The sequence below is a fragment of the Streptomyces sp. CNH287 genome, assembly GCF_000424825.1.
The window spans coordinates 57,444-165,665 of record NZ_KE384252.1 but is presented as its reverse complement, the minus strand read 5'-3'; the positions used below and the strand labels follow the sequence as shown (position 1 = coordinate 165,665).

101 protein-coding genes, 4 tRNA genes, 1 pseudogene and 1 riboswitch (1 of these 107 cut by a window edge) are annotated in these 108,222 nt (G+C 73.4%); of the genes and pseudogenes, 82 read left to right on the top strand and 24 right to left on the bottom strand.

Going from position 1 to position 108,222, the window contains the following annotated elements; genetic code table 11:
* Window positions 1–69: 69 nt before the first annotated feature.
* Both H299_RS0128205 and H299_RS0128200 read right to left on the bottom strand, forming a co-directional pair.
* A tRNA-Cys gene (locus H299_RS0128205) sits at window positions 70–140 on the bottom strand.
* Window positions 141–168: 28 nt separating this feature from the next.
* Window positions 169–241: transfer RNA gene (locus H299_RS0128200), tRNA-Gly, on the bottom strand.
* A 121-nt stretch (window positions 242–362) separates the two neighbouring features.
* Here H299_RS0128200 and H299_RS36730 point away from each other — a divergent pair.
* From H299_RS36730 to H299_RS0128185, 3 genes are read left to right on the top strand one after another with little or no spacing between them, the layout of a single operon-like run.
* Complete coding sequence (locus H299_RS36730) at window positions 363–1,562, top strand: chorismate-binding protein (RefSeq protein WP_078513111.1); 1,200 nt, start codon at window positions 363–365, stop codon at window positions 1,560–1,562.
* Window positions 1,559–2,380 carry an aminodeoxychorismate lyase gene (locus tag H299_RS0128190; RefSeq protein ID WP_027751152.1) on the top strand — a complete coding sequence of 274 codons (822 nt, stop codon included), beginning with the start codon at window positions 1,559–1,561 and terminating at the stop codon, window positions 2,378–2,380. Before H299_RS36730 ends, H299_RS0128190 begins: the two co-directional genes overlap by 4 nt.
* Before the next feature lie 4 nt (window positions 2,381–2,384).
* Entirely contained in the window at window positions 2,385–3,218 is an 834-nt protein-coding gene (locus tag H299_RS0128185) for a GNAT family N-acetyltransferase (protein ID WP_027751151.1), read from the top strand.
* A gap of 54 nt (window positions 3,219–3,272) precedes the next feature.
* On the opposite strand, the gene H299_RS0128180 is transcribed toward H299_RS0128185, so the two are convergent.
* On the bottom strand, window positions 3,273–3,779 hold the full coding sequence (locus H299_RS0128180) for a DsbA family protein (protein WP_027751150.1): 507 nt from the start codon (window positions 3,777–3,779) through the stop codon (window positions 3,273–3,275).
* Window positions 3,780–3,879: 100 nt separating this feature from the next.
* On the opposite strand from H299_RS0128180, the gene H299_RS0128175 reads away from it, so the two are divergent.
* The gene (locus H299_RS0128175; RefSeq protein ID WP_027751149.1) at window positions 3,880–4,395 is read left to right on the top strand and encodes a hypothetical protein; all 516 of its coding nucleotides are present in this window, start codon (window positions 3,880–3,882) and stop codon (window positions 4,393–4,395) included.
* 68 nt (window positions 4,396–4,463) lie between these two features.
* On the top strand, window positions 4,464–4,643 hold the full coding sequence (locus H299_RS36725; RefSeq protein ID WP_037761107.1) for a hypothetical protein: 180 nt from the start codon (window positions 4,464–4,466) through the stop codon (window positions 4,641–4,643).
* A 36-nt stretch (window positions 4,644–4,679) separates the two neighbouring features.
* On the opposite strand, the gene H299_RS0128165 is transcribed toward H299_RS36725, so the two are convergent.
* On the bottom strand, window positions 4,680–5,246 hold the full coding sequence (locus H299_RS0128165) for a CGNR zinc finger domain-containing protein (RefSeq protein WP_027751148.1): 567 nt from the start codon (window positions 5,244–5,246) through the stop codon (window positions 4,680–4,682).
* 186 nt (window positions 5,247–5,432) lie between these two features.
* Complete coding sequence (locus H299_RS0128160; protein WP_003959770.1) at window positions 5,433–5,846, bottom strand: SsgA family sporulation/cell division regulator; 414 nt, start codon at window positions 5,844–5,846, stop codon at window positions 5,433–5,435.
* Between the two features lie 190 nt (window positions 5,847–6,036).
* On the opposite strand from H299_RS0128160, the pseudogene H299_RS36720 reads away from it, so the two are divergent.
* The 4 genes and pseudogenes from H299_RS36720 to H299_RS0128140 form a co-directional block, all read left to right on the top strand.
* Window positions 6,037–6,432 (top strand): annotated as a pseudogene (locus tag H299_RS36720) (TIGR02611 family protein); the annotation flags it as partial.
* Window positions 6,433–6,489: 57 nt separating this feature from the next.
* Window positions 6,490–6,564, top strand: a tRNA-Val gene (locus H299_RS0128150).
* 89 nt (window positions 6,565–6,653) lie between these two features.
* Window positions 6,654–7,130, top strand: coding sequence for an SRPBCC family protein (locus H299_RS0128145; protein ID WP_027751147.1), 477 nt, complete (start codon window positions 6,654–6,656; stop codon window positions 7,128–7,130).
* Window positions 7,131–7,186: 56 nt separating this feature from the next.
* Window positions 7,187–7,258 (top strand) — tRNA-Val (locus tag H299_RS0128140).
* Window positions 7,259–7,279: 21 nt separating this feature from the next.
* Here H299_RS0128140 and H299_RS0128135 read toward each other — a convergent pair.
* Together H299_RS0128135 and H299_RS0128130 are read right to left on the bottom strand one after the other, a co-directional pair.
* Window positions 7,280–7,942 carry a response regulator transcription factor gene (locus H299_RS0128135; protein WP_027751146.1) on the bottom strand — a complete coding sequence of 221 codons (663 nt, stop codon included), beginning with the start codon at window positions 7,940–7,942 and terminating at the stop codon, window positions 7,280–7,282.
* Window positions 7,930–9,087 (bottom strand): histidine kinase, encoded by a 1,158-nt coding sequence (locus tag H299_RS0128130; protein WP_027751145.1) that lies wholly within the window; start codon window positions 9,085–9,087, stop codon window positions 7,930–7,932. Before H299_RS0128130 ends, H299_RS0128135 begins: the two co-directional genes overlap by 13 nt.
* Before the next feature lie 171 nt (window positions 9,088–9,258).
* Between H299_RS0128130 and H299_RS40035 the strand changes: the two genes are divergently transcribed.
* Window positions 9,259–9,435, top strand: a complete 177-nt coding sequence (locus H299_RS40035; protein WP_199782516.1) for a hypothetical protein — start codon at window positions 9,259–9,261, stop codon at window positions 9,433–9,435.
* Window positions 9,436–9,453: 18 nt separating this feature from the next.
* Here H299_RS40035 and H299_RS0128120 read toward each other — a convergent pair whose 3' ends face one another.
* Entirely contained in the window at window positions 9,454–10,173 is a 720-nt protein-coding gene (locus H299_RS0128120) for a hypothetical protein (RefSeq protein WP_027751144.1), read from the bottom strand.
* 166 nt (window positions 10,174–10,339) lie between these two features.
* Here H299_RS0128120 and thrS point away from each other — a divergent pair, with 166 nt between their 5' ends.
* Both thrS and H299_RS0128110 read left to right on the top strand, forming a co-directional pair.
* Entirely contained in the window at window positions 10,340–12,319 is a 1,980-nt protein-coding gene (gene thrS, locus H299_RS0128115) for a threonine--tRNA ligase (protein WP_027751143.1), read from the top strand.
* Window positions 12,320–12,444: 125 nt separating this feature from the next.
* Window positions 12,445–12,993 carry an HIT family protein gene (locus tag H299_RS0128110; protein WP_027751142.1) on the top strand — a complete coding sequence of 183 codons (549 nt, stop codon included), beginning with the start codon at window positions 12,445–12,447 and terminating at the stop codon, window positions 12,991–12,993.
* A 21-nt stretch (window positions 12,994–13,014) separates the two neighbouring features.
* Here H299_RS0128110 and H299_RS0128105 read toward each other — a convergent pair whose 3' ends face one another.
* Both H299_RS0128105 and H299_RS0128100 read right to left on the bottom strand, forming a co-directional pair.
* Window positions 13,015–14,685, bottom strand: a complete 1,671-nt coding sequence (locus tag H299_RS0128105; protein WP_027751141.1) for a hypothetical protein — start codon at window positions 14,683–14,685, stop codon at window positions 13,015–13,017.
* 158 nt (window positions 14,686–14,843) lie between these two features.
* Window positions 14,844–17,039, bottom strand: coding sequence for an elongation factor G-like protein EF-G2 (locus H299_RS0128100; protein WP_027751140.1), 2,196 nt, complete (start codon window positions 17,037–17,039; stop codon window positions 14,844–14,846).
* A gap of 220 nt (window positions 17,040–17,259) precedes the next feature.
* Here H299_RS0128100 and pgsA point away from each other — a divergent pair, with 220 nt between their 5' ends.
* The 15 genes from pgsA (at window position 17,260) to H299_RS0128025 (ending at window position 32,761) form a co-directional block, all read left to right on the top strand.
* On the top strand, window positions 17,260–17,994 hold the full coding sequence (gene pgsA / locus H299_RS0128095) for a phosphatidylinositol phosphate synthase (protein ID WP_027751139.1): 735 nt from the start codon (window positions 17,260–17,262) through the stop codon (window positions 17,992–17,994).
* Complete coding sequence (locus H299_RS0128090; protein WP_027751138.1) at window positions 17,991–18,902, top strand: phosphatidylinositol mannoside acyltransferase; 912 nt, start codon at window positions 17,991–17,993, stop codon at window positions 18,900–18,902. Before pgsA ends, H299_RS0128090 begins: the two co-directional genes overlap by 4 nt.
* Window positions 18,899–20,062: a glycosyltransferase family 4 protein gene (locus H299_RS0128085; RefSeq protein WP_027751137.1), complete on the top strand. Its 1,164-nt coding sequence runs from the start codon at window positions 18,899–18,901 to the stop codon at window positions 20,060–20,062. Before H299_RS0128090 ends, H299_RS0128085 begins: the two co-directional genes overlap by 4 nt.
* A gap of 16 nt (window positions 20,063–20,078) precedes the next feature.
* On the top strand, window positions 20,079–20,636 hold the full coding sequence (locus H299_RS0128080; protein ID WP_027751136.1) for a membrane protein: 558 nt from the start codon (window positions 20,079–20,081) through the stop codon (window positions 20,634–20,636).
* A 166-nt stretch (window positions 20,637–20,802) separates the two neighbouring features.
* The gene (gene pdxS, locus H299_RS0128075) at window positions 20,803–21,732 is read left to right on the top strand and encodes a pyridoxal 5'-phosphate synthase lyase subunit PdxS (protein ID WP_027751135.1); all 930 of its coding nucleotides are present in this window, start codon (window positions 20,803–20,805) and stop codon (window positions 21,730–21,732) included.
* An 82-nt stretch (window positions 21,733–21,814) separates the two neighbouring features.
* The gene (gene pdxT / locus H299_RS0128070) at window positions 21,815–22,471 is read left to right on the top strand and encodes a pyridoxal 5'-phosphate synthase glutaminase subunit PdxT (protein WP_027751134.1); all 657 of its coding nucleotides are present in this window, start codon (window positions 21,815–21,817) and stop codon (window positions 22,469–22,471) included.
* 58 nt (window positions 22,472–22,529) lie between these two features.
* Window positions 22,530–23,282: a YebC/PmpR family DNA-binding transcriptional regulator gene (locus tag H299_RS0128065; RefSeq protein ID WP_027751133.1), complete on the top strand. Its 753-nt coding sequence runs from the start codon at window positions 22,530–22,532 to the stop codon at window positions 23,280–23,282.
* A 119-nt stretch (window positions 23,283–23,401) separates the two neighbouring features.
* Entirely contained in the window at window positions 23,402–23,971 is a 570-nt protein-coding gene (gene ruvC, locus H299_RS0128060) for a crossover junction endodeoxyribonuclease RuvC (protein ID WP_027751132.1), read from the top strand.
* Window positions 23,968–24,600: a Holliday junction branch migration protein RuvA gene (gene ruvA, locus H299_RS0128055; protein WP_027751131.1), complete on the top strand. Its 633-nt coding sequence runs from the start codon at window positions 23,968–23,970 to the stop codon at window positions 24,598–24,600. Before ruvC ends, ruvA begins: the two co-directional genes overlap by 4 nt.
* Before the next feature lie 49 nt (window positions 24,601–24,649).
* Window positions 24,650–25,717 (top strand): Holliday junction branch migration DNA helicase RuvB, encoded by a 1,068-nt coding sequence (gene ruvB / locus H299_RS0128050; protein WP_027751130.1) that lies wholly within the window; start codon window positions 24,650–24,652, stop codon window positions 25,715–25,717.
* A 165-nt stretch (window positions 25,718–25,882) separates the two neighbouring features.
* Window positions 25,883–26,425 (top strand): preprotein translocase subunit YajC, encoded by a 543-nt coding sequence (yajC, locus tag H299_RS0128045; protein WP_027751129.1) that lies wholly within the window; start codon window positions 25,883–25,885, stop codon window positions 26,423–26,425.
* Between the two features lie 124 nt (window positions 26,426–26,549).
* On the top strand, window positions 26,550–28,328 hold the full coding sequence (secD, locus tag H299_RS0128040; protein WP_027751128.1) for a protein translocase subunit SecD: 1,779 nt from the start codon (window positions 26,550–26,552) through the stop codon (window positions 28,326–28,328).
* A 3-nt stretch (window positions 28,329–28,331) separates the two neighbouring features.
* On the top strand, window positions 28,332–29,504 hold the full coding sequence (gene secF / locus H299_RS0128035; RefSeq protein ID WP_027751127.1) for a protein translocase subunit SecF: 1,173 nt from the start codon (window positions 28,332–28,334) through the stop codon (window positions 29,502–29,504).
* On the top strand, window positions 29,501–30,082 hold the full coding sequence (locus tag H299_RS0128030; RefSeq protein ID WP_486587463.1) for an adenine phosphoribosyltransferase: 582 nt from the start codon (window positions 29,501–29,503) through the stop codon (window positions 30,080–30,082). Before secF ends, H299_RS0128030 begins: the two co-directional genes overlap by 4 nt.
* Window positions 30,083–30,214: 132 nt before the next feature.
* Window positions 30,215–32,761 carry a RelA/SpoT family protein gene (locus H299_RS0128025; RefSeq protein ID WP_027751125.1) on the top strand — a complete coding sequence of 849 codons (2,547 nt, stop codon included), beginning with the start codon at window positions 30,215–30,217 and terminating at the stop codon, window positions 32,759–32,761.
* Between the two features lie 117 nt (window positions 32,762–32,878).
* Here the strand turns inward: H299_RS0128025 and H299_RS0128020 are convergent, their stop codons facing one another.
* Both H299_RS0128020 and H299_RS0128015 read right to left on the bottom strand, forming a co-directional pair.
* The gene (locus H299_RS0128020; RefSeq protein WP_027751124.1) at window positions 32,879–34,108 is read right to left on the bottom strand and encodes a DUF349 domain-containing protein; all 1,230 of its coding nucleotides are present in this window, start codon (window positions 34,106–34,108) and stop codon (window positions 32,879–32,881) included.
* A gap of 184 nt (window positions 34,109–34,292) precedes the next feature.
* The gene (locus tag H299_RS0128015) at window positions 34,293–35,126 is read right to left on the bottom strand and encodes a peptidylprolyl isomerase (protein ID WP_027751123.1); all 834 of its coding nucleotides are present in this window, start codon (window positions 35,124–35,126) and stop codon (window positions 34,293–34,295) included.
* Between the two features lie 157 nt (window positions 35,127–35,283).
* Here H299_RS0128015 and H299_RS0128010 point away from each other — a divergent pair, with 157 nt between their 5' ends.
* The 4 genes from H299_RS0128010 (at window position 35,284) to H299_RS36715 (ending at window position 39,463) form a co-directional block, all read left to right on the top strand.
* The gene (locus H299_RS0128010; protein ID WP_027751122.1) at window positions 35,284–36,000 is read left to right on the top strand and encodes an MBL fold metallo-hydrolase; all 717 of its coding nucleotides are present in this window, start codon (window positions 35,284–35,286) and stop codon (window positions 35,998–36,000) included.
* A gap of 10 nt (window positions 36,001–36,010) precedes the next feature.
* Entirely contained in the window at window positions 36,011–37,270 is a 1,260-nt protein-coding gene (gene hisS / locus H299_RS0128005) for a histidine--tRNA ligase (protein ID WP_027751121.1), read from the top strand.
* 67 nt (window positions 37,271–37,337) lie between these two features.
* The gene (locus H299_RS0128000; RefSeq protein WP_027751120.1) at window positions 37,338–37,985 is read left to right on the top strand and encodes a vitamin K epoxide reductase family protein; all 648 of its coding nucleotides are present in this window, start codon (window positions 37,338–37,340) and stop codon (window positions 37,983–37,985) included.
* Window positions 37,986–38,065: 80 nt separating this feature from the next.
* On the top strand, window positions 38,066–39,463 hold the full coding sequence (locus H299_RS36715; RefSeq protein WP_051262931.1) for a replication-associated recombination protein A: 1,398 nt from the start codon (window positions 38,066–38,068) through the stop codon (window positions 39,461–39,463).
* Between the two features lie 75 nt (window positions 39,464–39,538).
* Here the strand turns inward: H299_RS36715 and H299_RS0127990 are convergent, their stop codons facing one another.
* The gene (locus H299_RS0127990) at window positions 39,539–40,186 is read right to left on the bottom strand and encodes a DUF2470 domain-containing protein (RefSeq protein WP_486587462.1); all 648 of its coding nucleotides are present in this window, start codon (window positions 40,184–40,186) and stop codon (window positions 39,539–39,541) included.
* 263 nt (window positions 40,187–40,449) lie between these two features.
* On the opposite strand from H299_RS0127990, the gene rpsD reads away from it, so the two are divergent.
* Window positions 40,450–41,061: a 30S ribosomal protein S4 gene (rpsD, locus tag H299_RS0127985; protein ID WP_027751118.1), complete on the top strand. Its 612-nt coding sequence runs from the start codon at window positions 40,450–40,452 to the stop codon at window positions 41,059–41,061.
* Window positions 41,062–41,077: 16 nt separating this feature from the next.
* Here the strand turns inward: rpsD and H299_RS0127980 are convergent, their stop codons facing one another.
* Entirely contained in the window at window positions 41,078–43,366 is a 2,289-nt protein-coding gene (locus tag H299_RS0127980) for a winged helix-turn-helix domain-containing protein (protein WP_027751117.1), read from the bottom strand.
* Between the two features lie 199 nt (window positions 43,367–43,565).
* Between H299_RS0127980 and H299_RS0127975 the strand changes: the two genes are divergently transcribed.
* From H299_RS0127975 to nusB, 14 genes are all read left to right on the top strand, one after another.
* On the top strand, window positions 43,566–44,003 hold the full coding sequence (locus H299_RS0127975) for a DUF948 domain-containing protein (protein ID WP_078513108.1): 438 nt from the start codon (window positions 43,566–43,568) through the stop codon (window positions 44,001–44,003).
* 8 nt (window positions 44,004–44,011) lie between these two features.
* On the top strand, window positions 44,012–44,368 hold the full coding sequence (locus H299_RS0127970; protein WP_027751115.1) for a DUF6167 family protein: 357 nt from the start codon (window positions 44,012–44,014) through the stop codon (window positions 44,366–44,368).
* Entirely contained in the window at window positions 44,368–47,031 is a 2,664-nt protein-coding gene (alaS, locus tag H299_RS0127965) for an alanine--tRNA ligase (RefSeq protein WP_027751114.1), read from the top strand. The genes H299_RS0127970 and alaS overlap by 1 nt, the downstream gene beginning before the upstream one ends.
* Window positions 47,031–47,495, top strand: a complete 465-nt coding sequence (ruvX, locus tag H299_RS0127960) for a Holliday junction resolvase RuvX (protein WP_027751113.1) — start codon at window positions 47,031–47,033, stop codon at window positions 47,493–47,495. The genes alaS and ruvX overlap by 1 nt, the downstream gene beginning before the upstream one ends.
* A gap of 123 nt (window positions 47,496–47,618) precedes the next feature.
* Window positions 47,619–49,433 carry an endolytic transglycosylase MltG gene (mltG, locus tag H299_RS0127955; protein ID WP_027751112.1) on the top strand — a complete coding sequence of 605 codons (1,815 nt, stop codon included), beginning with the start codon at window positions 47,619–47,621 and terminating at the stop codon, window positions 49,431–49,433.
* Window positions 49,433–50,272: a shikimate dehydrogenase gene (locus H299_RS0127950; RefSeq protein ID WP_027751111.1), complete on the top strand. Its 840-nt coding sequence runs from the start codon at window positions 49,433–49,435 to the stop codon at window positions 50,270–50,272. Before mltG ends, H299_RS0127950 begins: the two co-directional genes overlap by 1 nt.
* A 132-nt stretch (window positions 50,273–50,404) precedes the next feature.
* Window positions 50,405–51,589 (top strand): chorismate synthase, encoded by a 1,185-nt coding sequence (aroC, locus tag H299_RS0127945; RefSeq protein WP_027751110.1) that lies wholly within the window; start codon window positions 50,405–50,407, stop codon window positions 51,587–51,589.
* Window positions 51,586–52,101: a shikimate kinase gene (locus H299_RS0127940; RefSeq protein ID WP_027751109.1), complete on the top strand. Its 516-nt coding sequence runs from the start codon at window positions 51,586–51,588 to the stop codon at window positions 52,099–52,101. The genes aroC and H299_RS0127940 overlap by 4 nt, the downstream gene beginning before the upstream one ends.
* The gene (gene aroB / locus H299_RS0127935) at window positions 52,098–53,201 is read left to right on the top strand and encodes a 3-dehydroquinate synthase (RefSeq protein ID WP_027751108.1); all 1,104 of its coding nucleotides are present in this window, start codon (window positions 52,098–52,100) and stop codon (window positions 53,199–53,201) included. Before H299_RS0127940 ends, aroB begins: the two co-directional genes overlap by 4 nt.
* On the top strand, window positions 53,198–53,641 hold the full coding sequence (gene aroQ, locus H299_RS0127930) for a type II 3-dehydroquinate dehydratase (RefSeq protein WP_027751107.1): 444 nt from the start codon (window positions 53,198–53,200) through the stop codon (window positions 53,639–53,641). The genes aroB and aroQ overlap by 4 nt, the downstream gene beginning before the upstream one ends.
* A 193-nt stretch (window positions 53,642–53,834) precedes the next feature.
* Entirely contained in the window at window positions 53,835–54,710 is an 876-nt protein-coding gene (locus tag H299_RS0127925; RefSeq protein ID WP_027751106.1) for an AAA family ATPase, read from the top strand.
* A 118-nt stretch (window positions 54,711–54,828) separates the two neighbouring features.
* A complete protein-coding gene (locus tag H299_RS0127920; protein ID WP_027751105.1) occupies window positions 54,829–55,929 on the top strand; it encodes an aminopeptidase P family protein in 1,101 nt (366 codons plus the stop codon).
* A gap of 55 nt (window positions 55,930–55,984) precedes the next feature.
* Complete coding sequence (gene efp, locus H299_RS0127915) at window positions 55,985–56,551, top strand: elongation factor P (RefSeq protein WP_027751104.1); 567 nt, start codon at window positions 55,985–55,987, stop codon at window positions 56,549–56,551.
* Between the two features lie 2 nt (window positions 56,552–56,553).
* Window positions 56,554–56,979, top strand: coding sequence for a transcription antitermination factor NusB (gene nusB / locus H299_RS0127910; RefSeq protein ID WP_027751103.1), 426 nt, complete (start codon window positions 56,554–56,556; stop codon window positions 56,977–56,979).
* A gap of 90 nt (window positions 56,980–57,069) precedes the next feature.
* On the opposite strand, the gene bldD is transcribed toward nusB, so the two are convergent.
* Entirely contained in the window at window positions 57,070–57,570 is a 501-nt protein-coding gene (gene bldD, locus H299_RS0127905) for a transcriptional regulator BldD (RefSeq protein WP_027751102.1), read from the bottom strand.
* Between the two features lie 206 nt (window positions 57,571–57,776).
* On the opposite strand from bldD, the gene pyrR reads away from it, so the two are divergent.
* From pyrR to metK, 13 genes are all read left to right on the top strand, one after another.
* Complete coding sequence (pyrR, locus tag H299_RS0127900; RefSeq protein ID WP_027751101.1) at window positions 57,777–58,385, top strand: bifunctional pyr operon transcriptional regulator/uracil phosphoribosyltransferase PyrR; 609 nt, start codon at window positions 57,777–57,779, stop codon at window positions 58,383–58,385.
* Between the two features lie 171 nt (window positions 58,386–58,556).
* Window positions 58,557–59,597 (top strand): aspartate carbamoyltransferase catalytic subunit, encoded by a 1,041-nt coding sequence (locus tag H299_RS0127895; protein ID WP_027751100.1) that lies wholly within the window; start codon window positions 58,557–58,559, stop codon window positions 59,595–59,597.
* Window positions 59,594–60,880: a dihydroorotase gene (locus H299_RS0127890; protein ID WP_027751099.1), complete on the top strand. Its 1,287-nt coding sequence runs from the start codon at window positions 59,594–59,596 to the stop codon at window positions 60,878–60,880. Before H299_RS0127895 ends, H299_RS0127890 begins: the two co-directional genes overlap by 4 nt.
* The gene (locus H299_RS0127885; RefSeq protein ID WP_037761095.1) at window positions 60,877–61,509 is read left to right on the top strand and encodes a PH-like domain-containing protein; all 633 of its coding nucleotides are present in this window, start codon (window positions 60,877–60,879) and stop codon (window positions 61,507–61,509) included. Before H299_RS0127890 ends, H299_RS0127885 begins: the two co-directional genes overlap by 4 nt.
* A complete protein-coding gene (gene carA / locus H299_RS0127880; RefSeq protein ID WP_027751097.1) occupies window positions 61,506–62,696 on the top strand; it encodes a glutamine-hydrolyzing carbamoyl-phosphate synthase small subunit in 1,191 nt (396 codons plus the stop codon). The genes H299_RS0127885 and carA overlap by 4 nt, the downstream gene beginning before the upstream one ends.
* Complete coding sequence (gene carB, locus H299_RS0127875; RefSeq protein ID WP_027751096.1) at window positions 62,689–66,009, top strand: carbamoyl-phosphate synthase large subunit; 3,321 nt, start codon at window positions 62,689–62,691, stop codon at window positions 66,007–66,009. Before carA ends, carB begins: the two co-directional genes overlap by 8 nt.
* Window positions 66,010–66,023: 14 nt before the next feature.
* A complete protein-coding gene (locus tag H299_RS36710) occupies window positions 66,024–67,187 on the top strand; it encodes a quinone-dependent dihydroorotate dehydrogenase (RefSeq protein ID WP_051262930.1) in 1,164 nt (387 codons plus the stop codon).
* Window positions 67,184–68,056 carry an orotidine-5'-phosphate decarboxylase gene (gene pyrF / locus H299_RS0127865; RefSeq protein ID WP_027751095.1) on the top strand — a complete coding sequence of 291 codons (873 nt, stop codon included), beginning with the start codon at window positions 67,184–67,186 and terminating at the stop codon, window positions 68,054–68,056. Before H299_RS36710 ends, pyrF begins: the two co-directional genes overlap by 4 nt.
* 225 nt (window positions 68,057–68,281) lie before the next feature.
* Window positions 68,282–68,605 carry an integration host factor gene (locus tag H299_RS0127860; protein WP_027751094.1) on the top strand — a complete coding sequence of 108 codons (324 nt, stop codon included), beginning with the start codon at window positions 68,282–68,284 and terminating at the stop codon, window positions 68,603–68,605.
* Between the two features lie 38 nt (window positions 68,606–68,643).
* Complete coding sequence (gene gmk, locus H299_RS0127855) at window positions 68,644–69,258, top strand: guanylate kinase (protein ID WP_078513107.1); 615 nt, start codon at window positions 68,644–68,646, stop codon at window positions 69,256–69,258.
* A gap of 90 nt (window positions 69,259–69,348) precedes the next feature.
* Window positions 69,349–69,621, top strand: coding sequence for a DNA-directed RNA polymerase subunit omega (gene rpoZ / locus H299_RS0127850; protein WP_027751092.1), 273 nt, complete (start codon window positions 69,349–69,351; stop codon window positions 69,619–69,621).
* 150 nt (window positions 69,622–69,771) lie between these two features.
* On the top strand, window positions 69,772–71,016 hold the full coding sequence (gene coaBC / locus H299_RS36705; RefSeq protein ID WP_037761091.1) for a bifunctional phosphopantothenoylcysteine decarboxylase/phosphopantothenate--cysteine ligase CoaBC: 1,245 nt from the start codon (window positions 69,772–69,774) through the stop codon (window positions 71,014–71,016).
* A gap of 247 nt (window positions 71,017–71,263) precedes the next feature.
* The gene (metK, locus tag H299_RS0127840; protein ID WP_027751091.1) at window positions 71,264–72,487 is read left to right on the top strand and encodes a methionine adenosyltransferase; all 1,224 of its coding nucleotides are present in this window, start codon (window positions 71,264–71,266) and stop codon (window positions 72,485–72,487) included.
* 84 nt (window positions 72,488–72,571) lie between these two features.
* Here metK and H299_RS0127835 read toward each other — a convergent pair whose 3' ends face one another.
* The 4 genes from H299_RS0127835 to H299_RS0127820 form a co-directional block, all read right to left on the bottom strand.
* The gene (locus H299_RS0127835; protein ID WP_027751090.1) at window positions 72,572–72,964 is read right to left on the bottom strand and encodes a hypothetical protein; all 393 of its coding nucleotides are present in this window, start codon (window positions 72,962–72,964) and stop codon (window positions 72,572–72,574) included.
* Between the two features lie 18 nt (window positions 72,965–72,982).
* On the bottom strand, window positions 72,983–73,525 hold the full coding sequence (locus H299_RS0127830; protein ID WP_027751089.1) for a dihydrofolate reductase family protein: 543 nt from the start codon (window positions 73,523–73,525) through the stop codon (window positions 72,983–72,985).
* Between the two features lie 91 nt (window positions 73,526–73,616).
* Entirely contained in the window at window positions 73,617–74,621 is a 1,005-nt protein-coding gene (locus H299_RS0127825; RefSeq protein WP_027751088.1) for a MerR family transcriptional regulator, read from the bottom strand.
* Complete coding sequence (locus H299_RS0127820) at window positions 74,615–75,295, bottom strand: HEAT repeat domain-containing protein (protein ID WP_027751087.1); 681 nt, start codon at window positions 75,293–75,295, stop codon at window positions 74,615–74,617. Before H299_RS0127820 ends, H299_RS0127825 begins: the two co-directional genes overlap by 7 nt.
* Window positions 75,296–75,471: 176 nt before the next feature.
* Between H299_RS0127820 and H299_RS0127815 the strand changes: the two genes are divergently transcribed.
* The gene (locus H299_RS0127815; protein ID WP_027751086.1) at window positions 75,472–77,616 is read left to right on the top strand and encodes a primosomal protein N'; all 2,145 of its coding nucleotides are present in this window, start codon (window positions 75,472–75,474) and stop codon (window positions 77,614–77,616) included.
* Between the two features lie 15 nt (window positions 77,617–77,631).
* On the opposite strand, the gene leuE is transcribed toward H299_RS0127815, so the two are convergent.
* Window positions 77,632–78,315, bottom strand: a complete 684-nt coding sequence (gene leuE, locus H299_RS0127810) for a leucine efflux protein LeuE (RefSeq protein WP_027751085.1) — start codon at window positions 78,313–78,315, stop codon at window positions 77,632–77,634.
* A 142-nt stretch (window positions 78,316–78,457) separates the two neighbouring features.
* Window positions 78,458–79,042, bottom strand: coding sequence for a hypothetical protein (locus H299_RS0127805; RefSeq protein WP_027751084.1), 585 nt, complete (start codon window positions 79,040–79,042; stop codon window positions 78,458–78,460).
* A gap of 274 nt (window positions 79,043–79,316) precedes the next feature.
* On the opposite strand from H299_RS0127805, the gene fmt reads away from it, so the two are divergent.
* The 6 genes from fmt (at window position 79,317) to H299_RS0127775 (ending at window position 85,559) form a co-directional block, all read left to right on the top strand.
* On the top strand, window positions 79,317–80,246 hold the full coding sequence (gene fmt, locus H299_RS0127800; protein ID WP_027751083.1) for a methionyl-tRNA formyltransferase: 930 nt from the start codon (window positions 79,317–79,319) through the stop codon (window positions 80,244–80,246).
* A 146-nt stretch (window positions 80,247–80,392) separates the two neighbouring features.
* Window positions 80,393–81,802: a transcription antitermination factor NusB gene (locus H299_RS0127795; protein WP_027751082.1), complete on the top strand. Its 1,410-nt coding sequence runs from the start codon at window positions 80,393–80,395 to the stop codon at window positions 81,800–81,802.
* Between the two features lie 99 nt (window positions 81,803–81,901).
* Window positions 81,902–82,576, top strand: coding sequence for a ribulose-phosphate 3-epimerase (rpe, locus tag H299_RS0127790; protein WP_027751081.1), 675 nt, complete (start codon window positions 81,902–81,904; stop codon window positions 82,574–82,576).
* A gap of 201 nt (window positions 82,577–82,777) precedes the next feature.
* Window positions 82,778–83,776, top strand: a complete 999-nt coding sequence (locus H299_RS0127785; RefSeq protein WP_027751080.1) for a sugar-binding domain-containing protein — start codon at window positions 82,778–82,780, stop codon at window positions 83,774–83,776.
* Window positions 83,777–83,841: 65 nt separating this feature from the next.
* Window positions 83,842–84,324 carry a cation:proton antiporter regulatory subunit gene (locus H299_RS0127780; protein WP_027751079.1) on the top strand — a complete coding sequence of 161 codons (483 nt, stop codon included), beginning with the start codon at window positions 83,842–83,844 and terminating at the stop codon, window positions 84,322–84,324.
* 20 nt (window positions 84,325–84,344) lie between these two features.
* On the top strand, window positions 84,345–85,559 hold the full coding sequence (locus H299_RS0127775; RefSeq protein ID WP_037761234.1) for a cation:proton antiporter: 1,215 nt from the start codon (window positions 84,345–84,347) through the stop codon (window positions 85,557–85,559).
* Between the two features lie 105 nt (window positions 85,560–85,664).
* Here H299_RS0127775 and H299_RS0127770 read toward each other — a convergent pair whose 3' ends face one another.
* On the bottom strand, window positions 85,665–86,708 hold the full coding sequence (locus tag H299_RS0127770) for a saccharopine dehydrogenase NADP-binding domain-containing protein (RefSeq protein ID WP_027751077.1): 1,044 nt from the start codon (window positions 86,706–86,708) through the stop codon (window positions 85,665–85,667).
* Between the two features lie 126 nt (window positions 86,709–86,834).
* Between H299_RS0127770 and H299_RS0127765 the strand changes: the two genes are divergently transcribed.
* Window positions 86,835–87,794 carry a helix-turn-helix domain-containing protein gene (locus H299_RS0127765; protein WP_027751076.1) on the top strand — a complete coding sequence of 320 codons (960 nt, stop codon included), beginning with the start codon at window positions 86,835–86,837 and terminating at the stop codon, window positions 87,792–87,794.
* Here the strand turns inward: H299_RS0127765 and H299_RS36700 are convergent.
* Entirely contained in the window at window positions 87,791–91,222 is a 3,432-nt protein-coding gene (locus H299_RS36700) for a BTAD domain-containing putative transcriptional regulator (RefSeq protein ID WP_078513105.1), read from the bottom strand. The genes H299_RS0127765 and H299_RS36700 overlap by 4 nt on opposite strands.
* A 150-nt stretch (window positions 91,223–91,372) precedes the next feature.
* Here H299_RS36700 and H299_RS36695 point away from each other — a divergent pair, with 150 nt between their 5' ends.
* The 6 genes from H299_RS36695 to H299_RS0127730 all read left to right on the top strand — a co-directional run bounded on the left by H299_RS36695 (window position 91,373) and on the right by H299_RS0127730 (window position 99,626).
* Complete coding sequence (locus H299_RS36695) at window positions 91,373–93,046, top strand: MFS transporter (protein WP_078513104.1); 1,674 nt, start codon at window positions 91,373–91,375, stop codon at window positions 93,044–93,046.
* Window positions 93,047–94,035: 989 nt separating this feature from the next.
* Window positions 94,036–95,472: a GuaB1 family IMP dehydrogenase-related protein gene (locus H299_RS0127750; protein ID WP_027751075.1), complete on the top strand. Its 1,437-nt coding sequence runs from the start codon at window positions 94,036–94,038 to the stop codon at window positions 95,470–95,472.
* A gap of 65 nt (window positions 95,473–95,537) precedes the next feature.
* A complete protein-coding gene (locus H299_RS0127745) occupies window positions 95,538–96,233 on the top strand; it encodes a class I SAM-dependent methyltransferase (protein ID WP_486587461.1) in 696 nt (231 codons plus the stop codon).
* A 170-nt stretch (window positions 96,234–96,403) separates the two neighbouring features.
* Window positions 96,404–96,862 (top strand): Lrp/AsnC family transcriptional regulator, encoded by a 459-nt coding sequence (locus H299_RS0127740; RefSeq protein WP_027751073.1) that lies wholly within the window; start codon window positions 96,404–96,406, stop codon window positions 96,860–96,862.
* A 203-nt stretch (window positions 96,863–97,065) separates the two neighbouring features.
* Window positions 97,066–97,902 (top strand): carbon-nitrogen hydrolase family protein, encoded by an 837-nt coding sequence (locus H299_RS36690; RefSeq protein ID WP_051262929.1) that lies wholly within the window; start codon window positions 97,066–97,068, stop codon window positions 97,900–97,902.
* Window positions 97,899–99,626, top strand: coding sequence for an FAD-dependent oxidoreductase (locus tag H299_RS0127730; RefSeq protein ID WP_027751072.1), 1,728 nt, complete (start codon window positions 97,899–97,901; stop codon window positions 99,624–99,626). The genes H299_RS36690 and H299_RS0127730 overlap by 4 nt, the downstream gene beginning before the upstream one ends.
* Before the next feature lie 17 nt (window positions 99,627–99,643).
* On the opposite strand, the gene H299_RS36685 is transcribed toward H299_RS0127730, so the two are convergent.
* Window positions 99,644–100,927: an MFS transporter gene (locus tag H299_RS36685; RefSeq protein ID WP_078513103.1), complete on the bottom strand. Its 1,284-nt coding sequence runs from the start codon at window positions 100,925–100,927 to the stop codon at window positions 99,644–99,646.
* A gap of 159 nt (window positions 100,928–101,086) precedes the next feature.
* Window positions 101,087–101,217: riboswitch (FMN riboswitch) on the top strand.
* A gap of 129 nt (window positions 101,218–101,346) precedes the next feature.
* On the opposite strand from H299_RS36685, the gene ribD reads away from it, so the two are divergent.
* From ribD to H299_RS0127680, 9 genes are all read left to right on the top strand, one after another.
* On the top strand, window positions 101,347–102,570 hold the full coding sequence (gene ribD / locus H299_RS36680; RefSeq protein WP_051262928.1) for a bifunctional diaminohydroxyphosphoribosylaminopyrimidine deaminase/5-amino-6-(5-phosphoribosylamino)uracil reductase RibD: 1,224 nt from the start codon (window positions 101,347–101,349) through the stop codon (window positions 102,568–102,570).
* Entirely contained in the window at window positions 102,570–103,214 is a 645-nt protein-coding gene (locus tag H299_RS36675; RefSeq protein WP_051262927.1) for a riboflavin synthase, read from the top strand. Before ribD ends, H299_RS36675 begins: the two co-directional genes overlap by 1 nt.
* Complete coding sequence (locus H299_RS0127710; RefSeq protein ID WP_027751071.1) at window positions 103,214–103,873, top strand: nicotinamide mononucleotide transporter family protein; 660 nt, start codon at window positions 103,214–103,216, stop codon at window positions 103,871–103,873. Before H299_RS36675 ends, H299_RS0127710 begins: the two co-directional genes overlap by 1 nt.
* Entirely contained in the window at window positions 103,870–105,177 is a 1,308-nt protein-coding gene (locus H299_RS0127705) for a bifunctional 3,4-dihydroxy-2-butanone-4-phosphate synthase/GTP cyclohydrolase II (RefSeq protein ID WP_027751070.1), read from the top strand. The genes H299_RS0127710 and H299_RS0127705 overlap by 4 nt, the downstream gene beginning before the upstream one ends.
* A 133-nt stretch (window positions 105,178–105,310) precedes the next feature.
* The gene (gene ribH / locus H299_RS0127700; RefSeq protein WP_027751069.1) at window positions 105,311–105,796 is read left to right on the top strand and encodes a 6,7-dimethyl-8-ribityllumazine synthase; all 486 of its coding nucleotides are present in this window, start codon (window positions 105,311–105,313) and stop codon (window positions 105,794–105,796) included.
* A gap of 77 nt (window positions 105,797–105,873) precedes the next feature.
* Window positions 105,874–106,146 (top strand): phosphoribosyl-ATP diphosphatase, encoded by a 273-nt coding sequence (locus H299_RS0127695; RefSeq protein ID WP_027751068.1) that lies wholly within the window; start codon window positions 105,874–105,876, stop codon window positions 106,144–106,146.
* Between the two features lie 75 nt (window positions 106,147–106,221).
* Window positions 106,222–107,079, top strand: a complete 858-nt coding sequence (gene hisG, locus H299_RS0127690) for an ATP phosphoribosyltransferase (protein WP_027751067.1) — start codon at window positions 106,222–106,224, stop codon at window positions 107,077–107,079.
* A complete protein-coding gene (locus tag H299_RS0127685; RefSeq protein WP_027751066.1) occupies window positions 107,067–107,516 on the top strand; it encodes a PH domain-containing protein in 450 nt (149 codons plus the stop codon). The genes hisG and H299_RS0127685 overlap by 13 nt, the downstream gene beginning before the upstream one ends.
* Before the next feature lie 250 nt (window positions 107,517–107,766).
* Window positions 107,767–108,222 carry the 5' portion of a hemolysin family protein gene (locus tag H299_RS0127680; RefSeq protein ID WP_027751065.1) on the top strand. It continues 873 nt past the right edge of the window, so 456 of the gene's 1,329 nt are visible here — the first part of the coding sequence; the start codon lies at window positions 107,767–107,769; its stop codon lies beyond the right edge, outside the window.

Genomic DNA, 108,222 nt, shown 5'->3' with positions numbered 1-108,222 from the left:
CGATACTGGGATTGAACCAGTGACCTCTTCCGTGTCAGGGAAGCGCTCTCCCGCTGAGCTAATCGTCCGAGGTGGAGACGGGATTTGAACCCGTGTAGACGGCTTTGCAGGCCGTTGCCTCGCCTCTCGGCCACTCCACCATGGCAGGGGCCACAGTACCCCTATCCGAGCGGACGACGAGATTCGAACTCGCGACCCTCACCTTGGCAAGGTGATGCTCTACCAACTGAGCCACGTCCGCAGGTGCCGTGCTCCGGGGCGTGAACACCCCGGCGACGTGTTGAACTTTAGCGGATTACGGAGCCAGCTCAAATTCCGTTTCCCCAGCGTGGCCCCGTGGCGGCGCCTCCTACACTTCCCGTGTGCGCCCTCCACCCCCGCTCGCCCGCTTCGCCGGCCTCGTCGCAGGCGATCTCCGCGATGTCACCAGCGACCCGGCGGCACTGGACTCCTCGGGCTGGTGGGCGGTCGTCGCCGACTTCGAGGGCGGCCTGACCTGCGCGCGTTTCGGCGACGTACGGCGCGTCCCCCAGGCGCGTACGGGCCGCACGCGCCACGCGGTGCCCATGCCCGCCGCGGCCGAGCGCTGGCGGGGGCCCGCGCCCGCCGACTGGAGCAGCTCCCTGGACCGCGCCGGCTACCTGGCCGGGGTGCGCCGCATCCGCCGGCACATAGCCGAGGGCGAGGTGTACCAGGCGAACCTGTGCCGCGTGCTGACCGCGCCGCTGCCCGTGCCCGGTGACCCCGCCGCCTGCGACATCGACGGCCTGGGCGCCCTGCTGGCGCGCGGCAACCCCGCCCCGTACGGCGGCGTCGTGCGGCTGCCCGCGTACGGCGTCGAGGTCGCCACGGCCTCGCCCGAGCTGTATCTGCGCCGCGACGGCTCACAGGTCAGCTCCGGCCCGATCAAGGGCACCGGCCGCACCGCCGCCGATCTGCGGCCCAAGGACCATGCCGAGAACGTGATGATCGTCGACCTGGTCCGCAACGACCTGGGCCGCGTCTGCGTGCCCGGATCGGTCACCGTCCCGTCGCTGTGCGCCGTCGAGGAGCATCCGGGCCTGGTCCATCTCGTGTCCACGGTGCGCGGCGAGCTGGCCGAGGAGCACTGCGGCACCGCCTGGGCGCGGCTGCTGTCCGCCTCCTTCCCGCCCGGCTCGGTCACCGGTGCGCCCAAATCCCGCGCGCTGCGCGTCATCTCCGCGCTGGAGACGGCGCCGCGCGGCCCGTACTGCGGCGGCGTCGGCTGGGTCGACGCCGACCGGGGCACCGGTGAACTGGCCGTCGGCATCCGTACGTTCTGGATCGACCGCACGCTGCCCGGCGGTCCCGCGCTGCGGTTCGGCACCGGCGCCGGGATCACCTGGGGCTCCGATCCGGAGGGTGAGTGGCGCGAGACCGAGCTGAAGGCGGCGCGGCTGCTCGCGGTAGCGTCGGGTGCGTACCCGGCCGCCGGGCACCGGACGGACCCCCGGGCTGCCGGTGGCCCCGGGCACGCGTACGGGCATCGGCGCTTTCCCGGGCACCAGCGGGACGAGAAGGACGAGAGGACGACGACGTGAGGATCTGGCTCGACGGCTCACTGCGCGACCCGGGCGACGCACGGGTCTCCGTGCTCGACCACGGAATGACTGCCGGAGACGGGGTCTTCGAGACGGTCAAGGCCACCGACGGCACCCCCTTCGCGCTCACCCGCCACCTGGCCCGGCTGGCCCGCTCGGCGCACGGCCTGGGCCTGCCGGAACCCGACCTGGACGAGGTACGCCGGGCGTGCGCCGAGGTGCTGGCGGCGAACCCGATGCCGCTGGGGCGGCTGCGGATCACCTACACCGGCGGCGTAGGCCCGCTCGGCTCCGACCGGGGCGAGGCCGGACCCACCCTGGTGGTCGCCCTCGGCGAGGCGCCCCGACGGCCCGACGCCACCGCCGTGGCCACGGTCGACTGGACCCGCAACGAGCGCGGCGCGCTGGCCGGCCTCAAGACGACCTCCTACGCGGAGAACGTCGTCGCGCTGGCCTACGCCCGCCGGCACGGCGCGAGCGAGGCACTGTTCGGCAACACCGCGGGCCGGCTGTGCGAGGGCACCGGCTCCAACGTCTTCGTCGTCCTCGACGGCACCCTGCACACCCCGCCGGTCACCTCCGGCTGCCTGCCCGGCATCACCCGCGCCCTGGTGGCGGAGTGGTCCGGTGCCCAGGAGACCGACCTGCCGCTGGACGTGCTGGAGCGCGCGGACGAGATCTTCCTGACTTCCTCGCTGCGGGACATCCAGGCCGTCCGGCGGGTGGACGGCCGCGAGCTGGCCGGTGCCCCCGGTCCGGTCACCGCCAAGGCGATGCGGGTCTTCGCCGAGCGGGCCGCCGCCCAGCCGGACGCGTGAGCCGGTGACCACCACGCTGCGCCCGGCCGGGCCCGAGGAGCGGACACCGGCGGGCGGGCGCTCGCGCCCGTACGAGATCTGTGTGAACGCGCGCGCCGTCGGCACGGTCCTGCTGCGCACGGGCGAGGGGCGGAAGTCCCGCACCGGCCGGATCGAGCGGCTGGCCGTCGACCCGGCGGAGCGGCGCCGGGGCCGCGCCACCGTCGCGCTGCTGGCGGCCGAGGAGGCGCTGCGGGCGTGGGACTGCGTACGGGTGGACGGTGAGGTTCCGGCCGGGGCGGCGGGCGCGCTGGACCTGGCGCTGGCGCTCGGTTACCGCGAGCACGGCCGCGCCATGACCAAGGAGCTCTCGCACACCCCCGACCTGCCGCCCGGCAGCGCCGCCCGTTTGATGGACGGCGCGGACTACGCGGCATGGCGCGCCCGTGACGTGGCGCAGCAGTTGGAGATCCACAAGGCCCTGGGGGTTCCTCCGGACGAGGCGCGGGAGCTGGCGGACGAGGCCCACCAGCGTTTGCTGCCCGACGGCCCCGGCACTGTCGGCGTGGTCATGCGGGTGCTGACGCACCAGGGCACGGACGTGGGCACCGTCTGGGTCAGGGTGGACGGGGCGCCACGGCCCGGGGTGGCGGGATGGGTCTACACCGTCGAGGTCTACGAGCCGCTCCGCGGACGAGGGCACGGACGCGCTCTGATGCTGCTCGCCGAGCGGGAGGCCCGTGCGGCGGGGGTAGGTCTGCTCGGGCTCAACGTCGACCCCGGCAACGCCCCGGCGCGGCATCTGTACGAGTCGCTGGGCTACCGGCCGTTGGCGCACTCGCTCGCCAAGGCGCTGTAGCCGCCCGCCCGCCCGGCGGCGGTGCCGGGCAGGGTGGTCGGGTCCGCGGCGCCGTCACCGGCCGAGCAGTTTGTCCGCGATCTCCTCGATCCGCTCGCGCAGCCCCTCCTGGCTCTTGCCGCCGTCCAGCCGCTCGCCGCCGATCACGTACGTGGGCGTACCGGTCACCCCGATCGCCTTGGCCTCGGCCTGGTCGGCGTCCACGATCAGCAGGTGCCGCCCGTCGATCAGCGCCGACTCGACCTCCCCGGCGTCCAGCCCCAGCTCGGTGGCCACCTCGCCGAGCACGGCCTCGCCGCGCGCGGCCAGCTCGGCGGTGCGCGCCAGCAGGGCCTCGGTGTACTCCTGCCCCTTCCCCTGTGCGTACGCCTCCTCGGCCGCCTGCGCCGCCGCGTAGGCGTACCGGTGGCGCTCCAGGGGGAAGTGCCGCCAGCGGATCTCCAGCGCGTCCGCGTACCGGGTGCGCAGCGCGCGCAGATCGCCCTGCGCCTGATGGCAGTCGGGGCACTGGAGATCGCACCAGAGGTCGAGTACGGGGCGGGAGGCGGGGGAGTCGTTCATGTGCCACAGTCTCCCACCCAGGGAGGAGAACCCCCCAGATCCCCCTGAAAATCCGACTGGGCCTGCCCCATAACGCCCAGAAACAGTGCACGATGGAGACATGCTCACCACGACCGTCTGCACCGCGCTCTCGGCGGCCGGGCTGGCCATCGCCTTCCTGACGGCCTACCGCCGCCGCTTCGTCGCCGCCACCCGCATCGCCGCTTTCGCGCTGCTGCCCGTGGGGCTGGCCATGGCCGGGCTGGTGAAGCTCGGCGGCAAGGTGGGCAAGGCGGTCGGCGACTGGGGCACCGACCTGGTGCTCAAGCCCAGCGTCTGGTCGGGCTTCGCCGTACTGGCCGTCGCCGTGGTGCTCTACGTGATCGCGCGGGTCGCTGCCGGGCGCGGCGCGGGCGAGGGTGCCGACACCCGCTCGCGCAAGGAGCGCCGCTCGGCCGCCCGGGCCGAGCGTGAGCAGGCCGCGGCCGGTGGGGCCCCCTCGCTGGGAGCCGGCCCCTCCGCGGGGCAGCCGCAGCGGGGTGCGAAGCCGGCGGCGAAGCCCAAGTCCAAGGGCGCGACGGGCGGCGGAGAGGACTTCTCGGACATCGAGGCGATTCTCAAGAAGCACGGAATCTGACGAACTCCTCGGCCGGGCTGGCGTGTTGAGCCTGGTCCAGGCCATGAGTGCGCCATCATCGCGGCGAGATGACGCACACCCAGCACACCCCCCTGCCCGGGGCCGACGAACCCGCGCCCGAGGCGCCCGCACCTACGGAGAACCGAGGGTGCCTGTTCGCTCTTTCGCAGCCACCGCTGATGCTCTTCCTGGCGGTCGTCGGCGTCCTGCTGGCGATCACCGGGGCCTACGATCTCCTCCTGCTGTGAGCCGGGCCGGCCGGCTGCCCAAGGCGCGTGCGCCGGTCAGCGGGGGCTGGGTGCGGACTCGCGCCGCCGCGCCCGGTAGGCCGCGACGTGCAGGCGGTTTCCGCAGGTCCGGCTGTCGCAGTAGCGGCGCGAGCGGTTCCGGGAGAGGTCGATGAAGGCGCGCGGGCACTCCGGCGCCTCGCAGCGGCGCAGCCGGTCCCGCTCACCGGAGACGATGACGAAGGCGAGCGCCATCCCGCCGTCGGCCGCGATGTGGTGGGCCAGTGAGGCGCCGGGTGCGAAGTAGTGGACGTGCCAGTCGTACCCGTCGTGGTCGGTGAGCTGTGGTGTCGTACCCGCCTCGGCGACCAGCCCGTTGATCAGCCGCACCGCCGTGCGCGCGTCGTCCGCCGCGAAGACGCGGGCGAAGCGCTCGCGCACGGAGCGGACGGCGGCCAGGTCGCTCTCGGTCAGCTCGCCGACGTCGCTCACGTCGTTGCGCTCGGCGTAGGCGCGGAGGTCGGCGACGGTGACCAGGCCGTCGGGTGCGTCGCCTTCGGGCGCGGTGTTCAGCAGATCGACGACGTCGTCGAGTGCGCACTGCGTGTCGTGGTTGATCTGCACAGTCGCTCCTGACCGTAACGGACCGGGTGCGATGCAGCCTAGCCGCTCGGGCGCACGGTGACGCCGCCACCGCGACAGTCGCGTGATGGCGGCGTCACCGTGCGCCGTGTACGGCCGCCGGCCCCCACGAGGGAGTGGTTCCCAGCCGTCGCCCCGAGTCGGACGGCTGTGGCGGGCCGGCGGGTCTCAGCTCTCCGCGAGGATGTGCGAGAGCTCCGTGTCCAGGTCGAAGTGGCGATGCTCGGTGCCGGGCGGCACCGCGGCGTCGGTGCGTTTGAGGAACGACTCGAGGGCCCTGGCGGGGGCCTCGAGCAGGGCTTCGCCCTCGGGGGAGCTGAGGGCGATGCAGACGACTCCCTGACCGTGGCTGCGGGAGGGCCAGACCCGGACGTCACCGGTGCCGGTGGGCCGGTGGAGGCCCTCGGCCAGGAGATCGCGGGCGAATACCCACTCGACGGTCTCCTCGGCGCCGGTGTGGAAGGTGGCGTGCACGGCGTAGGGATCGGCCGTGTCATACCGCAGGCCCGCGGGTACAGGCAGTGATGACTCGCTCGAAACAACGAGGCGCAGGTGCAGCTCGCAGCTGACCGTGGTGTTCATAAGCGCCAGGGCCTTTCGCTCAGTGTGCGCTCGGGGATTCGCACGTCGGCGAAATCGACATGCCACCTACCGGGCGGTTGTAAACCCCTCTGACCGTTTTGTGAGGCTTCGGGTCCTTCGAGTGGCCTAAGCGGCGATTCCGTCGTACGACCACGTGGGTGAGGAGAAACGGTCCGGTAAGTTTGCCGACATGGACGTGCAGGGTGACGCGACGCAGGGTGGGGAGCGGGCCGAGAAGGCCGGCGGGGCGGCGGACGGGCCGACGGCCGGGTCGGGGGTGGCGGCCGAAGCCGGGGTCAAGGCCGGGGTGAAGGCGGAGAGGCCGCTGGGTTCACGCGCGCCGCACTTCATCCGCGCGCGCCGCCCGCTGCACATGAGCTGGCAGGTGGGCGTCTTCCTGGTCGGGCTCGTGATCGTGGTGACCGGGGTGATCCTGCTGCCGCTGCCCGGTCCGGGCTGGCTGATCATCTTCGGCGGCATGGCGGTGTGGGCGACGGAGTTCGTCTGGGCCCAGCTCGTCATGCGCTGGACCCGGCGCAAGCTCGCCGACGGCACCGACTACCTCAAGCGCCGCAAGGCCCGGCGGGCCGCGCGCAAACGGTCTTGAGCACCCGCTGACATGCGGTAATGTGGTGGCCGCAGCGGGCGATTAGCTCAGTGGAAGAGCGCTTCGTTCACACCGAAGAGGTCACTGGTTCGAACCCAGTATCGCCCACCACCCGTAGACTGGCTCCGATGATCCCGGAAGCCTGCCGCATCTCCCCCGGCCCGCTCGGGCCCAGTCCCCTCCTGCCCGGCTGAGGCGCGATGGCGGACCGGTGGAACCAGTACCGCTTCCGCAGTGTCTGGCCGCTGCCCGCACCCCCGCGCGCCGTCTTCCGCGTGCTGGAGCGTGCTGAGGAGTACACCTCGTGGTGGCGCCAGGTGCGCGAGGTGCGTCCACGGGACGAGGACTCCGGCACCGCGCGTTTCCGCTCCTTCCTGCCGTACGACCTCGAGGTCACCGTCCGTGCGCTCCGGCGCGACCCGGTGGCCGGGGTGCTGGAGGTCGAGCTGAGCGGGGATCTGGCCGGACGCGCCCGCTGGACGCTGCTGCCCGACGGGGCCGCCCGCACCCGCGCCGTCTACGACCAGCGGGTGGAGGTGTGCAAGCCGCTGATGCGCGCGCTCGCTCTGCCCGGCCGTCCGCTGTTCCTGGCCAACCACGCGCTGATGATGCGCGGGGGCCGTCGCGGGCTGAGCAGGCTGCTGGCCGAGGAGGGAAGGGGTTTGGATGAAGGGTGAGCGGCACGGTATGGTTCTCTCCGTGTCCAGGACCGTACGGTCCGCGGGCGCCAAGGGGGCGATTAGCTCAGTGGAAGAGCGCTTCGTTCACACCGAAGAGGTCACTGGTTCGAACCCAGTATCGCCCACCTCCAGCAGAGGCCGGTCCGTCAACTGACGGGTCGGCCTCCGGCGTTGAGGTAGGCGAGCACGGCCAGCACGCGCCGGTGGCCGCTGTCGCTCGGCGGCAGGCCCAGCTTCACGAAGACGTTCCCGATGTGCTTGCTGACCGCCCGCTCGGATACCGACAGGCGGCTCGCGATCTCGGTGTTGCCGTGCCCCTGCGCCATGAGCTGGAGCACCTCCCGCTCGCGCGGGGTCAGCGACTCCAGTGAATCCTCCCGGCCGCGGCGGGACATCAGCTCGGTGACCACCTCCGGGTCCAGCGCGGTGCCGCCCGCGGCGACCCGCTCCAGCGCCTCCAGGAACTCCTCCACCCGCCCCACCCGGTCCTTGAGCAGGTAGCCCAGCCCGCGCGCCCCGCCGGCCAGCAGCTCGGCCGCGTACGCCTCCTCGACGTACTGCGACAGCACCAGCACCGGAAGGTCCGGCATCTCCCGGCGGGCGGCGAGCGCCGCGCGCAGGCCCTCGTCCCGGAACCCCGGCGGCAGCCTTACGTCCAGCACCGCCGCGTCCGGGCGCCCGCTGAGCAGGGCGGGCAGCACCTCGGGGCCGGTGGCGGCCACCCCGGCCACCTCGTGGCCCGCCGAGGTCAGCAGGAGCACCAGCCCCTCCCGCAACAGCACGTTGTCCTCCGCGATCACCACACGCACGGCAGCTCCACCTCGACGACGGTCGGTCCTCCGACAGGACTGTCCAAGGCTACGGTCCCGTCCAGCGCGGCGACCCGGCGGCGGATGCCCAGCAGGCCGCTGCCGCGCTCCTCACGCGCACCGCCGCAGCCGTCGTCCTCCGCGCGTATGCGCAGCACGGTGGGGCGGGTACGGTCCAGCGTCACCGTGACCGCGGTGCCGGAGCTGTGCTTCGCGGCGTTCGTCAGCGCCTCGGCGACCACGAAGTACGCCGCCGCCTCCACCGCCGCCGCGGCGCGCGGCGCCTTCTCCACCCCCGGCGCGCACACCGTCACCCGCAGCGGGTGCGCGGCGGCCAGCGCCCGTACCGCGCCGGTCAGGCCGCGGTCGGTCAGGACCGGGGGATGGATGCCGCGCACCACCTGGCGCAGCTCCGCCAGCGCCTCCTCGGCCTGCTGCTGTGCGTCGTCCAGCAGCCGCCGGCCCGCCTCCGGGTCGGTGCCGTACGCGCGCCGGGCCAGCCCGATGCGCATGCTCAGGGCCACCAGCCGGGCCTGCGCGCCGTCGTGCAGATCGCGTTCGATGCGGCGCAGTTCGGCGCCGTGGGCGGCCACCGCGCCGGCCCGGGTCACCGACAGCTCCTGGACCCGCTCGGCCAGCTGAGCGCTGGGGGAGGGGCGCAGCAGCACCGCGGTCCAGCGGGAGTCCAGGTCCGCCAGCGCGTCGAACACCGGCAGCAGCACCGGCCGCCGGCGCAGCAGCCCGCACCACACCCCGTCCACCAGCAGCGCCAGCGGCCACAGGGGCAGCGAGACGTACAGCAGCAGGGGACCGATGAGCACCTGGGTGACCAGCCAGCGCGCGTCCCGCCAGGTGCCCGGATCGCAACTGGCCGTGCGTACCCGCTCGGTGAGCGGGCCGCCCATGGGCAGGTAGTGCTCCGGCACCCGCACGCCCAGCCGCCTGCCCGCGCGCGAGCGCGCGAAACGGGCCAGGCGGCGCAGCGCGAGCACCGCCTCGGGCCAGGTGGCCGCACCGATCAGTGCCGCCGCCATGACCGCGCACAGGACGAACAGCGGGATGGCCACGTAGCAGACCAGGGACAGCGCGAAGCCGACGAGCAGATGGCAGAACGCCCGCCACGCCGCGTGCAGGGCCGCTTTCATGTGCCTCACCGTATGCGAGGGTGTGGGGCCAGGAGGTGACCCCACCACCCGGGACCACGGTACAGCGCGCTCCACCATGCTCCGGGTGCGTGCTCCCTCGCCCCGGGCGGGCCGCGTCCGTAGCGTGGCCGGTGCCATGGACCACTACGGAAACCCCGGGAGGGACCCTCGATGACCGCTGCGCTCAAGGCGTCGCTGTGGACTGTGCTCCTGATCTTCCTCGGCGTCAACGTGGTCCTGAGCCTGCTCATGGACGACGGCGCGCTCCAACTGGCGCTGAGCGTGCTGTCCGGCCTGTGCACGCTCGGCGCCATCGTCGGGCTGGTGGTGCTGCGCCGCACCCGCTGAGCCGGGGGCGAGCGCGCCTCAGCGGTGCCGGGCGCCGCGCAGGGGCCAGGCCGGGTGGACCGGTGGCGCCGCGGCCGCCGGTGCGCACCACGAGACCAGCCCCCGCGCCCGCGCCGCGTACCAGACGGCCTGGAGCGCGTGCAGTTCGGCGGGGGAGAGCCGGGACAGCCGGGGGGCGAACCGGTGGCCCAGGGCGCGTACGAGCAGCAGTGCGGCGGTGGCCGCCCAGACGGCGTCCGCGTCCGTGCTCCCGCCCGCGCCGCCGTCCGGCGACGGCAGTGGAGACGCCAGCGGCGACGGGAGTGGTGACGGCTCCGGGGCGGCCGGTGCGCCGTAGTGCGCGCACAGTGCCCCGAGCGTCCGGTGCCCCGGCCGCTCGGGGTCGAACCGCCGGTCCAGGACGAGCGGATCGAGCACGCACAGCGAGTGGCGCCCCAGGCAGGCCGCCAGCGTCAGCTCGCGGTGCCGTATCAGCTCGCGGTCCAGCAGGGTCAGCGCGAACGGCGCGTTCAGCACCACCAGCGGCATGCCCGCCGCCGACCGCGCCGCCAGCGCGCGCGCCATCTCCTCCACGCCGGTGCCCGGCCGCGGGCCGGGGTGCCAGTGGTGCGCCGCCGGCTCGGCGCCCGGGGCGGACTGGCACACCAGCGAGGCGGACACGAGGCGGTCACGCTCGGCGTCCAGGCCCGTCGCGGAGGCGGCGAACGCCGCGAGCGGCCCCTCGTACCAGAACGTCATGCCCCACCCCCGGGTATCCGCGCCGTGGCCACGGGCTGGTGATACCGCACCCGGGCCCCGGCCAACCCTGTCGCACCGTTTCGCGGAGGGGCCCCGGCGCTCGGTACGATTCCTGACGCGCCCGGCGCTCGCCGGCGCGGCCCAGTCAGCATGTCAGGAGAGACCGGTGGCGGACGTCCGTGTGATCATCCAACGCGATTCCGAGCGGGAAGAACGCGTGGTGACCACGGGCACCACGGCCGCCGCGCTCTTCGAGGGCGACCGCTCCGTGGTCGCCGCCCGCGTCGGCGGCGAGCTGCGGGACCTCACCTGCGAACTCGCCGACGGCGACGAGGTCGAGCCGGTCGGCCTCACTAGCCAGGACGGCCTGGACATCCTGCGGCACTCCACCGCGCACGTGATGGCCCAGGCCGTGCAGGAACTCTTCCCCGCGGCCAAGCTCGGCATCGGCCCGCCCATCAGGGACGGCTTCTACTACGACTTCGACGTCGAGGAGCCCTTCACCCCCGAGGACCTCAAGCGCGTCGAGAAGAAGATGCAGGAGATCCAGAAGCGCGGGCAGCGCTTCGCCCGCCGGGTCACCACCGACGAGGACGCCCGCCAGGAGCTGGCCGGAGAGCCGTACAAGCTGGAGCTGATCGGCCTCAAGGGCGCCGCCGCCGAGGCGGCCGAGGGCGCCTCCGCGGAGGTCGGCGCGGGCGAGCTGACCATCTACGACAACCTCGACGCCCGCACGGGCGAGCTGTGCTGGAAGGACCTGTGCCGGGGCCCGCACCTGCCCACCACCCGGCACATCCCCGCGTTCAAGCTGATGCGCAGCGCCGCCGCCTACTGGCGCGGCAGCGAGAAGAACAAGCAGCTCCAGCGGATCTACGGCACGGCCTGGCCGACCAAGGACGAACTCAAGGCGCACCTGGAGTTCCTGGCCGAGGCCGCCAAGCGCGACCACCGCAAGCTCGGCTCCGAGCTGGACCTCTTCTCCATCCCCGAGGAGCTGGGCTCCGGGCTGGCCGTCTTCCACCCCCGCGGCGGCGTCGTGCGCCGGGTCATGGAGGACTACTCGCGCAAGCGGCACGAAGCGGCCGACTACGAGTTCGTCAACACCCCGCACATCACCAAGGCCAAGCTGTTCGAGACCTCCGGGCATCTGCCGCACTACGCCGAGTCGATGTTCCCGCCCATGGAGTTCGAGGGGCAGGACTACTACCTCAAGGCCATGAACTGCCCGATGCACAACCTGATCTTCCGGGCGCGGGGCCGGTCCTACCGCGAACTGCCGCTGCGGCTGTTCGAGTTCGGGACGGTCTACCGGTACGAGAAGTCCGGCGTGGTGCACGGCATGACCCGCGCCCGCGGCTTCACCCAGGACGACTCGCACATCTACTGCACCAAGGAGCAGATGCCTGGCGAGCTGGACGGGCTGCTGACCTTCGTGCTGGACCTGCTGCGCGACTACGGGCTCAGCGACTTCTATCTGGAGCTGTCCACCCGGGGCGACTCCGAGAAGTTCCTCGGCGAACCCGAGGAGTGGGCGGAGGCCACCGAGACGCTGCGCGAGGCCGCCGGCAAGCAGGGGCTGGAACTGGTGATGGACCCGGGCGGCGCCGCGTACTACGGGCCCAAGATCTCCGTCCAGGCCAAGGACGCCATCGGCCGCACCTGGCAGATGTCGACCATTCAGGTCGACTTCCAGCAGCCGAAGCGCTTCGCGCTGGAGTACACCGCGGACGACGGTTCGCGGCAGCAGCCGGTGATGATCCACCGGGCTCTGTTCGGCTCCATCGAGCGGTTCTTCGCGGTGCTGCTGGAGCACTACGCGGGTGCTTTCCCGGCCTGGCTGGCCCCCGTCCAGGCCGTCGGCATCCCCATCGGAGACGCGCACGTGCCCTACCTGCGGGAGTTCGCCGCCGAGGCGAAGGGGCGCGGCCTGCGGGTGGAGGTGGACGCCTCCTCCGACCGGATGCAGAAGAAGATCCGGAACGCGCAGAAGCAGAAGGTGCCCTTCATGGTCATCGCCGGTGACGAGGACCTGGCCGCCGGCGCCGTCTCCTTCCGCTACCGCGACGGCTCGCAGAAGAACGGCATCCCCCGCGAGGAGGCCCTCGCCGAGATCGCGGACGCGGTCGAGCGGCGCGTCCAGGTCTGACCCCCGGGCCCCGGCGGCCCCGCGCCCGACCCCCGCACCCGCGCTGTCCCACGGGTGCGGGTGCGGGGCCGCGGCGGCGCGCCCCTCGCTGCGGCGGCCCCGTGCGGGCCACTTATGCTGGCCGCATGACCAGCGAGCCGGAGCAGCAGATCGGGGTGGGGGTGCCGGACGCCTTCCAGCGTCTGTGGACACCGCACCGGATGGCGTACATCCAGGGGGAGAACAAGCCCAGCGGGCCGGGCTCGGCCGACGGCTGTCCGTTCTGCACCATCCCGGCCAAGAGCGACGAGGACGGACTCGTCCTCGCCCGCGGCGCGCACGTCTATGCGGTGCTCAACCTCTACCCGTACAACGGCGGGCACCTGATGACCGTGCCGTTCCGCCATGTCGCCGACTACTCGGACCTGACGTCCGAGGAGACCGCCGAGCTGGCGGAGTTCACCAAGCGCGCCATGACGGCGCTGCGCACCGCCTCCGGCGCGCACGGGTTCAACATCGGCATGAACCAGGGCTCAGCCGCGGGCGCGGGCATCGCCGCACACCTGCACCAGCACGTGGTGCCCCGATGGGGCGGCGACACGAACTTCATGCCGGTCATCGGCCACACGAAGATCCTGCCGCAGCTCCTGGCCGACACCCGCGCGATGCTCGCGGACGCCTGGCCCGCCGCCTGAGAGCGGCGGCGGGGTCGCCGCTCAGGCGTCGTACGCGTCCGCCTTGCCCGGCACCGCGGCCTGCACCGCGCCGCTGAGGGCCTGCGAGCGGGAGCCGAAGTCCGCCGTCTGGCAGCCGTTCTCCTCCAGCACGCGGATGGCCGCCGCGTGCACCACCCGCAGCACCGGGGTCGCCGCGCGCAGCGCGTCGTCCGCCATGAAGCGGTGCCGCCACGGCTTGTCCGCCCAGGCGTGCCGCAGCCCGAACGGCTCGGGCAGCGACAGCTTGCCGCCGAGGAAGTCGAGCACCGGCGGGAACCAGGTGAACGGCGCGCGCGCGGCGAGCCGGACGACCTCCTTCGCCTCCACCAGCGGCAGCGTCACCGTCTTGGTCTCCCAGAAGCGGACGCTCTTGGAGACCTCCTTGGTCTTCGGGCTCGGCTTGGAGGTGAAGAGCGGGTGCACCGGCCCCAGCGCGTGCCCGGTGACCTCGACGCGCAGGGTGTGGTGCAGCACCGTGACCGTGATCAGCAGAGTGATCACCAACTGGCCGTCCCAGAGCACGAACTGCACGCCCAGGTAGTGCCGGTTGCCGCTGCCGAACTGCTGCTCGTTGCAGATCCGCTGGACCTCGAAGTCGCGTATCCGGAAGCCCTCGACCTCCTGGCCCTCCGGCCGGCTGACGTCCTTGGCGCCCTCGCCGATGGGGGAGACGATCCAGTGCTGTATGCCCGGGGTCGGGAAGCCGCCGGTGTGCAGCGGGCCGCGCTCCAGCATGCCGAGCTGGTCGTGGATGGCGCGCACGACATCCCAGCTGCGGAAGGGGTTGATCTCGACGTCCGGGTCCACCGGGCGCAGCTCCTCGGCCAGCTGCCAGCTGCCCCACCGGGTGCCCATGCCCAGTATCCCCTTGGGCCCCGCGTAGTAGACGAGGTTGCTGGCCTGCTCGGCGCCGACCTTGGCCAGGCTGAGCCGGATGCGCTCGGCCCCCGCGTCGTTGGGGTTCTGCGGGACGGCCTCCGGGATCTTCGCGCCGATCCCGCCGCCGGAGAGCAGCGCGGACCAGCGTGCCCGCAGGTCCTTCGCGTACCGCTCGCAGATCCGCTTCGCCCACAGCCAGCCGACCAGCGGCGCCAGCACCATGGCCCGGACGTAGAGCGCCCAGAAGCCCTGCAGCGGCAGCCGGATGAGGACGACCGCGACGAGTATCCCCAGCGCGACCAGCGCCGCCATGCCGAACGCGCCCACCCGCTTGTTCTGCGAGCCCGCGATGGAGCGGCGCAGCTGGAAGACGATGAGCCACAGGAGCACCCCGGGCAGGAAGAGCAGCCCGAAGATCACCATGACCACCGTCAGCCGCGAGTCACGCTCCTTGCGGATGCGGTTGGCGGCCAGGCAGTGCTCCACGACCGCCCGCGGCTCCGTACCGAAGGACTGGATCAGCGGTTTGCGGGCGCCGCCGAGCATCCTGGTCTGCACGCCGCGCGAGAACGCCTCGCCCAGGTTCGGCTCGAAGAGGGAGAGCTTGGGAGGCTTCTGCGAGGCCTCCTCGTTGGCCTTGATGAGGGCCTCGACGGGTCCGTCGCGGTAGGCGGCGGAGGCGAGGGCGTGCGTCGCGGCCGTCTGGCCCCCCGCTCCGGAGAGCGGGATCTCCGCGCCGGGGCTGAAGTCGTACCCCGTCGTCTCGCTGCCGCGGTCGTCGAACCCCGCCACTGTGCCCCCACCCTGCTTCCGGAAAGCCATCACCGACCTTCGGGTTTTTCCCAAGAGCCGCCGACGGCACACCTGTTGTGCGCAGCTGCCAGACTAGCGCCGCCTCAGGCGGGGTTCACCCCGTTCGCGGCGACCGGCCCGGCCCGCCCCAAGTGCCCTCAGCCGCCGCCGTGCTCGCCCCGCATCCTGGCGGCCAGCTGCTCGGGCATCGGCTCGTGGCGTACGTACGTACGGGAGAAGCGGCCCGTGCCGTGCGAGAGCGAGCGCAGGTCCACCGCGTACCGGCCGATCTCCGCCTCCGGCACCTCCGCCCGCACCAGCGTGCCGCCCTCCGCGGCCTGCTCGGTGCCCACGACCCGGCCGCGGCGGCCGGACAGATCGCTCATCACCTGGCCCACGTAGCGCTCGGAGACCCGCACCACCACCTCCGCCACCGGCTCCAGCAGATGGATGCGGGCCCCCTCCGCGCAGTCCCGCAGGGCGAGCGCGCCCGCCGTCTGGAACGCGGCGTCGGAGGAGTCCACCGAGTGCGCCTTGCCGTCCAGCAGGGTGATCCGCACGTCCTCCAGCGGATACCCGGCGGCGATGCCGCGGGCCGCCTGGGCGCGTACCCCCTTCTCGACGGACGGGACGAACTGGCGCGGCACCGCGCCGCCCACCACCTTGTCGACGAACTCGATGCCCGCGCCGTTGGGCAGCGGGTCCACGGTGATCTCGCAGATCGCGAACTGCCCGTGCCCGCCGGACTGCTTGACGTGCCGCCCGCGCCCCGACGCCCGCTCCGCGAACGTCTCGCGCAGCGCGACCCGGTGCGTGACCGTGTCCACCCGCACGCCGTAGCGCAGCCGCAGCCGCTCCAGGGCGACGTCCCGGTGCGCCTCGCCCAGGCACCACAGCACCACCTGGCCGGTCTCCTGGCTCTGCTCCAGCCGCATGGTCGGGTCCTCCGCCACCAGCCGGGCCAGCCCCTGCGAGAGCTTGTCCTCGTCCGCCTTGCTGTGCGCCTCGATGGCGACCGGCAGCAGCGGGTCGGGCATCACCCACGGCTCCATCAGGAGCGGGTCGCCCCTGGCCGAGAGGGTGTCCCCGGTCTCGGCGCGGGTCAGCTTCGCGACGCAGGCGAGGTCGCCCGCGACGGCGCGGGCCAGCCCGTGCTGCTGCTTGCCGAAGGGCGCGGACAGGGCGCCCACGCGCTCGTCCACGTCGTGGTCCTCGTGCCCGCGGTCCGTCAGCCCGTGCCCGGAGACGTGCACCGTCTCGTCGGGGCGCAGCGTGCCGGAGAAGATCCGCACCAGCGAGAGCCGCCCCACGTAGGGATCGGAGGAGGTCTTCACCACCTCCGCCGCCAGCGGCCCGGCCGGATCGCAGGTCAGCGGCGGGCGCGGCGAGCCGTCCGGGGCCGTGACGGCCGGGATGCCGCGCTCCTGCGGGCCGGGGAAGCCGCCGGTGATCAGCTCCAGGATCTCCACGGTGCCCAGGCCGTGCCGCGCCCCGCCGACCGCGGGCGCCGCCGCCAGCACAGGATGGAAGACGCCCCGGGCGACGGCCTTCTCCAGGTCCGCGACCAGCGTCTGGGTGTCGCACTGCCCGCCGCCGACGTACCGCTCCATCAGGGACTCGTCCTCGCTCTCGGCGATGATCCCCTCGATCAGGCGGTCGCGCGCCGCCGCGAGCGCGGGCAGCTCAGCCGCGCCCGGGTCCCGCTCGGTGCGCTCACCGGTGGCGTAGTCGAAGACACGCTGCGACAGCAGCCCGGTCAGCCCCGTCACCGGCGCGTGGCCGTCCGCGCCCGGCGGACCGTACAGCGGCAGGTACAGCGGGAGCACGGCGTCCGGGTCCGCGCCGCCGAACTCCTCCTGGCACCGGGCGGTCATCTCGGCGAAGTCCGCCCGCGCGGCCTCCAGATGGGTGACCACCAGCGCGCGCGGCATCCCCACGGCCGCGCACTCCTGCCAGACCGCACGCGTCGCGCCGTCCACCCCGTCCGCCGCCGAGACGACGAAGAGGGCCGCGTCCGCCGCGCGCAGACCGGCCCTCAGCTCCCCGACGAAGTCGGCGTACCCCGGTGTGTCCAGGAGGTTGATCTTGACGCCGCCCCATTCCACCGGCACCAGGGACAGCTGCACCGAGCGTTGCTGCCGGTGCTCGATCTCGTCGTAGTCGGAGAGGCAGCCGCCGTCCTCCACCCGGCCCGCCCGGCTGACCGCGCCCGACGCCAGGGCCAGGGCTTCGACCAGGGTGGTCTTTCCCGCGCCGCTGTGGCCGACCAGCACCACGTTGCGGAGCGCGGCGGGGCGGTCGGCCGCCCGTACCCTGCCGGCGGCTCCGGGGTGTGCGTTCGCCTTGTCGCTCATCGTTACCTCCCGGACGGGGACCCTCGGCGTCCGGGCCGCACGTCCGGCCGCCCGGCGAAGCCTCGCCCCTCGAGCTTTCCACCGGTGCCCGCGCGCGTCCATACGTCGCGCAGCGGGCCGGGCGGGCCGTGCCGCGCGCCGCCCCCGCGCGCCTGACTACGATGGGGCACCCCGGTGGCCCGTCCGGCCGCCCGGTTCGTATCGACCCTTCGGGAAGGCCATGCTGAACAAGTACGCGCGTGCTTTCTTCACGCGTGTTCTCACGCCGTTCGCCACCTTGCTGCTGCGCCTCGGCGTGAGCCCGGACGCGGTCACGCTCGTCGGCACCGGCGGAGTGATGGCGGGAGCGCTGGCCTTCTATCCCAGGGGCGAGTTCTTCTGGGGCACGGTGGTCATCACCCTCTTCGTCTTCTCCGACCTCGTCGACGGCAACATGGCCCGGCAGCTGGGCCGTTCCAGCCGCTGGGGCGCCTTTCTCGACTCCACCCTGGACCGGGTCGCGGACGCGGCGATCTTCGCCGGGCTGGCCCTGTGGTACGCGGGCGGCGGTGACGACCTCACGCTCTGCGCGGTGACCCTCTTCTGCCTGGCCAGCGGGCAGGTGGTGTCGTACACCAAGGCGCGGGGCGAGAGCATCGGGCTGCCGGTGGCGGTCAACGGGCTGGTCGAGCGGGCCGAGCGGCTCGTCGTCTCGCTGGTGGCGGCCGGGTTCGCCGGACTGGAGACCTTCGGCGTGCCGTACATCGAGTGGCTGCTGCCGATCGCGCTGTGGGCCGTCGCCGCGGGTTCGCTGGTGACCCTGGTGCAGCGCGTGGTCACGGTGCGCCGCGAGGCCGCCGAGGCGGACGCCGAGCCCCAGGCCGCCGGCTCGGCCTCCGCCTCGGCCGGGGGGCGGAGCGACTCCTCCTCCGCGTCCCCGGGCACGGGTGCCGGCACCGGCGGCGAGCAGGGATGAGCGCCGCCCGCGACCGGTTGACGGGCTCGCTGTACGGCCTCGGCTGGGCGGGGGTGAAGCGGCTGCCCGAGCCGGTCGCCACCGCACTGGGCCGCCGGGTCGCCGACAGCACCTGGAAGCGGCGCGGCACCGGCGTACGGCAGCTGGAGCGGAACCTGGCCCGGGTCGTCCCGGACGCCTCCCCGGAGCAGCTGGCGCAGCTGGGCCGGGCGGGCATGCGTTCGTACCTGCGCTACTGGATGGAGTCCTTCCGGCTGCCCGCCTGGAGCCGGGAGCGGATCGGCGGCGCCGTGCACATCCACGACGTCGAGCGGCTCACCGAGGGCATCGCCTCCCCGCGCGGGGTGATCCTGGCCCTGCCGCACCTGGCCAACTGGGATCTGGCCGGGGTCTGGCTGACCACGCACCTGGGGGCGCGCTTCACCACCGTCGCGGAGCGGCTGCGCCCCGAGTCGCTCTACGACCGCTTCGTCGCCTACCGGGAGGGCCTGGGCATGGAGGTGCTGCCGCACGAGGGCGGCGCCGCATTCGGCACCCTGGCCCGCCGGCTGCGGGCGGGCGGCCTGGTCTGCCTGGTCGCCGACCGCGACCTGTCCGCGTCCGGCGTCGAGGTGAAGTTCTTCGGCGCCCCCGCCCGGATGCCCGCCGGTCCCGCGATGCTGGCCCAGCAGACCGGGGCGCTGCTGATGCCGGTGACGCTCTGGTACGACGGCACCCCGGTGATGAAGGGGCGGGTCCATCCGCCGGTCGAGGTGCCCGCGGGGGGCGGTCGGCGGGAGCGGGCGCAGGCCATGACACAGTCGACGGCGGACGTCTTCGCCGACGGGATCGCCCGGCACCCCGAGGACTGGCACATGCTGCAACGGCTCTGGCTCGAGGACCTCGGTCCAGGTGGGGAGAGAGCGTGAGGATCGGGATCGTCTGCCCGTATTCCTGGGACGTCCCCGGCGGCGTCCAGTTCCACATCCGGGACCTGGCCGAGCACCTGATCGGGCTGGGCCACCAGGTCTCCGTACTCGCCCCCTCCGACGACGAGACCCCGCTGCCGCCGTACGCGGTCTCGGCGGGCCGCGCCGTTCCCGTGCCCTACAACGGATCGGTCGCGCGGCTGAACTTCGGCTTCCTCTCGGCGGCCCGGGTACGCCGCTGGGTGCACGAGGGCGAGTTCGACGTCCTGCACATCCACGAGCCCGCCACCCCCTCGCTCGCCCTGCTGGCCTGCTGGGCCGCCCAGGGCCCCATCGTGGCCACCTTCCACACCTCCAACCCCCGCTCCCGGGCGATGATCGCCGCGTACCCGATCCTCCAGCCCGCGCTGGAGAAGATCAGCGCCCGGATCGCCGTCAGCGAGTACGCGCGCCGCACGCTCGTCGAGCACCTGGGCGGCGACGCGGTGGTCATCCCCAACGGGGTGGACGTCCACTTCTTCGCGGACGCCGCCCCCAGGCCCGAGTGGCAGGGCGGCACCCTGGGCTTCATCGGGCGCATCGACGAGCCGCGCAAGGGGCTCCCGGTACTGATGAAGGCCCTGCCGCGGATCGTGGCGGCCGTGCCCGGCACCCGGCTGCTGGTCGCGGGACGGGGTGATGAGGCGGAGGCGGTCGCCGGGCTGCCCGAGGCGGTGCGCGACCGCGTCGAGTTCCTCGGCATGGTCAGCGACGAGGACAAGGCGCGGCTGCTGCGCAGCGTGGACCTCTACGTCGCGCCCAACACCGGCGGCGAGTCGTTCGGCATCATCCTGGTGGAGGCGATGTCCTCCGGCGCCGCCGTGCTGGCCAGCGACCTCGACGCGTTCGCCCAGGTGCTGGACGGCGGCGAGGCGGGCCAGCTGTACGCCAACGAGGACCCCGACGCCCTCGCGGAGGCCGCGGTCGGCCTGCTGCGCGACCAGGAGCGGCTGGCCGCGCTCCGCGCCAGGGGGAGCAGCCACGTGCGCCGCTTCGACTGGTCGACCGTCGGAGCGGACATCCTGGCCGTCTACGAGACCGTGACCGCCGGGGCGCTCTCCGTGGCGCCCGACGAGCGAGCCGGGCTGCGCGCCCGGTTCGGGCTGGCCGCGCGGGACTGAGGGGACTGAGGCGCTGGTGCCCACCGTGACGACCTACATCGGGATCGCCGCCATCCTGCTGCTGATCACCGTCTACCTGAGCTGGACGGCCGGCCGCCTGGACCGGCTGCACGCGCGGATCGACGCGGCCCGTGCCGCCCTCGACGCCCAGCTGCTGCGCCGCGCCTCCGTCGCCCAGGAGCTGGCCACCTCCGGCATCCTGGACCCGGCCGCCTCGATGCTGCTCTACCAGGCCGCGCACGCCGCCCGGCAGGCCGAGGAGGAGCAGCGCGAGGTCGCCGAGAGCGAGCTGAGCCAGGCGCTGCGCGCGGTCTTCGCGGAGAAGGGGCAGATCGAGGCCGTACGGGCGGCGGCCGGGGGCACCGAGTCGGCCGCCGAACTGGGGGCCGCGGTGCGGCGTGTGCCGATGGCGCGGCGCTTCCACAACGACTCGGTGCGCGCGGCGCGGGCGCTGCGCCGGCATCGTACGGTGCGCTGGTTCCGGCTGGCGGGGCACGCGGTCTTCCCGCTGGCCTTCGAGATGGACGACGAGCCGCCCGGCCTGCTGGCCGACCGGGGCGGCGGGGCGGTCTGAGAGGCCGTCGCGCCGGCCGCTGCGGGGGGCGTTGCGGGGGGCGTGGCGCGCGGGCAGGCCACCGTGGCCGATTGGCCCTTTCGCCGCCTGCCCGGATCAGGGAGCGTAAGGGCTCGGGCCTACCATGGTCCTGTCAGCCTCTTTACCGTCGAGTGAGGTCAAATCCGTGTCCAGCACATCCCCCGCCCCGTCCGGGGCGGCTTCCGGCAGCACCCCCGAGACCGGCACGGCGCGCGTGAAGCGCGGCATGGCCGAGCAGCTCAAGGGCGGCGTGATCATGGACGTCGTCACCCCGGAGCAGGCGAAGATCGCCGAGGACGCCGGTGCCGTCGCGGTGATGGCGCTGGAGCGGGTCCCGGCCGACATCCGCAAGGACGGCGGCGTCGCGCGCATGTCCGACCCGGACATGATCGACGGCATCATCGGCGCCGTCTCGATCCCGGTCATGGCCAAGTCCCGGATCGGCCACTTCGTGGAGGCCCAGCTGCTCCAGGCGCTCGGCGTCGACTACATCGACGAGTCCGAGGTCCTCACCCCGGCCGACGAGGTCAACCACAGCGACAAGTGGTCCTTCACCACCCCCTTCGTCTGCGGTGCCACCAACCTGGGCGAGGCGCTGCGCCGGATCTCCGAGGGCGCGGCCATGATCCGCTCCAAGGGTGAGGCCGGCACGGGGAACGTCGTCGAGGCCGTCCGCCACATGCGTCAGATCAAGGCCGAGATCGGCCGGCTGAAGGCCCTGGACCACCACGAGATCTACGCCGCCGCCAAGGAGCTGCGCGCCCCCTACGAACTGGTGCGCGAGGTCGCCGACCTGGGCAAGCTGCCCGTCGTGCTGTTCTCCGCGGGCGGCGTCGCCACCCCGGCCGACGCGGCGCTGATGTGCCAGCTCGGCGCGGAGGGCGTCTTCGTGGGCTCCGGCATCTTCAAGTCGGGCGACCCGGCCAAGCGGGCCGCCGCCATCGTCAAAGCCACCACCTTCCACGACGACCCCAAGGTCGTCGCGGACGTCTCGCGCGGCCTCGGCGAGGCCATGGTGGGCATCAACTGCGACACTCTGCCCGAGTCGGAGCGGTACGCCTCGCGCGGCTGGTGAACGCCGCCTCTGCCGAACAGCGCCTCACGGGCGGCCCCGCGCGGGGCCGCCCGCGGTGCGCGAGGGAAGGGAAGCCCCACTCGTGAGCAGCATCCTCGTCGGCGTCCTCGCACTCCAGGGCGATGTCCGTGAGCATCTGGCCGCGCTGTCCGCGGCGGGCGCGGACACCATCACGGTGCGCCGGCCCACCGAGCTGGTCGAGGTCGACGCCCTGGTCATACCAGGCGGCGAGTCGACCACCATGGCCAAGTTGGCGACGGCCTTCGCTCTGCTGGAGCCGCTGCGCGCCCGCGTGCGCGACGGCCTGCCCGTGTACGGCTCGTGCGCGGGCATGATCATGCTGGCGGACAAGATCCTCGCTGCCTCCGTCCCGCCCGCCGGCGAGGCCGGGTGCTCCGGCCAGCCGACGGTCGGCGGCATCGACATGATCGTCCGCCGGAACGCCTTCGGGCGGCAGAACGAGTCCTTCGAGGCGGCCGTGGAGATGTCCGGGGTGCCGGGCGGCCCGGTGGAGGGCGTCTTCATCCGCGCCCCGTGGGTGGAGTCGACCGGCGCCCAGGTGGAGATCCTGGCCCGGCACGACGGACACCCGGTGGCCGTACGCCAGGGCGCCCTGCTGGCGACCGCCTTCCATCCGGAGCTGACCGGGGACCACCGCGTGCACGCGGCCTTCGTGGAGATGGCGCGCGCCCACCGGGCCGCCCGGAGCCCGCTCGCCCCCGCCGCGGCGGGGAACTGATCGGCGAGCGGTAGGATCTGCGCGTTGGTCCTGTTGGTGACATCGAAGGAGCGAGGCTGTGTCCGGCCACTCTAAGTGGGCAACCACCAAGCACAAGAAGGCCGTGATCGATGCCAGGCGCGGCAAGCTCTTCGCGAAGCTGATCAAGAACATCGAGGTCGCGGCCCGCACGGGCGGCGCCGACCCCGAGGGCAACCCGACGCTCTACGACGCCATCCAGAAGGCGAAGAAGAGCTCGGTCCCCAACAAGAACATCGACAGCGCGGTCAAGCGCGGCGCCGGACTCGAGGCCGGCGGCGCCGACTACGAGACCATCATGTACGAGGGCTACGGCCCCAACGGCGTCGCGGTCCTCATCGAGTGCCTCACCGACAACCGCAACCGTGCCGCCTCCGACGTACGCGTGGCCATGACCCGCAACGGCGGCTCCATGGCCGACCCCGGCTCGGTGTCCTACCTGTTCAACCGCAAGGGCGTCGTCATCGTCCCCAAGAGCGGGCTGACGGAGGACGACGTGCTGGGGGCCGTACTGGAGGCGGGGGCCGAGGAAGTCAACGACCTGGGCGAGAACTTCGAGGTCATCAGCGAGGCGACGGACCTGGTCGCGGTGCGCACGGCGCTCGTCGAGGCAGGCGTCGACTACGAGTCGGCGGACAACAACTTCCTGCCCAGCGTGCAGATCGAGCTGGACGAGGAGGGCGCGCGCAAGATCTTCAAGCTGATCGACGCGCTCGAGGACAGCGACGACGTGCAGAACGTCTTCGCCAACTTCGACGTCTCCGACGACGTCCTCGCGCAGGTCGACGCCTGACGCGCCGCCGCCCGGCACCGCCGCCGTCCGCCGCGCGGCCCGGCGGCGTTGTCAGTCCTGGCCGATAGCCTGCGGGTGACGGCGAAGGGCCGGGGCGAGCCGACGAGGGGAGAGGCGCGGTGCGTGTGCTGGGGGTGGACCCGGGGCTGACCCGCTGCGGCGTCGGCGTCGTCGAGGGCAGCGCCGGGCGTCCGCTCGCGATGACGGCGGTCGGCGTGGTGCGCACGCCGGCCGACACGCCGGTCGCCGAGCGGCTCGTCCTGATCGAGCGCGGCATCGAGGGCTGGCTGGACGACCACCGGCCCGAAGTCGTCGCGGTGGAGCGGGTGTTCAGCCAGCACAACGTGAGCACGGTGATGGGCACCGCCCAGGCCAGCGCCGTCGCCATGCTGTGCGCCGCGCGCCGCGGCCTCCCGGTCGCCCTGCACACCCCCAGCGAGGTCAAGGCTGCGGTGACCGGCACCGGCAGGGCGGACAAGACCCAGGTCGGCGCCATGGTCACCCGCCTGCTGCGGCTGGCCGAGCCGCCCCGCCCGGCGGACGCGGCGGACGCGCTGGCGCTGGCCATCTGCCACATCTGGCGCGCCCCCGCCCTTCTCCGCCTCCAGCAGGCGCACGAGAGGCAGGCCGCCCGGACGCCGCCGCCCGCCCGCACCGCCCGCCGCTCCCCGAAAGGCCGCCCCGCATGATCGCCTTCGTCTCCGGCCCGGTCGCCGCCCTCGCCCCGGACAGCGCCGTCGTGGAGGTCGGCGGTGTGGGCATGTCGCTCCAGTGCACCCCCGACACGCTCTCCACCCTCCGCGTGGGCCAGCACGCCCGGCTCGCCACCTCGCTGGTCGTCCGGGAGGACTCCCTCACCCTCTACGGCTTCGCGGACGACGACGAGCGGCAGACCTTCGAGCTGCTCCAGACGGCCAGCGGCGTCGGCCCCCGGCTCGCCCAGGCCATGCTCGCGGTGCACAGCCCCGACGCGCTGCGCCTCGCCGTCTCGACGGGCGACGAGAAGTCGCTGACCGCCGTGCCCGGCATCGGCAAGAAGGGCGCGCAGAAGCTGCTGCTCGAGCTGAAGGACCGGCTCGGCCAGCCGCTGGGCACCGGAGCCCGGGCGGGTGCCCGGCGCGCGGCGGCCCCCGGCCCCGCCCCCTGGCACGAGCAGCTGCACTCCGCCCTGCTCGGGCTGGGTTACGCGCAGCGGGAGGCGGAGGAGGCGGTGGCCGCGGTCACCCCGCAGGCCGAGGCCGCCGAAGCCGCGGGCACCGCCGCGCCGGTCTCCGAGCTGCTGCGCGCCGCACTGCGCACGCTGAACCGGGCGCGCTGACCCGCCCGGCGGGCGGCCCGCCCCACCACCACGACCCGAGGCTGACCTGATGAACTGGGACGAGAACACCACGGCGGCACCCGCCGACGGCGAGGACCGCCTGGTCGGTGCCGCGGCCGACGGCGAGGACCAGGCGGTCGAGGCCGCGCTGCGCCCCAAGGACCTTGGCGAGTTCATCGGCCAGGCCAAGGTGCGCGAGCAGCTGGACCTGGTCCTGCGCGCCGCCCGCGCCCGCGGTTCGGCCGCCGACCACGTGCTCCTCTCCGGCGCGCCCGGACTGGGCAAGACCACGCTCTCCATGATCATCGCGGCTGAGATGGAGGCGCCGATCCGGATCACCTCCGGTCCCGCCATCCAGCACGCGGGAGACCTGGCCGCGATCCTCTCGTCGCTCCAGGAGGGTGAGGTCCTCTTCCTGGACGAGATCCATCGCATGTCCCGGCCCGCCGAGGAGATGCTCTACATGGCGATGGAGGACTACCGCGTCGACGTCATCGTCGGCAAGGGCCCCGGCGCCACCGCCATCCCCCTCGAACTGCCCGCCTTCACCCTGGTCGGCGCCACCACCCGGGCCGGGCTGCTGCCGCCGCCGCTGCGCGACCGCTTCGGCTTCACCGCGCACATGGAGTTCTACGAGCCGGCCGAGCTGGAAGCGGTCATCCACCGCTCGGCCCGCCTGCTGGACGTCTCCACGGACGCGGAGGGAGCCGCCGAGATCGCCGGCCGCTCCCGCGGCACCCCCCGGATCGCCAACCGCCTGCTGCGCCGCGTGCGGGACTACGCCCAGGTCAAGGCGGACGGCGCGATCACCCGGGAGATCGCCGCCAGCGCCCTCGCCGTCTACGAGGTGGACGAGCGCGGTCTCGACCGCCTGGACCGCGGCGTCCTGCACGCGCTGCTGAAGCTCTTCGGCGGCGGCCCGGTGGGCCTTTCCACGCTGGCCGTGGCGGTGGGGGAGGAGCGGGAGACGGTGGAGGAGGTCGCGGAGCCCTTCCTGGTACGGGAGGGGCTGCTCGCGCGTACCCCGCGCGGCCGCGTCGCCACCCCCGCCGCCTGGGCGCACCTGGGTCTCGTCCCGCCCGGCGGCACCGCGCAGGGGCCGTTGTTCGGAGCGTGAGCGTGCCGCGACTCGCTTGGGCAGGAACCCAAGTGCCATGCTTGACGTTGTTCCATCGGCGACAGCTCGCTTAGACTCCGCCGACGCCATCCGCCCCGGACGGCATCCCCGCCCCCGAATACCAGGCCGCTGAGACGCGGTCGTGCGAAGGAAATTGCTTCCGCCGTGAATATCGTGACTCTCCTCCCGTTCGTCGTCCTCATCGGGGCCATGTTCCTGATGACCCGGTCGGCCAAGAAGAAGCAGCAGAAGGCCGCACAGATGCGTGACCAGATGCAGCCCGGCACCGGCATCAGGACGATTGGGGGCATGTACGCCCTGGTCAAGGAGGTCCGCGAGGACGCGGTCCTGCTCGAGGTCGCCCCCGGCCTGCACGCGCTCTACGCCAAGAACGCGATCGGCGCCGTCCTCGAGGAAGAAGAGTTCGAGCGCATCGTGAACGGCGAGCCGGTCGACCTGAAGATCGACGACGCCCCGGTCGTCCCGGACGACGCCTCCGCCCTGACCGAAGCCGGAGACGCGGACCGGGAGGGGAAGATCGACCTCGGCAAGTCCGGCACCGAAGGTGACGGCGACCGCGCCGCCGAGGGCTCCGCCGATGACGCGGACAAGGCGGCCGAGCCGGACGACGACGCGAAGCACGAGGCCGAGGCCGCGGCCGACGCTCCCGAGGACGCCAAGCGCAAGGGCGACAGCGGCTCCAAGTAGCGCCGGCGCTGTCGGGGTGGACTCGGCCCCGACGGCCAGGCACCCGAACACCACTTCGTGTGCCGCGCGGCGGTGACCCGGTACGGCGGGCCGGCGCGGGCGGCTGGACAGGAGATACGAGAAGGTGGCAGCACCGAAGAAGGGCCGCAGGTCCACGGGTGCCCAGGGGAATCCGGGGCGTGCCCTCCTGCTGATTCTGCTGGCCATGGTGGCGCTGACCGGGGGGATGTTCCTCTCCGGTCATACGACACCCCGCCTGGGCATCGACCTCGCGGGCGGTACGAGCATCACGCTCGAGGCCAAGAGCCAGCCGGGCCAGAAGGACGCGATCAACTCGACCAACATGAACACCGCCGTCGGCATCATCGAGCGGCGTGTGAACGGTCTGGGTGTCCAGGAGGCCGAGGTCCAGACCCAGGGCGACAACCACATCATCGTCAACATCCCCAAGGGGTCGAACGAGAAGCAGGCCCGGGAGCAGGTCGGCACCACGGCCAAGCTGAACTTCCGTCCCGTGCTGACCTACGCCGACGCCGCCCCGCCCAAGCCGGAGCCGAGCCCGTCCGCCTCCGGCGGCACGGAGAAGCCCAAGGGCGAGAAGCCGAAGGACGAGGAGCCCAAGGGCGAAGGCCGCGACGAGAAGGCCGACCCCTCGCCCAGCGCCACCACCCAGGGCCGTGCCGTCACCGAGGGCCTGGCGGACGAGGAGTCCCCGAAGCCCTCCGGCTCGCCCGCTCCGTCGGAGGTGCCCGCACCTGACCCGAACGCCCCCGCGCCCGACGCCGGCATCCCGGCGGCCGTGCAGAAGGCGTTCGCCGCGGCGGACTGCTCCACCAAGGAGTCCCGCTCCAAGGTCGGCCGCGCGGCGGCGGAGGGCAAGGGCGACGAGCCCGTCGTCGCCTGCGACTCCGAGCAGCCGCTCAAGTACGTGCTCGGCCCCGTCGCCGTGCAGGGCAAGAACGTCTCGGATGCCAAGGCCGCCCTCGACCAGCAGCGCGGTGGTGGCTGGCTGGTCCAGATGTCGTTCGACGACAAGGGCAGCAAGGCGTTCGGCGACGTCACCGGTGAGCTGTCCCAGAAGCAGCAGCCGCAGAACCAGTTCGCGATCGTGCTGGACGGCGAGGTCGTCTCCGCCCCCAGCGTCAGCGAGCGCCTCGTCGGCGACGCCGAGATCTCCGGGAACTTCAACCAGCAGTCCGCCGAGGACCTGGCCAACATCCTGTCCTACGGTGCCCTGCCGCTCTCCTTCGAGGAATCGGACGTCACCACGGTGACCGCCGCCCTCGGCGGCGACCAGCTCCAGGCCGGCCTCCTGGCCGGGGCCATCGGCCTCCTGGTGGTGATCATCTACCTGATCGCCTACTACCGCGGCCTGTCGCTGATCGCGATCGTCAGCCTGATCTTCTCCGCGATCCTGACCTACACGATCATGTCGCTGCTGGGTCCGACCATCGGCTTCGCGCTCAACCTCCCGGCCGTCTGCGGCGCCATCGTCGCCATCGGCATCACCGCGGACTCCTTCATCGTCTACTTCGAACGCATCCGGGACGAGATCCGGGAGGGCCGTACGCTGCGGCCCGCGGTGGAGCGCGGCTGGCCGCGCGCCCGGCGCACGATCCTGGTCTCCGACTTCGTCTCCTTCCTGGCCGCCGCGGTCCTCTTCATCGTCAGCGTCGGCAAGGTCAAGGGCTTCGCGTTCACCCTCGGGCTGACCACCTTGCTGGACGTCGTGGTGGTGTTCCTGTTCACCAAGCCACTGATGACGATCCTGGCGCGCAAGAAGTTCTTCGCCAGCGGACATCCCTGGTCCGGGCTCGATCCGAAACGGCTCGGTGCCAAACCGCCGCTGCGTCGCAGCCGGCGCCCCTCCACCGCCAGCTCCGACCACCCGAAGGAGGCGTGAGAGATGTCGCGACTCGGCAACCTCGGCGCCCGGCTCTACCGCGGTGAGGTCGGTTACGACTTCGTCGGCAAGCGGATGCTCTGGTACGGCGTCTCCATCCTGATCACCATCACCGCGATCGTCGGCCTCGGTGTGCGCGGCCTGAACATGGGCATCGAGTTCGAGGGCGGCGCGGTCTTCACCACGCCCAAGACCACGGCCTCGGTCGACCACACCAAGGAGACGGCGGAGAAGCTCTCCGGCCACGGCGCCATCGTCCAGCAGCTGGGCGACGGCGGGATGCGCATCCAGATCTCCCAGGTCGACACGGAGAAGTCCACCAAGGTCAAGGAGGCCCTGGCGGAGGAGCTGAACGTCAAGAGCGGCGACATCAACGCGCAGCTGGTCGGCCCCAGCTGGGGCAAGGAGATCGCGAACAAGGCCTGGACGGGCCTGGCGATCTTCATGGTCCTGGTGGTGATCTATCTGGCCATCGCCTTCGAGTGGAGAATGGCCGCGGCCGCGCTGGTCGCCCTGATCCACGACCTGACGATCACCGTCGGCGTGTACTGCCTGGTCGGCTTCGAGGTCACACCGGGCACGGTGATCGGTCTGCTGACCATTCTCGGATATTCGCTCTACGACACCGTCGTCGTCTTCGACGGCCTCAAGGAAGCCAGCCGGGGCGTCACCAAGCAGACCAGATTCACTTACAGCGAGATGGCCAACCGCAGTCTCAACGGCACGCTGGTGCGCTCCATCAACACCACCGTGGTGGCCCTGCTGCCCGTCGCCGGGCTGCTCTTCATCGGCGGCGGCATGCTGGGCGGCGGCATGCTCAACGACATCGCGCTGTCGCTGTTCGTCGGCCTCGCGGCCGGTGCGTACTCCTCGATCTTCATCGCCACCCCGCTGGTCGCCGACTTCAAGGAGCGGGAGCCGCAGATGAAGGCGCTGGCCAAGCGGGTGCACGCGAAGCGGCTCAAGGCCGAGGAGCACGAGCCGGACCCGAGGGAGAAGACCTCTCAGGCCGGTACGGCCGAGCCGGAGCCGGACGACGCGCGGGACGCCGCCGAGGGCGACGAGCCCGAGGACGCGGCTCCGGCCACCGCGGGAGTCGGCGGTCAGCGCGTCCGTCGCCAGCAGTCCCCCTCCCGGGGCAGGGGCCGCGGCCGTCCGTCGGGGAAGCGGCGGTGAGCCCGGTGGTGCCGGAGCCCGTGCTGCCCGAAGCGGTCTCCGGCGAGGTGCGCGAGCTGCTGCTCAGCCGCATCCGCGACGTCGCCGACTACCCCAGGCCTGGTGTGATGTTCAAGGACATCACACCGCTGCTGGCCGACCCCGAGGCGTTCTCCGCGCTGACCGGGGTGCTGGCGGGGCTGTGCCGCAAGCACGGCGCCACCAAGGTCGTCGGTCTGGAGGCGCGCGGCTTCATCCTCGCGGCTCCGGCCGCGGTGCAGGCGGGCGTCGGCTTCGTCCCCGTGCGCAAGGCGGGCAAGCTCCCCGGCGCGACCCTGGGCCAGGCGTACGACCTGGAGTACGGCAGCGCCGAGATCGAGCTGCACGCGGAGGACCTGGCGGCGAGCGACCGCGTGCTGATCATCGACGACGTGCTCGCCACCGGCGGCACGGCCGAGGCCTCCCTCCAGCTGGTCCGCCGCGCCGGTGCGCACGTCGCCGGTCTGGCCGTACTGCTGGAGCTGGGCTTCCTCGGCGGCCGTGCGCGGCTGGAGCCCGCCCTGCGGGACGCGCCGCTGGAGGCCCTGGTCACGGTCTGAGCCCGGCGGAGCCGGGGCCGCTTCGGCCCCCTCCGCGCGGTACGGGGACCGCCCGCGCAGGCTGCGGGCGGTCCCCGTACCGTCAGGGTCGTTACCATGGCAGTCCGAATGGGCGTCCAACGAGGAGTGCACTTGCCAGACGAGGCCCAGCCGCTCACCGCCGCGCAGCGCCGGGACGCCGAGTCCGGCGGCGCTGCCCCCTCCAGGGCGCCCGCCAAGGGGGGCGGCGCACGGAAGGGCGGCGGCGCCCGCAAGCCCGGAGCGTCCGGCCCCGGCGAGGGTACGGGCGCCGGCGGCGAGGCGGCCGGGGGCCGCGCCGGGCAGGCCCCGAAGGACGACGCCCCCGCACGGCCGGTCTCGGGCGTCTCGGGCCGCTCCGGTTCCTCCAACCGGGTCCGGGCCCGGCTGGCCCGGCTCGGCGTCCAGCGCTCCAGTCCGTTCAACCCGGTGCTGGAACCGCTGCTGCGGATAGTGCGCAGCAACGACCCGAAGATCGAGTCGTCCACGCTCCGGCAGGTCGAGCGCGCCTACCAGGTCGCCGAGCGCTGGCACCGGGGCCAGAAGCGCAAGAGCGGCGATCCGTACATCACCCACCCCCTCGCGGTCACCACCATCCTCGCCGAGCTGGGCATGGACCCGGCCACCTTGATGGCGGGCCTGCTGCACGACACCGTGGAGGACACGGAGTACGGCCTGGACACCCTGCGCCGGGACTTCGGCGACGCGGTGGCCCTCCTGGTGGACGGCGTGACCAAGCTCGACAAGGTCAAGTTCGGTGAGGCCGCGCAGGCGGAGACCGTGCGCAAGATGGTCGTCGCGATGGCCAAGGACCCGCGGGTGCTGGTCATCAAGCTCGCCGACCGGCTGCACAACATGCGCACGATGCGCTACCTCAAGCGGGAGAAGCAGGAGCAGAAGGCCCGCGAGACGCTGGAGATCTACGCCCCGCTGGCGCACCGGCTCGGCATGAACACCATCAAGTGGGAGTTGGAGGACCTCGCCTTCGCGATCCTCTACCCCAAGATGTACGACGAGATCGTGCGGCTGGTCGCGGAGCGTGCGCCCAAGCGCGACGAATACCTGGCGATCGTCACCGACGAAGTCCAGGCGGACCTGCGCGGCGCCCGCATCAAGGCCACCGTCACCGGGCGGCCCAAGCACTACTACAGCGTCTACCAGAAGATGATCGTGCGGGGCCGCGACTTCGCCGAGATCTACGACCTGGTCGGCATCCGCGTCCTCGTCGACACCGTCCGTGACTGCTACGCGGCGCTGGGCACCGTCCACGCCCGCTGGAACCCGGTGCCAGGGCGGTTCAAGGACTACATCGCGATGCCCAAGTTCAACATGTACCAGTCGCTGCACACCACGGTCATCGGGCCGAACGGCAAGCCCGTAGAGCTGCAGATCCGCACCTTCGACATGCACCGCCGCGCCGAGTACGGCATCGCCGCGCACTGGAAGTACAAGCAGGAGGCGGTCGCCGGGGCCTCCAAGGTGCGCACCGACGTGCCCCGGCGTACGGGCAAGGGCGCCGACCAGGACGCGGTCAACGACATGGCCTGGCTGCGCCAGCTGCTGGACTGGCAGAAGGAGACCGAGGACCCGGGCGAGTTCCTGGAGTCGCTCCGCTTCGACCTCTCCCGCAACGAGGTCTTCGTCTTCACCCCCAAGGGCGACGTGATCGCGCTGCCCGCCGGGGCGACGCCGGTCGACTTCGCCTACGCGGTGCACACCGAGGTGGGCCACCGCACCATAGGAGCCCGCGTCAACGGCCGACTGGTGCCGCTCGAGTCGACCCTCGACAACGGCGACCTGGTCGAGGTCTTCACCTCCAAGGCGTCCGGCGCCGGGCCCTCGCGGGACTGGCTGGGCTTCGTGAAGTCGCCCCGTGCCCGCAACAAGATCCGCGCCTGGTTCACCCGCGAGCGCCGGGACGAGGCGATCGAGCAAGGCAAGGACGCCATCGCCCGCGCCATGCGCAAGCAGAACCTGCCCATCCAGCGCATCCTGACCGGCGACTCGCTGGTCACCCTCGCGCACGAGATGCGCTACCCCGACATCTCCGCCCTCTACGCCGCGATCGGCGAGGGCCACGTCACCGCGCAGAACGTCGTGCAGAAGCTGGTCCACGCCCTGGGCGGCGAGGACGAGGCGAACGAGGACATCGCGGAGACCACGCCGCCGATGAGCAAGCGCGGAAAGCGGCGCTCCAGCGCCGACCCGGGCGTGGTCGTCAAGGGCGTCGACGACGTCTGGGTCAAGCTGGCCCGCTGCTGCACGCCCGTGCCGGGCGACCCGATCATCGGCTTCGTCACGCGCGGCAGCGGCGTCTCGGTGCACCGCGCGGACTGCCTCAACGTCGACTCGCTCTCCCGCGAGCCCGAGCGCATCCTCGAGGTCGAATGGGCACCCACCCAGTCCTCGGTGTTCCTGGTCGCCATCCAGGTCGAGGCGCTGGACCGCTCCCGGCTGCTCTCGGACGTCACCCGCGTGCTGTCCGACCAGCACGTCAACATCCTGTCCGCGGCCGTGCAGACCTCCCGCGACCGGGTCGCCACCTCCCGCTTCACCTTCGAGATGGGCGACCCCAAGCACCTGGGGCACGTACTCAAAGCGGTGCGGGGCGTGGAGGGCGTCTACGACGTGTACCGGGTGACCTCGGCGCGCAGGCCGTAGCCGCGGCCCGCGTACGGCCGGTGGCGCGTACGGCTGGCGCGGCGTGCGGCCGAGACGGCAGAACAGCAGGGCCCGGCGGCCGTACGCCCCGCCGGGCCCTCCGTCAGCTCTCCGGCGTCAGCCGCCGAACTCCTCCAGGCCCTTGAGCGCCTGGTCCAGCAGCGCCTGCCGGCCCGCCAGCTCCTGCTCCAGCTTGTCCGCCTTGGCGGTGTTCCCCGCCGCCCGCGCCTTCGCGGCCTGGTCGCGCAGCTTGTCGACCGCGTCCTGGAGCTGGCCCGTCAGACCCGCCGCGCGCGCCCGCGCCTCCGGGTTGCTGCGCCGCCACTCGGCCTCCTCGGACTCCTGGATCGCCCGCTCCACCGCGTGCACGCGGCCCTCGATCCGGGCCCTGGCGTCGCGCGGCACATGGCCGACGGCGTCCCAGCGCTCGTTGATCGCGCGGAACGCGGCCCGCGCGGCCTTCAGATCGGTGACCGGCAGCAGCTTCTCCGCCTCGGCGGCCAGCTCCTCCTTGCGCGTGAGGTTCTCCCGCTGCTCGATGTCGCGCTCCGAGAACGCCTCGCCGCGCGCCTGGAAGAAGACGTCCTGAGCGCCGCGGAAGCGGCTCCACAGGTCCTCCTCGTGCTCACGCTGGGCACGCCCGGCGGCCTTCCAGTCCTGCATCAGGTCGCGGTACCTGGCGGCCGTCGGCCCCCAGTCGCGGGAGCCGGAGAGCGCCTGTGCCTCGGCGACCAGCTTCTCCTTGCGCTGCCGCGCCTCCTCGCGCTGGGCGTCGAGCTGGGCGAAGTGCGCCTTGCGCCGCTTGGAGAACGCCGAGCGCGCGTGCGAGAAACGGTGCCACAGCTCGTCGTCGGCCTTGCGGTCCAGCCGGGGCAGGCCCTTCCAGATGTCCACCAGCGCACGCAGCCGCTCACCGGCCGCCCGCCACTGCTCGCTCTCTGCCAGCTGCTCGGCCTCGGCGACCAGGTCCTCCTTGGCCTGCCGGGCCTGCTCGGACTGCTTCGCCTTGTGCGCCTTGCGCTCCTCGCGGCGCTCCTCGATGCTCCGGGCGAGAGCGTCCAGCCGCACCCGCAGTGCCTCCAGGTCGCCCACCGCGTGGTGTGCGTCCACCTGCTCGCGCAGGTGCCCGATGGCGGTGCCGGCGTCCTTCGCCGAGAGGTCGGTGGTCTTCACCCTGCGCTCGAGGAGCGTGATCTCGACGACCAAGCCGTCGTACTTGCGCTCGAAGTAGGCGAGGGCCTCCTCGGGAGATCCCGCCTGCCACGATCCGACGACCTTCTCGCCGTCCGCCGTACGTACGTACACGGTCCCCGCGTCATCGACGCGGCCCCACGGGTCGCTGCTCACAGCGCCTCCTCCACATGATGTCCGGGGCGGAGCTGCGGCCCCCCTGGCATCGTCCACAGTTTTCGTCAAGCCCAAGATAGGCGAACGGCGACCGCGCTGTCCGCATCCAGCGCGGTGGAACTTCCACGGTTCGTCCTGTTCCGGCCCGGTCGGACGGCAGGGCCGAAGCCCGGCGGCGACCGGGTCAGCTCTTCTTGACGGCCGCCTTGTCGATCACCACGGTCGCGTTGGGCGGGCCGTCGCCGGCGCCGGTGCTCTCACCCGCGTCCGCGATCTTCTTCAGCACCTTCATACCGCCGTCGGAGATGGTGCCGAAGGGCGTGTAGGACGGCGGCAGCGGGCTGTCCTTGTGAACGAGGAAGAACTGGCTCCCGCCGCTGTCCTTCTGGCCGGTGTTGGCCATCGCGACCGTCCCCGCGGGGTAGGTCTGGCCCTTGAGCCGCGGGTCCTTGAGGTTCTCGTCCGGGATGGTGTAGCCCGGGCCGCCGGTGCCCTTGCCCGTCGGGTCGCCGCACTGGAGCACGCCGAGGTTGCCCGTGGTCAGACGGTGGCACGCGGTGTGGTCGAAGAAGCCCTCGCCGGCCAGGAACGCGAAGGAGTTCACGGTGTGCGGAGCCTTCGCGGCGTCCAGCTCGATGGGGATGTCGCCGCAGGTGGTGGAGAGCGTCATCTCGTAGGCGGCCGACTTGTCGACCGTCAGCTTCGGCTCCTTCTTCCACTGCTCGCCGCTCGGCTTGCCCGGGGCGGGCTTGCCGCACGGGTCCGGCGCCTTGCTGGTGGGCGGGGGCGACGGCTGGCTGTCCGCCTTGTCCGCGGCCTTGTCCGCGGCCTTGTCCTCGTCACCGCCCAGCCCGCCGGAGGCGGCGTAGGCCGCGCCCGCGGCCAGGACCAGCACCAGGCCGGCCGCGATCAGCGCACCGCGGATGCGCGACTTGCGCTGGGACTGGGCTCTGCGCTCCTGCTGACGCAGGAACTTCTCGCGGGCGAGCTGCTTGCGCCGCTGCTCACTGCTGACCACGGGTCGTCTCCTTCGGCACGTGTGTACGGATGGCGGTACGGCTGTGCGTACGGCTGGGAATCTGGCCCGTACCGTATACGGGTTCGCCGCGCCCGTACCGCCGCCGGTACGCTCTTCATCAGCCATTGCCCACCCGCCGGACGACTGAAGGACGATCGTGCTCGTTGCCGGGTTCCCTGCCGGGGCCTGGGGGACCAATTGTTATCTGGTCGCCCCCGCCGCCGGTGAGGAGTGCGTGATCATCGACCCCGGCCACCAGGCCGCCGAAGGCGTCGCGGAAGCCGTCGCCAAGCACCGGCTCAAGCCGGTCGCGGTGATCCTGACCCACGGGCACATCGACCACGTCGCCTCCGTGGTGCCCGTCTGCGGGGCGCACGGCGTCCCGGCCTGGGTCCACCCGCGCGACCGCTACATGCTGAGCGACCCGGAGAAGGCGCTGGGCCGCTCGATCGGTCAGCCCCTGATGGGCGAGCTGACCGTGGGGGAGCCGGACGACCTGCGCGAGCTGACCGACGGCGCCTCGCTGGAGCTGGCCGGACTGGAGCTGACCGTGGCGCACGCGCCTGGCCATACCAAGGGGTCGGTGACCTTCGGGATGCCCCAGCGGGCGGACGTACCGCCCGTCCTCTTCTCGGGCGACCTGCTGTTCGCCGGCTCCATCGGACGCACCGACCTGCCCGGCGGCGACCACGCCGAGATCCTCGACTCGCTGGCACGCGTGTGCCTGCCGCTGGAGGACTCGACCGTGGTGCTGTCCGGCCACGGCCCCCAGACCACCATCGGCCGCGAACGCGCCACCAACCCGTACCTGCGGGAAGTGGCTGCGGGCGGCCCGGGAGACGGCGCGAGCGCCGCTCCGCGACGAGGAATGTGACGACCACTTCGTGAGCACCTTCTCCGCCCCCAAGGGCACCTATGACCTGCTGCCGCCCGATTCCGCGCGGTTCCTGGCGGTTCGCGAGGCACTGGCCGCGCCGCTGCGGCGCGCGGGCTACGGCTACGTCGAGACCCCCGGCTTCGAGCACACCGGGCTCTTCTCCCGCGGCGTCGGCGAGTCCACCGACATCGTGACCAAGGAGATGTACACCCTGACCACCAAGGGCGGCACCGACCTGGCGCTCCGCCCCGAGGGCACCGCGTCCGTGCTCCGCGCGGCCCTGGAAGCGGGGCTGCACCGCGGCGGGCTACCGGTGAAGCTGTGGTATTCGGGCTCCTACTACCGCTACGAGCGCCCGCAGGCCGGCCGCTACCGGCAGTTCTCCCAGGTCGGCGCCGAGGCGCTGGGCGCACAGGACCCGGCGCTGGACGCCGAGCTGATCATCCTCGCCCACGACGCGTACCGCTCGCTGGGCCTGCGGGACTTCCGCATCCTGCTCAACTCGCTGGGCGACCGCGAGTGCCGCCCCGTCTACCGGGCGGCGCTCCAGGACTACCTGCGGCGCCTCGACCTCGACGAGGAGACCCGCGCGCGGATCGAGATCAACCCGCTGCGGGTGCTGGACGACAAGCGCGAGGGCGTGCAGCGGCAGCTGGCCGACGCCCCGATGATGCGCGACCACCTGTGCGAGGGCTGCCGGACGTACCACGAGCAGGTGCGAGAACTGCTCGTCGGCGCCGGGGTGGCCTTCGAGGACGACCCGCGGCTGGTGCGCGGGCTGGACTACTACACCCGCACCACCTTCGAGTTCGTGCACGACGGGCTGGGCTCCCAGTCGGCGGTCGGCGGCGGCGGACGGTACGACGGCCTCTCCGAGATGCTGGGCGGGCCCGAGCTGCCCTCGGTGGGCTGGGCCCTGGGCGTGGACCGCACGGTGCTGGCGCTGCGCGCCGAGGGTGTGGAGCTGGAACTGCCCCGGTCCACCGAGGTGTTCGCGGTGCCGCTGGGCGACCAGGCGCGGCAGGTGCTCTTCGCCGCTGTCACCGCGCTGCGCCGCGAAGGGGTCGCGGCGGACTTCGCGTACGGGGGCAAGGGGCTGAAGAACGCCATGAAGTCGGCCAACCGCTCCGGTGCCAGGCTGGCGCTGGTGCTGGGCGAGCGTGACCTGGCCGAAGGCGTCGTCCAGGTCAAGGACATGGAGAGCGGCGAACAGCGCCCCGTGCCACTCGATCGAGTGGTCAGCGAGGTTCGGGCGAAGGTCGGCTGAGGGTACGGGCGTTGGTTCATAATGAGCGGCATGCTCGAATCCGACGGACGACAGGACGCGTAGCACTATGACGACCACTGCACCTCTCGGTAACGCTCCGGCCCATGTGGACGAGCCCTCGGGCGGTGCGGTGGGCGCCCGCCGCGCCTTCTCCTGGCTGTTGATCATCACCGGCGCGGCCGGGCTGCTGGCCTCCTGGGTGATCACCCTGGACAAGACCAAGATCCTCGAGGCCGAGGCGCGCGGTGAGACCTTCACGCCCGGATGCTCGCTCAACCCGATCGTCTCCTGCGGCAACATCATGGAGAGCGACCAGGCGTCCGCCTTCGGCTTCTCCAACCCGATGCTCGGCCTCGTCGCGTACGGCATGGTGATCTGCGTCGGCGTCTCGCTGCTCGCCGGGGCCCGCTTCCCGCGCTGGTACTGGCTCACCTTCAACGCCGGCACCCTCTTCGGCGTGGGCTTCGTGACCTGGCTCCAGTACCAGTCGCTGTACACGATCAACTCGCTCTGCCTCTGGTGCTGCCTGGCCTGGGTCGCGACGATCTTCATGTTCTGGTACGTCACCGGTTTCAACATGCGCAAGGGATTCCTGCCCAGCCCGGCCGGCCTGCGGTCCTTCGTGGGCGAGTTCCACTGGGTCGTGCCGGTGCTGCACACCGGGGTCATCGGCATGCTGATCCTGACCCGCTGGTGGGACTTCTGGACCAGCTGACCCGCCCGCGGCCCGGAACCGGCCCGGTTCCGGGTCGGCTCTGGGCGTGACTGTCGGTGGCGTGACCTAGGGTTCCTGGTGTGGAACCAGACCTGTTCACCGCCGCGGCCGAGGAGCGTCGCGCCAAGGACCCGTCCGCCAGTCCGCTGGCGGTGCGGATGCGTCCGCGCACCCTCGACGAGGTGGTCGGCCAGCAGCACCTGCTGCGGCCCGGCTCGCCGCTGCGCCGCCTGGTGTCCGAGGGCGGCGGCGGCCCCGCCGGGCCCTCCTCGGTGCTGCTGTGGGGACCGCCCGGCATCGGCAAGACGACCTTGGCCTACGTCGTCAGCCAGGCCACCGAGCAGCGTTTCGTGGAGCTGTCCGCGATCACCGCCGGGGTCAAGGAGGTGCGGGCCGTCATCGAGGGCGCCAAGCGCTCCTCCGGGGCGTACGGCAAGGAGACGGTCCTCTTCCTGGACGAGATCCACCGCTTCAGCAAGGCCCAGCAGGACTCCCTGCTGCCCGCCGTGGAGAACCGCTGGGTCACGCTGATCGCCGCGACCACGGAGAACCCGTACTTCTCGGTGATCTCGCCGCTGCTCTCCCGCTCCCTGCTCCTCACCCTGGAGCCGCTCACCGACGAGGACCTGCGCGGGCTGCTGTCCCGCGCGCTGGCCGACGAACGCGGGCTGGGCGGTGCGGTCACGCTGCCGACGGACGCCGAGGCGCACCTGCTGCGGATAGCGGGCGGCGACGCGCGCCGGGCGCTCACCGCGCTCGAGGCCGGTGCGGGGGCCGCGCTGGCCAAGGGCGAGCCGTCGGTCACGCTGGAGTCGCTGGAGGAGGCGGTCGACCGCGCGGCGGTGAAGTACGACCGGGACGGCGACCAGCACTACGACGTGACCAGCGCGCTGATCAAGTCCATCCGCGGCTCGGACGTGGACGCCGCGCTGCACTACCTGGCCCGGATGATCGAGGCGGGGGAGGACCCGCGCTTCATCGCCCGGCGCCTGATGATCTCCGCGAGCGAGGACGTCGGCCTGGCCGACCCCACCGCGCTCCAGACGGCGGTGGCCGCGGCCCAGGCGGTGGCGATGATCGGTTTTCCCGAGGCCCGGATCACCCTCTCCCAGGTGACTGTCGCGCTGGCGCTCGCGCCCAAGTCCAACTCCGCCGTGCTCGCCGTCGACGCCGCGCTGGCGGACGTACGGGCGGGGCTGGCCGGGCCGGTGCCCGCACATCTGCGCGACGGCCACTACAAGGGCTCGGCAGCCCTGGGGCACGGCCAGGGCTACCAGTACCCGCACGACCTGCCCGGCGGCATCGCCGCCCAGCGGTACGCCCCGGACGCGGTGCACGGCAGGCGCTACTACGCGCCCACGCGCTACGGCGCGGAGGCCCGCTACGCGGACGTCGCCGAGCGGGTGCGCGCCCGGCTGCGAGGGGAGAACCTGCCGCCCCCGGGCCCGGGAGTCGGCACCGGCGAGCAGCAGTCCTGAGCCGGGCACCCGTCGTGAGCCGGGCACCCCTCCCGGCGGCCCGCGCCCGGCCTCCGGCGGCGCCCGCGTCCGCGGCTACCCGGCGGCGGCGTCGAAGAGCAGGCGTACGGCCTGCCGCAGCTCCGCGACGTCCCGCACCGGCTCGGGGAACTCGAAGCGCGCGTCGAAGCACCCCGGCTGCCCCGCGAAGCGCACCCGGAGCCCGAAGCGGTCCAGCGCCAGCGGCGCCACCTGGCTCCAGGCGCCGCACAGCTGCCCCCGGTCCTCGCCGAGCAGGGTCCACAGTCCGCGCATCCGGTCGCCGTGCGCGGCGGCCAGGTGCTGGAGCAGCTCGGCCTCGTGCCCCACCAGCGGGTCCGGCCGCGCCGCCGTGAAGTCGTCCGCCTCCACCCGCTCCTCGCCCCACAGGTCGTCCACGTACGCCTCGCCGATCTCCAGCCGCACCAGCGTCCGTGCCGTCCCCTGCTGCGCCCCGGCCGCCGCCGCGAAGGCCGGCTGCCGCTCGGCGAGCAGCCGCGCGCAGGCGGCGCGGTCGCTGTTGCGCACGGCCGTCAGCCAGCCGGCGACCCAGGCCCTGCCCCGTACCCGGTGCGGCACGGCGACGGGGGCCACGTCGGTGATTTCCATCACGGTGCTCACGTCGTCGTCCTGCGCGTAGGCGGCGGCGCGGGCTGCCGGGGCGTGCACGGGCAGCAGGAGGATGACGTCTCCGTCGTCCGTCACCGCCCGCGCGTCGGCCGCCCATGCCCCCAAAGGGTCACGTTGGGCACCCTCGGTTCCCGGAATGGTCAGTGCGGCGGTTAGGCTGGACTCCACGAGGGTGCGCACACGCTCGGCGGCCGATGGCTGCCGGGCGTCTTCCACGGGGCGCGGCTGACCCGGTCCCGCATCGTTTTCGGTGCCGGACAGGGGGATCCCAGGTCGAGACATGGCGTACTCCTCTACTAAGGTAAGCCTAACCTAACCTACACGGAGGTTCGTTCAACGTGAACCAGTCGCGTCCCAAGGTCAAGAAGTCGCGTGCGCTCGGCATCGCGCTGACCCCGAAGGCCGTCAAGTACTTCGAGCAGCGTCCCTACCCGCCGGGCGAGCACGGCCGTGGCCGCAAGCAGACCAGTGACTACAAGGTCCGGCTGCTCGAGAAGCAGCGGCTGCGCGCGCAGTACGACATCAGCGAGCGCCAGATGGCGCGTGCCTACGACCGCGCTCGGAAGGTCGAAGGCAAGACGGGCGAGGCCCTGATCATCGAGCTGGAGCGCCGTCTGGACGCGCTCGTCCTGCGGTCCGGCCTGGCCCGCACCATCTACCAGGCGCGGCAGATGGTGGTCCACGGCCACATCGCGGTCAACGACCGCAAGGTCGACAAGCCGTCGTTCCGGGTCCAGCCCGACGACGTCGTGCAGGTGCGCGAGCGCAGCCGCACGAAGCACCCCTTCCTGGTGGCGCGCGAGGGCGGCTACGACACGGACGGCGAGACGCCGCGCTACCTCGAGGTGAACCTCGAGGCGCTCGCGTTCCGCCTCGACCGGGACCCGAACCGCAAGGAGATCCCGGTCATCTGCGACGAGCAGATGGTCGTCGAGTACTACGCCCGCTGACACACCGCGGGAAACGTCAGCCCGTCTGCGCCCCGCCCTCGGCCCCGGCCGAGGGCGGGCAGGCGGGCTGGCGCGTGCCGGGGGCACCGCGTTCCACCCTCCGGCCGCCGTCGGCCGGCCCGCGTACGGGCTGCCCGGCGGACCGGGTGCGGGCCGTCCGCCCGTGCTCGGCCACCTCACGCTCCGCGACGGCGAGCAGCCCCAGCCGCCGCCCCCGCAGCCAGGCCGCCTCGTACGCCGCCTCGCCCAGCGCGTCCTGGGCCCGCCTGCGGCAGCCGCCGCCGCCTCGCCAGGCCCCGCACCATCCGGCGCCCACCGGGACGTCCGTCACCGGCCCGGCTCCGGAGGTGTCCGCGTAGTACCGGGTGCCCAGCGACTGCCAGCCCGACTGGGCGGCGCCCAGCAGTTCGGCGGCCCGCTCCGGCCGCTGCCCCACCGTCAGCGCCGCCAGCTGCTCCAGTGCGAGCACCATGCCCAGCACGTCGCCCAGCTCCCGCTTGACCGTCAGGCCCGCCATGCTCAGCGCCAGCGCCCGGCACGGCTCCCCGCGCGTCAGCCGCACGTGGGCCAGCACATACAGCGTGTACGACAGCGCCCACCGCTCGCCGCTGTCCGAGGAGATCTCACGGGCCTCCTCGCCCAGCTCCGCCGCCTTCGTCAGGTCGCCTTCGAAGGCGTAGGCCATCGCGAGCTGCAACTGCGCCACGATCACCAGGGTGTTGAGCTCGCCCAGCGCGCGGAAGCGGTCCAGCGCCTCGCCCAGCAGCCCCTTGCCCAGCGCGGTGTCGCCGTCGGCCACGGCCAGCGCGCCCAGCGTCTGGGTGGCGTACGCGAGCGCCGCCTCGTCGCCGTGCGCCTCGGCCAGCTGGAGGCACTCGTGCAGCGCTCCCAGCGCGCCCGCCGCGTCCCCGTGCACCACCGCGGCCAGCCCGGAGACCCACAGGGCCTTGGCCCGCGCCTCCGGCTGGTCGCCCTCCAGCGCGAGGGCCCGCTCCAGCCACTGCCGCCCCTCGGCCAGCCGCCCGCAGCCGAGCCAGTAGAACCACAGCGTCGCGGCGAGGTACTGCCCGATGTGCGCCTCGTCCGGGCTCTCCAGGCTGTACTCGAGCGCCAGCCGCAGGTTGGGCAGCTCCTGCTCGACGCGGAGGGCCACCTCGGCCTGCCGGGGGCTGAACCAGTCCAGCTCGCACCAGGTCGCCAGGCCCAGGTACCAGTCGCGGTGGCGCCGGCGCAGCCGCTCGGTGTCGTCCAGTTGTTCCAGCCAGCCCGCGCCGTACTCGCGCACGGTGGGCAGCAGCCGGTACCGCGCCTGTCCGTCGGTGCCCTCGCGCTCCTCGCGTACGACCACCGACTGGGCGACCAGCTCGGCCAGTACCGGCAGTACCTCGGCGGCCCGCAGGTCCCCGCCCGCGCACAGGTACTCGGCCGCCTCCAGGTCGAACTCGCCGTCGAAGACGGAGAGCCGGGCCCACAGCAGCCGCTCCTGCGGGGTGCACAGCTCGTGGCTCCAGCCGATCGCGGTGCGCAGTGTGCGGTGCCGGACGACGGGCTGGTGGCCGTTGCCGGTCAGCAGTCCGAAGCGGTCGTCGAGGCGCTGGGCGAGCTGGTCGACGGAGAGGGCCCGCAGCCGTCCCGCGGCCAGCTCGAGGGCGAGCGGGATGCCGTCCAGCCGCCGGCACAGGTCCACCACCGCGTCCCGGCGGGCGCCGCGCGCGGTGAAGCCCGGCAGCACCGCGGCGGCGCGGTCGGTGAACAGGTCGGCGCCCTCCTCGGGCGTCATCGGGCCCAGCGGGAGGAGCTGCTCGCCGGTGATCCCCAGCGGGCGCCGACCCACCGCCAGGACGTGCAGGCCGGGGGTGCGGCGCAGCAGTTCGTCCGCCAGCCCGGCGACCTGGGCGGTGAGCTGCTCGAAGCCGTCCAGGATCAGCAGCGTCTCGCGACGCGCCAGCCGGCGCAGCAGTACGGAGCGGGGTGAGCGGCCGTGGTCGTCGGCCAGGCCCAGGGCCTCCACGAGCGCGTGGTCCAGCAGCGCGCCGTCCCGCAGTTCGGAGAGCTCCACCAGCCAGGCGCCATTGCAGAAGCGATTCTGCATCCGCTGCGCGCAGTGCAGGGCGAGCCGCGTCTTTCCGATTCCGCCCACGCCGGTCACTGTCACCAGGCGGCTGTCCGCGACCCGTTCGCGCAGCCGGGCGCCCTCGGGGCCGCGCCCCACGAAGCGGTTGAGCGGCGACGGCAGGTTCCCCGGCACCCGCCGTACGGCGGGTGCGTCCCGGGACTTCGGCTCGGTGCGCTGAAAGCGTCGCATAAGACACGGAGCGTACTCGGAGGTAAGCGGACCGTACAACCGCTCGGGCGCTCCCGGCACCGCGCTCTTTCCCCGGCGGCCACAATGCGGTAGGGACGCGGCGCCCCGGCGCGATAAGGTCGGTATCCGCCGCCGCACCTTCGGGGGCCGCCCCCGAGAGGCGGCGGCCGACCCCCATATCCGATGGAAGCGGTGCAGCGTGTCCGGTGGAGAAGTGGCCGGCATCCTGGTGGCTGTCTTCTGGGCGATCCTGGTGTCGTTCCTCGCCGTGGTGCTGGTGAGGCTCGCGCAGGCGCTCAGGGCGGCGACCAAACTGGTGACCAGTGTGACGGAGCGGGCCGTGCCCCTGCTCGGCGAGGCGTCCGCCACCGTGCGCTCCGCGCAGACCCAGTTGGACCGGGTGGACTCGATCGCCACCGACGTCCAGGAGGTCACCGCGAACGCCTCCGCGCTCTCCACCACCGTCTCCTCCGTCTTCGGCGGACCGCTGGTGAAGGTCGCCTCGTTCGGCTACGGCGTGCGGCGCGCTCTGGGCCGCAAGGAAGCCGCCGCGCCGTCGCCACGCCGCGCGAGGGTCGTGCCCGCGCGTACCCTGCCCGCCGCCAGGCGTGCCGGTCGCAACCGCAAGAAGGGCTGATCCCCGCCATGTTCCGCCGTGCCTTCTGGTTCACCACCGGTGCCGCCGCCGGCGTGTGGGCCACCACCAAGGTCAACCGCAAGCTCCGCAGCCTCACCCCCGAGTCGCTCGCCGGCCGTGCGGCCGACAAGGCCCTCGAGACGGGGGAGCGGCTGCGCGACTTCGCGCTCGACGTCCGCTCGGGCATGACGCAGCGTGAGGGCGAACTCCACGACGCGCTGGGCCTGGACGCCCCCGTGGACGCGGAGCACCCCCGCCTCCCGCCGCTCGCGGCGCGGGCGCTGCCCGGCCCGCCCCGTCGGGCCTCCGACCACCCCTCCGACCGCATCCACGACCGTACGTACGACCGGAATGAGGACCACTGATGGAGTCGGCTGAGATCCGCCGTCGCTGGCTGCGCTTCTTCGAGGAGCGCGGGCACACCGTCGTCCCGTCGGCCTCGCTGATCGCGGACGACCCGACGCTGCTGCTGGTCAACGCGGGCATGGTCCCCTTCAAGCCCTACTTCCTGGGCGAGGTCAAGCCGCCGTGGGAGCGTGCCACCAGCGTCCAGAAGTGCGTGCGCACGCCCGACATCGAAGAGGTCGGCAAGACCACGCGGCACGGCACGTTCTTCCAGATGTGCGGGAACTTCTCCTTCGGCGACTACTTCAAGGAGGGCGCCGCCGAGCTGGCCTGGGAGCTGCTCACCACCGCACAGGAGGAGGGCGGTTACGGCCTCGACCCCGAGCGGCTGTGGATCACGGTCTACGAGGAGGACGACGAGGCCGAGCGCATCTGGCGGGACGTCGTCGGCGTCCCGGCCGAGCGCATCCAGCGGCTCGGCAAGGTGGAGAACTACTGGGACATGGGCGTGCCCGGCCCGTGCGGCCCGTGCTCGGAGATCAACTACGACCGCGGCCCCGAGTTCGGCCCGGAGGGCGGCCCCGCCGTCAACGACGAGCGCTACGTGGAGATCTGGAACCTGGTCTTCATGCAGTACATGCGCGGCCCGGGTCCGGGCAAGGACTACGCGATCGTCGGCGACCTGCCCAGCCGCAACATCGACACCGGCCTCGGCTTCGAACGCCTCGCGATGATCCTGCAGGGCGTGCCCAACATGTTCGAGATCGACACCTCGCGCATGGTCATCGACCAGGCCACCGCGCTCACCGGCGTGCGCTACGGGGCGGTCGCGGAGTCCGACGTGGCGCTGCGGGTCGTCGCGGACCACATCCGCACCTCCGTCATGCTCATCGGTGACGGCGTCACCCCGGGCAACGAGGGCCGCGGCTACGTCCTGCGCCGCATCATGCGCCGCGCCATCCGCAACATGCGCATCCTGGGCGCGACCGGCCCCACCGTCGCCGAGCTGACCGACACGGTCATCAAGGCCATGGGTCCGCAGTACCCGGAGCTGATCGAGGACCGCCGCCGTATCGAGACCGTCGCGCTCGCCGAGGAGGCCGCCTTCCTCAAGACGCTCAAAGCGGGCACGAACATCCTGGACACCGCCGTGACCGAGACCCGGTCCGGCGGCAGCACCGTACTCGCCGGCGACAAGGCGTTCCTGCTGCACGACACCTGGGGCTTCCCCATCGACCTCACCCTGGAGATGGCCGCCGAACAGGGCCTCTCCGTGGACGAGGAGGGCTTCCGCCGCCTGATGAAGGAGCAGCGGGAGCGGGCCAAGGCCGACGCGCGGGCCAAGAAGCAGGGCCACGCCGACCTCTCCGCCTACCGCGCCGTCGCCGACTCCGCGGGCTCCACCGTCTTCACCGGATACGCCGAGACCGAGGGCGAGTCCGTGGTCGTAGGGCTGCTGGTGGACGGCGCCGCCTCCCCGGCCGCCCACGAGGGCGACGAGGTCGAGGTCGTGCTGGACCGCACGCCGTTCTACGCCGAGGGCGGCGGGCAGCTCGCCGACACCGGCCGCATCCGCCTCTCCGGCGGCGCCGTGGTCGAGGTGCGCGACGTGCAGCAGCCGGTGCCCGGCGTGAGCGTGCACAAGGGAGTCGTACAGGTCGGCGAGGTGACGGTCGGCGCGAGCGCGTACGCCCGTATCGACCTCACGCGCCGCCGCTCCATCGCCCGCGCGCACAGCGCCACCCACCTCACCCACCAGGCCCTGCGCGACGCTCTTGGCCCCACCGCCGCGCAGGCCGGCTCGGAGAACTCGCCGGGCCGTTTCCGCTTCGACTTCGGCTCGCCCACCGCCGTACCCGGCACGGTGCTGACCGATGTCGAGCAGAAGATCAACGAGGTGCTCGCCCGTGAACTGGACGTCACCGCCGAGGTGATGTCCATCGACGACGCCAAGAAGCAGGGCGCGCTCGCGGAGTTCGGCGAGAAGTACGGCGACCGGGTGCGCGTCGTGACCATCGGCGACTTCTCCAAGGAGCTGTGCGGCGGCACCCACGTGCACAACACCGCCCAGCTCGGCCTGGTCAAGCTGCTGGGCGAGTCCTCCATCGGCTCCGGAGTGCGCCGGGTGGAGGCATTGGTGGGGGTGGACGCCTACCAGTTCCTCGCCCGCGAGCACACCGTGGTCTCCCGGCTCACCGAACTGGTCAAGGGACGCCCCGAGGAGCTGCCGGAGCGGATCTCCGGCATGCTCACGAAGCTGCGGGACGCGGAGAAGGAGATCGAGCGCTACCGCGCCGAGAAGGTGCTCCAGGCCGCCGCGGGCCTGGCCGCGGGCGCCCGTGAGGTACGGGGGGTGGCCCTGGCCGCGGGCCGGGTGCCGGACGGCACGACGGCCGACGACCTGCGCACCCTGGTCCTGGACGTGCGCTCCCGTATGCAGGACAGGCCCGCCGTCGTCGCCCTCTTCACGGTCACGGGCGGCCGTCCGCTTACCGTCATCGCCGCCAACGACGCCGCCCGCGACCGCGGTCTGAAGGCCGGCGACCTGGTGCGGGCCGCGGCCCGCGCGCTCGGCGGCGGCGGCGGCGGCAAGCCGGACCTGGCCCAGGGCGGCGGGCAGGACCCGGCCGCGGTGCCGGAGGCCATGGCGGCCGTCGAGCGGCTGGTGGCGGAGAGCGCCTGATGCGACGCGGCAGACGGCTCGCCGTCGACGTCGGGGACGCCCGGATCGGGGTCGCCAGCTGCGACCCCGACGGGCTCCTCGCGACCCCGGTGGAGACGGTGCCCGGCCGGGACGCCCCGGCCGCGCGGCGACGGCTGGCACAACTGGTCGCCGAGTACGAGCCGCTGGAGGTGGTGCTGGGGCTGCCGCGCTCGCTGAGCGGGCAGGAGGGCCCCGCCGCGGCCAAGGTGCGGGAGTTCGCCGTGCTGCTGGCCAGGGAGGTCGCACCGGTGCCGGTCCGGCTGGTGGACGAGCGGATGAGCACGGTCACCGCCGCGCAGGGCATGCGCGCCTCCGGGGTCAGCGCCAGGAAGGGCCGCGGGCGCATCGACCAGGCGGCGGCCGTCGTCATCCTCCAGAGCGCTCTGGAGGCCGAGCGGGGCACCGGCCGTGCGCCCGGCCAGTGCGTCGAAGTGGTTGTCTGATCGCAATACGGTAACGTTCCGCGCGACACGGCAGCCGTTCGAACGCGCCCCGCACGTCTGGGCGCCCGGACACCGCACTTCACGCGCATACCGAAGCTGCCGACTCGCGGCGCAAGGGGACCGATGACTGAGTATGGCCGGGGCTCCGGCTCCCAACCGTGGCACCCAGAGGACCCGCTGTACGGGGACCCCGGGTGGGACGGGAACCCGGCCGCCGCCCAGCAGGGCGGCTGGGACACCTACACGGGGGAGCAGTACCCGGGGCAGGCACCGCAGCCCCCGGTGCAGCAGCAGGCGCCGGGCCAGCCCTATCCCGGAGCGCAGCAGCAAGGGGGGCATCCCGGCCAGCCGTACGGCCAGCAGCAGTACCCGCAGCCGCAGCAACCGCAGTACCCGCATCCGCAGCAGCAACACCCCCAGCAGCAGCAACAGCAGCAACAGCAGCCCTCGTACGGGGGCAACGGCTGGGACACCGGCGGGCAGCACCAGTACCCGGGACAGCAGCAGCCCCAGCAACACCCCCAGCAGCAGCCCTACGCGCAGCAGTACGGCGGCGCCGGCCAGGGCTGGGACACCCAGGGCGGCCAGCAGTACGGCGGCGGGGCGCCTGACCCCTACGGCCGGCAGCAGCCCGCCGACCCGTACGACACGGGTGCCCAGGCCGACTACTACGCCCAGCCCGGCCCGCCCCAGCCCCCCGGCCCGGGCGACCCCGGTGGACCGGGCGCGCGCCGGGCGGAGCCGGACCCGGACACCGGCTGGGACGCCGGGCCCGACCAGGGCGAGCACGCCTTCTTCACCGACCGCGACGAGGACGATGACGGCGACGGCCACGACGACCCGCCCACCCGCGGCGGACGCCGCAACGGCCGCAGTCGCCGCGACGGCGAGACCAAGCGGCGCGGCGGCTGCGCCTGCCTGGTCGCCGCGCTGGTGCTGACCGGCGGCCTCGGCACGGTCGGCTACTTCGGCTACCAGTTCTACGACTCGCGGTTCGGCCCCGCGCCGGACTACTCGGGAGACGGCCAGGACACCGTCCAGGTCGAGGTCCCCAAGGGCTCCTCGCTCTCCGACATGGGCAACATCCTGAAGAAGGCCGGAGTGGTCAAGAGCCACGACGCCTTCGTCGCCGCCGCCGAGTCGAACAGCGAGTCGAGCGGCATCCAGGCGGGCGTCTACACCCTGCGCAAGGAGATGTCGGCCGCCGCCGCCGTCAAGCTGATGCTCGACCCGGCCAGCCAGAGCGGCCTGATCATCCCCGAGGGTCTGCGCGCCACCCAGGTCTACGAGCTGATCGACAAGAAGCTCCAGCAGGACAAGGGCGCCACCGAGAAGGCCGCCGAGGCGGGCGGGATCGGCCTGCCCAAGTGGGCCGACGGCAACCCGGAGGGCTTCCTCTTCCCGGCGAAGTACACCGTGAGCGAGAAGACCACGCCCAAGGCGCTGCTCTCGGACATGGTCCAGCGGGCGGAGAGTGAGTTCCAGAAGATCGGGCTGGAGGCGGGCGCGAGGAAGGCGGGCAAGAGCCCGGCGGACATCCTCAGCATCGCCTCGCTCATCCAGGCGGAGGCGCAGGAGGACGAGGACTTCGGCAAGGTCTCACGGGTCATCTACAACCGCCTGGACCAGGGCATGAAGCTCCAGTTCGACTCGACGATCAACTACGCCAAGGGCGAGTCGAAGCTCAACACCACGGTCGACGACACCAAGTTCGACTCCCCGTACAACACCTACCTGCACGAGGGCCTGCCGCCCGGACCGATCGACAACCCGGGCAACCTGGCGCTCGAGACGGCGCTCGAGCCGACCAAGGGCGACTGGCTCTACTTCGTGAGCGTCAAACCCGGTGACACCCGCTTCACCGACAGCCACGACGAGCACGAGAAGAACGTGCGGGACTTCAACGAGTACTCGCGGAAGAACGGCAGCGACAGCTGATGCCCCACCCCTCTCCCCGGCGCGCGGCCGTCCTCGGCTCGCCCATCGCCCACTCCCTCTCCCCGGTGCTGCACCGCGCCGCCTACCGGGAGCTGGGTCTGGCCCACTGGTCGTACGACCGCTTCGAGGTGGACGAGAGCGGCATCGAGGCCTTCCTCGCCGGTCTCGGCGAAGGGTGGGCGGGGCTCTCGCTGACCATGCCGCTCAAGCGCGCGGTCATCCCGCTGCTCGACGGGATCAGCGCCACCGCCGCCTCGGTGGGCGCCGTGAACACCGTGCTCTTCGAGGCGGACGGGCGCCGCACGGGCGAGAACACCGATGTCCCCGGCATGGTCGCGGCGCTGCGCGAGCGCGGCGTCGGCCAGGTCGGGTCGGCGGCCGTGCTGGGCGCCGGGGCGACCGCGTCCGCCGCGCTCGCGGCCCTCGCGCAGTTGTGCACGGGGGAGGTGACCGCGTACGTGCGCGGCGCCGAGCGCGCCGCGCAGATGCGCGGCTGGGGCGAGCGGCTGGGCCTGCCGGTCCGTACCGAGCCGTGGGCTGACGCGGCCGGGGCGCTGGCTGCGCCGCTGGTGATCGCCACCACCCCCGCCGGCGCCGCCGACGTCCTGGCCGGCGCGGTCCCGGAGCATCCCGGCACCCTCTTCGACGTGCTGTACGAGCCGTGGCCCACCGCGCTCGCCGCCGCCTGGTCCCGCTCCGGCGGGACGGTCGTGGGCGGCCTGGACCTGCTGGTGCATCAGGCGGTCCTCCAGGTCGAGCGGATGACGGGGCACGCCCCGGGGCCGCTGGCCGCGATGCGCGCGGCGGGCGAGACGGCGCTCGGCGCCCGTACGGCCTGAGCGGCGGCCCCGGGCGCGCGGTGACAGCCCGTCGCGTCCGGTACGCGGACCGCTCTTCGGCGGCCCCGCCGGACATGACAGGATTCGGGGCAGGCAGACGTCGCGCCGCAGGCGCCGGACCGAGGAGCACCGTTGAGCAGGTTGCGCTGGCTGACGGCGGGGGAGTCACACGGCCCCGCACTCGTGGCGACGCTGGAGGGGCTGCCCGCGGGCGTGCCGGTGACCACCGGGATGGTGGCGGACGCGCTGGCGCGCCGGCGGCTGGGCTACGGGCGGGGCGCGCGGATGAAGTTCGAGCGCGACGAGGTCACCTTCCTGGGCGGCGTGCGGCACGGGCTCACCCTGGGCTCGCCGGTCGCCGTGATGGTGGGCAACACCGAGTGGCCCAAGTGGGAGCAGGTCATGGCGGCCGATCCGGTCGACCCGGCGGAACTGGCCAAGCTGGCCCGCAACGCCCCGCTGACCCGCCCCCGCCCCGGCCACGCCGACCTGGCGGGCATGCAGAAGTACGGATTCGACGAGGCCCGGCCGATCCTGGAGCGGGCCTCCGCGCGGGAGACCGCGGCCCGGGTGGCCCTGGGCACCGTGGCCCGCTCCTACCTGCGGGAGACCGCCGGGGTGGAGATCGTCTCGCACGTCGTCGAGCTGGGCGGCGCCGCGGCTCCGGCCGGGGTGCTGCCGGTGCCCGCGGACGTCACGCGGCTGGACGCGGACCCGGTGCGCTGCCTGGACGCGGACGCGAGCGAGGCGATGGTCGCCGAGATCGACCAGGCGCACAAGGACGGCGACACCCTGGGCGGCGTGGTCGAGGTGCTGGCGCACGGCGTACCGGTGGGTCTGGGCTCGCACGTGCACTGGGACCGGCGGCTGGACGCGCGGCTGGCGGGCGCGCTGATGGGCATTCAGGCCATCAAGGGCGTCGAGGTCGGCGACGGCTTCGGTCTGGCGCGGGTGCCCGGCTCCCGCGCGCACGACGAGATCGTCCCCACCGGCGAGGGCGTACGCCGCTCCTCCGGCCACTCCGGCGGTACCGAGGGCGGCCTGAGCACGGGCGAGATCCTGCGCGTACGGGCCGCGATGAAGCCGATCGCCACGGTGCCGCGCGCCCTGGCGACGGTGGACGTGAGCACCGGCGAGCCGACCCGGGCACACCACCAGCGCTCCGACGTGTGCGCGGTCCCGGCCGCCGGGATCGTCGCCGAGGCCATGGTGGCGCTGGTGCTGGCGGACGCGGTGGCGGAGAAGTTCGGCGGCGACAGCGTCCGCGAGACCCGGCGCAACGTCACCGGATACCTCGACGCCATGGAGATCAGGTGACCGGCCCGGCCGTCGTGCTGGTGGGCCCGCCGGGTGCGGGGAAGTCGACCGTCGGCGCGCTGCTTGCCGAGCGCCTCGGCACCACCTACCGCGACACCGACGCCGACATCGTCGAGACGGCGGGCAAGCCGATCGCGGACATCTTCTTCGACGAGGGTGAGCCGCACTTCCGCGAGCTGGAGCGCGCCGCGGTGCGCACCGCCCTGGCGCGCCACGACGGCGTGCTGTCCCTCGGCGGCGGCGCGGTCCTGGCGCCGGTGACGCGTGCACTGCTGGCCGGCCTGCCGGTGGCCTTCCTCGACATGGACGTCGCCGAGGCCGTCAAGCGGGTCGGACTGGACGCCCCCCGCCCGCTGCTGACGGTCAATCCGCGCAAGCAGTGGCGCGCCCTGATGGACGAGCGGCGCCCGCTCTACACCGAGGTCGCCCGTGCGGTCGTCAGCACGGACGGCCGCACTCCCCACGAGGTCGCCCAGGCGGTCCTGGACGCATTGGAGCTGGAGCAGCGATGACAGAGGTGCCCGAGGCGCCCCACACCACGATCACTATCGGCGGCAGCGCGGGCAGCGACCCGTACGACGTGCTCGTCGGCCGCCGCCTGCTGGGTGAGCTGCCCCGGCTGATCGGCCCCGGGGCCCGGCGGGTCGCCGTGCTGCACCCGGAGGCGCTGGCCGAGACCGGCGAGGTGCTGCGGGCGGATCTGGCCGCGCAGGGCTACCAGGCGATCGCCGTCCAGCTGCCGAACGCCGAGGAGTCCAAGACGGCCGAGGTCGCCGCCTACTGCTGGAAGGCGCTGGGCCAGACCGGGTTCACCCGCACGGACGTGATCGTCGGCGTCGGCGGCGGGGCCACCACCGACCTGGCGGGCTTCGTGGCGGCCACCTGGTTGCGCGGAGTGCGCTGGATCGCCGTCCCCACCACCGTGCTGGGCATGGTGGACGCGGCGGTCGGCGGCAAGACCGGCATCAACACCGCCGAGGGCAAGAACCTGGTGGGCGCCTTCCACCCGCCCGCCGGCGTGCTGTGCGACCTGGCCGCCCTCGACTCGCTGGGCGTGCACGACTACGTCAGCGGGCTGGCGGAGATCATCAAGGCCGGATTCATCTCCGATCCGGCGATCCTGGAGCTAATCGAGCGCGACCCGGAGGCCGCCCGCAGCCCCGGCGGCCCCGCCACCGCCGAACTGGTCGAGCGCTCCATCAGGGTCAAGGCCGCGGTCGTCTCCGCCGATCTCAAGGAGTCGGGCCTGCGCGAGATCCTCAACTACGGCCACACCCTCGCGCACGCCATCGAGAAGAACGAGCGCTACAACTGGCGGCACGGCGCCGCCGTCTCCGTCGGCATGGTCTTCGCCGCCGAACTCGGCCGCATCGCGGGCCGGCTGGACGACGCCACCGCCGACCGGCACCGGGCGGTGCTGAAGTCCGTCGGGCTGCCGGTCACCTACCGCGGCGACCAGTGGCCCAAGCTGCTGGAGACGATGCGGGTCGACAAGAAGTCCCGCGGCGACCTGCTGCGCTTCATCGTGCTGGACGGGCTGGCCCGGCCCGCCGTGCTGGAGGGGCCGGACCCGGCCATGCTGCTCGCCGCGCACGCGGAGATCGCCGAGTGAGCGCCCGGCGGGTCCTCGTACTCAACGGGCCCAACCTGGGGCGGCTGGGCTCGCGCGAGCCCGACGTCTACGGTTCCACCTCCTACGCCGGGCTCGTCCGGCAGTGCCAGGAGCAGGGCGCGGAACTGGGATTCGAGGTCGAGGTCCGCGAGACCAACGACGAGGGCGAGCTGATCCGCTGGCTGCACGAGGCGGCGGACGGCGCGATTCCGGTCGTCCTCAACCCCGGCGCGTTCACCCACTACTCGTACGGCATGCGGGACGCCGCCGCCCAGCGCACGGCGCCGCTGATCGAGGTGCACCTCTCGAACCCGTACACGAGGGAGGAGTTCCGGCACACCTCCGTGGTCGCCGCCGTCGCCAGCGGGACGATCGCGGGCTTCGGCACCGGCAGCTACGCGCTCGCCCTGCGCGCCCTCGCGGACGCCCCGGCCGGCTGACGACAGGGCCTTGGGCCGAGTGCCCGGTGGGTGAAAGGGCCGCCCCACCGGGCACTCGGCGCCCCGGACGTGCGTTCACACTCCGACGGCGCGGACAGGTACCGTTCGGTAGGCTCCGGCAGGGGCCGGCGCACAGCACACGGCAGCACACACACGACAGCGCACCAGCGGACGACGGCGGAGTGGGGAGCGGATGCAGCGGTACGGGGCGTGGCGGCCTCCTCTTCCACCGGTGGACGCCCTGCGGGCGTACCCGCAGGGGCAGCATGCCCCGCACCCCGGACACGGCCCGGCACCGTTCGTCCCGCCGGGCTCCGCGCCGGGGCAGGCTCCCGGCTCCGCACCGCCGGGACCGGGCTGGCAGGGCCCGGGAGGGCCGGCTCCCGCCGCGCCCCCGCCGTCGGCGGCCCCCGCGCCACCCCCCGAGAGCACCGGCCACATCCAGCTGCCTCCCGGCGCGCCCGTCGAGATACCGGCGCCCGGCGCCGACCCGGCCCAGCTGGACGCCAGCCACGCCGCCGTCGCGGTGCTGCTGATCGGCGCCGCGGGCGCGGGCAAGACCACGGTCGCCAAGTACTGGGCCGAGCGCCGTGCCGTGCCCACCGCGCACATCAGCCTCGACGACGTACGCGAGTGGGTGCGCTCCGGCTTCGCGGACCCGCAGACCGGGTGGAACGACCACTCGGAGGCGCAGTACCGGCTGGCGCGCCGCACCTGCGGCTTCTCCGCGCGCAACTTCCTGGCCAACGGCATCTCCTGCATCCTGGACGACGCGGTCTTCCCTGACCGCCCGGTGATCGGGCTCGGCGGCTGGAAGCGGCACGTGGGGCCCGGGCTGATCCCGGTGGTGCTGCTGCCCGGCCTGGAGATCGTGCTCGAACGCAACGCCGCCCGCACCGGCAACCGCCGCCTGACCGACGAGGAGGTGGCCCGCATCCACGGGCGGATGGCGGGCTGGTACGGCTCCGGGCTGCCCATCATCGACAACTCCCGGCACGACGTCGCCACCACCGCCCGGATGCTCGACGACGTGGTGGCCCGCAGCCTCACGAGCCCGCCGAACTGGTAGCCCCGGGCCCCGGCCCTTCCGGGTCCCTTCCGTCCCGCACTCCTGTGCCCCACCCGCGCGACACCCGCCCGGCCCCTCCCGGGCGGCCTGGCGGGTCCTGGGGCCGTACGCTCGCGGTATGTCCGACGTGTACCTCTCCCGCCGCGCACGGCTGCGCGAGCGCTCGGCGGCACACGGCGGGGCGTCGAGCGCGCTGCTGGTGACCCGGCCCGCCAACATCCGCTACCTGACCGGTCACGCGCAGAGCTCCGCCGCGCTGCTGCTGGCGCCCGACGGCCTGGACACCCTGCTGGGCCCGGCACCGCCGGCCGTGGCCGCCGAGGAGCCGCTGCGCTGCGGCCCGCTGCCGGCCGGCGCGGACGATCCGGCGTCGGCCGCGGCCGGGCTCGCGGTGGCCGCGGGCGCGGACTCGCTCGCCCTGGAGGAGCACGACCTGACGGTCAGCCGCTACCGTGCCCTGGCCGCCGCCGCGCCGGGGCTGCGCCTGACCGGCCTGGGCTGCGCGGTCGAGCAGCAGCGGCTGGTCAAGGACGAGGAGGAGATCTCGGCGCTGCGCACGGCCGCGGAGATGACCGACCAGGCGCTCGGCGAACTGCTCGAGTCGATCCTCGTCGGCCGCACCGAGCGCCATCTCGCGCTGGAGCTGGAGCGTCGCCTGATCGACCACGGCGCGGACGGTCCGGCCTTCCCGACGTCGGTGGCCACGGGCGGCAACGCCGGGCTGGCCGGCCACCGGCCCACGGACCGGCGGGTGGAGGAGGGAGATTTTCTCTCCGTCCGCCTCGGCGCCCGCTACCGCGGGTACCGCTGCCAGATCGGCCGTACGTTCGTCATCGGCACCGCGCCGACGGCCTGGCAGATCGAGCTGTACGACCTCGTCTTCGCCGCTCAGCGCGCCGGCCGCGAGGCGCTCGCCCCCGGTGCTGGCTGCCACGAGGTGGACCGCGCCGCCCGGCAGCCCCTGGACGCGGCGGGGTACGGTATGGCACTCGGCGGCTGCATGGGGCGCGGCGTGGGACTGGAAATCGGTGAGGACCCGCTGCTGGCACCTGCGGTCATGGGTAAACTGGACGCTTGTGTGCCGGTCACCGTCGAACCGGGGGTCCACCTCCCGGGACGAGGCGGCGTCCGGATCGATGACACGCTCGTCGTCCGCCCGCAGGCGGACGGCGGACCCGAGCTACTCACCATCACGACCAAGGAGCTGCTCGCACTCTGACCAAGGGGCTGCGGATCCTGGTCCCGCAGCAGCAGTCTCAGGAGATTCCGCAACCGTGGCTTCCACGAACGACCTCAAGAACGGCATGGTGCTCAAGCTCGACGGCGACCAGCTCTGGTCCGTAGTCGAATTCCAGCACGTCAAGCCCGGCAAGGGCCCCGCCTTCGTCCGCACCAAGCTGAAGAACGTGCTCTCCGGCAAGACGGTCGACAAGACCTTCAACGCCGGCACCAAGGTCGAGACGGCCACAGTGGACCGACGCGGCATGCAGTTCTCGTACATGGACGGCGAGTACTTCGTCTTCATGGACATGGACACCTACGACCAGGTCCACATCACCCGCGAGGTCGTCGCCGACGCCGCCAACTACCTCATCGAGGGGTTCGAGGCGACCGTGGCCATGTACCTGGGCAACCCGCTCTTCGTCGAACTGCCCGCCGCGGTCGAGCTGGTGATCGAGCACACCGAGCCCGGCGTCCAGGGCGACCGCTCCACCGGCGGCTCCAAGCCCGCGCGGCTGGAGACGGGGTACGAGGTCGGGGTGCCGCTCTTCATCACCACCGGTGAGAAGATCAAGGTCGACACCCGCTCCGGCGAGTACCTCGGCCGGGTGAACAGCTAACCGTGGCCGCCCGCAGCAAGGCGCGCAAACGCGCCTTCCAGATCCTCTTCGAGGCCGACCAGCGCGGCAGCGCCGTCACGGCCGTCCTCGCCGACTGGATTCGGCACGCGCGGACAGACGACCGGCAACCGCCCGTCGGTGAGTACACGATGGACCTGGTCGAGGGGTACGCGGAGCACGCGGACCGCATCGACGAGCTGCTCGCCACCTACGCGGTGGGGTGGACCCTGGATCGGATGCCGGTCGTGGACCGCAGCATCCTGCGGCTCGGCGCCTACGAGCTGATCTGGGCGGACGAGATCCCCGACGCGGTGGTGCTGGACGAGGCGGTGCAGCTCGCCAAGGAGTTCTCCACCGACGATTCACCGGCCTTCATCAACGGCCTGCTCGGCAGGCTCAAGGAACTGAAGCCGAGTCTGCGGCGCTGACCCGGTGCTGGCCGCGCGCTCGCGCGCGGTGGGCACGCAGGCGCTGGGGTCCGGGACGCACAGCGTCCCGGACCGCGCCGCGTCAGGGTGTCAGGCGTCCTCGTGCGAGACCGCGCGGCGGGCGTCCGCGTCCAGCACGCCCCAGCTGATCAGCTGCTCGGTCAGCACCGAGGGCGACTGGTCGTAGATCACGGCCAGCGTGCGCAGGTCGTCCTGGCGGATCGACAGCACCTTGCCGTTGTAGTCGCCGCGCTGGCTCTGGATCGTCGCCGCGTACCGCTGGAGCGGACCCGCTTTCTCGGCCGGCACGTGGGCCAGCCGCTCCAGGTCGAGCACGAGCTTGGGCGGCGGCTCGGCCGCTCCTCCCGGCGTGGTGCCCGGCAGCAGCTCCTGCACCGGCACGCCGTAGAAGTCGGCCAGCTCGGCGAGGCGCTGCACGGTCACCGCGCGGTCCCCTCGCTCGTAGGAGCCGACGACAACGGCCTTCCAACGGCCCTGGGACTTCTCCTCGACACCATGGAGGGAGAGGCCCTGCTGGGTGCGGATGGCGCGGAGCTTCGCTCCGAGCTGTTTTGCGTATTCGCTGGACATAAGGCTCCCCGGACGACGTCGTGGTAACTCACTGTGAGATTACGCAGCGTAATGTGCGCCGTCAAGCCGAACGGTCCTTCGTGCGCCCGATCAGGTCTAATGCGGGCGGTTACGGACGGCTTCGAACACCCTGCTACCGTGAGGGCGCACGTTCCCGACGTCCTTTAAGACCGTCCCGTGAGACGGAGAAGGAGGTCCGTTATCCCATGGACAACGGCGAATACGGCGGCACAGCCGCCGGCACACCCCCACCGGCCCGCCCCGTGCTGGAGGCTCCGGACATCAAGCGGGTCCTGACCCGCATCGCACACGAGATCGTCGAACGCGCCAAGGGCGCCGACGACGTGGTGCTGCTCGGCATCCCCACCCGCGGTGTCTTCCTGGCCCGCAGGCTGGCCGCCAAGCTCGACGAGATCACCGGCCGTACGGTGCCCGTCGGCTCCCTCGACATCACGATGTACCGCGACGACCTGCGCATGAGGCCCGCCCGTGCGCTGGCCCGCACGGACATCCCCGCCGACGGCGTGGACGGCCGCCTCGTCGTCCTGGTCGACGACGTGCTCTTCTCCGGCCGCACCATCCGCGCGGCCCTCGACGCCCTCGGCGACATCGGCCGCCCCCGCGCGGTCCAGCTCGCCGTGCTGGTCGACCGCGGCCACCGCGAGCTGCCGATCCGCGCCGACTACGTCGGCAAGAACCTCCCCACCTCGCTGCGGGAGACCGTCAAGGTCCAGCTCACCGAGGAGGACGGCCGCGACGGCGTGCTCCTGGGAGCCCGCCCGCCGGCTCCGGCGGCACCGTCCGGCGAGGCTTAGCACCCCCGCGAGCGGCCCGGCAGCCCCTGGTACCGCGTACGCCCCCGGCGCCCGCGCCCGGCCCGTACGCGGGCGGACCACCCCCGCCCCGGCCCGCACACCGTCCCGCCACGCCCCCGCGCGGCCGGGACCCGCACGTCAAGCCCTTCCACCACCCACGTGAGGCATCAGATGAAGCGCCACCTCATCTCGGCCGCCGACCTGACCCGCGACGACGCCGTCCTCATCCTCGACACCGCCGAGGAGATGGCCCGGGTCGCCGACCGGCCGGTCAAGAAGCTGCCGACGCTGCGCGGACGCACGGTCGTCAACCTGTTCTTCGAGGACTCCACCCGCACCCGGATCTCGTTCGAGGCCGCCGCGAAGCGCCTCTCGGCGGACGTCATCAACTTCTCCGCCAAGGGCTCCTCGGTCTCCAAGGGCGAGTCCCTCAAGGACACCGCGCTCACCCTGGAGGCGATGGGCGCCGACGCCGTCGTCATCCGGCACCACGACTCCGGCGCCCCGCACCGGCTGGCCACCTCCGGCTGGATCGGCGGCTCGGTGCTCAACGCGGGCGACGGCACGCACGAGCACCCCACCCAGGCCCTGCTGGACGCCTTCACGATGCGCCGCCGCTTCGGCCGGCTCACGGGCGGCCCCGGCGGCACCCGGTCCGGCGGCACCGGCTCCGGCAAAGACCTCTCCGGACGCCACATCACGCTCGTGGGCGACATCCTGCACAGCAGGGTCGCCCGCTCCAACGTGCACCTGCTGAGCACCCTCGGCGCCCGCGTGACCGTGGTCGCGCCGCCCACCCTGGTCCCCGTGGGGGTCGGCGCCTGGCCGTGCGAGGTGACCTACGACCTGGACTCGGTGCTCGCCGAGTCCGACGCGGTGATGATGCTGCGGGTGCAGCGCGAGCGGATGAAGGACGCGTTCTTCCCCACCGAGCGCGAGTACGCACGCCGCTACGGGCTGGACGGGGAGCGGATGGCGCGGATGCCCGCGCACGCCCTGGTGATGCACCCGGGACCGATGAACCGCGGCATGGAGATCACCGCCGAGGTCGCCGACTCGCCGCGCTGCACCGCCGTCGAGCAGGTCACCAACGGGGTGAGCATCCGGATGGCCGCGCTCTACCTGCTGCTGGGCGGCAGCGAGCCCGCCGTCACCGCCCCCTCCGAGACGACCCGCCCCGAGACGACGCGCACCCAGGAGAACGACCGATGACCCAGACCCTCATCCGCGGCGCGAAGATCCTCGGCGGCGCTCCGCAGGACGTGCTGATCGACGGCCAGGCCATCGCCGCCGTCGGCACCGTGCCCGACGCCGCTGGCGCCCGGGTGATCGACGCAGCGGGCCTCGTCCTGCTGCCCGGCCTGGTGGACCTGCACACCCACCTGCGCGAGCCGGGCCGGGAGGACTCCGAGACAGTCCTCACCGGCACCCGTGCCGCCGCCCGCGGCGGCTTCACCGCCGTACACGCCATGGCCAACACCTTCCCCGTCGCGGACACCGCCGGCGTCGTCGAGCAGGTGTGGCGCCTGGGCCGCGAGTCGGGCTACTGCGACGTGCAGCCCGTCGGCGCGGTCACCGTCGGCCTGGCCGGGAGGCAGCTCGCGGAGCTGGGTGCCATGCACGACTCGGCCGCCGGGGTCCGGGTCTTCTCCGACGACGGCAAGTGCGTGGACGACGCGGTGATCATGCGGCGGGCGCTGGAGTACGTGAAGGCGTTCGACGGCGTCGTCGCCCAGCACGCCCAGGAGCCCCGGCTCACCGAGGGCGCCCAGATGAACGAGGGCGTCGTCTCCGCCGAACTCGGCCTGGGCGGCTGGCCCGCCGTCGCCGAGGAGTCGGTCATCTCCCGCGACGTGCTGCTCGCCGCGCACGTCGGCTCCCGGGTGCACATCTGCCACCTCTCCACGGCGGGTTCCGTGGAGATCGTGCGCTGGGCCAAGTCCAAGGGCTGGCAGGTGACCGCCGAGGTCACCCCGCACCACCTGCTGCTCACCGACGAGCTGGTGCGCACCTACGACCCCGTCTACAAGGTGAACCCGCCGCTGCGCACGGAGGCCGACGTGCTCGCGCTGCGCGAGGCCCTCGCGGACGGCACCATCGACTGCGTCGCCACGGACCACGCCCCGCACCCGCACGAGGACAAGGACTGCGAGTGGGGCGCGGCGGCCATGGGCATGGTGGGCCTGGAGACGGCGCTCTCGGTCGTCCAGCACACCATGGTCGACACCGGGCTGCTCAACTGGTCCCAGGTCGCCGACCGGATGTCCGTCCGCCCCGCCGCCATCGGCCGCCTCGCGGGCCACGGCCGGCCCGTCTCAGCCGGTGAGCCCGCCAACCTCACCCTGGTCGACCCGGCATACCGTGGAGAGGTGGACCCCGCCGGATTCGTCTCCCGCAGCCGCAACACCCCCTACGCGGGCCGTGAACTGCCGGGACGCGTCACCCACACCTTCCTGCGGGGATCGGCGACGGTCGTGGACGGGAAACTGACGTGAATCACCTCATCAAGCTGGCCGCGGAGCATCCGCTGGCCGCGGAACCGAAGTCGCAGGAGGTCACCGACTGGGCCGCCCGGATCAGCTGGGTGATCGCCCTGGTGCTCTTCGTCGCCCTCCTGTACTGGCTGATGCGCCAGGGCTGGAAGTGGCGCGGCACCCTGCAGGGCGACCTGCCCGAGCTGCCCGCCGTACCGCCGGACCAGCCGGAGACCGGCCCCGACGGCGGCCCCGGCGCCCCGCTGCGGATGACCGGCCGCTACCACGGCTCCACCACCGCCGGGCAGTGGCTGGACCGCGTCGTCGCCCAGGGCCTGGGCACCCGCAGCCGCGCCGAGCTGACCCTCACCGGCGGCGGCCTGGCGGTCGTACGCCCCGGCTCCCGGGACTTCTTCATCCCCGCCGGGCAGCTGCGCGGCGCCCGCCTCGACAAGGGCATCGCCGGCAAGGTCCTCACCGAGGGCGGCCTGCTGGTGATCACTTGGGAGCACGGCGACCGCCTGCTGGACTCGGGCTTCCGCTCCGACCACGCCGCCGACCACCTCGACTGGGTGGCGGCGGTCGGCACCCTCTGCGGCACTGCCGGCGCACCGGATGCCGCCCCGCACGATCAGGAAGGCGCACGATGACGACCTCCGCAGGAGCCGGCCGGGCTCCGGCAGTACTCGTACTGGAAGACGGGCGGATCTTCCGCGGCCGCGCCTACGGTGCGGTCGGGGAGACCTTCGGCGAGGCCGTCTTCAGCACCGGGATGACCGGGTACCAGGAGACGCTGACCGACCCGTCCTACCACCGCCAGGTGGTGGTCATGACGGCCCCGCACATCGGCAACACCGGGGTCAACGACGAGGACCGCGAATCGCGGCGGATCTGGGTGGCCGGCTACGTCGTACGCGACCCCGCGCGCGTCTCCTCCAACTGGCGCGCCCAGCGCGGCCTCGGCCAGGAACTGGCGGACCAAGGCGTCGTCGGGATCAGCGGCATCGACACCCGCGCGCTCACCCGCCACCTGCGCGAGCGCGGCGCGATGCGCGTCGGCGTCTTCTCCGGCCCCGCCCTCGAGGGGGCCGGCGGCGTACCCGCCGGTGACGCCGCCTTGGTGGCCAGGGTGCTGGAGTCGCCCCGGATGAAGGGAGCCGACCTGTACGGCGAGGTGGCCACCACCGAGCCGTACGTCGTACCGGCCCAGGGGGAGAAGCGGTTCACCGTCGCCGCCGTGGACCTGGGCATCAAGGGCATGACCCCCCAGCGCATGGCCGAACGCGGCATCGAGGTGCACGTCCTGCCCGCGCACACCACCCTGGAGGAGGTGTACGCGCTCGCCCCCGACGGCGTCTTCTTCTCCAACGGCCCCGGCGACCCGGCGACCGCCGAGCACCCCGTCGCGCTCATGCGCGGCGTCCTGGAGCGTGGTACACCGCTGTTCGGCATCTGCTTCGGCAACCAGATCCTGGGCCGCGCCCTCGGTTTCGGCACCTTCAAGCTGAAGTACGGCCACCGCGGCATCAACCAGCCCGTCCAGGACCGGGCCACCGGCAAGGTCGAGATCACCGCGCACAACCACGGGTTCGCCGTGGACGCGCCGCTGGACGAGGTGAGCCGGACGCCCTACGGCCGGGCCGAGGTCTCCCACGTCTGCCTGAACGACCAGGTCGTCGAGGGCCTCCGGCTGCTCGACCGCCCGGCCTTCAGCGTCCAGTACCACCCGGAGGCGGCGGCCGGCCCGCACGACGCCGCCTACCTGTTCGACCGGTTCGTCGACCTCATGAGCGACGGCCAGCACCACGATCCGCTCCTGGAGGGCCAGCGTGCCTAAGCGCACTGATATCGAGTCCGTCCTGGTCATCGGCTCCGGCCCGATCGTCATCGGCCAGGCCGCCGAGTTCGACTACTCCGGCACCCAGGCGTGCCGCGTCCTGAAGGCCGAGGGCCTCCGGGTCATCCTGGTCAACTCCAACCCGGCCACGATCATGACCGACCCGGAGATCGCCGACGCCACGTACGTCGAGCCGATCACCCCCGGGTTCGTCGAGCGGATCATCGCCCGCGAGCGGCCGGACGCGCTGCTCCCCACCCTGGGCGGCCAGACTGCGCTGAACACGGCCATCTCGCTGCACGAGGCGGGCACGCTGGAGGCGTACGGCGTCGAGCTGATCGGCGCGAACGTCGAGGCGATCAACAAGGGCGAGGACCGCGACAAGTTCAAGGACGTGGTGGCCGCCGTCAAGGCCGAGACCGGTCACGGCGAGTCCGCCCGCTCGGTCATCTGCCACACGATGGACGACATCCTGGCCGGGGTTGGCGAGCTGGGCGGCTACCCCGTGGTCGTCCGCCCCTCCTTCACCATGGGCGGCGCGGGCTCCGGCTTCGCGCACGACGAGGACGAGCTGCGCCGCATCGCGGGCCAGGGCCTGGCGCTGTCGCCGACCACCGAGGTGCTCCTGGAGGAGTCCATCCTGGGCTGGAAGGAGTACGAGCTGGAGCTGATGCGCGACCGGCACGACAACGTCGTGGTCGTCTGCTCCATCGAGAACTTCGACCCGATGGGCGTGCACACCGGCGACTCGATCACTGTCGCCCCCGCGATGACGCTCACCGACCGCGAGTACCAGATCCTGCGGGACGTGGGCATCGCGGTGATCCGCGAGGTGGGTGTGGACACCGGCGGCTGCAACATCCAGTTCGCGGTCAACCCGGACGACGGCCGGATCGTCGTCATCGAGATGAACCCGCGGGTCTCCCGGTCCTCCGCACTGGCGTCGAAGGCGACGGGTTTCCCGATCGCGAAGATCGCCGCCCGTCTCGCGGTGGGCTACACCCTGGACGAGATTCCCAACGACATCACCCAGAAGACCCCCGCCTCCTTCGAGCCCACCCTCGACTACGTGGTGGTAAAGGCTCCCCGGTTCGCGTTCGAGAAGTTCCCCGCCGCCGACTCCACGCTGACCACGACGATGAAGTCGGTCGGCGAGGCGATGGCCATCGGCCGCAACTTCCCCGAGGCGCTGAACAAGGCGCTGCGCTCCCTGGAGAAGAAGGACTCGTCCTTCGACTTCACCACCCCGGTGGCACAGCTGGGCGAGCCGGCCGCACTGCTGGAGGCGGCCGGGCGCCCCACCGACGGCCGGATCAACACGGTGATGGCCGCCATCCGCACCGGCGCCACCGCCGAGGAGATCTTCGCGGCCACGGGGATCGACCCGTGGTTCACCGACCAGCTCTTCCTCATCAAGGAGGTCGCCGACGAGATCGCGGCCGCCCCGCTGCTGGACGCCGCGCTGCTCGCGGAGGCGAAGCGCTGCGGCTTCTCCGACGCCCAGATCGCCGGCATCCGCGGCCTGCGCGAGGACGTGGTGCGCGAGGTGCGCCACGCGCTGGGGGTGCGGCCCGTGTTCAAGACGGTCGACACCTGCGCGGCCGAGTTCGCCGCCGACACCCCCTACTTCTACTCCTCCTACGACCAGGAGAGCGAGGTCGCCCCCCGCGAGCGGCCCGCGGTGATCATCCTGGGCTCGGGGCCGAACCGGATCGGGCAGGGCATCGAGTTCGACTACTCGTGCGTGCACGCCTCCTTCGCGCTGTCGGCGGCGGGCTTCGAGACGGTCATGGTCAACTGCAACCCGGAGACGGTCTCCACCGACTACGACACCTCCGACCGGCTCTACTTCGAGCCGCTCACGCTCGAGGACGTGCTGGAGATCGTGCACGCCGAGCAGCAGGCGGGCCCCGTGGCCGGGGTGATCGTGCAGCTGGGCGGGCAGACCCCGCTGGGTCTGGCGCAGGCGCTCAAGGACAACGGCGTGCCCATCGTGGGCACCCCGCCGGAGGCCATCCACCTGGCCGAGGAGCGCGGCGCGTTCGGGCGGGTGCTGGAGCAGGCAGGCCTGCCCGCCCCGAAGTACGGCACCGCCTACTCCTTCGACCAGGCCCGCCACATCGCCGCCGAGATCGGCTACCCGGTCATGGTGCGCCCCTCCTACGTGCTGGGCGGGCGCGGCATGGAGATCGTCTACGACGAACCCTCCCTGGGCGACTACCTGACCCGGCACGCCGGGCTCATCTCCGCCCACCCCGTGCTGATCGACCGCTTCCTCGACGACGCGATCGAGATCGACGTCGACGCCCTCTATGACGGCACCCAGCTCTACCTGGGCGGGGTCATGGAGCACATCGAGGAGGCCGGCATCCACTCCGGCGACTCGGCCTGCGCGCTGCCGCCCATCACCCTGGGCGGCCACGACATCAAGCGGCTGCGCGCCTCCACCGAGGCGATCGCCGCCGGGGTGGGCGTGCGCGGGCTGATCAACATCCAGTTCGCGATGGCCGGGGACATCCTCTACGTGCTGGAGGCCAACCCGCGTGCCTCCCGTACCGTCCCCTTCACCTCCAAAGCCACCGCCGTGCCGCTGGCCAAGGCCGCCGCCCGCATCTCCCTGGGCGCCACCATCGGCGAGCTGCGCGCGGAGGGCATGCTGCCCGCCACCGGCGACGGCGGCACGCTGCCCATGGACGCGCCGATCTCCGTCAAGGAGGCCGTCATGCCCTGGACCCGGTTCCGGGACGTGCACGGCCGCGGCGTCGACACCGTACTGGGGCCCGAGATGCGCTCCACGGGCGAAGTCATGGGCATCGACTCGGTGTTCGGCACCGCGTACGCCAAGTCCCAGGCCGCCGCCTACGGCGCGCTGCCCACCAAGGGCCGCGCGTTCGTCTCGGTGGCCAACCGCGACAAGCGCTCCCTGATCTTCCCGGCCCGGGAACTGGTCGCGCTCGGCTTCGAGCTGCTGGCCACCTCCGGCACCGCCGAGGTCCTGCGGCGCAACGGCATCAACGCCACCGTCGTGCGCAAGCACAGCGAGGGCGAGGGGCCGAACGGCGAGAAGACCATCGTGCAGCTCATCCACGACGGACACGTCGACCTCATCGTCAACACCCCCTACGGCACCGGCGGACGCCTGGACGGCTACGACATCCGCACCGCCTCCGTCGCCCGCGCCATCCCCTGCCTCACCACCGTCCAGGCGCTGGCCGCCGCGGTCCAGGGCATCGAGGCCCTCCACCGCGGCGAGGTCAGCGTCCGGTCCCTCCAGGAACACGCGGAGCACCTGACCGCGGCGCGCGAAGGATGAGGGGGCGGACACCGGTGTACGACTTCCTCTTCCGGCTGCTCCTGCGGCGGCTCGACCCCGAGCGCGCCCACCACCTGGCGGTCTGTGTGATCCGGGCGACCGCCCGGATTCCGGTGCTGCGCACCCTGGTGGCGGCCTTCCTCGCCCCCCGCTACCGCGAGCTGCGCACCGAGGCGCTGGGCCTGCGCATGCACGGGCCCCTCGGCCTGGCGGCGGGCTTCGACAAGAACGCCACCGCCGTCGACGGCCTGACGATGCTCGGCTTCGACCACGTCGAGATCGGCACGGTCACCGCGCACGGCCAGCCCGGCAACCCCCGCCCCCGCCTCTTCCGGCTCACCGCGGACCGTGCCCTGATCAACCGCATGGGCTTCAACAACGAGGGCTCCGCCGCCGTCGCCGCCCGTCTCGCGGCCCGCCGCGCCAGCACCGCGGGGCCCGCCTTCCGCACCCGGGTCGGGGTCAACATCGGCAAGACGAAGGCGGTGGCCGAGGACGGCGCGATCGCCGACTACGTCACCTCGGCGGAGCGGCTCGCCGACTACGCCGACTACCTCGTGGTCAACGTCTCCTCGCCCAACACCCCCGGGCTGCGCGACCTCCAGGCAGTCGAGACGCTCCGCCCGCTGCTGAGCGCCGTACGAGCGGCCGCCGACCGCGCCGTACCGGGGCGCCGCGTGCCGCTGCTGGTCAAGATCGCGCCGGATCTCTCGGACGAGGACGTCGACGCCGTCGCCGACCTCGCGGTGGACCTGGGCCTGGACGGCATCATCGCCACCAACACCACCATCGCCCGCGACGGCCTCGGCCTCGTCTCCGATCCGGCGGCGGCCGCCGAGACCGGCGGTCTCTCCGGCACCCCGTTGCAGGACCGCTCGCTGGAGGTGCTGCGGCGGCTGTACAACCGGGTGGGGGACCGGGTCACGCTGGTGGGCGTCGGCGGCATCGGGGGCGCCGAGGACGCCTGGCAGCGCATCCTGGCGGGCGCCACGCTCGTCCAGGGCTACAGCGCCTTCGTCTACGGGGGCCCGCTGTGGTGCCGCTCCGTGCACAAGGGGCTCGCCGCCCGGCTGCGGAGCAGCCCGTACGCCTCCCTGGCCGAGGCGGTCGGCGCCGAGGCGGGGCGTGCCCCGGCAGGGCGTGCCGCGCTGGGCCAGGAGCGGGAGGCCGGCGCATGAGCACCGTCTCCCCCTCCCCGGGCGCCGCGGCGCCCGAGCCCTTCGGCGCCCGGCTCCGGCGGGCCATGGACACCCGCGGGCCGCTGTGCGTGGGCATCGACCCGCATGCCTCGCTGCTGGCCGACTGGGGCCTGGACGACGACGTCGCGGGCCTGGAGCGGTTCACCTGCGCGGTGGTCGAGGCGCTCGCCGACCGGGTCGCCGTGCTCAAACCGCAGTCCGCCTTCTTCGAGCGCTTCGGCTCGCGGGGCGTGGCGGTGCTGGAGAAGGCCGTGGCGCGCTCCCGCGAGGCGGGAGCCCTGGTGCTGATGGACGCCAAGCGCGGCGACATCGGTTCGACCATGGCCGCCTACGCGGACGCCTACCTGCGTCCGGAGAGTCCGCTGTTCTCGGACGCGGTCACCGTCAGCCCGTTCCTGGGCTTCGGCTCGCTCGGTCCCGCGCTGACGGCGGCCCGCGCCTCGGGCTCCGGCCTGTTCGTGCTCGCGCTCACCTCCAACCCGGAGGGCCCCCAGGTGCAGCGCGCGGTCACGGACGACGGACGGCAGGTGGCGCAGGTGCTGCTCGACCACCTGAAGGCCGAGAACGCGGACGCGCGTCCGCTCGGCTCCTTCGGCGCGGTCGTCGGCGCGACGCTGGTCGAGGCGGGCGCCGATCTGGGCATCAACGGTCCGCTGCTGGCGCCGGGCATCGGTGCCCAGGGCGCGGGCGCGGCGGATCTGCGCCGGGTCTTCGGCGGCTCCCTGGGACAGGTGGTGCCGAGCGTGAGCCGCGGCGTGCTGCGGCACGGGCCGACGGTCGCGGGCCTGCGGGAAGTTGCGCTGAGAGAGGCCGAGGAGCTGCGGGAGGCGATCGGGCGGGCGTCCTGAGAACGCTCAGCGTTCCCGTACTCGTTGGTATTGTCCCGTTATGTCCTGGTCGGTTGAGTCTGACCAGGACTTTTCCGCTGTTCTCGCTGACTCTGGGCCCGCAGACCGCTAGTCTCCGACGAGAGCACCGCGCCCTGCGCGTTGTTCGTTGCCCCGCAGGTGCGGGGCTACTAGGTTCCTCCACGTTCCATATCCGACCAGTTCGACATCCGAGGTGACGTAGGCGTGGCTCTTCCGCCCCTTACCCCTGAACAGCGCGCAGCCGCGCTCGAGAAGGCCGCCGCGGCTCGCCGGGAGCGCGCCGAGGTCAAGAATCGACTGAAGCACTCCGGCGCATCCCTGCACGAGGTCATCAAGCAGGGCCAGGAGAACGATGTCATCGGCAAGATGAAGGTCTCCGCCCTTCTCGAGTCGCTGCCCGGCGTGGGCAAGGTCCGCGCCAAGCAGATCATGGAGCGGCTCGGCATCTCCGAGAGCCGGCGCGTGCGCGGGCTCGGCTCCAACCAGATCGCAGCTTTGGAGCGCGAGTTCGGCGGCGCTTCGGCCTGACGGTCCCAGGCACTCCCGGAAACCTGGATAATCGCTCCATGACTACTGCTGTCTCCCGGGGGGCAACCCCCGTTCCCCCGGAAGGACGCACGCGGCTGACCGTGCTCTCCGGCCCCTCAGGGGTCGGCAAGAGCACGGTCGTCGCGCATCTGCGCGAGGCGCACCCCGAGGTCTGGCTCTCGGTATCTGCCACCACCCGCAAGCCGCGTCCCGGTGAGCGGCACGGCGTGCACTACTTCTTCACCGAGGCCGACGAGTTCGACAAGCTCATCGCCAACGGCGAACTGCTGGAGTGGGCCGAGTTCGCCGGGAACCGCTACGGCACCCCCCGGCAGGCGGTGACCGAGCGGCTGGCGGCGGGCGGGCAGGTCCTCCTGGAGATCGATCTCCAGGGTGCGCGGCTGGTGCGCCAGTCCATGCCGGAGGCGCAGCTCGTCTTCCTGGCTCCGCCGAGCTGGGAGGAACTGGTGCGCCGCCTGACCGGCCGGGGCACCGAGGTGCCCGAGGTGATCGAACGCCGGCTGGCGGCGGCCCGTACGGAGCTGGCCGCCGAGTCGGAGTTCGACGTCACCCTGGTCAACACCTCGGTCGAGGACGTCAGCGCGGAGCTGCTAGCCTTGATGAAGTCTGACGATTCTCCCGGGAATCCCTAAGGAAACCCTGCCCGGGAAACCCTGCGGGCCCCGGGTCTCCCGGGCGCAGCACAGCTGAATTCATTCTTGTCACCCTCCGGAAGGCAGAGCGTGTCCTCTTCCATCACGACACCCGAGGGCATCATCAACCCTCCGATTGATGAGCTGCTCGAGGCCACCGACTCGAAGTACAGCCTGGTGATCTACGCCGCCAAGCGCGCGCGCCAGATCAACGCGTACTACTCGCAGCTCGGTGAGGGCCTGCTGGAGTACGTCGGCCCCCTCGTGGACACCCACGTCCACGAGAAGCCGCTCTCCATCTCGCTCCGTGAGATCAACGCCGGCCTGCTGACCTCCGAGGCCATCGAGGCCCCGCCGCAGTAGCTCGGCCGGCGCCACAGCACAAAACGCACAGCAGAGCATCACGCACAGCACTTCGCAGGCCCGGCAGCGCGACTGCCGGGCCCGTGGTGTGTCATGGGGGCATACGCGCGGCGGGCGGCACCGCCGGCGGTTACCGGGGAGAGGTGAGCGATGGCGGAGCGGGCCAGGCCCAGGGTCGTGCTGGGGGTGGGCGGCGGGATCGCCGCGTACAAGGCGTGCGAGCTGCTGCGCCGGTTCGTGGAGTCCGGTCACGAGGTGCGGGTGGTCCCCACCGAGTCCGCGCTGCACTTCGTGGGGGAGGCCACCTGGGCGGCGCTCTCCGGCCGGCCCGTAGCCACCCGGGTCTGGGAGGACGTCGCGCAGGTCCCGCACGTCCGGATCGGGCAGGAGGCGGACCTGGTCGTGGTCGTCCCGGCGACGGCCGACCTGCTCGCGCGGGCGGCGCACGGCCTCGCGGACGACCTGCTGACCAACACGCTGCTCACCGCCCGCTGCCCGGTCCTCTTCGCCCCGGCGATGCACACCGAGATGTGGGAGCACCCCGCGACCAGGGAGAACGTCGCCACCCTGCGGCGCCGCGGCAGCGTCGTCATCGAGCCCGCCGTGGGCCGGCTCACGGGAGTGGACACCGGCAAGGGGCGGCTCCCCGAGCCGGAGGAGATCTTCGCCCTCTGCCGCCGGGTGCTGGACCGGCGCGCGGAGGCGGCGGCAGGTGCCGCGGCCGACCTCGCCGGGCGCCACGTCCTGGTCAGCGCGGGCGGCACCCGCGAGCCGCTGGACCCGGTGCGCTATCTCGGCAACCGCTCCTCGGGCAAGCAGGGTTACGCCCTCGCCCGTACGGCCGCCGCGCGCGGTGCCCGGGTCACCCTGGTCGCGGCGAACGCCGCGCTGCCCGCCCCGGCCGGGGTGGACGTGGTGCCCGTCGGCACCGCCGTGGAGCTGCGGACGGCGGTGCTCGAGGCCGCGCCCGGCGCGGACGCGGTGGTGATGGCCGCCGCCGTGGCTGATTTTCGCCCCTCCGTGTACGCCGCGGGGAAGATAAAGAAGCGGGACGGGCGGGAACCGGAGCCGATCGCCCTCGTGCGCAACCCCGACATCCTCGCCGAGCTGTCCGGCGCGCGGGCGCGGGCGGGGCAGGTGGTGGTCGGCTTCGCCGCCGAGACCGAGGACGTACTGGCCAACGGGCGGGCCAAACTCGCCCGCAAGGGCTGTGACCTGCTGGTCGTCAACGAGGTGGGGGAGCGCAAGACCTTCGGCGCGGAGGAGAACGAGGCCCTCGTGCTGGGTGCGGACGGCAGTGAGACCCCCGTTCCGTACGGTCCGAAGGAGGCCCTGGCGGACACGGTCTGGGATCTGGTGCGGGCGCGCTTCCCGGCGGCGGCGGACGGGGGCTGAGCCGTCGGCTCCGCACCTGGTCCCGCCGTGATCCACAGCCCGGAAAACCCCTCGATCGGGTGATATGGGGGGCGGTCGCGGAGGGGTGCAGAATCCGGTCAGCGCGTTCGCGGTCGTGTCGCAGTTCGAGACACCATGATTGGATGCGGCCGGAGATGGATAAACTGGCGGCGGGCCGTCCTCGGGCGCAGCCTCCGACCGGTCCGCCATGTTCAAGCCAGCAGCCGCTGCAACCCCAGGGAGCGATGTGTCCCGCCGCCTGTTCACCTCGGAGTCAGTCACCGAGGGCCACCCTGACAAGATCGCTGACCAGGTCAGCGACACGATCCTCGACGCGCTCCTGAAGGAGGACCCGCACTCGCGGGTCGCCGTCGAGACGCTGATCACCACCGGCCTGGTGCACATCGCCGGAGAGGTGACCACCAAGGCCTACGCGCCGATCTCGACGATCGTGCGCAACAAGATCCTCGACATCGGGTACGACTCGTCCAAGAAGGGCTTCGACGGCGCCTCCTGTGGCGTCTCCGAGTCCATCGGCGCGCAGTCCCCGGACATCGCCCAGGGCGTCGACACGGCGTACGAGAAGCGGGTCGAGGGAGCCTCCCAGCGGGCCGAGGAGGACGAGCTGGACGCGCAGGGCGCGGGCGACCAGGGCCTGATGTTCGGCTACGCCTGCGACGAGACGCCCGAGCTGATGCCGCTGCCGATCACCCTGGCCCACCGGCTGGCCGAGCGCCTCTCGGCGGTCCGCAAGAACGGCACCATCCCCTACCTGCGGCCCGACGGCAAGACCCAGGTGACCATCGAGTACAACGGGGACAAGGCCGTCCGCCTGGACACCGTGGTCGTCTCCTCCCAGCACGCCGCGGACATCGACCTGGACTCGCTGCTGGCCCCGGACATCCGGGAGTTCGTGGTCGAGCCGGAGCTGAACGCCCTGCTGGAGAACGGCATCAAGCTGGACACCGACGGGTACCGCCTGCTGGTGAACCCGACCGGCCGCTTCGAGATCGGCGGCCCGATGGGCGACGCGGGCCTGACCGGCCGCAAGATCATCATCGACACCTACGGCGGCATGGCCCGGCACGGCGGCGGCGCGTTCTCGGGCAAGGACCCCTCCAAGGTCGACCGCAGCGCCGCGTACGCCATGCGCTGGGTCGCCAAGAACGTCGTGGCCGCCGGCCTGGCCTCGCGCTGCGAGGTGCAGGTGGCCTACGCGATCGGCAAGGCCGAGCCGGTCGGCCTCTTCGTGGAGACCTTCGGCACGGCGGCCGTCGACGTCGACCGGATCGAGCAGGCCATCGCGGAGGTCTTCGACCTCCGCCCGGCCGCGATCATCCGCGACTTGGACCTGCTGCGCCCGATCTACGCCCAGACCGCCGCGTACGGCCACTTCGGCCGTGCCCTGCCGGACTTCACCTGGGAGCGCACCGACCGCGTCGAGGCCCTGCGCAAGGCCACCGGCCTGTAACCGGGACGGCTGCCGCGTACACCGCGCCCGAGGCCCGGCCACCCCCGCGATGACGGGGTGGCCGGGCCTCGGGCGGTAACCCGCTCACGGCGCCGTGCCCGGCACCGCTATGCTGCGACCGGCGTGGCCGGTGCGAAGGCAGCGGCTGGCCTGGGCCTGGGCCAGACCGTGCCGCTCCGGCCGGCTCAGCGTCGGCTCACCGTCCGCGTACGGCTGCCGGTGTTCGGGTGCCCGCAGCCGGGTCGTGGAGCATCCCGTCGAGCGGGGCCAGGTCCGGGAGCGGGCGTACCAGGTGGTGCACGTGTGCCGCTGCGAGTCGGGTGACACGTCCCGGGAGCGCCGGGCGGCCACCTCGTCGGAGGTGAGAGGCCGCCTCCGAGCCCGCTGAGCAGCACGTCCCTCGCAGCCGTCGTCCCGGTCCGCCTGCGAGCCGGCCTGGAACAGCGTGCCCCAGAAGCCGGACAGCGTGGCGAGCACGGACGGGGCGTTCGCGGCTCAACGGGCCACGCGGTACCAGATGTTCGTCGCGTGCGGGGCCTGGGTCAGGCTGAGGCGCTCCAGCTTGACGTGTGTGCCGCCCGGGTGGCTGAAGAGGCGTACGCCGTCGCCCAGGAGGACCGGAGCGACACAGACGAGCACCTCGTCGAGCACCCCCGCCTCCAGGCACTGGCGGGCGGTGTCGGCACCGAGGACGTTGACGTACTTGGCGCCCGCGGCCTCCATGGCCGCGGCGACGGCGCCGGGGAGGTCGGTGACGAAGGTGACGCCCGGCGGCGGGGTGGCGGGCGGGTGGTTCGTGAGCACGAACTGCGGGCCGCTCCAGCCGCCGCCGAACGCCTCGCCTTCGCCGTCCGTGCCCTCGTAGGGGTCGCTCCCGCGGAAGGTGCGGGCGCCGACGAGGAGCGCGCCGATGTCGTCGATCAGCCCGTCCACCGTCGGGTTGGGCCCCAGGCGCTCGGCCATCCAGGACATGTCGCCGTCCGGCCCGGCGATGAAGCCGTCGAGCGACATCGTGACCGAGTACAGCAGCTTCGCCATCGTGCACCTCCGCGGGGGCCGGTCCGGTTCCGCCGAACCCTACGCGCTGCCGCAGGCCCCACGCGCACCGCCGACGGGCCGGAACCCGGGGTCACCGCGCGTCGCGGAGGCGGAGCAGGTACGCGGCGGTCAGTGCGACGGCCTGGTCCTCGTCACGCGACAGCTCCGTGAGGGCATGGGACGCCGTCGTTCCCGGGATGTCCGCCAGCGCTTGGGTCAGCCGTCCGCGCGCGGGCGCTTCCGTGGCGTGGTGGGTGAGGCGGCTGATGAGCCCGGCGGCGATCTGATCGGCCGTCGCGGTGTCTCTCGCCAGTACGCCCAGGGCGTCGGCCGCGTCGGTGTCGCTCCTTCCCGCCGCGATCATGTCGACGAGCTCCGGGACCGCTTCGGCCAGGCCGCGTGCACCGAGTGCCAGGGCCGCGTGCCCGCGGACCCCGGCGTCGGGGTCCGCGAGCGCGTCCCGCAGGTGCGCGGTCGCCTCCTCTCCGGGCATCTCGGCGAGGGAGCGGACGGCGCGTCCGCGCACCGCGGTCACCGGTGAGCCCAGGCCCCTCGCCAGCAGCGCCGGGCCGCCGTCGCCCGACTGTGCCAGCGCCCAGATGAGGGCGCCGGCGACGTTCGGCTCCGTCTCGCTCAGCACCGCCTCGGCCAGCGCCTCCGCCGGCACCGCGACTTCGTCGGCCGAGGAGAGCGCCGCGCGCTGGCGGGCGTCGGCGCTCTGGGACGCCAGTGCCTGGAGGAGCGCGACGACCCGGAGGACGTCCTCCCAGTCGGCGGGGTTCGCGGTGTCGATCCGGCGCAGCCGCGTGAGCAGCTCGGTCTCGGCCGCGATGCGGTCGCGTGTCTGACGGATGAGGTCGCCGACGAGCGACGCGGGCGTGAAGCCGGGATCGTGGAGCGCCCGGCCGATCTCCCGCAACGACAGGCCCAGCGACCGCAGGCTCTCGATGTGGAAGATCCGCCGGATGTCCTGCGCGGAGTACTCCCGGTAGCCGGAGCCCGTACGGCCCGACGGACGCACCAGGCCGAGCGACTCGTAGTGCCGGAGCATGCGGGCACTGACCCCGGAGCGTCGCGCCACCTCGCCGATCAACACGTTCCCTCGTCCCTCCTGACCGGGCCCGCGAGGACCACGATGCGCTTCGCCTCCTCGATCGCCCACTCGAATCCGGCCTCCGGGTCGTGCAGCAGCCGTCGGGTGGCGTGCGCGTGCGTACGCACCTGCGGGTCGTCCGACGTCGCGGCGGTGTGCAGGACGGGCACGCTCGCCTCACCCAGCGCGATCAGCGCCTGGCTGAGACTCAGCCGCGTCTCCCGCCCGCCGCGCCCGAGCTGCGTCGCCAGGGTGCCGGCCAGGAGGGACTCCTCACCTTCCGGCACGAGCACGACCGCGGCCCGCCAGGCGCTACGCGCCACCTCCTCGTCCGGGTCGGACAACAGCTGCCGGGTGATCATCGGCCACGCCCGCCGGTCACCGATCTTGGACAGCGTGTGCAGCGCCTGGCTGCGCGCCTGCGCACGCTCCGAGCGGACCTCCCGGAGCAGCCCGGGGAGTGTCAGGGACACCGGGTGGCGGGTGAGCGCCCAGGTCAGCATCTCGCGGACGAAGAACTCGGGCTCGATCGCGCTGCGCTCGACGAGCTTGCCGACGAAGCGCGGATCGGGCGCTGTACCGGCCGCCAGAGCGGCGCGCAGCCGCACGGACGAACGGCTGTCCTCCAGCCCTCGGAGCGCACCTGCCGCATCCGCGTCACGCCTTGCCATGGTCATCGGACCACCTCCCTCTCGGGATGCAGTCAAGACCTTGTCACCGTGTCAAGGTCAACCGGTGGCGGCTGCCCGGTCACGGGCTACGGGGAGGGCGTACGCCGGCCGCGCCGCGGCGGGCGTCCGGGCCCTGGCTCCGGGGCCTCGCGCTGTCAGAGCCGTCTGCTAAGACTGAAGCCGTGAGCAGCGACGACGGGTGGGACGAGCGTTCTGGGGCACAGCCGCCGGAGCAGCTCGCGCTGCTGCGCGAGACGGTCCGCGAGGCCAGGCGGCCCAAGGCCAGGCCGCGCACCTGGCGCGGGGCCGCGCTGGCGGCCGAGCGGCCCGTGGCGCGCGTGCTGGTGGACAAGGGGCTCGTCCATCTCGACCGGTACTTCGACTACGCCGTGCCCGCCGCCATGGACGACGAGGCGCAGCCCGGCGTGCGGGTGCGGGTGCGGTTCGGCGCCGGGGAGCGGGAGGGGCGCCGCGAGGGCGGCGGGCTGATCAACGGCTTCATCGTCGAGCGTGCCCAGGAGAGCGACTTCCCAGGCGCGCTGGCCCCCCTCGCGCAGGTCCTCTCCGCCGAACGCGTGCTCACCCCCGAGCTGTTGCTCCTGTGCCGCGCCGTCGCCGATCGGTACGCGGGCTCGCTCGCCGACGTCGTGCAGCTCGCCGTGCCGCCCCGGATGGCGCGCGCGGAGAAGGCCGCACCGGCCCCGCCCCGCGAGCCGCCGCCGGTCCCGGAGCCGGGCGGCTGGTCGCGTTACCCGCAGGGCCCGGCCTTCCTGCGTGCCCTCGCCGAGGGCGCCGCCCCCCGCGCGGTGTGGACGGCACTGCCCGGCCCGCAGTGGCCGGACGAGCTGGCCCGCGCGATGGCGGCCACCCTCGCCTCCGGGCGCGGCGCGCTCGCCGTGCTGCCCGACGGCCGGGCCGCCGCCCGCGCGGACGCCGCGCTCAGCGCGCTGCTGGGCACCGGCCGCCATGTGCTGCTCACCGCCGACGCGGGCCCCGAGGCGCGCTACCGGCGCTGGCTCGCGGTCAGCCGGGGCACCGTCCGGGCGGTCGTCGGCACCCGCGCCGCGATGTTCGCCCCCGTACGCGATCTGGGCCTGGCCGCCATCTGGAACGACGGGGAGTCCGCGCACAGCGACGACCGCGCCCCGCAGCCGCACTCCCGCGAGGTGCTGCTGCTGCGCGCTGCGCACGAGAAGGCGGCGTTCCTGCTGGGCGCGCACGCGTGCACGGTGGAGGCCGCGCAGCTCGTCGAGTCGGGCTGGGCCCGGCCGCTGGCGGCCGAGCGGGAGACCGTCCGGCTGACCGCCCCCCGTATCCGCACGGTCGGCGACGGCGACGAGGGCCGCGACCCGGCCGCCCGCGCCGCCCGGCTGCCCACGCTCGCCTGGCAGACGGTCCGCGAGGCGCTGGAGCGCGGTCCGGTGCTCGTCCAGGTGCCGCGCCGCGGCTACGTGCCCCGGCTGGCCTGCGAGCGCTGCCGCACGCCCGCCCGCTGCGCCCGCTGCCACGGGCCGCTGGAGGCGCTCGGCGCGCGTGAGGCGCTGCGCTGCGGCTGGTGCGCGCGGGCGACGGAGGGCTGGCGGTGCGCGGAGTGCGGCGGGGCGCGGCTGCGCGGGCAGGTCTTCGGCGCGCGGCGTACGGCCGAGGAGCTGGGCCGCGCCTTCCCTGCGGTGCCCGTCCGCACCTCCGGCCGTGACCACATCCTGGACGCCGTGCCGGACGGCCCCGCCCTGGTCGTCTCCACCCCGGGCGCGGAGCCGCCCGCGGGAGGACCGGGCTACGCGGCGGCGCTGCTGCTGGACGGCTGGGCGCTGCTGGGCCGTCCGGACCTGCGTGCCGCCGAGGAGGCGCTGCACCGCTGGACGGACGCGGCGGCGCTGGTACGCGGCGCGGGGGAGGGCGGCACGGTGGTGGTCGTCGCCGAGCCGTCCCTGCGGCCCGTCCAGGCGCTGGTGCGCTGGGACCCGGCCGGGCACGCGGTGCGGGAGCTGGCGGAGCGTGCGGAGCTGGGCTTCCCCCCGGTCTCCCGGATGGCGGCGGTCAGCGGGCCGCCCGCGGCGGTGGCCGAGTTCCTCGCGGAGGCGGAGCTGCCGGCGGCGGCGGAGATCCTGGGGCCGGTGCCGCTGCCGCCCGTGCGCCCCGGGGCCGGGGCGGCCCGGGGCGGGGCGGGGGCGGGCGGGGAGCTGTGGGACCGCGCGCTGGTGCGGGTGCCGCAGGGCGGCGGCGCGGCGCTCGCCGCCGCGCTCAAGACGGCACAGGCCCGTCGGCTCACCCGGCGCGCGGGCCAGGCCGTGCAGCTGCGGATCGATCCCCCCGACATCGGCTGAGAGCCTGCCGGGCGCTCAGCTCGTCGTGGCGAGCTTGGCGGCGAAACCGCAGAACACCACGCTCGCCCCGGCGTTGAGTCCCGCGGACAGGCGCCTGCGGTGGCGGAACTGCGCGGACAGGTAGCTGCCGCCCAGGACCAGCGCCGTGAGGTAGAGGACGCTGATCGACTGGTAGATCACCGCGAGCAGCGCGAAGGACAGCGCCGGGTGGGGATAGGCCGGATCGACGAACTGCACGAAGAACGAGATGAAGAACAGGATCGCCTTCGGGTTCAGCAGGGTGACCAGTGCGGACTTGCGGAACGGGTGCTCGGCCGAGGCGGGGGCCGGGGCGGAGGCCGAAGCCGGGGCCGCCTCCGGCTCCGTCACGGACCGCGTGGCGGCGGTCTCGTCCCGCGCGCGCCACGTGCCCCACGCTCCGCGGAGCATGCCGAGCGCGATCCACCCGAGATAGCCGGCTCCCGCGTACTTCACCACGGCGAAGACCATCGCGTTGGCCGTCAGCAGCGAGGTCACGCCGATCGCCGTCAGCAGCATGAGAGCCGACTCGCCCACGACGACCCCGGCCGCGGCGCGGCAGCCGGTCCGTACGCCGCGCCGCACCGCGACGGACAGCGTGTACAGGGAGCTCGGCCCCGGGAGCAGAATGATCAACAGGGTGCCCACGGCATAGGTCAGGACATTCGTCACTCCCAGCATCTGTATCACTCCGCTCTCCTGCGCCCTGTGCGGCCGTCAAGTGCCGTTGAGCAGCCCAGGTTAGCCACCGGCCGACCCGCGTGGGGCGCCGCCCCCGCCCCCGCCCCGCCTCCCGGAGGCGGGGCGGCGCGGTGGTGGAAGGTCAGTGGTTGCGGGGTGCGGGGAAGACCCCCGGCCGGGTGTCCTGGCGGGCCGGAGCCGGGGACGCCGGGCGTACCGGACCGGAGCGCGCGGCGGGTACCGCCGGGAGGGGCGTGGCCGGGAGGGCGCGTGCGGCGGCCGGTTCGCCCGTACGGCCGGCCTCGCCCGGCCCGGCACCCGTACCCGTGGTGATGCCGGTGCCCGTACCGGCGCCGTCCTCGGGGTGCTGGGGCGGTGGGCTGCGCCGCGCACCGTAGCGGCGGTGCACCGCCTGCTTGGTGACGCCCAGCGCAGAGCCCACCGCGTCCCAGGAGAAGCCCAGGGAGCGGTCGAAGTCGACCGCGGCGGTCACGAGCGTCTCGACGCTGTCGCGCAGCTCCTGCGCGAGCCGCACGGTGGGGGCCGGTGCCCGCCCGTAGACGACGAAGCCCGCCGACGGGCCGGTGCGCCGGGGCCGGTAGACGTTCCCCAGTTGCGCCGTGAGCGTGCGCAGGGCGTCCACCTGCCGTCGGACCCGCTCGATGTCCCGCACCAGCAGATGCAGGCTTGCCCTCGCCTGGGCGTCGTGGGTTGCGTGGTCGGCCATGAACGAGCCTCTCGAACCAGCGTGAAAAGAACGGTTAAGGATGTGGAGGAGAAAGGAGATGAGGGGGGATCGCGGGGCGCCCCGGGCGGTCTGGTGTGGGTCAATCGCACTTGACCAACGCGGGAACGGCCGCTCTGGTCACGCACGGGGGGCGCGTATGAGCCCACGCGGGGCGCACCTGGCCGCGTACGCCCCCTGAGCCGTGCCCGCTCCCTGACGGACCGTAGACTGGAGCACCGCCGTACCCCCGCTCGCGAGAGGCAGTTCCCCACCGATGAGGCTCGTGTTCGCCGGGACCCCCGAGGTTGCCGTGCCCGCCCTGGACGCCCTGCTCGCCTCCGGACGGCACGAGGTCGTCGCCGTGGTCACCCGCCCCGACGCGCCCGCCGGACGCGGGAGGCATCTCGTCGCCAGCCCGGTGGCCCAGCGTGCCGCCGAGGCGGGTATCGAGGTGCTCCGGCCCGCGCGCCCCCGCGACCCGGACTTCCTCGACCGGCTCCGCGCCCTCGCCCCCGACTGCTGCCCCGTCGTCGCCTACGGCGCGCTGCTGCCGCCCGCCGCCCTGGAGATCCCGGCGCGCGGCTGGGTCAACCTGCACTTCTCCCTGCTGCCCGCCTGGCGCGGCGCCGCCCCCGTGCAGCACGCGCTGCTGGCGGGGGACGAGATGGCCGGGGCCACCACCTTCCTCATCGGCGAGGGCCTCGACGACGGGCCCGTCTACGGCGTGCTCACCGAGCACGTGCGGCCCACCGACACCAGCGGCGACCTGCTGACCCGGCTCGCGTTCGCGGGCGCCGGGCTGCTCTCGGCGACGATGGACGGCATCGAGGACGGCTCCCTCGAAGCCGTCCCGCAGAGCACCGAGGGCGTCAGCCGCGCCCCGAAGATCTCCGTGGAGGACGCCCGCATCGACTGGACGGCGCCCGCCCTGCGCGTCGACCGGGTCGTGCGCGGCTGCACCCCGGCCCCCGGCGCGTGGACGGTCTTCCGCGACGAGCGGCTCAAGGTGCGCTCCGTCGCGCTCGACCCGGAGCGCACGGACCTGGCACCCGGCGAGCTGGCGGCGGGCAAGAACGCGGTGCACGTCGGGACGGCCTCGCACGCCGTCCGGCTCGAGTGGGTGCAGCCGCAGGGCAAGAAGCCGATGAAGGGCGCGGACTGGGCACGCGGGGTGCGCCTCGCCGCCGCCGAGCGGCTGGGATAGCCCGCGCGTAGGCTGGCCGTACCCGTCCCGGCGCAGCGCGGCGCCCGCACCGCCGCGCACCGCCCCGCGTCAGAGCGCGCGCGGCGCAGCGCGCCGCGGCCGTACACCGCGCACCACGTCATCGCAGATCCGGAGCACCTTCACCCGTGAGCACTCGGCCACGCCGCCCCGCCAAGCCCTACCGCCGCCCCCGGAAGGACCCGGTCCGCGTCCTCGCCTTCGAGGCGCTGCGCGCCGTCGACGAGCGCGACGCGTACGCCAACCTCGTACTGCCGCCGATGCTGGCCAAGGCACGCGCCGCCGGCGCGCTCGACGCCCGCGACGCCGCGCTCGCCACCGAGCTGGTCTACGGCACCCTGCGCCGCCAGGGCACCTACGACGCGGTGATCGCCCGCTGCGTGGACCGGCCGCTGCGCGAGGTCGACCCGCCGGTCCTGGACGTGCTCACCCTCGGTACCCACCAGCTGCTGGGCACCCGCATCCCCACCCACGCGGCGGTGAGCGCGAGCGTGGAGCTGGCCCGCGTCGTCCTCGGCGACGGCCGGGCGAAGTTCGTCAACGCGGTGCTGCGGAAGATCGCCGCCGACGACCTCGACGGCTGGCTGGAGCGGGTCGCGCCCCCCTACGACGAGGACGCCGAGGAGCACCTCGGCATCCGGCACGGACACCCGCGCTGGATCGTCTCCGCCCTGTGGGACGCGCTCGGCGGCGGGCGCAGCGGCATGGAGGAACTCCTGGAGGCCGACAACGAGCGCCCCGCCGTGACCCTGGTGGCCCGCCCCGGCCGCGCCACCGCCGAGGAACTGCTGGCCGGCGACGGCACCGAGCCAGGCCGCTGGTCCCCGTACGCGGTGCGGCTGGCCGAAGGCGGCGAGCCCGGCGCCGTGGAGGCCGTACGGGAGGGGCGCGCCGGGGTGCAGGACGAGGGCAGCCAGCTGGTCGCGCTCGCCCTTGCCGCCGCCCCGCTCCAGGGACCCGACCGGCGCTGGCTCGACGCGTGCGCGGGCCCCGGCGGCAAGGCCGCGCTGCTCGCCGCGCTCGCCGCACAGCGCGGCGCCGCGCTGACCGCCGCCGAGAAGCAGCCCCACCGCGCCCGGCTTGTCGCCCGCGCGCTGGCCGGCAACCCCGGCCCGTACCAGGTGCTCGCGGCCGACGGCACCCGGCCCGCCTGGCTCCCCGGCACCTTCGACCGGGTGCTGGTGGACGTGCCGTGCACCGGCCTGGGCGCGCTGCGCCGCCGCCCCGAGTCGCGCTGGCGCCGCCGCCCGGAGGACCTGGACCGCTTCGCGCCGCTCCAGCGGGGGCTGCTGGAGCAGGCGCTCAGCGCGGTGCGGCCCGGCGGCGTCGTCGGCTACGTCACCTGCTCCCCGCACCTCGCCGAGACCCGAGCGGTCGTCGACGACGTGCGCAAGCGCCGGCCGCAGACCGAACTGATCGACGCCCGGCCCCTGCTACCCGGGGTGCCCTCCCTGGGTGAGGGCCCCGACGTACAGCTGTGGCCGCACCTGCACGGCACCGACGCGATGTACCTCGCGCTGCTGCGCCGCACGGCGTAGGCGGCACGGCGCGGGCCGCGGCCCGCGCCCCCGGGGTGCCGGCGGGCCCTCCCGGCGCCCCGCCCGCGAGCGGCGGGGGAGGGGCGGGATACTGGGGCCATGGCCCAGATCAATCCCAGCATCCTCTCCGCCGACTTCGCCCGTCTCGCCGAGGAGGCCCGCGCGGTGGACGGCGCCGACTGGCTGCACGTCGACGTGATGGACAATCACTTCGTCCCCAACCTCACCCTCGGCGTCCCCGTCGTCGAATCGCTGGCCAAGGCCACCTCCACTCCGCTGGACTGCCATCTGATGATCGAGTCCCCGGACCGCTGGGCGCCTCTGTACGTCGAGGCGGGGGCGGGTTCGGTGACCTTCCACGCGGAGGCCGCCGCGGCTCCCGTACGGCTGGCGCGCGAGATCCGGGCCAAGGGGGCGCGGGCGTCCATGGCCCTGAAGCCCGCCACCCCGATCGAGCCGTGGGAGGACCTGCTGCCCGAGCTGGACATGCTGCTGGTGATGACCGTCGAGCCGGGCTTCGGCGGCCAGGCGTTCCTGGACATCATGCTCCCCAAGATCCGCCGCACCCGGCAGCTCATCGACAAGCACGGGCTCCAGCTGTGGCTCCAGGTGGACGGCGGCGTCTCCGCCGAGACCATCGAGCGCTGCGCCGAGGCGGGCGCGGACGTCTTCGTCGCGGGCTCCGCGGTGTACGGCGCGGACGACCCGGCCGCGGCCGTGCGCGCGCTGCGCACCCAGGCGGGGGAGGCCGCGCAGAGGGCTCACGCACACTGACCGCCGCGCGCCCGCGTGCGTTTTTCCGCGCTGCTGCCGAATTCTCCCGGCTACTCGTCAGTTTCCTTCCGTGCACTGTGCACGGGACCGATCAAGGTCACCGGCGATCTGCGAGGATGAACGCGCGGCGCAGAAGCGTTTGTACGGATGAACACTCTGAACAGTGAGGTGACTGCGGTGTCGACGGGTCGAGCCACGCGAATGGGACCCGCCGAACTCGTCCAGGCGGCGGCGATGGCCCGCCGCTTCTATCTCGAGGGAAAATCCAAGATCCAGATCGCGGACGAGTTCGGCGTCAGCCGTTTCAAGGTGGCGCGCGTGCTGGAGACGGCCCTCGAACGCGACCTGGTGCGGATCGAGATCCGGGTCCCCGCCGAACTGGACGCCGAGCGCTCCGACGCCCTGCGCGCCCGCTACGGCCTGCGGCACGCCGTGGTCGTGGAGTCACCGACCGACGCCGGCGACGCGGACGACGCCGCCGCCGACCCGGAGAACCTCGGCGAGGTCGCCGCCGACCTGCTCGGCGAACTGGTCTCCGAAGGCGACGTGCTCGGCCTCGCCTGGGGCCGCTCCACCATCCACATGGCCACCGCGCTCAGAGCGCTGCCGCCGTGCACCGTCGTCCAGCTCACCGGCGTGTACGACGCGGGCACCGCGGACCGCGGCTCGGTCGAGGCCGTCCGCCGTGCGGCGGAGGTCGCCGGCGGCGAGGCTCACCCCATCTACGCGCCGATGCTGCTGCCCGACACGGCCACCGCCGCCGCGCTGCGCAGCCAGACGGGCATCGCCCGCGCCTTCGAGTACTTCGACAAGGTCACCGTCGCCGCCGTCTCCATCGGCTCCTGGGAGCCGGGCGTCTCCACCGTGCACGACATGCTCAGCGACCGCGAGCGCGCCCACTACTCCTCGCTGGGTGTCGCTGCCGAGATGTCCGCCCACCTCTTCGACGCCGAGGGCCGCCGGATCGGCCGCGACCTGGGCGAGCGCTGCATCACCGTCGAGGCCGACCGGCTGCGCCGGGTGCCCGAGGTGGTCGCCATCGCGGGCGGGCTGCGCAAGGCGGCGGCCATCGACGCCGTACTGCGCTCGGGGCTGGTCACCAGCCTGGTCACGGACACGGCGGCGGCCGACCACCTGTTGCTGGAGACACCTCCCGGGCCGCGCCCCGCCCTCGAGCGCGCGGACCCGGACGGCCGGTAGGCTGATCAGCACGGACCGTACGGGCCGGCACCGGTGCCCGAGGAGTCCGTGCCGAGGAGAAGGCCATGACCACCCGACGGACCCCGCTGCCCGGAGTGGGCACGCAGTACGACCTCGCCCCCCGGGCCGAGGGCGGCCGGCACCTCTCGGTGGTCGTGCACCAGGACGGCCGCCGCTTCCTCGGCTTCTACGACCCGCAGGACCCGGACTCCTGCCAGGCGACCGTGGCCCTCGACCCGGAGGAGGCCGCCGCGCTCGCCGAGATCGTCGCCCCCACCGACGCGGGCCACTGGGCGGGCTACCAGCTGGACCTCGAACTGGTCACCGAGCGCATCCCGGTCGGCAGCCGCTCCCCCTACCGCGGCCGGCCGCTGGGTGACACGCGCGCCCGCACCCGTACCGGCGCCTCGATCGTGGCCGTGCTCCGCCGCACCGGCGCCCACCCCTCGCCCGCCCCCGATTTCCGGCTGGCGTCGGGCGACACGCTGCTGGCCGTCGGGACCAGGGAAGGTGTCGACGCACTCGCCCAGATCATCTCCGGCAGCTGAAGGGGCCGCACGTGCACCACATGGCCGTCATGCTCATCGAGCTGGGCGCAGTCATCCTCGGCCTCGGGCTGGTCGGCCGGTTCGCCGGACGGATCGGGATGTCGCCCGTGCCGCTCTATCTGCTGGGCGGTCTGGCGTTCGGGCACGGCGGCTTCTTCCAACTCGCCGCCAGCGAGGACTTCTTCCAGGTCGGCGCGGAGATCGGGGTGATCCTGCTGCTGCTCCTGCTCGGCCTGGAGTACAGCGCCTCCGAGCTGGTCAGCAGCCTGCGCACCCAGTACCCCTCCGGAGTGGTCGACTTCCTGCTCAACGCGACGCCCGGTGCGCTCGCCGCGCTGCTGCTGGGCTGGGGGCCCGCGGCCGTGCTGGCGCTGGCCGGGGTCACCTGGATCTCGTCCTCCGGGGTGATCGCCAAGGTCCTCACGGACCTGGGGCGGCTGGGCAACCGCGAGACCCCCGTCATCCTGGGCGTCCTGGTCCTGGAAGACCTCTCGATGGCCCTCTACCTCCCGCTGCTGACCGCCGTCCTGGCGGGCGCGGGGCTCGCGGGCGGCAGCGTCACCCTGCTGATCGCGCTGGGCACCGTCGGCCTGGTGCTCTACCTCGCGCTGCGGCACGGGCGGCTGATCAGCCGCGCGGTCGGCACGGACAACCCGGAGATGCTGCTGCTGGTGGTGCTCGGGCTGACCCTGCTGGTCGCCGGACTGGCCCAGCAGCTCCAGGTCTCCGCGGCCGTCGGCGCGTTCCTCGTCGGCATCGCGCTGTCCGGGGAGACCGCCGAGAACGCGCGGAACCTGCTCACGCCCCTGCGGGACCTCTTCGCGGCCGTCTTCTTCGTCTTCTTCGGCCTCTCCACGGTGCCCGCCGAGATCCCCCCTGTGCTGCTTCCCGCGCTGCTGCTGGCCGTCACCACCGCCCTTACCAAGATCGCCACCGGCTGGTACGCGGCGCGCCGCGCGGGTATCGGCGCGAAGGGCCGCTGGCGGGCGGGCGGCGCGCTGGTCGCGCGCGGCGAGTTCTCCATCGTCATCGCCGGGCTCGCGACCGGTACGGACAGCCGCGTCGGCCCGCTGGCCACCGCGTACGTGCTCATCCTCGTCATCGCCGGGCCGCTGACCGCACGCTGGACCGAGCCCGCAGCCGGCGCGCTGCGCCGCCGCCTGGGACGTACACCCCGGCCGCCCTCCGGCGCGCCGCCGGCCGGGGCCGACACGCCGGAGCCGCTGCCGCGCTGACGCCGGGGGAGGGCCCGCGTCCCGCGCCGGTCCGCTCGGACACCACTCGTGAAGGTAGGGAAGTCTGAAGGCGCGGCGTGCCCGACCGACGGCGGCCGGGTGGGGTCACGCGTTCCGCTTCTGCGGGTGCAGGTCGAGTGCGATGTGCGGGGCGAGTGCGTGGAGGAAGTCGGGGGCATCGAAGATCTCGCCGGCGGAAACGACGCCGACGGCTTGGGTGCGGCCGGTCAGGACGCGCTCCAGCGCCTCGGTGACGAGGGGCGCGGTGACGGCGTAGATGTCCTGGCCGCCGGCCGTGGCCCGGCGTTCGGCTCCGCCGGAGCGCACGACCACGTCGACGAGGAAGGTCTGGTCGGAGCGCCCGCGCTCGTCGGCGGCGGTCGGGGCCGGGGTGTGGGGAGCGGCGACGTCGCGGGCCGCCTCAGCGCTCATGTACGTGGTCACCTCGGGGATGGACAGGTGTTGGGGAACGGTGACGACGTCCGCCATCGTGAACTCCCCGATCACCGGCCGGGGGCCCATCGGCGCCGGGAAGGTCCACTCCAGGGTGGGCGCGGCGTCGGTGCGGTGCTCCCACTGGCCGCCGCTGAAGCGCAGGCGCTTGTCGCCGCGCCGCTCGCGGGAGACCGCGCCCGAGTGCCGGGTGCCGGCCGTGGGATGCCAGTTGCTGAGGGCGTAGGCGATGTGGGCCTCGTCGGCCTCGGTCCAGTCGCCCATGGCCGCGGTGGCCAGCAGGTCACCGAGGCCGCCGAAGAAGGCCATGGCCGGGACGATCACCGCTCCCGCCTCCTGAGCCCGCTCCCGGTAGTGGTCGAAGGTGTCGAGGAGGGCCTCGAGCTCGGCGGCCACGTCCAGGTAGGGGATGCTCGCGCGGAGCGCGGCCTCGATCACGGGGCCGGTGGTCGAGGCGAAGGGGCCGGCGCAGTTCAGGACCGCCGCCGTGCCCGCCAGGGCCCGATCCAGCGAAGCCGGGTCCTCGACCGAGGCCACCCGGGCCTCCAGCCGGTGCTCGCGGGCCAGCTCCTCCAAGGTCCGCGCGTCGCGCCCGGACACAACCGGGACGAACCCACGCGCGACCAGCTCCGCGACCACGAACCGCCCGGTGTGACCGTACGCGCCGAACACCACCACCGGCTGACCTGACCCCATGAGACTCTCCCGTGCACTCGAACGCCCGCCGCGATGTCGAACCGCTGCGGCCTGACACGCACATCCTGTCCGCACGGCAGACCCCGCGCGTCTGTCGGAAACGACATGCCACGTACAATTTCAGACATGCCTGCTGTCGCGCTGGCCGTCGCCGACGGCATGCTCCACTACGAACTGTCCGTGGCCGTCGAGATCTTCGGAGCCGACCTCACCCACATCGTGGACCCCTGGTACCACTTCTCCGTCTGCGGAAGCGGTCCGGTACACATCGACCGCTTCCGCCTTCAACCCGACCACGGACTCGACCACCTCACGCAGGCGGACACCGTGATCGTCCCCAGCTGGGCCGACACCGACCGCGAACCGCCCGCCGAGCTGGTCGAGGCGGTAGGTGCCGCCCACCAGGCCGGCGCCCGCGTGGCCTCGCTGTGCACGGGCGCCTTCGTGCTGGGCGCGGCAGGACTGCTGGACGGCAGGCGCGCCACCACACACTGGGCCCACACCGGCGAGCTGGCCCGGCGCCACCCAGCGGCCACCGTCGATCCGGACGTCCTCTACGTCGACAACGGTGACGTCCTCACCTCCGCGGGCAAGGCCGCCGCCATGGACCTGTGCCTGCACCTGGTCCGCCTCGACCACGGCTCGGCGAACGCCAACAAGATCGCCCGCCGCCTGGTCACCCCACCCCACCGCGACGGCGGCCAGGCCCAGTTCATCGCCACCCCCCTCCCGGCCCCGGGCAACCATCCACTGGACGAGCTCTTCCCCTGGGCGCTGGAGCGGCTGGACCAACCGCTCACCGTGGAGGACCTGGCCCGCCAGGCCCGCATGAGCTCACGCCACCTCGGCCGTCACTTCAAACACCTCACCGGCACCACACCGCTGCAATGGCTCCACACCCAGCGCATCCGCCACGCCCAGGAACTGCTGGAAACCACCAACGCCACCGTGGACACCATCGCGGCGGCCACCGGCATGGGCACCGCCACCACCCTGCGCCGCCACTTCCACCGCAGCGTCGGCGTCCCACCTGACACCTACCGCCGCACCTTCCGCCCTGAGGAGCGGTCCCCGAGACCCCACTAGGGAATCGAACAGCGCCACGGCACGGTGCTGTGAGAAGTGCTGAACAACTGCTGCCCAGCCTCATGAACAAAGCCGGCACGCTCGGCCGCCCCGGGGAGCCCCAGGAGGTGGCCGTGCCGGTACTCCGCCGCGAAGGCAGCCGGGCCCAGGCTCGCCCGGGCCGCCGCCGTGATCCGGTCCACGTCCCCCCGCTCACCCGGTGGCAGTGCCGCGCCCAGGCCCTCCCGGGCAGCCGCGGCCGTGCCCAGCAGCCGGGCGGCCGTACCCGGCCGGCCCGCCAGGGCGCAGACCCCGGCCAGCCCCTCCAGAGCCAGTGCGACCGCCCGCGGGTCGGCGCTGCTACGGGCGGCACGGTAGCCGCCGAGGTGGTGGGCCAGGGCGGTGCGCGCGTCGCCGCGCAGCTCGGCGACGAAGCCCAGCTCGGCCCGGATCAGCGCGAGCGGCGGATGGGCGCCCGCCCGGCGGTTCCACTCCAGCCACCTGCCGAAGTGCCGCTCCGCCGCCTCGAACCGGCCCTGGCGCCGTGCGCTGAGACCGAGCCCCAGCTCGGCGTACTGCTCGCCCGTCAGATGGGAGTGCTCCACGGCCAGCTTCCTGGCCCGCTCGTGCAACTCGTCCGCGGCGGCGAAGTCCTGTCGCAGCAGGGCGATCCGGCCCAGACACGCGAGCATCTCGGAGATCTGGGACCACATCCCCAACTCCTCGGCGATGCGCAGGCTGTCGCGGCGCAGCTCCTCGGCCTGCTGGTAGGCGCCGGTCACCTCGGCCACCGAACCGAGCGCGCCCATGGCCTGCAACTGCCCCCAGCGGTCACCGAGGTCGCGGAACAGCCCCAGTGCCTCCTCGCCGTCGCGGACGGCCCTGCCCAGCTCGCCGCGGACCAGCGCTTCGCACGACTGCGCCGTCAGCGCGGCGGCGGTCCCCCAGCGGTCGCCCAGGGAACGGAACCCGGCGAGCGCCTCGCCGGCCCGCTCCTCGACGAGCGCGCGATCGCCGTATCCCCACTGGGTGAAGCTCAGGAACCACCGCGCCCAGGCCAGGCCGCGCGGGTAGCCGGGGTCTTGCCCGGGGCCTTGCCCGGGGCCTTGCCCGGGGTCTGGTCCGGGCCCGGTGTGCCGCGCGCCGTCGGCCTCCCGGCGGCCGAGCCGCTCGTAGCGGGCCATCGCCTCGTCGCCCTGCGCCAGTGCGCCCGGGTCGCCGCCGGTCAGCAGCGCCAGTCCGGCGCGCCAGACCGCCGCCTCGGCGCGAGCCAGGGGCGGTCCGCCCTCCTTCGCCAGGGCCTGCCCGAGCGAGCGGCGCGCCTCACGGGCCCGGCCGCGCAGAAACCAGTACCAGGACAGGGCGTTGACCAGCCGCAGCGCCTCCCCGGCGGACTCGCCCAGCAGCGCGCTGTGCAGCGCCCGGCGCAGGTTCCCGGTCTCCTGGTCGAGACGCTCCAGCCACCGGCGCTGGTCCCGGCCGTACAGTCCGGGGCACGCGTGCTCGGCCAACCGCGTGTAGTAGCGGCGGTGCCGCTCGCGCAGCGCCGCGGCCTCGCCCGCCTCGTGCAGCCGCTCGGCGCCGTAGGCGGCGACCGTCTCCAGCAGCCGGTACCGGGGTCCCTCCCGGTGGTCCCCGCTGTCTTCGCCGTCGCCGTCGCCGCCACCGTCGCCGCCGTCCGCCAGGACGACCAGGGAGCGGTCGACGAGGCGGGCCAGCAGGTCCAGCACCGCCTCCGGCGGAATGCCGTCGCCGGAGCAGAGGGCCTCCGCGGCCTCCAGCGTGCACCCGTCGACGTGCACGGTCAGCCGCCGCAGCACGACGCGTTCGTCCTCGCTCAGCAGCTCCCAGCTCCAGTCGATCATCGCGCGCAGGGTGCGCTGCCGGGCGGGGGAGGACCGGACGCCGGAGGTCAGCACCCGGAACCGGTCGTCCAGGCGGCGGGCCAACTCGCGCACGCCGAGGGCGCGGACCCTGGTGGCCGCCAGTTCCAGGGCCAGCGGTATGCCGTCCAGACGGCGGCAGACAGTGGCCACGGCCGCCGCGTTGTCCCCTCTCAGCGAGACACCGGGCGCGGTGGCCGTCGCCCGGGCGGTGAAGAGTTCGACGGCCTCCGCCTCGGCCAGCGGCGGTACCGGCCACAGCGCCTCCCCCTCGACGGCCAGCCGGTCCTGACTGGTCGCCAGGATCCGCAGCCCCGGCGCGGCCCGCAGCAGCCGTCCGGCCAGCTCCGCGACCGCCTCGACCACGTGCTCGCAGTTGTCCAGCACCAGCAGCAGCCGCTGGTCCCGCAGCGCGGAGCCGATCAGGTCCGCAGGCAGCACGTCGTCGGCCGGGGGCAGCGGACGGGACAGCCGGGCGGTGTCCTCCCGAATGCCGAGCACGGCGGCGAGCAGGTCGCACAGCACGTGTCCGGGCTCGGTGCCGTCGCCCGGCGCCACACCGGCCAGCTCCACCAGCCGGACGCCGTCGGGGAAGTCACCGGGGAAGACTTCGACCAGCCTGCCCGCCACCTCCAGCGCCAGCCGGGTCTTGCCGACCCCGCCCGCGCCCGTCAGCGTCACCAGCCGACCCGCGTGCAGCAGCGCCGCGACCTCCTCCACCGCGTCCGACCGGCCCACCAGGCCCGACACCGGCGCCGGCAGATTCGATCTGGGCCCGGTGGCCCCGCCCGCCGGGCGGCTCGCCCCGGCCGGGCTCCCCAGCGCCGGATCCTGCTCCAGGACCGCCTGGTGCAGCGCCCGCAGCTCCGGGGCCGGGTCCACCCCCAGCTCCCGCACCAGCCTCGTACGCAGCTCCGCGTACCCGGCCAGCGCCTCGCTCTGCCGCCCCGCGCCGTACAGCGCCCGCATCCGCACCCCGTGCAGCCCCTCGCGCAGCGGGAACCGCTCCACCCACTCGCGCAGTTCACCGGCCACCTCCGCGTGCTGACCCTGCGCCAGCCGGGCCCGGGCCCACTCCTCCACCGCGACCAGCCGACGCTCCTCCCACCCGGCCGCCGCCGCCCGTACGGACGGCTCCGCGGTGGCGTCCGAGTAGGCCGCTCCGCGCCACAGCTCCAGCGCCTCGCCCAGCAGTGCCGCCCGTACGCCCGGGTCGGCGGAGGCCCGCGCCCGGGCCACCAGGGCGGTGAACCGCCCGGCGTCCAGGTCGGCCGGCTCGACCCGCAGCGAGTAGCCCGCCGGGCCGCGCTCGACCAGCTTCCGGCCGCCCGGGCGCGCGCTTTCGAGCACCCGGCGCAGCTGGGACACCTTGGTCTGGAGGCTGTTGGCCGGGTCGTGCGGCAGCTGGGCGCCCCACAGCGCCTCGATCAGCCGAGACGCGGAGACGGCGCGGCCCTCGTGCACCAGCAGCACCGCCAGGAGCAGCCGGACCTTGGGCTCGGGCTCCTTCACCGGGCCGCCGCCCGCGGCCCGCACCACCAGCGGACCGAGCACACCGAACAGCATGGCCCCAGCGTATCCGGGCCCGGAGGCCCGGCCGTGCGGCGGACGTCAGACAACCGTCAGACCCTGCGACGAGCATGGTCCGCAGACGCGGCGGGGGTCACCCGCCCGTCCCCGTACCGCGCCCACCGCGCCCGAGCCAAGAGGACGCAGATGACCAGCAACGCCCCGCCCACCGCACAGAACCACCCCGCGCGGCGGGCCGGCCGGCGCGAGTGGGCAGGTCTGGCCGTGCTGGCCCTGCCCACGCTGCTGCTGGCGCTGGACCTGAGCGTGCTGCATCTGGCCGCCCCGCACCTGAGCGCCGATCTGGACGCGGGCAGCACCGAACTGCTGTGGATTCTCGACATCTACGGCTTCATGATCGCCGGATTTCTGATCACGATGGGCACGCTCGGCGACCGCATCGGGCGCCGCAGGCTGCTGCTGGCCGGTGCCGCCGCCTTCGGCATCGCCTCCGTGCTGGCCGGCTACTCCACCAGCCCCGGAATGCTCATCGCCACCCGGGCCCTGCTGGGCATCGCCGGGGCGACGCTGATGCCCTCCACGCTGGCGCTCATCAGCAACATGTTCCTCCACCCCCGGCAGCGTGCCACCGCGGTCGGGGTGTGGATGACCTGCTTCATGGCCGGCTCCGCCGTCGGCCCGGTGGTCGGCGGGGTCCTGCTGGAACGGTTCTGGTGGGGCTCGGTCTTCCTGCTGGGCGTGCCGGTGATGGTGCTGCTGCTGATCGCCGGACCGCTGCTGCTGCCCGAGTACCGCGATCCGAAAGCGGAGCGCATCGACCCGATCAGCGTGGCGCTCTCACTCGGGACCATGTTCCCGTTGGTCTACGGGCTCAAGGAGTTCGCCAAGCACGGCCTGGCAGCCGGGCCGCTGGCGGCCGTGGTGATCGGCGCCGCCGCCGGCCTCCTTTTCGTACGGCGGCAGCGCACCCTGGCCGCGCCGCTGCTCGACCTCGGGCTCTTCCGCCACCGCGCGTTCAGCGCCGCCCTGGTGATCATGCTGCTCACGGTGTTCACCTCCGGCGGAGTGCTGCTGTTCTTCGTGCAGTACCTCCAGATGGTCGAGGGCCTGTCCCCGACGAAGACGGGCCTGTGGATGCTGCCCACCACGGCCGCCATGGTCGTCGGCTCCATGGTGTCGCCGGTGCTCGCGCGCCGGGTGCGCCCCGGGCTGCTGGTGGCGGCGGGGCTGGCCGTCTCGGCCCTCGGCTACCTGCTGCTCACCCGGATCGACAGCACCGGCAGCCTGGCGCTGGCGGTGACCTCCGCCACCGTCGCCTTCCTCGGCCTGGCGCCCGCGATGGTGCTCGGCACCGACCTGGTGCTGGGCTCCGCGCCGCCGGAGCGGGCCGGATCGGCCTCGTCGATGTCGGAGACCAGCGGGGAGCTGGGCATGGCCATGGGCGTCGCCGCGCTGGGCAGCCTGGGTGCGGCCGTCTACGGGGCCCGGACGGAGGACTCGCTGCCCGAGGGGCTGCCGGCCGACGCCGAGGCCGTGGCGGCAGACTCGCTGCCCGGCGCCCTGAAGGTGGCCGGTGAGCTGCCCGCCACTCTCGGCGCTGACCTGCTCCAGCCCGCCCGGGAGGCCTTCACCAGCGCGGTGACCGTCGTGGCCGGGGTCAGCTCCGGAGTGCTGCTCGTCCTTGCCTTCCTGGCCGCTGCGCTGCTGCGCCATGTGCGGCCGAGCGGGGAGGCGTCCGCGGGCGGCGGTGCCGAGGGGACCGGTGCGGACGGGCCTGGTGCCGACGGCATCGGGGCCGCCGGGACCGCCGGGACCGTCGACGGGACCGCGGCCGACGCGCCGGAGCCGCTGCCGCGCTGAGCGGGGTGCGCGGCAGCGGCCCCGGGGCGGCGCCGGTCAGGGGCGGCCGAAGATCATGGCCAGCGGGCGGCCCTCGGCGATGTCGGCGGAGCGCCGCCGCGCCGCCGCCCGCCTCCGGGCGGCCCCGGCGCGGGTGGGGGACCGCCAGGCGGCGGCCCCGGCGCGGGATAGCCGTACTCCGGCGGGGCGGGCGGCGGCGGGTACGGTCCCTGCGACCCGCCCGCGCCCCCCGGTGGCGGGACCGGTGGGCCTGGGGGCAGTGGCGGCTGTGACGTCGCATTCTCCTTCTGACGCGCGTCGGGCACCCGCGGCGGGACCGGTGCCGGGCCCGGATTACCGTCGGGAACCGGTCCGGGCCGGTCCGGTTCCCGTAATCCGGAACCCCGCCCGTACGGCGCGCGCAAGCGGCCCGGAAATTCCGTATGAGACGACGGAAGGGGCCTCGCACCGCTGATGTGCACGGTGTGCGGGCGGCCCGGAATTTCCGCCGGAGAAGCATCATTGCCGCTGTTCCGGGGAATGACAACCTCGTTGTCCTGCACCGCACTTCAGCTGAAATGTTTCCAAGGACAGTGCGTCGCGCAAGCCATTCCACACCGCGTGCTCCGCCTGTTCCTTCACCGGAAATACGCAATCGGTCAGTTCTTTTCCGGTGGCTTTCCGCAGGCTTTCCCGTGAATGCCGGAGAAATCGCCGAGCGGGATTCCTCTGTGCGGAAAGAGGCGGAGACGTGTGCGGCCGTGCGCCCGCCGGGTGCACTCCTGGCACGCGGTCGTGAAACGCGTCACACCCCGGCTCCGGCGGAAGCCACACACGGGGGCCGCCGCCCTGGGGCGAACCTACGGAGAACCCGGGGACGCGTACGCCTGTTCGCCACGACGCGGGGTCATCGTGGATGATGGGCCCAGGAACCTCAGCCCGATCCGGTGCTCGCTCGGCGCTGACTCCCCACCCGCCTTGTCCTCGAAACCGCAGGTGAGAGAGTTGGTATGCGATTCCTCAATGATCAGCGCCCGTCGTACGACCTGACCTACGACGACGTCTTCATGGTCCCGAGCCGCTCGGCCGTCGGCTCCCGCCAGGGCGTGGACCTGACCACACCCGACGGCACCGGCACCACCATCCCGCTCGTGGTCGCCAACATGACCGCTGTCGCGGGCCGCCGGATGGCCGAGACCGTCGCACGGCGCGGCGGGCTCGTGGCCATTCCGCAAGACATCCCGGCCGAGGTGGTGGCCGAGGTCGTCGGCTGGGTCAAGCAGCGCTCCCTGGTGCTGGACACCCCCATCACGCTCACCCCGCACCAGACCGCCGCCGACGCCCTCTCGCTGCTGCCCAAGCGGGCGCACGGCGCGGGCGTGGTCGTCACCGACGGGCGCCCGGTCGGCGTCGTCACCGAGTCCGACCTCACCGGGGTGGACCGCTTCACGCAGCTGTCCGAGGTCATGTCCCGCGACCTGCTGGTGCTGGCGGCCGACATCGACCCGCGCGAGGCGTTCAACCGGCTCGACGCCGCCCACCGCAAGTTCGCCCCCGCCGTGGACGCGGACGGGCGCCTGGCCGGCATCCTCACCCGCAAGGGCGCCCTGCGCGCCACCCTCTACACCCCGGCCACCGACGCCGGCGGCAGGCTGCGGGTCGCCGCCACCGTCGGCATCAACGGCGACGTCGCGGGCAAGGCGAAGGCGCTGCTCGAAGCCGGGGTCGACACCCTCGTGGTGGACACGGCGCACGGGCACCAGGAGCGCATGATCGAGGCGCTGCGCGCGGTGCGCGCCCTCGACCCGGGGGTGCCCGTGGTCGCGGGCAACATCGTGGCCGCCGACGGCGTGCGCGACCTCGTCGAGGCGGGCGCGGACATCGTCAAGGTCGGCGTCGGACCGGGCGCGATGTGCACGACGCGGATGATGACCGGGGTCGGCCGCCCGCAGTTCTCCGCCGTCCTGGAGTGCGCCGAGGAGGCCCGCAGGCACGGCAAGCACGTCTGGGCGGACGGCGGCGTACGCCATCCGCGCGACGTGGCCATGGCGCTGGCGGCCGGGGCCTCGAACGTCATGATCGGCTCCTGGTTCGCCGGGACCTTCGAATCGCCCGGCGACCTCCAGCAGTCCGCCGACGGGCGGCTGTACAAGGAGTCCTTCGGCATGGCCTCGGCCCGCGCCGTGCGCAACCGCACCAGTGAGGAGTCGGCCTACGACCGGGCCCGCAAGGGCCTGTTCGAGGAGGGCATCTCCACCTCCCGGATGTTCATCGACCCGGCCCGCCCCGGTGTCGAGGACGTGATCGACTCGATCATCGCCGGAGTCCGCTCCGCCTGCACCTACGCGGGTGCGGACTCGCTGGAGGAGTTCGCGCGCAAGGCCGTCATCGGCGTGCAGAGCGCGGCGGGCTACGCGGAGGGCAAGCCCCTGCACGCGAGCTGGTAGCGGCCGGCTTTCGCGTCGGACCGAAAGTCTTTCCGCGGTGCGGGCACGGCTGCTGCCATGGGGCCATGACTGACACATCGCTGAGGGAAGCAGAGCACGAGGGCACCGGGCCGGGCGACTTCACCCCGGACGGCTGCTCCGTCCAGATGTGGTCCCGGCTCGCCACGAACGGCGAACCGGAGATCATCGAGTCGGCCGTACCCGCCGGCGCCACGCTCCTGGAGCTGGGCGCCGGCGCGGGGCGGATGACCCGTGAGCTGCGGAATAAGGGCTTCCGGGTCACGGCCGTGGACGAGTCCGCCGAGATGCTCGCGCACATCCAGGACACCGCCACCGTCCGCTCGACCATCGAGGGGCTGCGTCTGGCCGAGCGGTTCGACGTGGTCACCCTGACCTCCTTCCTCGTCAACACCGCCGACCCGCTGCTCCGGGCCGAAATGCTGCGCACCTGCGCGTACCACGTCGCCGACGGCGGCTGCGTCCTGATCCAGTGCGAGGGCGCGTGGCACACGGACGTGGAGGTCGGCTCCCAGTGGGAGCGTGACGGCATGACCATCCGGGTCGCGGCCCGGGAACCGGCCGCGGGCGGGGCACGGCGCACGCGCATGGAGTACGCCCTCGAGGGTGCCGCCTGGAGCCAGACCTTCCTCTCCTTCCGGCTCACCGACGAGCAGACGGCCGCGGCACTGGCCGAGGCCGGGCTCGCCCTGGACAGCTGGCTGACCGAGGACCGGACCTGGCTGCGGGCGGTACCCGCCTGAGCGCCCCCGCCTGAGAGTTCCCGCCTGTGCGCTCCGGCCCCGGGGCCGCCCCGCGGCGTGGGCCCGGCATGATCCACACCGCGGACCGCGGCGGCGGAGGCCGTGTTCTACTTCGGTCACGGCTTCCGCCGCCCTCCGCCCGGCCCCGCACAGATAGTGAACCGCCCGCAGTGCGACATCTCAGCGAAATCGACGAGCGCATCGTCCACGTCCTCGCCCAGGACGCCCGCCGCAGCTACGCCGACATCGGCGCCCAGGTGGGCCTCTCCGCACCCGCCGTCAAGCGCCGGGTGGACCGGCTGCGCGCGGAGGGGGCCATCACCGGGTTCACCGTGCGGGTCGACCCGGCGGCGCTCGGCCGGCAGACCGAGGGTTTCATCGAGATGTACTGCCGCTCCAACACCGCGCCCGCCGACATCCGCCGCGCACTCGCCCGCTATCCGGAGGTCGTCTCGGCCTCCACGGTCACCGGCGACGCGGACGCCGTCGTCCAGGTCTTCGCCGCCGACATGCGCCACTTCGAACGCGTACTGGAGCGGATCGCGGGCGAACCCTTCGTCGAACGCACCAAGTCGGTGCTCGTGCTTTCGCCCCTGCTGCGCCGCCACCCGGCCGGCCCGCCGGAGTGACCCGGCCGCCGGGACGGGCGCGCCGCCCCGCGCACGCCCGCGAGACCCCACGCGTCCCCGCGCAACGAATCGCCGCCCCGCCCCGCCCGCAGGCGAGAAAACCTCCGCGGGTGCGCAACAGAGCGCCCTTGTCTGGTCAACACCGGTGAACGTAGCGTCGGATCGTCCCCCCGCACCCCGGAAAGCCCAGCTCACGAGGTTTCATGACGCCGCTGCGCACCGCGCTGTACCAAGGGCCCGGCGGCGTTCCCGCCACCACCGACACCACCCTGGCCGCCCTCGACGGCGCCGCCCGCCGCGCCGCGGCCGACGGCGCGCGGCTGCTGGTCGCCTCCGAGCTGTTCCTGACCGGATACGCGCTCGGCGACCGCCTGCCGGACCTGGCACAGGACGCGGCGGGGCCGGGCGCCCGCGCGGTCGCCCGGATCGCGGCCGAGCACCGCCTCGCCGTCGCCTACGGCTACCCGGAGCGCCACGGGAGCACCCTGTACAACTCCGTCCAGCTGATCGGCCCCGACGGCGAGCCGCTCGCCAACTACCGCAAGACGCACCTCTACGGCGACTGGGAGCGCGCCTGGTTCACCCCCGGCGACCAGCTGGTGGTCCAGGCCGACCTGCACGGCGTCCGCGTCGGCCTGCTGATCTGCTACGACGTGGAGTTCCCGGAGACCGTCCGGGCCCACGCCCTGGCCGGTACCGGGCTGCTGCTCGTGCCCACCGCGCTGATGAGCCCGTACGAGATCGTCGCCCGGAGCGTGCTGCCCGTCCGCGCCTGGGAGAACCAGCTCTGCCTCGCCTACGCCAACCGCCACGGCCCCGAGGGCGAGTTCGCCTTCGCCGGGCTCAGCTGCCTGGTGGCACCGGACGGGACGGTACGGGCGCGGGCGGGCACCGGCGAGGAGCTGCTCACCGCCGACCTCGACCCCACCCCGGCGGCCCTCGCCGCGTGCCGCGCCGCCAACCCCTACCTCACCGACCGGCGCCCCCGCCTGTACCGCGACCACGACCACGACCTGCCGCAAGGAGAACCGAACCGATGACGTCCACGGTGCCCACCGCCGTTCACGCCGTCCCCGGCGGAGCGCCCCCGCTGACCATGTTCGGCCCCGACTTCCCCTTCGCCTACGACGACTTCCTCGCCCACCCGGCGGGCATCGGCTCCGTCCCGGCCACCGAGCACGGCACCGAGGTCGCCGTCATCGGCGGCGGCCTCTCCGGCCTCGTCACCGCCTACGAGCTGATGAAGATGGGCCTGCGCCCCGTCCTCCACGAGGCGGACCAGATCGGCGGGCGCCTGCGCACCGCCACCTTCGAGGGCGGCGGCGAGGGCCTCACCGCCGAACTGGGCGCCATGCGCTTCCCGCCCTCCTCCACCGCCTTCCAGCACTACGTGGACCTCACCGGCCTGCGGATGGAGCCCTTCCCCAACCCGCTGGCACCCGGCACCCCCTCCACCGTCGTCGACCTCAAGGGCGAGTCCCACTACGCCCGCACGCTCGCCGATCTGCCCGAGGTCTACCACCGGGTGATGGAAGCCTGGAACGCCTGCCTGGCGGAGGGGGCGGACTTCCCCGAGATGCAGCGCGCCATCCGGGAGCGCGACGTTCCGCGCATCCGGGAGATCTGGGCCCGGCTGGTCGAACGGCTCGACAACCAGACGTTCTACGGCTTCCTGTGCGCGGCGCCGTCCTTCGCCTCCTTCCGGCACCGGGAGATCTTCGGCCAGGTCGGATTCGGCACCGGCGGCTGGGACACCGACTTCCCCAACTCGATCCTGGAGATCCTCCGCGTCGTCTACACCGGCGCCGACGACGACCACCGCGGCATCGTCGGCGGCAGCCAGCAGCTGCCGCTGCGGCTGTGGGAGCGCGAACCGGACAAGCTCCTGCACTGGCCGCAGGGCACCTCGCTGGCCTCCCTGCACGCCGATCGGCGGCCCCGCCCCGCGGTCACCCGGCTGCACCGCACCGCGGGCGGCGCGACGCGCGGCGACCGGATCACGGTCACCGACGCCGGCGGCGCCGTACGCACCTACCGCGCCGCCGTCTTCACCGCGCAGTCCTGGCTGCTGCTCAGCCGCATCGACTGCGCGGACGACCTGCTGCCCATCGACCACTGGACGGCCGTGGAGCGCACCCACTACATGGAGTCGTCCAAGCTGTTCGTCCCCGTGGACCGCCCCTTCTGGCGCGACGAGGCCGTGGACGAACAGGGGCGGCCCACGGGGCGGGACGTGATGAGCATGACCCTGACCGACCGGATGACGCGCGGCACCTATCTGCTGGAGGACGGCCCGGACCGGCCCGCCGCCATCTGCCTCTCCTACACCTGGTGCGACGACAGCCTCAAGTGGCTCCCGCTCAGCCCCGGCGAGCGGCTGGAGGTGATGCTCAAGTCGCTCCGCGAGATCTATCCCGGAGTCGACATCCGCAAGCACATCACCGGCGACCCGGTCACCGTCTCCTGGGAGAACGAGCCGTGGTTCATGGGCGCCTTCAAGGCCAACCTGCCCGGCCACTACCGCTACCAGCGCCGCCTGTTCACCCACTTCATGCAGCGCGACCTGCCGCCCGAGCAGCGCGGGCTCTTCCTGGCCGGTGACGACATCTCCTGGACGGCGGGCTGGGCGGAGGGCGCGGTGCAGACCGCGCTGAACGCGGTCTGGGGAGTGATGCACCACCTCGGCGGCGACACCGACCCGGCCAATCCCGGGCCGGGCGACGTCTTCGACCGGATCGCCCCGGTCGAACTGCCCGACGACTGAGGGCGGCCGGGGCGGGCTCAACCCCGCTCGGGGGCGGCGTCGGCCCCGGAGTCCGCCCCCGCTCCTGTCCGCGCCCCCGCCGCCCCGCCCGCCCCGGGAGCGGCACCGTGCGCCGGCGGCCCCGTACGCAGCACCCCCGCCCCCAGCACGAGGCCCGACGCCAGCACGGTGACCAGCCCGAAGGACACCGAGAGCGAGGTCGCCTCCGCGATCGCGCCGACCGCCGCCGGAGCCGCCAGCCCCGAGGCGTACGCCAGCGTCGCGACCCCGGCGATCGCCTGGCCCGGCGCGGCGCTCCTGGTACGCCCCGCCGCCGCGAAGCACAGGGGCACCACCACGGCGATCCCGACGCCGATCAGCGCGTACCCGCCCACCGCCATGACCGGGGCCCGCGCGGCCACCACCAGCAGCCCGCCCGCCGTGGCCAGCACGCCGCCCGCGCGTACCGTGCGCACCGCGCCGAAGCGGCGCACCAGCGCGTCCCCCAGGAGCCGCGCCGCCGCCATCGTGCAGGCGAACGCCGTGTACGCGGCGGCGGCCAGGCCGGGGGCGGCCCCGGTCACGTCGGTCAGGTAGATGCCGGACCAGTCCATGGACGCCCCCTCCGCGAAGACCGCGCAGAACCCGACGGCGCCGATGGCGAGCACTTCCCGCGAGGGCAGCGCGAAGCGCGGCGGCTCCTCCGCGTCCGCACCGCCGGCTGCCGTCGCCGCGCCGCCCGGTGGTGCGGACGGCTCCAGTGCCCACCGCCCCGCCGTCACCGCCACCAGCGCCAGCAGCGGTGCGGCGAGCGAGAGATGCACCCGCGCGTCCAGCCCCTGGTGTGCCGCCAGCGCGCCGCCCGCGCCGCCCAGCAGCGCGCCCACGCTCCACAGCCCGTGCAGCCCGGACATCACCGAGCGCCCGTAGCGCTCCTCGATCTGCACGCCCTGCGCGTTCATGGCCACGTCCAACAGGCCGAGCCCGCAGCCGAAGACGAACAGCCCCGCGCACAGCCAGCCCAGGCCCGGCATCAGCGGTGGCAGCACCAGCCCCGCACAGCACAGCAGCGCCAGTCCGCGCAGCGAGCGGCGCGGTCCGTAGCGGTGCGTCACCCGGGCGGCCAGCGGCATGGCGGCCGAGGCGCCGAGTGTCATGAAGACCAGGGCCAGTCCGAGTTGGCCCGGGCTGAGGTCCAACTGCTCCCGCAGCCAGGGGATACGGGTGGCGAACGAGCCGCTCGCCGCCCCGTGCGCGGCGAAGACCACGCCGACCGCCCGCCGGGCCTGCCTCGTGCCGCCCTGGTCGCCGCCCTGCCGCATCGCCGCCCCGCCTCCGCCCGCCGCCGTGCTCCGGCCCCCTGCCCCGGGGGCGGTCCCGTAGGCGACCGTACGCCCGCACCTGCCTGTGATCCAGACCACAGGCTCTGCCCGGCGGGGGTCACCCTGGCCGTGGCAGACTGGTAGCTGTACCAGTGACGTCAGCGCACTCCGGGGTCGGTGAAAGTCCGAACCGGCGGTTACAGTCCGCGACCCGTCCGCCGCCAGCGGCCGGTTGACCAGGTGAAATTCCTGGACCGACGGTGAAAGTCCGGATGGGAGGCAGTGCGCGGCGGGCCGAGAGCGGTACACCGCCGTCATGGGGGCGGTCCGTCCGAAGGGCGGTCCGACGCCCGCAGCTCTGACGACCGGTGTCGCCGATCCCGCGTCCGTCCACAGCAGCGCCCCGGAGTCCGTGCCCTATGAGGCAGGAGGACCCGGTGGCCGCCGAAGCCGCGACATCCACGGAGCTTGCCGCGATGCGGCGCGCCCTCGACCTGGCGGCCCGCGGCCTGGGCAGCACCAGCCCCAACCCGGTCGTCGGCTGCGTCGTGCTGGACGCCCGCGGCCGGGTGGTCGGCGAAGGCTGGCACCAGCGCGCGGGCGGCCCGCACGCCGAGGTCCACGCGCTGGCCGAGGCCGGCGCGGACGCCCGCGGCGGCACCGCCGTGGTCACCCTGGAGCCCTGCAACCACACCGGCCGCACCGGCCCCTGCGCGCAGGCCCTGCTCGACGCCGGGATCGCCCGCGTGGTCTACGCCGTCCCCGACCCCGACCCGGCCGCGCGCGGCGGCGCCGCCGTGCTGGCCGCCGCCGGGGTGCGGGTGGTTCCCGGGGTGCTCGCCGCGGAGGCCGCCGCCGGGAACGCCGCCTGGCTCACCTCGGTGCGGCTGGGCCGCCCCTACGTCACCTGGAAGTACGCCGCCACCCTGGACGGCCGCAGCGCCGCCGCGGACGGCACCAGCCGCTGGATCACCTCGCCCGAGGCGCGGGCCGACGTCCACCGGCTGCGCGCCGAGTCGGACGCCGTGCTGGTCGGCTCGGGCACCGCGCGCGCGGACGACCCGCAGCTGGCGGTGCGCGGCGTCGAGGGCGCCGTACAGCCGCTGCGCGTCGTGCTCGACACCGAGGCCCGCACCGCGCCGGGCGCCCGCGTGCTGGACGGCTCGGGGCCCACCCTCCTCGCCGTCGCCGAGGACGCCGCCACCGGGCCGCTCGAGGGCCTCGCCCAGATCGTCCGGCTGCCCCGCGACGCGTCGGGCCTCCACCTTCCCGCGCTGCTCGGCGAGCTGTACGGGCGCGGGGTGCGCGCCGTGCTGCTGGAGGGCGGCCCCACCCTGGCGGGGTCCTTCCTGGCGGCCGGGCTCGTGGACCGCGTCGTGGGCTACCTCGCCCCCGTCCTGCTGGGGGAGGGGCCCGCCGCGCTGGGTGCCGCCGGAATCAGCACCCTCGGCGAGGCGTTGCGGCTGACCGTGACCGAGACCGCCCGGCTGGGCCCCGACCTGCGCCTCACCGCCCACCTCGGGCGCGGCGCCGCGCAGAGCGCGGCAGCCGCAGCCGCACCCCCGGCCGCCGCCGAGCCGGTACCTGAACCTGAGCCCGCACCTGAGCCCGGGGCCGAGCCCCGTAAGGAGAGCCGCGAATAATGTTCACCGGAATCATCGAGGAGCTGGGCGAGGTCGCCGCCGTGGAGCACCGCGGGGACTCCTCCCGCTTCCGCCTGCGCGGCCCGCTGGTCACCGAGGACGCGAAGCACGGCGACTCGATCGCCGTCAACGGCGTGTGCCTCACGGTCGTCGACGCGGGCGGCGGGGAGTTCACCGCCGACGTGATGGCCGAGACGCTCACCCGCTCCAGCCTGGGCGGCCTCGAGGCCGGCGCGCGCGTCAACCTGGAGCGCCCGACGGCCCTCGGCGGGCGGCTCGGCGGCCACCTCGTGCAGGGCCATGTCGACGGCACCGGCCTGATCACCCGGCGCACCCCGGGCGAGCACTGGGAGGTGGTCCGGATCGCGCTCCCGGCCGAGCTGGCCCGCTACGTGGTGGAGAAGGGCTCCATCACCGTGGACGGCATCTCGCTGACCGTGGTCGACGCGGGTGACGACTACTTCACCGTCAGCCTCATCCCCACCACCCTCGCGCTCACCACCTTGGGCACCAAGTCGCCCGGCGACCCGGTGAACCTCGAGGTGGACGTGCTCGCCAAGTACGTCGAGCGGCTGATGTCGCACGGCGGCGCGGGCGTGTACGGCGGCACCACCACCCCTCACGACCCGGCCGGAGCCCGGTGATGAGCGCCTTCGACTGGCTCAACGGCGAGGCATTCACCGCCTTCGGGCAGCACGTCATCTGGTCCGACGTGGCCGGCAACTCACTGGGCCTGGCCGCGCTCGCGCTGGGCTGGCGCCGCTCCCTGCTGACCTGGCCGGTGCAGTTGCTGTCCGGGCTGATCCTGGTCGGCGCCTACGCCTCGGTCGACCTGACGGGCGGCGTCGGCAAGCAGCTGGTGGTCATGGTGGTGGCCGTGTGGGGCTGGCGGCAGTGGCAGGGCGGCGCGCGGCGGGCGCAGGACGGCACCCTGGCCGTGCGGTTCGCCACCTGGCGCGAGCGCGGCGTGCTGGCGGCCGGTACGGCCGCGGGCACCCTCGCCGTCGGCACGCTCTTCACCCTCGTGCCGTCCCTGTCCTGGAACCCGTGGCCCGACGCCTACATCTTCGTCGGCACGCTCACGGCGATGGCCGCCCAGGCCCGGGGTCTGGTCGAGTTCTGGTTCGCCTGGCTGCTGGTCGACCTGGTCGGCGTCCCGCTGGCCTTCAGCAGCGGCCTGGCCTTCTCCGGCCTCGTCTACGTCGTCTATCTCGCTCTCGTCCTGTGGGGCCTGCGCGCGTGGTGGCTGCGCTCGCGCAGCCGCCCGGCACCGCAGCCCGTCCTGGAAGGAATGGCAGCATGACCGCACTGGAGAGCTGGTACCCGGGCGCACCGGGGGAGACGGCGGGCGAGGATCTCGCGCTCGACCCCGTCGAGCGCGCCGTCGCCGCCATCGCCGAGGGACGGCCCGTCGTGGTCGTCGACGACGAGAGCCGGGAGAACGAGGGCGACCTCGTCATCGCGGCCGAGAAGGCCACCCCCGAGATCGTCGCCTTCATGATGAGCGAGTGCCGCGGCCTGATCTGCGTCCCGCTGGCCGCCCCCGACATCGAGCGGCTGGACCTGCCGCAGATGGTCGAACGCAACACCGAGTCGATGACCACGGCCTTCACCGTCTCCGTCGACGCGGGCCCCGCCTGGGGCGTCACCACCGGCATCTCGGCGGCGGACCGGGCCGCCACCGTCCGGCTGCTCGCCGACTCCCGTGCCACGGCCGCCGACTTCGTACGCCCCGGGCACGTCTTCCCGCTGCGCGCCCGCTCGGGCGGGGTGCTGGTGCGCCCCGGACACACCGAGGCCGGCGTCGACCTGGCCCGGCTGGCCGGTCTGCGGCCCGCGGCGGCCATCGTCGAGATCGCCGGCGAGGACGGCGCGATGCTGCGGCTGCCGGAACTGGTGCCGTTCGCGCGCAAGCACGGCCTGCCGATCATCTCCATCGAGGACCTGGCCGACTTCCGGCGCACCGCCGAGCCCACCGTGCGGCGTGAGGCGGTCACCCGGCTGCCCACCCGGTACGGCGACTTCCGGGCGTTCGGCTACCGCTCCACCACCGACGGCGTCGAGCACATCGCCCTGGTGGCGGGCGACCTGGCGCACTCCGACGGCGAGGACGTGCTCGTGCGGGTGCACTCCGAGTGCCTGACCGGCGACATCTTCGGCTCCCAGCGCTGCGACTGCGGGCCGCAGCTGAACGCCTCGCTGGAGCGGGTCCAGGCCGAGGGCCGCGGCGTGGTGCTCTACCTGCGCGGCCACGAGGGGCGGGGCATCGGCCTCCTCTCCAAGCTGCGCGCCTACGAGTTGCAGGAGGACGGCCGCGACACGCTGGACGCCAACCTGGAGCTGGGCCTGCCCGCCGACGCACGGGACTACGGCGCCGCCGCGCAGATGCTCACCGACCTGGGGGTGCGCTCGCTGCGCCTGATGACCAACAACCCCGACAAGACGGCCGCCCTCGTGCGGCACGGCCTGCGCATCAGCGGGCGGGTGCCGATGCCCGTGCAGGCGGGGGAGCACAACATCCGCTACCTGCGCACCAAGCGGGACCGGATGGGCCACGACCTGCCCTGGCTGGACGCCGCCCGGGCCTCCGCCTGCGGCAACCAGTGACCCTTCGCCCGCGACGGCGGCACCGCACCACCCCGGCACCACGGGACAGCACGGCCGGTACGGACAGCACAGCAAGCACAGCAAGCACAGCAAGCACGCGGACAGTCCGCGGAACCGAGGAGTGAAGAGCGAAGTGAGCGGCAAGGGCGCACCCGAACTGACCGTCGGCAACTGCGGAGACCTCCGGGTCGCCGTGATCGCCGCCCAGTGGCACGAGCAGGTGATGGACGGCCTCGTCGAGGGCGCCCTGCGGGCCCTGCGCGACCTGGGCATCGACGAACCCACCCTGCTGCGGGTCCCGGGCAGCTTCGAACTGCCCGTCGTCGCCAAGGTGCTCGCCGGGCGCGGCTACGACGCGGTCGTGGCCCTCGGCGTCGTCATCCGCGGCGGCACCCCGCACTTCGAGTACGTCTGCCAGGGCGTCACCCAGGGCCTCACCCAGGTCTCCGTGGAGACAGGTGTGCCCATCGGCTTCGGCGTGCTCACCTGTGACACCGAGGAACAGGCGCTGGAGCGGGCCGGGCTGGAGGGCTCCCGGGAGGACAAGGGCCACGAGGCGGTCACCGCCGCGGTCGCCACCGCCGCCACGCTGCGTGCCGTGGCGGAACCCTGGCGCTGACCCCGGGCGGCGCCGCCGGTGCCCGCCCCGCCCCTGGCGCGGGTGGGCCGCGGCCGACCACGTAGGGTAAGAGGACCATGGCGAACAAGACATTCGAGGAGCTGTTCGGCGAGCTCCAGCAGAAGGCCACCGCAGGCGACCCCATCACCTCCCGCACCGCCGAGCTGGTCGCCCAGGGTGTGCACGCGATCGGCAAGAAGGTCGTCGAGGAGGCCGCCGAGGTGTGGATGGCGGCGGAGTACGAGGGGGAGGACCGTACGGCGGAGGAGATCTCCCAGCTGCTCTACCACCTCCAGGTCATGATGATCGCGCGCGGCATCTCCCTCGACGACGTATACGCTCATCTGTGAGCCGTACCGCGCCTCGCTGAACAGCCCCTGAGCACTCCGCTCCCACCTGCCTCACTCACCGAAGGAAGCCCGTCCATGCTGCGCATCGCCGTCCCCAACAAGGGTTCACTCTCCGACCCCGCGTCGGCGATGCTCCATGAGGCCGGTTACCGGCAGCGCAAGGACCGCCGCGAGCTGGTCCTGGCGGACAGCGAGAACGAGGTCGAGTTCTTCTTCCTCCGCCCCCGCGACATCGCCGTCTACGTCGGCTCCGGCAAGCTCGACATCGGCATCACCGGCCGCGACCTGCTGCTCGACTCGGCGGCGGACGCGGAGGAGATCCTGCAACTGGGCTTTGCGGGCTCCACCTTCCGCTACGCCGCCCGCCCGGGCACCGCCACGGACGTCAGCGAGTTCGGCGGCATGACCGTGGCCACCTCCTTCCCCGGCCTGGTCCGCGCCCACCTCGCCGAGCACCGGGTGGACGCCTCGGTCGTCCGCCTCGACGGGGCGGTCGAGACGGCCATCCAGCTCGGCGTCGCGGAGGTCATCGCCGACGTCGTGGAGACGGGCACCACCCTCCGCAACGCGGGGCTGGAGATCATCAGCCAGCCCATCCTCCAGTCCGAGGCCGTGGTCATCCGGGGCACCGGATCGGGCGGGCCGGGCGGCGAGGACGCCAAGGTCCAGCAGTTCCTGCGCCGCATGCAGGGCGTCCTGGTCGCGCGGCGCTACGTGATGATGGACTACGACATCCGCGCCGAGCGCCTGGAGTCCGCCGTGGCGCTCACGCCCGGCCTCGAGTCCCCCACCATCTCCCCGCTGCACGACCAGGGCTGGGTCGCCGTCCGCTCCATGGTGCGCACCAAGGAGGCCCAGCGGATCATGGACGACCTCTACGACCTGGGTGCCCGCGCGATCCTGACCACCGGCATCCACGCCTGCCGCCTGTGACCGCCCCGCCCGACCTCCCGGTCACCTTCCGCCCCACCCGTACGCGGGTCGTCCTGCTGGGCGTGGGGCTGGCCGTGTGCGCGGTCATCACGGTCATCGCGCTGGTGCTCGGCACGCTCAGCCCCGGTGAGCGGATCAGCTTCACCTTCACCGGGCTGCTCTTCCTCGGCGTGCTGGGGCTGCTCAGCCGCCCCCGGGTCGACGCGCGCGCGGACGGCGTCACCGTGGTCAACCTGACCAGCAGCAGGCGGCTGGAGTGGGCCGAGATCCTGCGGGTCAACCTGCGCTCCGGCGATCCCTGGGTCTTCCTCGACCTGGCCGACGGCACCACCCTGCCCGTCATGGGCATCCAGCCCGGCATCGCCAGGGCGCGGGCCGTGGCGGACGCCCGTGCGCTGAGCGCCCTGGTGGAGCAGTACGGCACGGGGCGCCGCTGACCGTGCGCGCCCCCGAATGCGCCCGCCTTCCCTGCCCGTACGCCGCGCATCTGACTACCCTGTTGCCGTCGGCTACCGCCGCCCCGCCTGAGCGCGGGCACCTGCGACCCGAGGAGTGAGTCCCTCCAGCGATGGACGGATCGTCCTGTAGTACCTGTGCCGTCCCTCCCCGAGGGGGGACGGCGGGCCGGGAAGCCCCGGCACGACCCCTCGGCGGGCACCTTCGCCGCCCGCTCCCGCGGGAGCGCCGGTGAGCGCCCCGCTGCTGCTGCTCGGCGCGGCGTTCGCCCTCATCCTCGCCAACGGCTTCTTCGTCGCCGCCGAGTTCGGACTCGTCACGGTGCAGAGACCCGCGGCCGAACGCGCCGCGGCCGAGGGCGACCGGCGCGCCCGCAGCGTGGTGCGGGCCCTGCGCGAGCTGTCCTTCCAGCTCTCCGGCACCCAGCTGGGCATCACGCTCACCTCCCTGGTCGTCGGCATGCTCGCCGAACCGGCCCTCGCCGTGCTGCTGGACTCCCCGCTCACCGCGACCGGGCTGCCTGCGGGCGCGGTGCCCGGGGTGGCGGTGCTCATCGGCATGTTCACCGCCACCGCTCTCCAGATGGTCATCGGCGAGCTGGTGCCGAAGAACTGGGCGGTGTCCCGCCCGATGGCGGTCGCCCGTTTCGTGGCCGGGCCGCAGCGGCGCTTCGCTGCCTTCTTCCGG

Coding starts and splice junctions, on each gene's coding strand:
- H299_RS0128180 (WP_027751150.1), bottom strand. CDS start 3,779: ATGAACGACTCCCCCGCCTCCCGCCCCGTACTCGACCTCTGGTGCGAT.
- H299_RS0128175 (WP_027751149.1), top strand. CDS start 3,880: ATGCTCACCACGACCGTCTGCACCGCGCTCTCGGCGGCCGGGCTGGCC.
- H299_RS36725 (WP_037761107.1), top strand. CDS start 4,464: ATGACGCACACCCAGCACACCCCCCTGCCCGGGGCCGACGAACCCGCG.
- H299_RS0128160 (WP_003959770.1), bottom strand. CDS start 5,846: ATGAACACCACGGTCAGCTGCGAGCTGCACCTGCGCCTCGTTGTTTCG.
- H299_RS0128145 (WP_027751147.1), top strand. CDS start 6,654: ATGGCGGACCGGTGGAACCAGTACCGCTTCCGCAGTGTCTGGCCGCTG.
- H299_RS0128130 (WP_027751145.1), bottom strand. CDS start 9,087: ATGAAAGCGGCCCTGCACGCGGCGTGGCGGGCGTTCTGCCATCTGCTC.
- H299_RS40035 (WP_199782516.1), top strand. CDS start 9,259: ATGACCGCTGCGCTCAAGGCGTCGCTGTGGACTGTGCTCCTGATCTTC.
- H299_RS0128120 (WP_027751144.1), bottom strand. CDS start 10,173: ATGACGTTCTGGTACGAGGGGCCGCTCGCGGCGTTCGCCGCCTCCGCG.
- H299_RS0128110 (WP_027751142.1), top strand. CDS start 12,445: ATGACCAGCGAGCCGGAGCAGCAGATCGGGGTGGGGGTGCCGGACGCC.
- H299_RS0128100 (WP_027751140.1), bottom strand. CDS start 17,039: ATGAGCGACAAGGCGAACGCACACCCCGGAGCCGCCGGCAGGGTACGG.
- pgsA (WP_027751139.1), top strand. CDS start 17,260: ATGCTGAACAAGTACGCGCGTGCTTTCTTCACGCGTGTTCTCACGCCG.
- H299_RS0128090 (WP_027751138.1), top strand. CDS start 17,991: ATGAGCGCCGCCCGCGACCGGTTGACGGGCTCGCTGTACGGCCTCGGC.
- ruvA (WP_027751131.1), top strand. CDS start 23,968: ATGATCGCCTTCGTCTCCGGCCCGGTCGCCGCCCTCGCCCCGGACAGC.
- ruvB (WP_027751130.1), top strand. CDS start 24,650: ATGAACTGGGACGAGAACACCACGGCGGCACCCGCCGACGGCGAGGAC.
- secF (WP_027751127.1), top strand. CDS start 28,332: ATGTCGCGACTCGGCAACCTCGGCGCCCGGCTCTACCGCGGTGAGGTC.
- H299_RS0128000 (WP_027751120.1), top strand. CDS start 37,338: ATGACGACCACTGCACCTCTCGGTAACGCTCCGGCCCATGTGGACGAG.
- H299_RS0127980 (WP_027751117.1), bottom strand. CDS start 43,366: ATGCGACGCTTTCAGCGCACCGAGCCGAAGTCCCGGGACGCACCCGCC.
- H299_RS0127970 (WP_027751115.1), top strand. CDS start 44,012: ATGTTCCGCCGTGCCTTCTGGTTCACCACCGGTGCCGCCGCCGGCGTG.
- alaS (WP_027751114.1), top strand. CDS start 44,368: ATGGAGTCGGCTGAGATCCGCCGTCGCTGGCTGCGCTTCTTCGAGGAG.
- ruvX (WP_027751113.1), top strand. CDS start 47,031: ATGCGACGCGGCAGACGGCTCGCCGTCGACGTCGGGGACGCCCGGATC.
- mltG (WP_027751112.1), top strand. CDS start 47,619: ATGACTGAGTATGGCCGGGGCTCCGGCTCCCAACCGTGGCACCCAGAG.
- H299_RS0127950 (WP_027751111.1), top strand. CDS start 49,433: ATGCCCCACCCCTCTCCCCGGCGCGCGGCCGTCCTCGGCTCGCCCATC.
- aroB (WP_027751108.1), top strand. CDS start 52,098: ATGACAGAGGTGCCCGAGGCGCCCCACACCACGATCACTATCGGCGGC.
- H299_RS0127925 (WP_027751106.1), top strand. CDS start 53,835: ATGCAGCGGTACGGGGCGTGGCGGCCTCCTCTTCCACCGGTGGACGCC.
- H299_RS0127920 (WP_027751105.1), top strand. CDS start 54,829: ATGTCCGACGTGTACCTCTCCCGCCGCGCACGGCTGCGCGAGCGCTCG.
- bldD (WP_027751102.1), bottom strand. CDS start 57,570: ATGTCCAGCGAATACGCAAAACAGCTCGGAGCGAAGCTCCGCGCCATC.
- pyrR (WP_027751101.1), top strand. CDS start 57,777: ATGGACAACGGCGAATACGGCGGCACAGCCGCCGGCACACCCCCACCG.
- H299_RS0127895 (WP_027751100.1), top strand. CDS start 58,557: ATGAAGCGCCACCTCATCTCGGCCGCCGACCTGACCCGCGACGACGCC.
- H299_RS0127890 (WP_027751099.1), top strand. CDS start 59,594: ATGACCCAGACCCTCATCCGCGGCGCGAAGATCCTCGGCGGCGCTCCG.
- carA (WP_027751097.1), top strand. CDS start 61,506: ATGACGACCTCCGCAGGAGCCGGCCGGGCTCCGGCAGTACTCGTACTG.
- pyrF (WP_027751095.1), top strand. CDS start 67,184: ATGAGCACCGTCTCCCCCTCCCCGGGCGCCGCGGCGCCCGAGCCCTTC.
- gmk (WP_078513107.1), top strand. CDS start 68,644: ATGACTACTGCTGTCTCCCGGGGGGCAACCCCCGTTCCCCCGGAAGGA.
- coaBC (WP_037761091.1), top strand. CDS start 69,772: ATGGCGGAGCGGGCCAGGCCCAGGGTCGTGCTGGGGGTGGGCGGCGGG.
- H299_RS0127830 (WP_027751089.1), bottom strand. CDS start 73,525: ATGGCGAAGCTGCTGTACTCGGTCACGATGTCGCTCGACGGCTTCATC.
- H299_RS0127820 (WP_027751087.1), bottom strand. CDS start 75,295: ATGACCATGGCAAGGCGTGACGCGGATGCGGCAGGTGCGCTCCGAGGG.
- leuE (WP_027751085.1), bottom strand. CDS start 78,315: ATGCTGGGAGTGACGAATGTCCTGACCTATGCCGTGGGCACCCTGTTG.
- H299_RS0127805 (WP_027751084.1), bottom strand. CDS start 79,042: ATGGCCGACCACGCAACCCACGACGCCCAGGCGAGGGCAAGCCTGCAT.
- fmt (WP_027751083.1), top strand. CDS start 79,317: ATGAGGCTCGTGTTCGCCGGGACCCCCGAGGTTGCCGTGCCCGCCCTG.
- rpe (WP_027751081.1), top strand. CDS start 81,902: ATGGCCCAGATCAATCCCAGCATCCTCTCCGCCGACTTCGCCCGTCTC.
- H299_RS0127785 (WP_027751080.1), top strand. CDS start 82,778: ATGGGACCCGCCGAACTCGTCCAGGCGGCGGCGATGGCCCGCCGCTTC.
- H299_RS0127780 (WP_027751079.1), top strand. CDS start 83,842: ATGACCACCCGACGGACCCCGCTGCCCGGAGTGGGCACGCAGTACGAC.
- H299_RS0127775 (WP_037761234.1), top strand. CDS start 84,345: ATGGCCGTCATGCTCATCGAGCTGGGCGCAGTCATCCTCGGCCTCGGG.
- H299_RS0127770 (WP_027751077.1), bottom strand. CDS start 86,708: ATGGGGTCAGGTCAGCCGGTGGTGGTGTTCGGCGCGTACGGTCACACC.
- H299_RS0127765 (WP_027751076.1), top strand. CDS start 86,835: ATGCCTGCTGTCGCGCTGGCCGTCGCCGACGGCATGCTCCACTACGAA.
- H299_RS36700 (WP_078513105.1), bottom strand. CDS start 91,222: ATGCTGTTCGGTGTGCTCGGTCCGCTGGTGGTGCGGGCCGCGGGCGGC.
- H299_RS36695 (WP_078513104.1), top strand. CDS start 91,373: ATGACCAGCAACGCCCCGCCCACCGCACAGAACCACCCCGCGCGGCGG.
- H299_RS0127750 (WP_027751075.1), top strand. CDS start 94,036: ATGCGATTCCTCAATGATCAGCGCCCGTCGTACGACCTGACCTACGAC.
- H299_RS0127745 (WP_486587461.1), top strand. CDS start 95,538: ATGACTGACACATCGCTGAGGGAAGCAGAGCACGAGGGCACCGGGCCG.
- H299_RS36690 (WP_051262929.1), top strand. CDS start 97,066: ATGACGCCGCTGCGCACCGCGCTGTACCAAGGGCCCGGCGGCGTTCCC.
- H299_RS0127730 (WP_027751072.1), top strand. CDS start 97,899: ATGACGTCCACGGTGCCCACCGCCGTTCACGCCGTCCCCGGCGGAGCG.
- H299_RS36685 (WP_078513103.1), bottom strand. CDS start 100,927: ATGCGGCAGGGCGGCGACCAGGGCGGCACGAGGCAGGCCCGGCGGGCG.
- ribD (WP_051262928.1), top strand. CDS start 101,347: ATGAGGCAGGAGGACCCGGTGGCCGCCGAAGCCGCGACATCCACGGAG.
- H299_RS36675 (WP_051262927.1), top strand. CDS start 102,570: ATGTTCACCGGAATCATCGAGGAGCTGGGCGAGGTCGCCGCCGTGGAG.
- H299_RS0127710 (WP_027751071.1), top strand. CDS start 103,214: ATGAGCGCCTTCGACTGGCTCAACGGCGAGGCATTCACCGCCTTCGGG.
- H299_RS0127705 (WP_027751070.1), top strand. CDS start 103,870: ATGACCGCACTGGAGAGCTGGTACCCGGGCGCACCGGGGGAGACGGCG.
- H299_RS0127695 (WP_027751068.1), top strand. CDS start 105,874: ATGGCGAACAAGACATTCGAGGAGCTGTTCGGCGAGCTCCAGCAGAAG.
- hisG (WP_027751067.1), top strand. CDS start 106,222: ATGCTGCGCATCGCCGTCCCCAACAAGGGTTCACTCTCCGACCCCGCG.